Below are 115343 nucleotides of genomic sequence, written 5' to 3' on the forward strand. Positions count from 1 at the left end.
GCCGGTGACGCCATCGCGGTTCGGCTCGACTGCGGTCTTGTCGTCGATGCGGGTGACCAGCAGCGACAGATGCCCGTTCTCGCTGGCCTGGATCAGGATGCCTTCGTTGACGACGGTGATGCGCGTTCCCTCGCGGTCTGCCTCCAGATCGGGGCTGGCCAGTTGCTTGCGCTGTCCGTCGTCGGTGTAGGTGCCCATGGCGTAGTTCAGTTCGGTCACGCCAAGGGCATCCAGTCCCTGGACCTCGTCGGCATCCTGCGCGCCATCCTGGTCGCGGTCGCGCCACACTTTCAGTTCGCTCCAGACCGGATCGATTGCGCTGAGCCTGCCGTCGTAGTTCGAATCGACCCAGGCCATGCCCGCCAGCCCGCGCCGGGCCAGCGCGACGAGCGCATTCGAGAACAGCTCGCGCCCGGTATCGGCGCTGCCGTTGTAGTCGCGGTCCAGGACCAGGAAGGCGTCGTCGGCCGCTATCCAGGCGGTCTGCTTCAGGTAGCCGGAGTCGTCCACATCGAAGGCGACGCCCTGGGCGCGGTCGGTGACGGCGATGCCATTGCCGTCAAGGTCGAGCACCACCGGCCGGAACACCTGGGTGGCGCCGGATAGCGGCGCCACCAGCCTGCCGTCGCGCGCGGCGCGCTCTTCTTCGCCCAGGCCGGCCCTGGGATCGCCGGCATCGCTTTGCAGCCTTGCGGTCTGCACTTCCCACAGCGGCGCAAGGGCGCCCCGCAACAGCGCCGAGCGCACCATGCCTTCGACCAGCGACTGGAACGATTCCGGGCTGCCGGGCTCGGCGTTGTAGGGCCGGCCGTCGGTATCGAAGCGCAGCGCGGGATGCCGTTCGCCCCCTGTGAGCGGATCGATGTCGGTGTAGCGAAATCCGGTCCTGTCATAGGCCAGGTCGGGCATGCGTTCGGGAATCAGGCCGAGCATGCTGCCCGGATTTTGAAGGCGTTCGCGCTCGATCATCGCATTCATGGTGGCCAGCGCCCTGTTCATCACGGCCGCGACCGCCTGCTGTCCGCCGGTCTCGCCTGCCGCTTCGTAGCTGACGCTGCTGCCGCTGCGGAGATAGTGGCCCTTGCCCCATGGGTCGGCGGAATCTTCGCCGCCGAACAATGCGTTGACCATGTTGAACACGGCGTAGGCAGTGCCGACCCACTGCATGCCGGGAATCATCGAAATGACCGCGACCGCAATCCCGGTTTCATCGCCGTGGGCGATGGCGTTGACCAGGTTCACGTAGGGCAGGCTGTCGCCGAGGGCGGTGGCGGCGCTGTCCTGGCCGAAGGCTTGTGCGACTGCGCTTGCTGTGTCCTTATCGGAGAAGCCGGCGAAGTTGGCGTAGGCGGTCACGCCGAAATTGACGGCATGCGCGCTGGCGGCAAGCGCGGCCACCGCATCGCCGCGCTTGAGGGCGTCGTTCAGGCTCAGCAGGCTGAGCATGCCGCTGGCCACGTTTGCCGCGCCCGAGAGCCTGGTGTTGGGGGAGCCGTTGAGCGTGGCCAGGTCATTGGCCAGGCGCAGGCCGGATGCGGTGACGGGGAGGGGCGTGCCGGACTGGATGGCGCGGACCAGGGAGAGGGCGTCGATCAGGGTGCCGCCGTGCTGGCCGACGGCCTGAAGCAGGGTGGTGGAGCCGATTGGGCCCGAGGACTGGCTGCGTCCGGTGAGCTGGCCTTCGGTGTCGTAATAGCTTGTTTCGACACCGGCAGAGGTGGTCGCCGTGTCGACGCGGCTGCCGTCGTCGAAAAAGCGGCTGTCGATAGTGGACTGCAAAACGTGCTGCCGGTCGTACACAAGAGAGGTCACGCTGCCGTCAGGCTGACGGCTGGTCACGGTCTGTGATTCCAGATTGTTGACGGCGTCGTAGTGCCGGAAACTGGCCGTGATGACCTGGCCCAAGGCATCCACCGTGTAAATTGCATCGACGCCCTTGCTGGTCCGGTTGATGAGGGTATTGCCGTCGTCATCCATCTGGATGCTGCTGACAGCGAGCACGGCGCCGCCTTTTGCGTATTCCGTCTGGACCAGGCTCACTCCCTGGCCGAGAACCTGCATGCCGCGGCCATCTGCAAACAAGAGCAGTTCGTCGCCATTGGCGGCCACCACGCGCACGGTCCGGTCAGCCTGCTGGACAGAGACTTCCTGCCCGACCCGTCCTGCCAGGAATTCGCCGACCATTGCTTCAACCTGGTCTGCGGTGATCGATGCGCCGGTATCCGACACCTGAACCATTGCCCACTCTTCTGAAATATTCCAGGCCAGCGCGTTCGTATCACCCAGGTCGTTCGCCTGGACGACCTTTTGCAGCAACGGGGAATTCTTGCGCAGGGCTTCCAGTCCAATGATCGTGTTGATCGCGTGCAATACGGTGACTTGCATGACGGCGCTAGCGGCAGCACCGACGCCGGAGAGCGATGCCAGGTACTGCAATGCCAATGATGCCGCGGCATTGTCTTCGCGAACGCCGGCGATATGGGCGTTGGTTCCGCCCACCAAGGCGGTGTAGCGACGGGCGACGAAGTCGCCGACGCCGGTATCGAGTTGGGCCTTGGGCTCTTGTGCCGCGACCCAATCCTTTGCCTGCTGCCAGCCTTGGGAACCGATCACGCGGCTGGCGCCGGGGCCGTCGAGGCTGGTGCCGTTCAGGCCGAAGAGTTGGGCGTTCAGTTCTGATTCGAATCCGCCTTGGCTGTGGCCAGTCAGGTCGAACAGCTTCTTTGCATCGTTAAATTCAATTTTCCTTTCAGTGGCCACCTGCCGGATGGCGAAATAGGTGAACCTGACTGACTCGGTCATCTCGGCGCTCCAGGCGCCTGTGACGATGGCCTTGTTGATTTCGGCGTCGCCCGGTTTTAAGAGGTCGACAGTTCCGCGATAGGCAATTTTGTACGAACCGTCAGGTCCTTGATAGAGCTGAGCGGCAAAGTTGAATCCGTCTGAGGGATGTTTCGTGTATTGCTCGACTGCCAGTCGATTCCAGCCCTCGATGCTTCCACCCGATGTGTTTGTGTATTTGTAGCTGTCTCTGCTCAAGAGTGCATCAAGGACCAGGTCTTTGGACATTCTTCTCCCCTTATGTTTTAGGCACTTTCAGTGCTTGATTAGCGTTGGCGGACTGCATTGATGAAGTCGGTCCAGTTGCTTCCACCTGACTTCATCGCGGCCCGGCGGACTAGTTGCCCAAAATCGTGTGGCAGGTAGATGACATGTGCATGGCCGGACGGTATTTTCTTTTCCCATGATCGCGGGCCGTTCGTCTGTGAGTCCCCCTTGTCCATCACGATCAGGTACTGTCCTTGTGGATTCCCCAGGGGAATTCCGGAAGCCTTGTACTGATCCATCTCGAAGCCGAAATAAACACCCAGTTGCTGCTCCAGAATCAGCATGTCCATGCCCTTGATCCAGTCGCCCCGGAATCCCACTTCCCATATTGGTGAAACGGGCCAGCGTCCTGTACCTTCATGCGAGTAGATCAGGCCAAAGCGATGACCGGGATTTGGGTATGCGAAGGGATTGCGAAAGCGCGGAACCTCACCGGGTGGAAGTCTGTAATCACCCTTCTCGTAGCGGCGCGATCTCGAAATCCGCTCAGAAATATTGGAAAGGTGCCAGTCGCTGGTTGTCCTTCCGCCCTCAAAAAACTTCACGTCGGGGTTCGCGGCCGGCAAATTCAGACTCTGCGGCAGATAGATCTCGAATCGCGCCGTGCTGTTTTCCATGCAATGCGCCTTACCGGCGTCATCGACGCTGCAACCATCACTATCTGCACCATCGACCATTCGGAAGGCAATCGCCTCGGCACCCTTGAGTTCTTCGCTGACCATCGATTCCGGCATGCAAAAGCGCTTGGCGAAGGCCGGTGTCACTACCCAAAGGTATTTGTCGAGCACGTAGTTGCGACGACCTTCCCGTGGCCCTGTGTAGTAACCGCCTTCGCAACTCCTCCATTCCTTTTCAAGGGCTTTGGTGCCCTGGGCGTGTGCGGGGAGGATTGCGGTTGCTGCGAGGGTCGCCGCTGCTGCAAGCAATGACAGAATTCGGGATGGAGAAAATGTGATCATGCGGTCTGTGTCAGCGTCATTCGGAAACCTGGATCGCTGCGATTCAGGAATGAAAAGGCAATGGGAATTTAGGCGAGACAGGCGGCCGCTGGAAGGAATGTTTTTTGCGAGAAGTTGGGACGTCCGAATAGCGAGCGCATGGCTCGGTTGCCGATCCATTTTCTCGGAAATGTGGGGGTCAGGCTTCGGCTTGTGCTCTGCCGAGCAGTCGAGCGGGAAAAAGTCGAGACCTGACCCCATGGGGCGTCAGGTCTCGACTAGTGCTTCACCGAACGGTTCGGCGGCGCAAGTCAGGACCTGTTCCTGCAACTGGAGCTGGCCCGAAGACTGGCAGCGTCCGACTAGCTTGCCTTCAGAGTCGTAGTAGCTTGTTTCGAAACCAGCAGAGGTGGTGCTCGTGTCGCTGCGGCTGCCGTCGTCAAAAAAACGGCTTTTTATATTGGTCTGCAAAGTGTGCTGCTGGTCGTACCCATGGGAGGTCACGCTGCCGTCAGGATGACGCCTGGTCACGGTCTGTGATTCCTTGTTGTTGTCTGGGTCGTAGTGCCTGAAAATGGCAGTGATGGGCTGGCCCAGGGCATCCACCGTGTAAATTGCGTCGACGCCCTTGCGGGTCCGGTTGATGAGGGTATTGCCGTCGTCATCCTTCTGAATGCTGCAGAAAGCGAGCACTGCGCCGCCTTTTGCATATTTCGTATGGACCAGGCTCATTCCCTGGCGAAGCACCTGCGCGCCGCTGCCATCTGCAAACAGGAGCAGTTCGTCGCCATGGGCCGCCACCATGCGCACGACGCCGTCGGCCCACTGGACGTAGGATTCCTGCCTGACCCGCCCCTTCAGGAGTTCGCGCTCCAGTGCTTTAAGCTGCTCTTGGGTGAGCGATGGGCTGGCATTGAACGGCTGCACCATCGCGCGATGTTCAGGACTATTGCAGGTCAGCGTGTACCAATCTCTTTCATGGGCATTGCTGCCCTGGGCGTGTGCAGGGAGGGACGCGATTGCTGCGAGCGCGGTCGTTATTGCAAGCAAGGCCATAATTCGGGAAGGCGGAAATGTGTTCATGTGGTCCGTGGCTGCGTCATTGGATGCCTGTAGGGATGCAAGAGTGAAAAAGGCAATGGGAATTTAGGCGAGACGGGCGGCCGCCGGAAGGAATGTTTTTTGCGAGAAATCGCGATGTCCGAACAGTGAACGTATGGCTCGATTGTCGGATTCATTTCGGCGGGAATTTGTTGATCAGGCTTCGGCTTGTACTCTGCCAAGCAGTTAGGCGGGAGAGGTCAAGACCTGACCTAATAGCAGCAGACCTCATGGCTGTAGCTGTGCGTGCGCAACTCCTTCTACTCAAGTTGACCATCCACGCGTTCTTCTGGGTACAGCGTGGAAATAGGGCGATAGCAATAAGTCGAAAAAACCTTGTCGATCGCTTGCGTGGATCGGTTAAATTTTTCTAATTCGGTACGTGGTGGGCAGGGATTGCGGGGAAGTGGATCTGGCCCAATGAGGAATACGGAGAGCACTTTTCCGCTAACCACGAAGTAGACCCGTTGCCTCCTCATATCCAGAGGTAGGCGCCGGCGGAGATCGACGACGTCGTCAACTATTTCGTCGGTCGATTTGATCCGCCATTTCACGTAAAGATGATTGCCGACCTCCATATCCCCATAGGTGCCCACCGCTTGGGGAACGATCGTACATTTGGACCTGTGGATTGGGCATGCGCGAACACCATGCTCGTTGGTTCCGCCATATTGATAATCGAGGATCTCGATATCGGGGCTATCTTGAGTGGCATCGAATCCGAATGAATGAACTGCGTAGCGGCGCTCGACGCGAGTCTTTGGATCTGGTGCTGTACAGGAGGAAAGGGGCAATCCAAGGAGAAGCGTCAGAATGCTGAGAACAGTGAGGCGAACATCACGTCCGGCATCGAGCAAGCTCATGAATGAAATCGGAACCCTTGCTGGAACGCCTGTTGTTGGATCCGTCCGCGTGGTCGAAAGTAGTCGGTGCATCACGATCTCCCCTCCATTACCTTCACAGCTCGATCCGAAATCCGTCTTGGGTACAGATTCGTTATCGGCAAGTAGCAAAACTGGGAGAAGATCTTTTCGTAGGAATTCGACGACATGCTTAACTCCGCCCGCCTGCCAATCGGCGGACAAGGATCCGGGACCACTTTGTTCGCCCCGATCAAGTAGACATGCAGGCGATCCAGGTTGACGATGAAATGAATCCGCTGCCCGGTCATGTCACTCGGTAGCCGGTCGCGCAGGTTGACGACATCCTCATAAATTTCGCCGCTGGTCCTGATCTGCCATTTCACGTAAAGCTGATCGGCCACTTCCATGTTGGCGTGAGCCACAGTGGAGTAAAACGGGGGCTTGCACTGGTCCGGGTGCCGCGGGCATCCGCGCACGCTGGGATGGTCATTGCCGCCGTAATGAAAATCGAGGATATCGATGTCCGGGCTGTCACCTCTGGCATCGAACGAAAAGGTGTGGGTGGCATACCGGCGCTCCATTCGCAATGGCGGTTCAGGCGTGGCGCATGAGGACATCGCGCAGGCCAGGAGCACAACGAAAATTGTCGGCAGTACCAGCTGTCTTGATGCAGTTGGCAAGCTTCTGGCCAGGTGAAATGCGTTCATGTGATTCGTGTCAGCGCCATTCGAATGCCCGGAACTCCGCGATGCAGGGGCGGTGCAGGCAGAGGGGAACTTAGACCAGGCAGGCGGCTGTCGGAAGGAATGTTTTTTACGAGAAGCCGGGGCGCCCGAACAATGGGCACATGGCTCGATTGTCGGATTCATTTCCCCGGAAATGTGTGGGTCAGGCTTGGACCTTTGCTTTGCCGATCGGTTGTGCGGGAAAGGTCAAGACCTGACCCCAGGATGAAAACTAATCCGATCCCAGCAGCAGCGGAAGGATGCCGTTGCACACGGTCAGTGATTCTGCCCTCGAAGCCGGCGTATCTATCTTCCGGTGAGCGACGTTTGCCTGGTTGAACAGGGCGCCGGTACGGTCGGCAACCGTTTCCCTGATTTTCCGGAACTCGTATTGCAGCGACTTGTGGCTTGTGTAGATTACAGGCTCGGCGCTGAACTTTTCCCTCAACTCCTCCTGCAAGGTCGCCGCCGCTTTCAGCAGCACTTCATTGTTCAGCAGGACATGCTTCATCTCGTGCTTGACCACGTAGTCGTAAGCACACGAATCCCGTGCCAATTCCCTTGAGACAAAAATGTTCATCGGACTAAAACCCATCACGATGCTGACCATCGGTGCCATGCACAGGCCGTCCCCCGGCAAGTCGATGTGCTCGGAACCGACTTCAACCGCTACCTGCAGCGAGGCTGCGGTCACGCCGGCGACAGCGCCGTTCACCGTTTGATGTGTTCGCTGGCTGAAGCTCTCCGCGAGTTGCCGGCCCGGCACGACCTTCACCGCAGGGTTGGTGGGCAGTACCTGGACATGAACCTGTGGCTTTGGCAGCCTCGGGCCGCAGTCTTCCATCTGCGTCAGGATCGCAGCGTGAAGTCCGCGCGTGGACAGGGCCAGAGCGAGTCCGAGGAATGCGAGGGCAATGGCTTTCATTCTGGATCCCCGTTGCTTTGAAGCGTGCTCCCGTTTTCATTGACACTGCCTGACGGCAGTCGACCAGGGCCAAATCTTCCATGATGCGCTTTCGGGCTGCGGCTCAGGGTGGCTGCCGGTCCGGCACGGCCCTGACTGCGGGAATTGCATATTGTCAATGATTTGCGGATACTATCCTCAATAGTCCGGAATGCACAATGACGCTGGCGGCGCTGCCAGCGGGGCGTGCTGCGCACTTCCGGTTGGCCGGCCATTTTTTGCGGCTTCCCTGCGGCTCGACAGCGTGGCCGGAACATTGAAGGACATCAGGTGCATTTTTCACGCACGACCATCATTCTGAGGTCGGCCGCTGCCTGCATCGCCCTGATCGTTGCGATATGGACGGGGGTGTCCCTGGAAATTGCCCAGGAAAAGCGCCAATGGCAGGAAATCACGCTGCAGGACGTCAAGATCCTGGCCGAAAGCTACGCCGAGCAACTGGAGAAGACGGTCGAGCAGCTCGATTACCTGTCATCGACCCTGGTGTACATGCAGGAACGCGGCGTGCTTCCCGAGGTGGTGGACGACCACTTCCGCTACGCGTCCACAACGCTTCCCGTCTTTCTCAGTTTTGTCGATGCCGCCGGCGTGATACGGAGTGCACGCTTTCGCGAGAACATCGGTGTCTCGATGCGCGGCCACGATTTCATCGATCAGCATCGCAACTCCACCAGCAGGGAGATGGTCATCAATCCGCGCAGCGCGGGTGCCGGCGGCCTGTCGAAGCAGGAAGTGATCCGTTTCACGCGGCGGGTGAATCATCCGGACGGCAGCTTTGCCGGCGTGATCAGCCTGACGGTCGATCACCGCTATCTGCACAGCTACAAGGCGCTGGATCGATTCGGGGACAGCGATTTTTCCTCGGTCTGGTTGCAGGGCGGGTCAATGCTGACCAACTGGACTGTGGGGCTGGGCGAGCGTGTTTTCCAGCACTACCGCAATCCTCCGCGCTTCGACAGTACCAGCGGTTCCCGGCTTGAGGCCGGCAGCGAGTTCGTGGACGAAAAGGATTACTTCGTCGGATGGCGCAAGCTCGGCAAGTACCCTGTCACCGCGCTGACCGTGGTTTCACTGGAGAACTCTCAGCGCGCATTTGCGCCTACGCTCAAGAACTATCTGATAGCGGGATTTTTCGGCAGTGTGCTGTCGGTGCTGGGTGCCATTGGCTGGGCATATGGCGGCCTGAACCGGCTTGAACGGCGCCGCCGGGCAAGGCAATACGAAACCGAATTGCTGGCGGCGTATGCCGAGCAGAAGGCCTTGTTCGATTCAGCGCCCGGCGGCATTGTAATCATCCGCGAACGGGTGGTCCGCGTCTGCAACCGGCGGCTGGAAGAGATCTTCGGCTATGGGCCTGACGAGCTGATCGGCAAGAGCGTCCGGCCCTGGCACATTGACGACCAGGCTTTCGAAGAAGTCGGCAGGGTGATGTACGAGCCGATCTGGCGTGGCCAGGTATTCCGCGGTGAAATGCATCTGGTCAGGAAGGATGGCAGCCGCTTCTGGGCGCGCGTGGTTGGCACGGCGATCGATCCGGCTGATCGCACGCGCGGTGCGGTCGTGATCGTGGATGACATCACCGATGAACGCGAGATGGCACAGGCGCTGCAGCTGGCCAAGGAGGCGGCCGAGGAGGCGACCCGCGCGAAGTCCGATTTCCTGGCCAACATGAGCCATGAGATCCGCACACCGATGAACTCTGTGATCGGCATGGCCCACTTGCTGTCCAGGACCGGCCTCGATGCGCGCCAGCGCGACTACCTGGACAAGATCCGCTCCTCGAGCCAGCATCTGCTGGGCGTGATCAACGACATCCTCGATTTTTCCAAGATCGAGGCCGGCAAGATGTCGATCGAGCGCGTCGACTTCGAACTGGAAAAAGTGCTCGACAACGTGGTCGTGCTGATCGGCGAGAAGGCATCCTCCAAGGGGCTGGAACTGGTGGTCGATATCGATCCCCGCTTGCCGTCTACGCTGGTGGGCGATCCGCTGCGCCTTGGGCAGATCCTGGTCAACTTTGCCAACAATGCCGTCAAGTTCACCGACAAGGGCGAAGTGGGGATCCGCATCAGCCTGAAGCATGAGGATGAGCATGGCGTGCTGCTGCTGGGTGAAGTGCGCGATACCGGTATCGGACTGACGCAGGAGCAGGTCGGCAAGCTGTTCCAGAGCTTCCAGCAGGCCGACACGTCCACCACCCGCAAGTTCGGCGGCAGCGGACTGGGGCTGGTGATCTGCAAGCGTCTGGTTGGCATGATGGATGGCGAGGTCGGGGTGGAGAGCGAGTTCGGCCATGGCAGCACCTTCTGGTTCACGGCGCAGCTTGGCAAGAGCCACCGCGCCAGGCGGACGCTGGTGCTGCAGGCGCATCTGCGCGGCAAGCGCGTATTGGTGGTCGACGACAACCAGAGTGCGCGTACCGTCATGGCCGACATGCTGGCCGCCATGGGCTTCGATGTGGCGCAGGCCGCCAGCGGTGACTTCGCGCTTGCCATGGCCACTGCGGCCGACAAGGAAGGGCGTCCATTCGAAGTGGTGTTGCTGGACCGGCAGATGCCCGGCATGGACGGGGTGGAAACCGCGCGCCAGTTCCAGGGCCGCCGTTGGCAGTCGAAGCCGCGGCTGATCCTGATCAGTGGCTACGGGCTTGAAGAAATGGCGAACGAAGCCCGGCCAATGGGCCTGGACGAGCTGTTGATCAAACCGGTGAGCGCGTCCCAGCTCTTCAATGCCATGGCGCGGGCTATTGGCGCCGAATCCGCTTTGCCTGTGGTAGCGGTGCATCCGAGTGATGCCGCGATCGAAGCCTTGTCCCGGCTGAAGGGGGCGAGGATCCTGGTGGCCGAAGACAATGAGCTGAACCAGCAAGTCGCCCTCGAACTGTTGAAGGAGGTGGGTTTCGTGGTCGACATCGCGGCCAATGGCCAGATTGCGATCGACATGCTGGGGGCGCCCGGAATGCGCTACGACGCCGTGCTGATGGACATGCAGATGCCGGTGCTGGGCGGACTGGAAGCGACCCGGCTGATAAGAGCCGATGCGCGCTTTGGCGCGCTGCCCATCATCGCCATGACGGCGAATGCGTCTGCCCAGGACCGGGAGGCCTGCCTGCAGGCCGGCATGAACGAGCACGTGGCCAAGCCGATCGAGCCCGATCTGCTGTGGCGGGCATTGCAGCAATGGGTGCTGCCGCCCGACAGTCCTGCCGACACGGACGTCGCCAACGCAGTCGGAGCGGCGCCGGATGCGAACGAGGCGCGCCTGCCTGAAGACGTTCCGGGGTTGGATATTGCCGATGGCTTGCGGCGGGTGCTGGGCAAGCGGCAGTTTTACCAGTCGTTGCTGCGCAAGTTCGTGGACGGGCAGAAGAGCGTTCCGGAGCAGGTGGCAGCGGCGCTGGACAGCGGCGACGATCAGCTGGCCGAACGCCTGGCCCACACCACGGCAGGTGTTGCCGGCAACGTCGGCGCCGGGGAAGCCGCCAGCGCGGCGCGGGCACTTGAAACGGCCATCCGGGAGCAGCGGCCGCGGGCGGAACTCGACGAGTTGCTCGAGACCCTGCACGCCCGGCTCACGGTCGTGATCGAGGAGCTGGACAGGCAGTTGCCGCCGGTGACGACGGCGACCGGCGCCATTGACCGGCACGCCCTCGCCACGGTTTGCGACCAGCTGCTCAAGCTGCTGGAAGCGGGGGATCCCGCAGCGACCCGGCTGGCGCAGGAAAACAGCGACCTGCTCGGGCAGGGGCTGGCAGAACATTACCCGGCGTTTGCCCAGGCTGTGACGGCTTTCGATTTCGAGAACGCACTCGAATTACTGGTGAAGGCGAGGGACTCCCTTGCGGCCCAGGGATAGTTTGCGCAGAACATGACATGGTCAGGGAGACCCGTTGAGCCCACAAGAAAATCAGCTGCAGGGCGTCCCCTTGCAGCCCCCGGAAAACCTGTCCGGCCTGCCCGCAAAGCCAACCGTACTGGTGGTCGACGACACGCCGGACAACCTGGCCATGATGAGCGAACTGCTGCAGGACGATTGCCGCGTCCGGGTAGCGAATAATGGCGAGCGGGCGCTGCGCCTGGCAGGTTCGGCCGAACCGCCCGACCTGATCCTGCTGGACATCATGATGCCCGGCATGGACGGGTACGAGGTCTGCAAGCGGCTCAAGGCCGAAGCATCCACTCGCGACATTCCGGTGATCTTCCTGACCGCGCGTTCTGGCGCGGAGGACGAACGCATGGGCCTCGATCTGGGCGCGGTCGACTACATTACCAAGCCGATCAACCCGCAGATCGTGATGGCGAGGGTGAAGGCGCACCTGGCCTTGAAAGCATCGGCCGACTTCTTGCGCGACCGTAATGCATGGCTGCAGCGCGAGGTCGAAAAGAGGACGCGCGAAATTGCAGCAGCGCAGGACGTCACCATCCTGGCCATGGCCTCGCTGGCCGAGACCCGCGACAACGAGACCGGCAACCATATCCGGCGCACCCAGCATTTCGTCAAGGCGCTGGCGCTGCAACTCAGGACGCATCCCCGCTTTTCCGGTTTCCTGTCCGACGCCAACGTCGATTTGCTGTTCAAGTCGGCACCGCTGCACGACATCGGCAAGGTGGGCATTCCCGATCACATCCTGTTGAAGCCCGGCCGCCTGACCGCGGAAGAATTCGACGTGATGAAGACCCACACCACGCTCGGCCGCGACGCCATCGCCCAAGCCGAACGATCGCTGGGCGTGGAGGTGGGTTTCCTGGAAATAGCCAAGGAAATCACCCTGTCGCACCAGGAGAAGTGGGATGGCTCAGGCTACCCGCAAGGCCTCAAGGGCGAGCAGATACCGATCTCGGCGCGCCTGATGGCGGTGGCGGATGTGTACGACGCCCTGACCAACACCCGCATCTACAAGAAACCGATGCCGCATGAAGATGCCGTGGCGCTGATCCTGAAGGCAAGGGGAACGCATTTCGATCCGGATGTGGTTGATGCCTTTGCGCAGATCCAGGATGAATTCCGGGCAATTGCCGGGCGGTTTGTCGATGCGATTCAGGAACAGAGGGTCGAAGGTGTGGCCGAGCAGGGCGGGTGAGGCCGAGCTGCGGTACTGGAGTTGTCCAGCCTGGCAGCTGATATATCGCGAAGGGGACCAGTTCATGCGGGGCCTCATTTGCATTCCGGGGCCTGAGGTGTGGGCCAGGTCTTGACTTGTGCTGCCGAACGATTGAGCGGGAAAAGTCGACACCTGACCCCATACGAGGTGCTCGATTTTGGGGAGGGGTGCAGCAATTTGGTTAGAGATGAAAATAATAATGTTGACATTAGGAAATATTATATAAACACTGAGATCTCCACTCAAGGAGGAGGACTCATGTTCGAAAATAAGAAAAAGATCGTCGCGGCAATGTTGTTAAGCGTGTTTGCGGCTGGCGCCGCGGTTGCGCAAGCGCCAGAGAAGGCCCGCGGAAAGCATCACAAGCTGCCCGCAAGCTTGGATACCGTCCAGTGGGGCTGGCTGGATCCCAAAGAGTCACCCAAGTTGAAGGTCGAATCGGGGGACACTGTCTCGGTCGAAACCATGATGCACTCGCACGACAAGATCAAGCCCGGGATGAGCATGGAAGAGATCGTGGCCCTGCGCAAGGCAAATCCCGGTGGCGGTCCGCACTCCTTGACTGGCCCCATCTACGTGAACGGCGCCGAACCGGGCGACGTGCTTGAAATCCGAATCATCAAGATCGTGCCCAAGGCATACGGCGTCAACTTCAACCTGCCGGGCAAGGATTTCCCGACCATCGGCGCGCTCGCCTCGGAAATGCCGGAGGGTTTCCTGAAGTTCATGAAACTCGACCTGAAGAAAATGACGGCCGAGTTCAAGCCGGGTGTCACCATCGACCTGAAGCCGTTCCCGGGCACGCTGGCGGTCGGCATCGATCCGAATGATCCGGCGCCACGCAAGGGCGGCGTCAAGGACGATCCGCTCGCGCCCGTCTCGTCGCTGCGCCCATGGAAAAACGGATCCAACATGGATATCAACGAGTTGCAGGCTGGCTCGAAGATATTCTTCCCGGTATTCCAGAAGGGCGGGCTGATCTGGACCGGTGACTCCCACTGCCGGCAAGGCAACGGCGAGGTCAACCTGACCGCGTTGGAGTGCTCCTACAAGGAAATCGTCCTGCAGCCTATCGTGCATAAAAACATGAAGATCACCTGGCCGCGCATTGAAACCCCGACGCACTGGATTGCGGTTGGCCTGGACGAGAGCCTGGACAAGGCGATGGTGAATGCCACGCGCGAGGCAGTTGATTTCCTGGCCGAGCAGAAGATGGTTCCGCTGACGCGCTACGAAGCCTATTCGCTGGTGTCGATGGTGGGCGACTGCCGGGTTTCCCAAGTGGTGGACATCCGCAAGGGCGTGCATTGCATGATCCCGAAATCGATCTTCACCAAGAAGAAGTAAGTCGGCCATTCGATGCAGGCGGTGCTCGCCCTTTTCCTGTCCCTGGCACTTATTGCAGTGACCGGTCCGGTGAGCGCCGCCGGCAAGCTTGACGTCGTCACCACCACGGCCGACCTGAAGGCCCTGGTGCTGGCGGTCGGGGCCGGGCGTGTAGCGGTTGAATCGCTGACATCTCCCAGCCAGGATCCCCATTCTGCCGAAATAAAGCCGGCGCAACTGGCGCGCCTGCGTAGCGCGGCGCTGATCGTGCGCATCGGCCTCGACCACGAACCGTGGTTCCGCCGCCTGAATCTGCCAGCCGGCGCGCCCGTGCTTGATGCCTCCCGCGGCGCTCGCCTGCTGCAAACCGAGACGCCGCGTTTGCGCGTTGAACGCCGCTCCCATGTTCATGCCTTTGGCAATACCCATTACTGGCTCGATCCAGAAAACGCCCGTCCAGTCACGGCTTCCATCATGGAGGGCCTGACCCGCTTGAGTCCTGCCGACCAGGCCAGCTTTGCCGCCAGCCGCACCGAATTCCTGGGCAAGCTCGACCAGCGCCTGACTGCCTGGAAAGCCGCGCTGGCACCTTACCAAGGCACCAAGGTCGTCGTGATTCACGACACCTGGACCTACTTTGCGGATCGTTTCGGCCTCTCTATCGTTGCTGCCGCCGAGCCGAATCCGGGGGTGCCGCCGTCATCTGCCGAACTGGCAACGCTGACCAGGCACATGCGCGAAGCCGGCGTGCGTGTGATCATCGCCGATCCGCATTCCAGTCCCGCACTGGTCAAACATATTGCCGCCCATAGCGGTGCAACCGTAGTCACGCTCGTTCCTTCAGTCGGCGCCGATCCCGCCGCCGATAATTACTTCTCCCTGTTCGAGCTCAATGTCAGCCGACTGGTGGCGGCGCTGCGCTAACTAATTCTGGAACCAATGCTGGAACTGCTCCTTTGGCCTTTCATTGCCGGCGTCGTCCTGACTGGCATACACGCTTACTTCGGCATTCACGTCCTGGCGCGAGGGGTGGTCTTCGTCGACCTCTCGCTGGCCCAGGTCGCAGCGCTGGGCATCACTGTCGCCATCCTTGCCGGTCATCCGGTGCAGGGGCAGGCGGCATACTGGTACGGGCTCTCGTTCGCCATCGGCGGAGCGATACTTTTTGCCATTGCCCGACGCCACGAGGCCGCCTTGCAGCAGGAGGCCGTGATCGGCATCACGTATGCCGTTTCCGCTGCGCTGGGGGTACTTGCCCTCGACCGCGCCCCGCAAGGAGCGGAGCACATAAAGCAGATCCTGATCGGTTCGATACTGACGGTGACGCCGGAGGAGGTGCGCAATCTTGCCCTGCTTTATGTCGCCCTCGGTGTCGTGCATTGGCTGCTGCGGCGGCCGCTGCTTGATGCGTCATTTCATCCGCCGCTTGCCGCTGCCACGCCGCGACGCACGCTGTTCTGGGACGTCATTTTCTATGGTTCGTTTGCCCTGGTCGTGACATCGTCGGTGCGCGTCGCAGGCGTGCTGCTTGTTTTCTCATATCTGATCGTACCGGCTGCAATTGCCGGGCTGTTCGCCACCACAGTACGGGGCCGCCTCCTGCTTGCCTGGTTGCTCGGAACGGCGGTTACTGCAGCCGGACTCGGCGCCTCCTGGGGGTGGGATCTTCCGACAGGCCCCGCAGTAGTTGCCACATTCGGCGCCACCATGGCGGCAGTCGCGGTTGCCTTTGCTCTCCGGCGCACTTCGCTGCCCCGGTTCGGAAAATCTGTGTCGCTGGCTGCAGCCCTTGTTGGCCTGCTGCTGCTTGCATTCCCGCAGATGGACCAGCCGTGGCTGGACGAGCTTGAAAACCAGCTGCCGTTCGTGCATGAAGTTTTTCTGACGTCGGATGAGCGCGAGACCCGCAGCGACAGCCTGGAAGCGATCGAAACGGCGCGCGCCGAACTCATGAAACTCCGGGCTTTGGAGCAGGACGTTCGCTGGGGAAAGAAGGAAATGTCCGCTGAAATGCAGGACCGGCTGCGTCAGTACCTTTCCGGGCGCAGTGAGATTCTTGCAGGCGACCAGTTGGTGCTGAAAGAGTTGCGCATCGAGGCGCGAGCGCGCCAGCGCTTTGGCCTGGGAATTCCGTTGTTGCTGCTTGGCGGGCTGTCGTTTGTTCTCATCAGCCGTCGCAGGGGACGGTAGTGAAGGCAGAATGTGGGGTCAGGTCTTAACTCTTCTCGCACAACCATTCGGAAGAGAGCAAGTCAAGACCTGACCCCCGCCATGGAACGCTTGTGCGGGAAAGGTCAAGACCTGACTCCGCACTTTAATCGCATCCCAATTAAAAACAACTTTGATTTGACCCATTTTAATTTGCTGGATACGATTCGTTCCATATGAATGACGCCCGCCACGTTCCCGTCACCGGGGCGTGCAACCGGGTCTGCCTCCCACCCGGTCCGCCGGAGTTCAACGCCTTAACGTCTATCGAGGACTTTCCCATGTTGAAGAAACGCCTGCTGAGCCGTACCGCACTTGCGGCCGGCCTGATGCTGTGTGCCGCATTTTCCAGCGTCGCGCACGCTGACAACTATCCCAGCAAGCCGGTGCGCCTGGTGGTTGGCTTCGCTCCGGGTGGTCCGGTCGATCTGGGCGCGCGTCTGGTGGCCGAGCATCTGACCCGCGAGCTTGGCCAGACCTTCATCGTGGAAAACAAGCCGGGCGCCAACGCCGCAATCGCGGCGATGGCAGTCAAGTCAGCGCCCGCCGATGGCTATACCGCCTACGTGACCAGCTCCAGCTCGATCACGCTCAATCCGCATCTGTTCAAGAACACCATCCGCTACAACCCCAAGGCCGATTTCCAACCGGTGGCCACCATCACCGAGATGCCGCTGATCCTGGTGATCAACAACAACGAGCCGATGTTCAAGGACGTCAAGAACCTGAAAGACCTGGTGGAGGTGGTGCGCAAGAATCCCTCGGGCAAGCTGGCCTATGGCTCGGCCGGCATCGGCAACATCACGCAGATCGCGTTTGAACTGTTGTCCAGCCGTGCTGGCATCAAGATGAATCACGTCCCCTACAAGGGCACGGCCGATGCACAGAAGGCGATCCTGGCGCGCGAAGTGCTGATGGTGTTCGATTCGATGTCGGCCATTCCCCACATCAAGAACGGCACGCTGCGTCCGCTGGCGATCTCGTCCAACCGCCGCATCGCTGCGCTGCCGGACGTGCCCACGGTGCAGGAACAGGGCTTTGGTGACTTCGACGTCGCCTCCTGGGTCGGCATATTCGTACCCAAGGCCACCCCGGCCGATGTGGTCCAGCGCCTGAGCCAGAAAGTGCTGGCTGCCGGCAAGGATCCGGCCGTGGTTGCCCGCCTGTCGGCAGTGGGCCCGATCCTGTCGCTGGACGCGGCTGCCTTTTCTACCAAGATCGACAAGGAATCGGCCGAACTGCTGCGCGTGATCGAGACTGCTGGCATCAAGGTCCAGGACTGATCCTTGTTTCCCCCTGCTGCCGCGGTCCCTGACCGGCGGCAGCGCACGGTGTGGCGGCCACGCGCCGCCCGCTGCCTCTGATCCAGACAGCAGGTTCCCCATGTCTACCGCAAGCAATCTTTTCGATCCCGTTCACTACGCTGGCGCCCGTCGCCCCTTGCCGGATGCGACTTCGCTGCCCCCGGCCGCTTACTACGATCCCGCGTTCTATCAGCGCGAAATCGACATGTTCTTCATGAAGGAATGGAACTTTGTCGGTCACGCTGGCCGCCTGAAGGAAAACGGGTCCTGGTTCACGATCGATTTCGCGGGCGTGCCCGTGATCGTGGTGCGGGGCGAGGATGGCGTGGTGCGGGCATTCGCCAATTCCTGCCGACACCGCGGCATCCGGCTGGTCAACGGCGAGGGCAAGACTCGCGCCTTTGTCTGCCCGTATCACAGCTGGACCTACGAGAATCACGGCGGCATGCGCGGCGCGCCCGGCATGGAAGGCGTGAACTGCTTCGATAAGGCGGACAATGGCCTGATCCCCGTTCGGCTGGAACAGATCGGTCCCTTCATGTGGATCAATTTCGATCCGGCCGCGCCTTCGCTGGACGCCACCATGGGTGATCTCAAGACCCGCATCGCCAGTTACAGCCTGGATGACCTGGTGCTCACGCGCCGCAAGGAATACAAGGTCAAGTGCAACTGGAAGGTCTACATCGAGAACTTCATGGACTACTATCACACGCCCACCGTGCACCGCAATTCGCTGGCGCTGGGCAGTGTGTCGGCCTACCACCGCAAGCCGGTCGAGCTGGAACATTGCGACGGCCGCTATCTGGTCCTGTATGGCAAGCATGAAGGCACCGCCGGCCTGCTGCCGGGCGCCAAGGGCTTCCCCTTCCTGCCCGATCTCGAAGGGCGTTCGCTGGAAGGCTCCAATTTTTTCTACACCTCGACCTGCGGCCTGTTCGGCTTCACCAAGGATTGCGTCTGGTACGTCAAGATCAATCCCACCGGACCGGACAGCATCGACCTGACCGTCGGCTCCTGCTTTCACAAGGACATCGTGGCGCGTCCCGACTTCGAACAGGTGGTGCAGGCTTATTACGAACGCTGGAACGTGGCAGTGGCGGAAGACAATGTGATTGTCGAGGAACAGCAGGCCGGCGTGCGCTCGCCCTTGTGCCGGCCGGGCCGGGTGTCGCCGATGGAAGCGATTTCCTATGCCTTTCGCAAGCACCTGATCGATGCACTGAAGCTGTAATTTTCCGTATCAATCCCCATGCCACAACACGCAGACATCATTCTCTTTGGCACCGGCGAGTTCGGTGCGCGCATGCTGTTCGATCTTGCCGCCACCGCGCGCGAACCGGTCACGGTGCTGGTGGTCGGCCGCAGCGATGCCCGGCTGGCCTGGCTGCGCACGGCAGCCAATGCGCGGGCCCATCTGTTCAACACGCCGGCCCGGATCATCACCGCCGTCCTGCCGGAATTCGATGAGGCATCGGTGCAGGCACTGGTGCGCGAGCGCCAGCCCAAGGTGGTGGTGCAGTCTGCATCGCTACAGACGGCATCGGTGCTGCGCGAAAGCGCCACCGCCTGGAGTCAACTGGTGGCCCAGGGCGGCTGGAGCATTACTGCGGCTTTCCAGAGCGTGCTGTCGGTGCGTATCGGCCGTGCCGTGCAAGCGGCGCTGCCGGGCTGCCGCTATATCAATTGCTGCTTCCCGGACGTGGCCAATGCGCTGATCGTTGCCAGCGGCGTGCCGGTGTATAGCGGCGTGGGCAATATCGGCATCCTGTCCACCGCCTTTGCCGGCGCGCTTGGCATCGCTGATCCGCGGCGACTGCGGATGCTGGCGCAATACCAGCAGCTCAACTACTGGCGCAAGCCTGCCGGCGAACGCAGCGGCAGCGTGCCGCGCGTCTGGCTCGATGGCGTCGAGATGTCGCATGTGGGCGAGCGCTTGCGCGACGTCATGCTGTCGCCACAGACCGCCTTCGACATTTCCTGCGCTACCGGCGTGCCGCTGATGCTGGCCTTGGTAGCCGGTCGCGAATGGTTCGGTCATGTGCCGGGCCCGGGCGGTCTGCCGGGTGGCTATCCTGTGCGTGTGGATGCCAGCGGTAACCTGCATCTGGACCTGCCTCCCGGCCTCAGCCGCGAGGAGGCGATTGCCTGGAACCTGGCGTTCGAAGAGCGCAATGGCCTGGTTGTGGACGGCCAGGGTAATGCCCGATACACGGGCGTGTTGCACAAGCTGCTGCAGGAAGTCGACCTGGCCGTTGCAGCGGGCTTCAAGTCCAGCGAAGTCGAGGCCGCCGCTACCAGGCTGGCTGCGCTGAGAGACCGCCTGCAGAGCGTGCCTGCTGCGGTCAGCTGAAGCTGGTATCTGAAGCGGATATCTGAAGCGAATATCCGACGCCAATAATGAAGCAGGGCGGCAACGCCCTGTCCGCCCCCACTGTCTGCATACGGTATTTCCCATGATGAACGCATCACGACTCCAAGGTATTTTCACGGCGCTGCCCACGCCGGTTCACGCTGACGCCAGCCTGCATGTAGAGGCGGCCGATGGCCTGGTGGCCTATCAGGTCCGGGGCAAGGTCAGCGGCCTGGTGCCGGTTGGCGGTACGGGAGAATACGGCGCACTGCCGCGCCGTACCCGCATCCAGATGGTCGAGCGCTGCGCCCAGGGCGTGGCCCGTCATGGTAGTGGCATGCCGGTCATCGCCGGCATCCTCGACACCGGCTACTACGACGCGCTGGCAGCGGGCCAGGAATTCGCCGCAGCCGGGGCTGATGCGCTGATGGTGGTCACGCCTTACTACACCAATCCGACACAGGCCGGCATCCGCGACTACTACCTGCGCATGGCCGATGCATCGAGTGTGCCACTGGTGATCTACGAGATTCCCTACCGCACCCGGCACGCGATCCAGCCCGAGATACTGCATGAGCTCTCGCGCCATGAAAACATCATCGGCATGAAAGCCTGCAACACCGACATGTATCACTTCCTGCGCGTGGTGGCTGGTGTGGATCCGTCGTTCGCCGTGCTGAGCGGCGAGGACACGCTGCTGCCGCTGCATCTGATGGCCGGTGCCGCTGGCGGCGTGGTCGTCACTGCCACCATGATTCCGCAAGCCTGGACCCGGCTCTACGCGCTGGTGCGCGGCGGCCAGTCGCAGCAGGCGCTGGCTTTGCATCGCGACCTGATGCCGATGATGAACATGATGTTTGCCGAAACCAATCCGGGGCCGCTCAAGGCCGTGCTGGACATGATCGACTGCGCCGCGCCCGATTTGCTGTGCCCCTTGTCGCCGCCGGCCGCACCGCTGGTGGCCGCGCTGCGCAGCGAGATGCAGCGCCTGTTTGCTGCCTATCCGGCACAGGACTGAACTTGCCCATGCTCGCCAATGTTGCCGACTACCGTGAACTGGCCCGTCGTCGCCTGAGCCGGATCGCCTTCGATTATCTGGAAGGCGGGGCCGAGGATGGCAAGACCCTGGCCCGCAACCTGGCGGCCTGGGATGCGCCGCTGTTCCAGTCGCGCGTGCTGCGCGATGTGAGCAGCATCGATCCTTCGGTTCGCATTTTTGGCCAGCCGCAGGCACTGCCGATGATTGTCGGGCCCACCGGACTCAACGGCCTGTACTGGCCCAAGGCCGAAGAAGTGCTGGCGCGCGCAGCACATGCGGCGGGCTTGCCCTTCGTGTTGTCGACTGCCTCCACCTCGCTGATCGAGGATGTGCGCGCTGCCACTACGGGCGACCTGTGGCTGCAACTGTATGTGCAACAGGACCGGCGCATTGCCGAGACCACCATGCGGCGCGCGGTCGATGCCGGTTACTCGACGCTGATGCTGACGGTGGACACCACGGTGCACGGGGTGCGCGACCATGACGTGCGAAACAGTTTCAAGCTGCCGCTGCGTCCCACTCCGCGCCTGGCCTGGGACGTGCTGACCCATCCGCGCTGGTGCTGGCGCATGCTGCGGCAGGGCGGATCGCCGCAACTGGTGAATCTTGCGCGCTCGGTCGGCGAGCGCGCTGACATCAAGCGCCAGGCCGCGACCATGAGCCGCCAGATGGACATGAGCATGGACTGGAACGCGATCGGCTGGCTGCGTCAGCACTGGCCCGGCCGGGTGATGGTCAAGGGTATCCTGTCGCTGGAGGACGCGCTGCTGGCCGCGCGTTACGGTGCGGACGGCGTCGTGCTGTCCAATCATGGCGGACGCCAGCTCGAGGATGCACCCAGCCCCTTGCAACTGCTGCCGGCGGTCAAGGATGCGCTGGGCGATCGCCTGACCGTGCTGGTCGATGGCGGCGTGCGGCGCGGCAGCGACGTGATCAAGGCGGTGGGACTGGGCGCGGCCGGCGTGCTGCTCGGGCGGGCGCCGCTCTACGGACTGTCTGCAACCGGGCCGCAGGGCGTGGCCGAAGTGCTGCGCATACTGCGCAATGAATACGAGATCACGCTGCGCCTGCTCGGGCTGCGCGATTCGAGACAGCTGGGTGAAGAGATCTTCATGCCCGGCTATCGCGAACGGCTGGCGCGGGTATGAAGCCGCCCCGGCCTGGATCCACTGTAAAGGCGTGACAAGATGAATACATTCAACACCGTGCCGCTGGACCAGTTCAGCCATGAAGACCGCTACAAGTTCCTGATGGCCTCGGTGCTGCCGCGTCCGGTGGCATTGGTGACCACGATCAGCGAGGGCGGCGTGCTCAATGCTGCGCCCTTCAGTTGCTACACGGTGCTGTCAGTCACGCCGCCGATCTTTGGCGTGTCCGTGGGACTCAAGGCCGACGGCTCCGAAAAGGACACGCTGCGCAACCTGCGCGCGCGCGGCGAGTGCGTGCTGCATATCCCGAATGTGGCCATGGCGCGCCAGGTCAATCTCGCTGGCCAGGACTGCGAGGCGCACATCAGCGAGATAGCGTTGGCCGGCTGGCATGTGGTGGATGCGGTGAAGGTCGGCGCGCCGCGCATCGTCGAGGCACCGATCCAGTTTGAATGCGTCCTGCGCGACATCGTTGAATACGGTGACCGCCGCTCGGCGCTATGCGTGGTGGAAGCGGTGCATACCCATGCTGCAGACGGCGTGGTGCAGGGGCACCGTGTCGACCATGCGCTGCTGGATGCACTGGGGCGCATCGGCGGCGGCGCCTATTGCAGCGCCAGGGATGCCTTCAGCGCGCCGGCCGCAGCAGAGCCTTTTCAACGCTGAGTCGCGGCTCCCGCGCCTGGCGCGGTGCTATGCTTGTCGCCCATGACACGTCCCAGCAAAAAGCGTCTCCTTGCCGAAGGTGCCCCGGCGCCGGAAAGCACGGTGGCCGCCGACAAGACCTCCTCGTCGCTCTACATCCAGTCGGTGGCCAAGGCGTTTCGCGTGCTGCATGCCTTCGACGGCCCGCAGCGCAATCTGAGCCTGGTGGAAATCGCCAAGGCGGCGCAGCTCGACCGCAGCGCCACGCAGCGGCTGGTCTACACACTGGAAAGCCTGGGCTATCTGCAACGCATTCCCGACACCCGTTTGTACGGTTTGACCGCCGCGCTGATGCAGTTCTCGTTCGACTATGTGCGCTCGAACAGCGTGATCGACAGGGCGCTGCCCTATCTGCAGGAACTCAATCATGAATACGGCGAGACCACCAACCTGCAGGAGCTGCTGGGCAGCGACATCGTGCTGGTGGCGCGCTTCCTGAGCCGTTACCTGGCCAACCTTTCGGTGGCGGTTGGCAGCCGCTTGCCAGCATTCTGCTCGGCCTCCGGCACGGCGCTGCTGTCGCGTATCGACGATGCGACCTGCGAGCAGATACTGAATGCGCGTGAAATGTTACCCCTGACGCCCTACACCGAAACCCGGCCCGACCGCATCCGCGCGCGCATCCGCGAGGCACGCGCCAAAGGGTATGCGCTGATTGCCAATGAATGCCTGCTGGGCGATATCTCGGTGGCCGCCCCAGTGGTCAATGCCGAGGGCATCCCGGTGGCGGCGGTCAACATCTCGGTACCCGAAGCGCGCTGGACCATCGCGCGTGTCGAGCAGGAACTGGCACCCCAAGTGGTACGCGCCGCCAAAGCCATCTCGGCCACTCCGTCCCGGTATTACTGAGTGCAGGCTGATTCAAATGTGGGGGGCAGGTCCTGACTTGTGCTCTGCCGAACAGTTGGGCGGGAGAAGTCAAGACCTGACCCCGTAACTGAACACATAACCCACTTCCATAGAACGGTCCGGCCGATGACCGGAAACGGCGGCTGACAGCCTGCTAATACTGCTAAGGTTTTTTGCCTCTTGATGAGATCGTGGCGCTCCCCAATCCGCTGTCCCCGGAATGATGAGAGTCTGCTGGCGAGAGGAATTCAGTGCCCAAGGAATGTCAAAAGTACAAACTGAAATTTGTCCCCTCCGCCTTGGATGAATGGAACAAGCTCGATGGCTCGGTGAAGGAATACCTGCGCCAGCATCTGAAGAGGCGGCTGGACAATCCTCATGTGCCAAGTGCGGCGCTGAAAGGGGAGCTGAAGGGGTTTTACAAGATCAAGCTGCGGCAGCAGGGGTATCGACTTGTCTACGAGGTCGAGGACGATGCGCTTGTCGTAATGGTGTTGGTCGTGGACAGGCGCGACTCGGTTTACCAGACGGCTCTCGCCAGGCTAACTAACCTGCAGAAGGAACTCCAGAGGGAGAGTGGGCCGACAAACCCGGCCGGGATGAGGACTCGACCCAAACCCTTGAGGCTGGTTTCACTCCCAAGGAAGAAAGCCCAATAGGAAGGGAGGGCGAGCCTCCCTTCCATTACGTCAGTGGGACTTCTTAAATCTCGTCCACATCGACCTCAATCGCCTTCGAACGCTCTTTCAGGCGGGCCAGAACTTTCTGGGTGAGTTCGCGATCAGCTAGCTCTTCCATCATCGCTTCAAAGATCGCCGGCTGAACCATGTAAAACGAAGTCTTGTTGTGGCTGAGCACAGCAACCGGTTTGTCCTTTGCTTTTCGCAGCACTGCAGCAGGGTTCTTCTTGAATTCTGTGATGCTTACCGTTTTGTCCGAGTAGATGGCTTCCATATTAGCTCCATATTTGGAGCCGATTATAGCTCAAAATTGTGCGGGAATGGGCCTCGAATGTGGGGCCAGATCTTGACTTCGGCTCTGCCGAACGTTTGGGCGGGAAAGGTTAAGACCTGACCCGATAACTGCAGTTGCTGGAAGACTTCTACAAGGAAGTCGACAGGGTCTTGAAAGGAGAGTGTTGATGGCCGCCACAACTCTGAGAATCGGCATTGCTTCTGTTGAGAAGCAGCGGCAATGGGCGCTCGAAATTGCGTCTGGAAAAAGGCAGCGCCATGAGGATGATCCTGTCATGTGGTTCCCTTCGATGAGCGCTTTATCCCGGGTCCTGTCTGATGAGAACATGGCTTTGATAAACGCCATCCGGGAACTTCATCCTGAATCAGTCGATGCACTGGCTGAAGCAGTCGGCAAGCAACAATCCAATGTTTCCAGGTCGCTTCACGTACTGGAGCCATATGGACTGGTCAAGCTTCTCAAGAATGGGCGCAAGACTACTCCCGAAGTTCCATTTGAACGCTTGGCTGTGGAGCTATGGATTACGAATGTGGTGTCAGTGACGGGACTCGAACCCGTAAGCCTTGCGGCGAGAGATTTTAAGTCTCTTGTGTATACCAATTCCACCACACTGACAGGTGCCACTGCAGACGCAACTTCTTTTCAAGTCCGCTGTGTCTGCCAATTTCACCACTCGGGCAGAGCGGGGATTCGTGTCAGCCGAGGAGGCGGTGAATCCCTGCGTGAAGAGGGCGCGATTTTAGCACGAGGATCTCAACGCGCCGGCACCGGCTGCCACTCGACGTAGCACTGCTGGACATACGGATAGTAGCCGGCAGGGTAGCGGCAGTAATACCACCATGCTTGCGTGACCGGAGGGGGCGGGGCCTGCACCATCGGCGGGATGTACGGATCGGGATAGGGATAGACCGGTGCCGGGTACCAGTACCACAGGCCCGCAACGATCCACCACCAGCCGTCGCGCCCGGCATGATGCTCGTGCCGCCACTCCCCGCGCTCCCACCGGTGGGCATCACGTTCCGGAAAACGGCGGATGTCGCCATGCCAGCCCGAGCCCGCCGGCGGGCGGGGGTTCGGTCGATATTCCCGAGCCTGCTGAACATAGGGACGCGGCTGGGACTGCCGGGGCTGCTGGACCTGCCGTTCTTGCTGAAACTGAGGAGGCTGTTGAGCCTGGCGCGGCTGCTGAGCTTGTTGAGCCGGGCGAGCTTGTTGTCCTTGCCGGGTTTGCTGCGCCGGTGAAGGCAGCTGAGAGGGGCGCTGCTGTTGACCCTGCTGTGACTGCCGGCCCGGACCCTGGGCACCTCTTTGTTCGGGTCTCGCCCCTCCGCCGGCGCCCGGACGGTGATCTCCTTTTCGGTCGCGCTCCTGGGCATTGGCGGACACGGGCAGCAACAACAGCACGCCGATCAGGCTGGCGATTTGCACGGCCAGCCTTCCCCTGGACTTCAGTGGTTTGTCAGTCATTCCGGTTTTCCTTCCATGTCGGGTATGTCGTATCTGCAGGCAACTTGGTGACGGTAGTCCGAAGCGCGATTTTTCGCACGCCGGGCGCGGGAACGATTGACTCTGCTCAAATCCGGCCATGAAGCGCGACGGCGCTTGATTGAATCGATGCAAGCCGTCGCAATTGATGCGGGTCAAGCGATGCCGCCCCAGACCCGCGAACACTATGAACTTCCGCGCCGATTCCTGGTGGCCACACGCCTATCGCCATGAAGCCGTTTCCGAAGCGTTTCCTGCCGGTTGCATTGCTGGTCGCCGTCGTCATCGGCGGCGCTGCCTGGTGGTACCTGCATCGGCAACAGGCCGAACGGCCGGATGCCTTGTACCAGTTCCAGCAAGTGACGCGTGGCGACGTGTCGCAGCGCGTCTCGGCCAACGGGACTCTCAATCCGGTCACCCTGGTGAACGTCGGCACCCAGGTGTCGGGCACGGTCAGGAAGCTCAATGTGGATTTCAACGACCGGGTGCAGAAAGGGCAGGTGCTGCTCGAACTGGATCCTTCGCTGCTCAATGCGCAGGTAGCGCAGAGCGAGGCGTCGGTCATGAACGCGCAGGCCGTCCTGGACCTGGCGCGCGTCAACGAAGCGCGCAATCGCACCCTGTGGGAACAGGATTCGGTTGCCAGGCAGGATCTCGATGCCGCCGTGCAGGCGCACAAAACTGCCCGGGCGCAGCTGGCGCTGGCGCAGGCGCAACTGGCCAAGGACAAGGTCAACCTGGCTTACACGGTGATCCGCTCGCCGGTGTCGGGGGTGGTGGTCAACCGCTCGGTCGATGTGGGGCAGACGGTGGCGGCCAGTTTCCAGACGCCGACGCTGTTCCAGATCGCACAGGACCTGGCAAAGATGCAGGCTGATACCAGCTTTGCAGAGGCGGATATCGGGAGCATCCGGGTCGGCCAGGCGGCGCGTTTCAATGTCGATGCCTTCCCCGAGCGCAGCTTTGTCGGCGCTGTGAAGTTGATCCGCCTGAACCCGACCACGCAGCAGAACGTGGTCACCTACAACGTCGTGATTGCCGTGGATAATCCGGATCAGCTGCTGTTGCCGGGCATGACGGCCTACGTCAGCATCGAGGTCGCGCAACGAAAGGATGTGGTGCTGGTGCCCAATGCCGCGCTGCGTTTCAAGCCATCGGGCGAGGAGGTGGCCCGCGCATCCAGCGCTTCCGGCACTTCCGGCGCAGCCGGGGCGGGCGCACGACGTCCGGCGGAGACCAGCTCCGGCAAGGTCTACCTGCTGGATGGCAGCAGCCTGAAACCGTTGGCTGTGAAAGTCGGCATCAGCGATGGACGCTACTCCGAATTGCTGGGTGGCGAACTGCGGCCGGGCGACAAGCTGGCTGTGGCAGACCGCCAGCCCAACAATGAACAACCACAGGGGGGCGGCACGCTACGCTTCAGGATGTTCTGATGGGCGAGAAGGAGATCATCCGGGTCGAGCACCTCGACAAGACCTACCAGACCAGGGCCGGGCCATTCCCGGTGCTGAAGGACGTCAGCATGAATGTGCTGCAGGGGGAGTTCGTCGCCATCATGGGGCCGTCGGGTTCGGGCAAGTCGACCTTCATGAATGTGCTGGGCTGCCTGGATCCGCCGACTGCGGGTCTTTATGCGCTGGACGGGCGCAATGTCGGCGAGTTGTCGAGCGATGAACGCGCCGCGCTGCGCAACCGCACCATCGGCTTCGTGTTCCAGGGCTTCAACCTGCTTTCACGCATGAACCTGCTCGACAACGTCGCCTTGCCGCTGGTGTATGCCGGGGTCACGCGCGCGGAGCGCAGGGCGCGCGCACACGAGGTGCTGCAACGGGTCGGGCTGGCCGATCATGCGCAGTCGCTGCCGAGCGAAATATCGGGCGGGGAACAGCAGCGGGTGGCGATCGCGCGCGCACTGGTCACGCATCCGCGCCTGATCCTGGCCGACGAGCCAACCGGCAATCTCGACAGCAAGACCGGCGCCGGCATCATGACCCTGTTCGAAGAGTTGCATCGCGAGCAGATCACGATCCTGGTGGTGACCCACGATGCGGGCGTGGCGGCGCATGCCTTGCGGCTGGTGCGCTTTCTTGACGGGCGTATCGTCGAGGACAAGCGTACCCGGCAGGAGCAGCCGGCATGAAAGGTGGAATGCCGGGTGGAATGCTGGCTGCAATGCTGGGCGAGGCGCGGCTGTCGATGGCGGCCAACCGGCTGCGCACCGTGCTCACCATGCTGGGCATGGTAATCGGGGTGGGGGCGGTGATGCTGATGCTGGCCATCGGGCAGGGCGCGCAATATGCGGTCACCCGCAGCATCAGCACCATGGGCAGCAACCTGCTGATCATTCTCTCGGGGTCCACCACCGCTGGTGGCGTGCGCATGGGCGCCGGGGCCGCTCCGACGCTGACCGTGGCCGACGCCCAGGCCATCGCGGACCTGCCCGGAGTGCAGGCGGTGGCGCCGGTCCATCCGGGTTCTGCCCAGATCGTATATGGTTCAAACAACTGGAATACCAGCGTGTTCGGCACCACGCCGTCCTATCTGGATGTACGCTCCTGGCAGGTGGCCGCGGGCGCTGTGTTCACCGACAACGACTTGCGCTCGGTCACGCGAGTGGCGCTGCTGGGCAACACCGTCGCCAGGAACCTGTTCAATGACGATGATCCGGTGGGCAAGACGGTGCGCATCAGGCAGAGTCCGTTCGTGGTGCTTGGCGTGTTGGCGCCGAAAGGCCAGAGCCTGGACGGGCGCGACCAGGACGACACTGTGCTGATTCCGCTGACCACGGCTCAGCGCAAGCTGTTCGGCACGCAATTTCCCGGCTCGGTGCGACAGATCATGACGCAGGCGGTCTCGGCCGACCGCATGGATGCGGCCGAGCGCGAGATCAATGCGCTGCTGCGCCAGCGGCATCACATTCGGGCTGGCGCGGATGATGACTTTTCGGTGCGCAACCTTACCGCCGCTGCCAATACCGCAGCCGAGACCGCGCGCATCATGTCCTTGTTGCTCGGCGCGATCGCCTCGGTGTCGCTGGTGGTGGGCGGGATCGGCATCATGAATATCATGCTGGTGTCGGTCACCGAGCGCACCCGCGAGATCGGGATCCGGCTGGCGATCGGCGCGCGCGAGCGCGATGTGCTGCTGCAATTCCTGCTGGAAGCAATCATCATCTCGCTGGCCGGATGCCTGGCCGGACTGCTGCTTGGCATTGTCGGCGCCGTTGCCGCCAACCGCATTGCCGATACGGTGGTGGTGGTTTCCGGCAGTTCCGCCCTGATAGCTTTCGGGGTGGCGGCGGCGGTCGGCGTGTTTTTTGGTTATTACCCGGCCAGGAAGGCAGCAAAAATGGATCCGATCGAAGCCTTGCGCTCCCAGTAGCGCACTGGCAACGACGATTGATTCTTGCAGGCCAGACATGACTGTAGTGCAGGCTGCACCATGGTTCGGTGCAGCCTGCACCCAGATCTTCGATTCAGGGCCGGCCGCTTCGGATCGTTCGACCGTGCGGCCGCCGTGTGCTTACCCGCAGGCAAGCTTATGCCGGCATTTGTCGGCTGGATTCAAACATTCAACATCAAAAATTGACATACCTTTCCATGACATCCGGTTCGCCGGATGCGGAAGTTCCGCCCATGCCGGCGCAGCCGGCGAGCAGTGTGACAAGTCCGATAAGTCCGATAGCAATGAGCTTCTTCATTTGTCTCTCCTGGGTAGTGACAATCAGCACGGGACCGTGCACATGCGCGATCCGCACGCGAGCAGTCGCTGCCGGGACTATCCCGCGTGTTATTAATACGATAGCGTTTGCAGCGCACAATGCGTGAGGTCAGTGTCCCCTGCTTGCGGTACCATAAGGTTTGTGTTGCCGGCATTGCGATGTCCGTACTTTTGTACTTGGCAAGACATGTCCACGTCGACATTGAAGAGAATGAAAGTCTATAACCTCCACTGCAGCAACAAGCATTCGTTTGAAGGCTGGTTTTCCTCGGAAGAGGATTTCCGCAGCCAGTGCGAGGGCAAGCGTATCCAGTGTCCGGTTTGCGAGTCGGACAGCGTCACCCGGGTGCCGTCAGCGCCACGGTTGAATTTGTCCGGCGCGTCCACGCCGCCGGAGGTCAGCCAGGCGGCGCAGGCCATGCTGGAAAAATGGACCGAATTGGCGCGCCATGTGGTCGCCAACACCGAAGACGTCGGCGATGCGTTCCCGGAAGAGGCGCGCAAGATCCATTACAAGGAAACACCCGAGCGAGCAATTCGCGGCGTTGCAACAACAAGCGAACGCGAGGCACTGGCCGATGAGGGAATCGAGGTCGTCGCGCTGCCGATTCCCGCAACACCAAAATCCCCGCTGCACTGAATCCCGCAACATCCGTACCAATCCCGCTCAAGTCGCTAACGGTCAGTCCGGCCGCCGGAAATCCGGTGCAGATGCGTCCTGTGGATGAGCTATCGATCCCTGTATAATCCGCTTAATGAACGGTCGTGCTTTTTGGCGAACCAGAACAGGAGACAGCATGGATCTCGAATACAGCGCGGAGGACCTTGCCTTTCGCGACCAGGTGCGCGGCTTCATCGAAGCAAACTTGCCCGCCGAACTTCAGCACAAGGTGCTGAATCACAAACGACTGAGCAAGGACGATTTTGTCCGCTGGCACAAGATCGTGGCCAGGCAGGGCTGGGTCGGCGTCAACTGGCCGGTCGAACACGGCGGCACTGGCTGGAACGCGGTGCAGCGGCATATCTGGGAAGAAGAGTGCGCGCGCGCCGGCACGCCGGCCATCCTGCCTTTCGGCGTCAACATGGTCGCGCCGGTGATCATGGCATTTGGCAACGAGACGCAGAAGCGTCATTACCTGCCGCGCATCCTGAACTGCGATGACTGGTGGTGCCAGGGCTATTCGGAGCCGGGTTCGGGTTCCGACCTGGCGTCGCTGAAAACCCGTGCCGAGCGTCAGGGCGAGCATTACATCGTCAACGGCCAGAAGACCTGGACCACGCTTGGCCAATATGCCGACATGATCTTTTGCCTGGTGCGGACCGACCCGGCCGCGCGCAAGCAGGAGGGCATTTCCTTCCTGCTGATCGACATGAAAACGCCCGGCATCACGGTGCGCCCGATCATCATGCTGGACGAAGACCACGAAGTGAATGAAGTCTTCTTCGACAACGTCAAGGTGCCGGTCGAGAACCTGATCGGCGAAGAAAACAAGGGCTGGACCTACGCCAAGTACCTGCTCGGGCACGAGCGCACCGGCATTGCCGCGGTCGGCCGTTCCAAGCGCGAATTGCAGTTCCTGAAGCGTGTCGCCAACACGCACCTGAAGAACGGCCGTCCGATACTGGAAGATCCGGTGTTCTCGGCCAAAGTGGCGTCACTGGAAATCGAGATCATGGCGCTGGAGATGACGGTGCTGAAGGTGGTGTCGTCGGAAGGCGCGCGGCGCGGACCGGGACCGGAAGCGTCGATGCTGAAGATCAAGGGCACCGAGATCCAGCAGTGGCTGACCGAACTGATGGTGGAAGCAGTGGGGCCGTTCGGCCTGCCGTTTGACCGCGCTTACCTGGAAGGCGAGCAGCCGCATGCGGTCACCGGCGACGATGACGCCGCGCCGCTGGCTTCTTACTATTTCAATTTCCGCAAGACGTCGATCTATGGCGGCTCGAACGAAATCCAGAAAAACATCATCAGCCAGATGATATTGGGACTGTGAGGAAAGCATGGACTTCAACTTCACCGAAGAGCAGAAGCAGTTTGCGGATGCGCTGCGGCGCTGGGCCGGGAAGGACTATGGCTTCGAGCAGCGCAAGAAAATAATTCATTCGCCGTCCGGCGTTTCCGCCGATGCATGGAACACGCTGGTCGAACTGGGCATGACTGCGCTGCCGGTGCCGGAAGCGCAGGGCGGCTTCAGCGGCACGGCGGTCGACATGCTGGTGGTGATGCAGGAACTGGGCCGCGCGCTGGTGGTGGAGCCCTATCTGGCGACCGCGATGGGCGCGCGCATGCTGCAACTGGCAGGCGGCCATGAATCGCTGCTGGAGCGGGTCGCGACCGGGGATTTGCGGCTGGCCTGCGCGCTGTACGAAAAGCAGTCGCGCTATGACCTGACCGACATTGAAACGCGGGCCGTGCCGGCCGGCAGCGGCTATCTGCTGAATGGCAGTAAATGTGTTGTCGTGCATGGCGCCCAGGCTGGCATGCTGTTGGTCTCGGCCCGCAGCAGCGGCCAGCCGCGCGAGCAGGACGGCATCTCGCTGTTCGTGGTAGCCGCTGACGCGCCGGGCGTGACGGTAAAGGATTACCGCACGATCGATGGCCAGCGGGCAGCGGATATCGTTTTTGCTGACGTACAGGTGGCGGCCGACGCCGTGCTCGGCGCCGCCGGCGCGGGCTGGGACATGATCGATGCCGGCGTCGACTACGGCACGACGCTGTTGTGCGCGGAAGCGGTCGGTGCGATGGAGGCACTGAACGCGGCCACGCTCGACTACCTGAAGACGCGCCAGCAATTCGGTGTGCCAATCGGAAAATTCCAGGCGCTGCAGCACCGGATGGTCGACATGTTCATCCAGCAGGAGCAGGCGCGCGCGATGGCCACGCTGGCCGCCGTGCGGGTCGATGGGCAGGATGCGGTCGAACGCCGCCGCAACGTGTCGGCAGCCAAGGCGCGGGTGGGGCAGGCGCTGAAATATGTTGGCCAGCAGGCGATACAGCTGCACGGCGGCATGGGCGTCACCGACGAGATGCCGGCTTCGCATTACTTCAAGCGGCTGTCGATGATCGAGCTGACACTGGGCGACACCGACTATCATCTGTCGCGTTTCGCCAGCCAGCCTGGTTTTCGCGACGCGGCCTGATGGCTGCGCATTCGCCAGCCAGACAACGGAATTTCATCAAATAAAGTGCAAATAGCGAGCAAACGGACACTGCATGTCATCTGAAAAAATGTATCTGGAAGATTTTTACGTAGGCCAGAAGATTGAGCTTGGCTCATTCAGCTTTAGTGAAGAAGAAATACTGGAGTTCGCAAATCGCTTTGATCCCCAGCCATTCCACGTCCAGCCCGAGGCTGCGCGCGAATCAGTGTTCGGTGGCCTGATCGCCAGCGGCTGGCACACCTGCAGCCAGATGATGCGCCTGATGTGCGACAACCTGCTGGCCAGGGTCGATTCGATGGGCTCGCCGGGTTGCGATGAGCTGCGCTGGCTGAAGCCGGTGCGTCCCGGCGACCAGATCCGGACCGAGATGGTGGTGACGGCGGTGCGGGCGTCGGCGAGCAAGCCGGATCGCGGATTCATGAGCAGCGACTGGAATGCGTGGAACCAGCACGGGGAAAAAGTAGTGTCCATCAAGGCGGTCGGCATGTATGGCTGCCGTCCGAAATCAGATAAACAAGCGTAAGGAGCAGGGAATGCGGGTAATCGAAACATTGGGGGAATTGCGGGAGCTGGTCGGGCAGGAGGTGGCCGTCTCGGATTGGGTGGAAATCACGCAGCAACAGGTGCAGACATTCGCCGAGGCGACTGGCGATCATCAGTGGATCCACTTGGACGTGGAACGGGCCAGGCGCGAGTCGCCGTATGGCGGCACGATCGCCCACGGCTTCCTGACCCTGTCGCTGCTGCCGAGGCTGATGAACAGCGCGGTGCAGATGAAGGATGTGAAGATGGCCGTGAATTACGGCCTGAACAAGGTGCGATTTCCGGCACCGGTGCCGGTCGGCAGCAGGCTGCGGGCGCGGATGACGCTGCAGTCGGTCGAGGACATCCCCGGTGGCGCACAGGTGACCTGGCTGGTGACGGTGGAGCGTGAGGGTAGCGACAAGCCGGTGTGCGTGGCGGAGTCTATTTCGAGGCGGTACGCTTAGGCTGATAGGGTAATTTCCGGCCCAGACCACGAATGCTCCCTCCCTTTCCAGGGGAGGGAGCTACAAAGTCGATCAGCCATCGACGCTCTTGCTGCGGTGGAAATCGAATCGCGCCAATCACTTCATCGGCGAGAACCCCATCGGCACCAGCAAGGAATTCTCCTGGGTCATCCAGCGCGCACGTCCGCCGGGCGGCGGCCATGTCCCTTTCGCCACTTCGCCGGCACGGATGCGAAGGCGATCGTCGTAACTCTCGTACACCCACAGATGAATGAAGCGCAGTGCGCGTGAATTGATCGAATACATCACCAGCGGCGCCGGCGAGACCTGCGTCCGATTCAACAGCGGTTCCTTCCACGTCTCCAGCAGTTCGTCCAGCATCCCGGGACGATAGACATAGCTGCGCATCTCGTAGATCGCTCCGGCTTTTCCGGGCGAGGGCGGGGTCATGTAGGGCACTACCCTGAACTGTTCGATCTGCACGTCCTGCGTCATCGGCAAGACGTCGCTCAGCCAGTTTTTGCCGCCTGGGGTGAACTCGGTCGGCCCCGATGCACTGCTGGTCTCGTCATAACGTCGCAGCAGCAACACGTCGTTCACGCGGCCGACTTCGGTGGTCCAGGCGGCGACCAGTTCGGCCGGGCAGGCGGACGCGGCGGCGTCGAGCGCGGATACAACATCCTTGAGCCTGGCAGCGGCCGTGGTCAGGGTCGTCAGTTCGTAGATCATGGTGGCGAATACTCGTGGCGGGGGAAAGCCACGAGTATGCCAGTTTCAGGCCGCGCTCAGTTGGGAGCGGGATCGTCGATGTCGTCGAACCACTGGTACAGCGCGGGCACCACCACCAGCGTCAGCAGCGTGCAGGTGATCAGTCCGCCGATCACCACGATGGCCAGCGGGCGCTGCACTTCGGAGCCAGGGCCGGTCGAGAACAGGAAGGGAATCAGCCCGAGCATGGCGACGGTCGCCGTCATCATCACCGGCCGGAAGCGCAGCACGGCGCCTTTCTGCGCGGCTTCCAGCAGCGCCATGCCGTTCAGGCGCAGGCTGCGGATGCACGACACCAGCACCACGCCGTTGAGCACCGCAATGCCCCACAGCGCAATGAACCCGACCGAGGCTGGCACCGACAGGTATTCCCCGGCGACGAACAGGCCGATGATGCCGCCGATCGATGCAAATGGCAGCACCATGATGATCAGCGATGCCAGCCGGATCGAGCCGAACAGCAGGAACAACAGGAAGAAGATGGCAGCGACGGTGACCGGGACGATTATGCTCAGGTGGCCCATTGCCCGCTCCATGTTCTGGAACTGTCCGCCCCATTCGATGGTATAGCCTTCCGGCATTTTCACCTGGCGTTCGACCTGCTGCTTCAGCTCGGCCACGAAGCCCCCGAGGTCGCGATCCTTGACGTTGACGCCCACCACGATCCGGCGCCGTGCCGATTCGCGCGAGATCTGGGCCGGACCGTCCTCGATCCGGATATCGGCCACGCTCTCCAGCGCCACTTGCAGCCCGCGCGGGGAGTTGATCAGCTGATTGCGGATTGCTTCGACGTTGTTGCGGAAACCTTCCGGCAGGCGCACCACCGCATTGTAGCGGCGCGTTCCTTCGTAGATTTCGGTCGCCACCTTGCCGCCGATTGCGGTCTCGATCACGTCATGCACGTCGGCCACATTGATGCCCAGGCGCGCGATGGCCTGGCGGTTGATGTCGATCGACAGATACTGCTGGCCGCTGACGCGTTCCACCCGCATGTCGTAGGCACCGGTGACGCCCTTGGCCACGCGCTCGATTTCTTCCGCTGTCTTTTTCAGGACGTCGAGATCGTCGCCGAATACCTTGACCGCAACGTCCGAGCGTACCCCCGTCACCATCTCGTCGACGCGGTCGGAAATTGGCTGCGCCATCACGATCTGCACGCCGGGAAGCGTCAGCAGTTTCTTGCGGATCGCTTCGGCGATGTCGTCCTGGTTCCAGCCGCTGGGCCATTGGTCGCGCGGCTTCAGGCTGACGATAGGCGTCGATTCATTCTGGCCCTGGGGATCGGCCGGCGACTCGCCGCGGCCGACGCCGGACACCGCCGACTTCACGCCCGGCACCGTCATCACCAGCCGCATTGCCTCCTGTTCCATCTTGATCGATTCTTCGAGCGAGATGTTGGGCACGCGGTTGATGCCGGGCACGATCGATCCTTCCCGCATCTCGGGAATGAAGGCGGTGCCCAGGAAGGGCACCATCAGCAGCGCCACCACGAACGCGGCCAGCGCGCTGAGGAAGGTCTTCTTGGGCGCTGCCAGTGCCCGCGCCAATACCGGCAGGTAGGGCTTCTTCATCGCCTTGATCAGCCGTGTTTCATGCTCCCCTTCGCCCTGCTTTACCTTCAGCAGGAACGAGGACAGCACCGGCGTGAGCGTCAGCGACAGCAGCAGGGAAATGAATAGGGCGATGGAGATGGTGTACGCCAGCGGCGCGAACATCTTGCCTTCCATGCCGCTCAAGGTCATCAACGGCAGGAACACCAGGATGATGATGCCGATGCCGAATATCACTGGCGTGGCGACTTCCATCACCGCGCCCTGGATGATGCGCAGCTTGCTGCGCCCGTGTCCCGGCCGGCCCAGATGGGCATAGGCGTTTTCCACCACGACCGCGGGGCCGTCGACCATCAGGCCGATGGCGATCGCCAGGCCCCCCAGGGACATCAGGTTGGCCGATAGTCCGTATCGGTTCATCACCAGGAAGGTCAGCAGCGGCGTCAGCACCAGGGTGGCCACCACTGCCAGCGAGGAGCGCACGTCGCCGAGGAACAGGAACAACACGATCACGACCAGGATCACGCCTTCGATCAGGACCTTGACCACGGTCTTGAGCGCAGCGTCAACCAGTTCCGAGCGGTCGTAGTAGGAGACGACCTGCAGGCCGTCGGGGAGCATGCCCTTGGCATTGATTTCCTTGACCCGGGCCTGGATGCGCGACACCACTTCCTTGGCATTGCCGCCGCGCAGCATCAACACGATGCCGCCGACCGATTCGGTGACGCCGTTCTTGACCAGCGCGCCTTGCCGCACTTCGTGTCCGACCGTGACTTCGGCCACGTCGCGCACCGTGACCGGCACCGCTTCGCTTTCCTTCAGCACGATGCTGCGGATGTCGTCCATGTCCTTGATCAGGCCGACGCCGCGGATCAGGTACTGCTCGGCATACTGGGGCAGCACGCCGCCGCCGGAGTTGGCATTGTTCAGCGCCAGCGAGCGGTAGACCTGCTGCAGCGACAGGCCGTAGTGGCGTAGCCGTTCCGGATTGACCAGCACCTGGTATTGCTTGACGTAGCCGCCCTGCGAATTGATCTCGGCTACGCCGGGGATCGAGCGCAGCAGGGGACGCACCACCCAGTCCTGGGTGTTGCGGCGCCGGGTCAGCTCTTCGACCGACAGGTTCTTTCCGGCGTCGTCGGGACGCTCCAGCGTGTATTGGTAGACCTCGCCCAGTCCGGTCGACACCGGACCCAGCACCGGCACGGCGCCGGCGGGCAGGCGGGCGCCGATTTCGATCAGCCGTTCCATGACAAGCTGGCGGGCGAAATAGACGTCGGTCTGGTCGGTGAACACCAGCGTGATGAGCGACAGGCCGGCCTTGTTCAACGAGCGGATTTCCGTCATCGCCGGCAAGCCGGTCATCGAAATTTCAATCGGGGCCGTGACCAGGCGCTCGACTTCCTCCGGCGAGCGGCCCGGCGCTTCGGTGGCGATCTGCACCTGGACGTTGGTGACATCCGGGAAGGCGTCGACCGACAGCTTTTGCGCAGCCCGGAAGCCGAACGCCATCAGGGCGAGCGCGATCACCACCACCACCAGGCGCTGGTTGAGCGCACTGCGTATGAGCGATTCGATCACGACTGGCCACCTGCTTGCATGCGCTTGCGCTCGTTGTTCAGGTGGAAGGCGCCCTCGATGACGACCCGGTCACCCGCCTTGATGCCGCTTTCGACCGGCCGCAGCTTGTCCTGCTCCGGCAGCAGCTTCACTTTTACCAGCCGGTACTTGCCAGCCGAGATTTCCTGCAGCACATGGTCTTCGTCGTCCTCGCGCACCACTGCCGCTGACGGCACGACCAGCCGTTCGACCGGGCGGGTGCGGATGATCATGGTGGCCAGCATGGCCGGCTTCAGGCTACGGTCGGCGTTGTCGACCTCGGTGCGCACGGTCACGGTGCGGTTTTCCACATTGACGGTGTCACCGACATAGACCAGCTTGCCGGTCAGGCGTGAATTCTGCAGCGCCGGCACTTCGATCGACACCGTCTGGCCGGCCTGGATCCCGGCGATTTGCTGTTCCGGCACTTGTGCGGTCACCCATAGCCGCGACAGGTCGGCGATGGTAAACAGGGCATCCGCCGGCTGTATCACTTGTCCCAGCGCGACCTTGCGTTCGACCACGATGCCGCTGGCGCTAGCCACTACCTGCGAGGTCGAGTTGATGGCACCGGTCTTGCTGATAGCCTCGATTGCGCGCGCTGTCATGCCCTGCACCCGTAGCTGGTCCGCTGCGGCACGCGTTTCCGCTTCTGCAATCGCCAGTTCGCTTTCCCGCTTCTGCAATTCTGCAGCGCCGATGACGTCCGCTGACAGCAGCAGCTTGGCGCGTTCGACATTGCGCCGGTGCAGATCCACCTGCGCTCGGGCGCGCAGATAGGCCAGCTGGGCCGCGCCCAGCTCGGCGCTGTGCAATTGGGCCAGCAGGTCGCCGGCACGCACCGATTGGCCGAGGGTGCCCTTCAGTTCGGTCACGCGGCCGGTGACGTTGGCGCCAATGCGTGCCACGCGCTGCTCATCGAAGTCGATGCGCCCGGCAATGCGTTCGGATTGGCTGATGAGCGCGTTGGCGGCCGGCGCGATCTTCAGCTGGCGCTGCATGTCGGCGCTGACCTGCACCAGGTTCGGATCAGCGGCAGCGGCGGCGCTGGCTGCCGGCTTTGCCGGTTCGTTCGGTTTGCAGGCAGCCAGCGCCAGCAGCATGGCGGTTGCCAGCAGGCCGCGGCGCAGCGCGGAAGGGGAGGGGCGCATAAGTTCAGGAGTCATCATTCGCGATGGAGTCGTTCGATTTCAATCAGCGCAGCGCGTACTTCGTAGCGTGCTGCGATCAGTTCATTGCGGGCGCTGCGGTAGAACCGCTGCGCGTCGAGGTAATCCAGGATGCCGCGTTCGCCAAATCTGTAGGCGGCTTCGGCCACCCGCAGTGCTGCTTCAGACTGGCGCAGGATGCCGGACTCTAGCGCGGCCACCTGGTTGCGGCTGATTTCGTACTGCTGGTAGGCGGCTTCGAGAGACTGTTGCAGGCTGAATTCGCGCTGCTCCTGTTCTAGTTGCAGCCGGTTCAGTTGGGCGGTGGCGTCGGCAATCGGGCCGGCGCGCCGGTCCCACAGCGGAATGCTCATGGTCACGCCCAGGCGCGCGCCGCGCACCTCCGGATCCTGGTCGTAGCCGGCCCGCAAGGCCACGGTCGGCAGCCGGGCGGCTCGCTCGAATGCCAGTTGCTGGCGGGCGCGTTCGGCCAGCGCACGGTCGCGCGCGAGATCCGGATTGGTGGCCAGTGTCTCCTGCCGCAGCCGCTCCAGCTTGGGCAGTTCTGGCAGCGGAGTTGAATCCGGGATTACGTCGAAGCGGGATGCCATCGGTGCGCCGACAGCCTTGCGCAGCATGGCCCTGGCCATTGCTACCCGCAGGCGTGCGCCCTGCACGTGTTTCTGGGCATTGAGCAGTTCGGCATCGGCCTTGATGATGTCGTAGCGGGGCGCCTCGCCGGACTTCACCCGCACTGATACCCGCTCATTGATCTGGGTCGAGGTAACCAGATCCTGTTCGGCTGCGTCGAGCTCCGCCTGTCGCCGCAGCAGTTCGTAGTACTGCAGCTTCAGGTTGCGAATCATCTCGCGCTGCGTGGCCCGTAGCTGGGCCTGCTCTGCTGTCAGCCCTGCGGTGGCGGCATTGATGCGGGCGTTGCGCTGGGGCGGCAGGTCGAGGCGCTGCGTGATCGACAGGCTGCGCGTGTTGCCCTCGATCGAACCCGCCAGGCGAGCGCGTTGCGATCCTGTCAGGATTTCGACTTCGGGGTTCGGCAGGGCACGCGCCGTCTCGATTCCTGCTTCTGCGCTCCTGACCTGCTGGTTGGCGGCACGCAGGCCGGCATTTTGCGTTTGCGCCAGCTCGATCAGTTGGGGCAATGTGTACAGCCCGCTGTCGGCGCTGTTGGCGCTGGCGCGGCTGGCGGTGAAGGTGAGTGTGGTCGCCAGCATCAGCAGCGCCGCTTTTGCAGCTAGCGCGCCTGGGAGGCTCCTGGATCGCCTGAGTGTGTTCATTTTGCTCGAAGTTTCGGGTAAGGCTTCATGGTAACGATTTGAAATACATCCAACAAACCGAATATACTTGTTAGATTCATCGAAAAAGCTGAGGCATTCATGGCCAGCATCAACTACAAGCACCTGCGTTATTTCTGGATGGTCGCGAAGGCGGGAAGCATCGTCCGTGCCAGTGAGCAATTGTTTCTTTCGCCACAATCGATCAGCGGCCAGTTGCGCGAACTCGAAGAAAGTCTTGGCGTTGCGCTGTTCCACAAGGTCGGGCGGCAGCTCGAATTGACCGATGCCGGCCGCCGCGCACTGACATACGCGGACGGCATTTTTTCGCTCGGCGAGGAGTTGGTCGACGCCATGCGTGACCAGACGCGTGAGCCGGTGGTGCGCTTCAAGCTGGGCGTTGCCGATTCGGTGCCCAAGCTGATCGCTTTCCGGGTGGTGGAGCCGACGCTTTACCTGGACGAACCGGTGCATCTGATTTGCCGTGAAGGGCGGCTTGACGCCTTGCTGTCGGAACTGGCTGTGCACCGGCTTGACATGGTGATTGCCGACCGGCCGATTCCCAACAGCCTGAATGTGCGCGGCTACAGCCACCTGCTGGGCGAGAGCGGACTGACGGTATTCGGCGCCCCACGCTTGCTGGAGAAATTGCCCAAGGAGTTTCCGGCCATGCTGGAGCGTGCACCCTTTCTGCTGCCGGGCGCGGAAGTGCTGGTGCGTTCGAAGCTGTTACAGTGGTTTGCGGCGCAAAAATTGCGACCGCGGATCGTCGGCGAATTTGACGACAGCGCGTTGCTGGGGGCGTTCGCCCAGGCGGGTGTCGGATTGTTCGTCGCCCCTTCGGCAATCGCTGACTATGTGTGCGCCCAGTACAACGTACGCGCGGTTGGCGATATTGCGGGCGTGAAGGAGCAGTTGTACGGGCTGACCACCGAGCGGCGGCTGACGCATCCGGCCATCGTCGCCATTCGGCGCATTGCCCAGCAGGAGGTGTTCGGCAAGCGCGCCCCAGCGGTGGGCGCAGTATAGGGGCAGTGCTGCGGTCCACCTGGCAAGGCCGCGGCAACTCCCGGCTGGTTTTGTAGTCCTAACAATACATGACAAGGAGGAGATCATGCTGCGCAGCCTGAAAGCACTGGATGGATTCACGATTGCGGCCACCGATGGCGAGCTTGGCCACGTGCGGGACATTTATTTTGACGACGAGAAATGGACCATCCGGTATTTCGAGGTGGATACCGGCGGCTGGCTGTCGGGGCGCAACGTGCTGTTGTCCCCGGCCTCGGTCACCGGCATCGACTGGAAGGACAAGAGCCTGCGGGTCAAGCTGACGCGCAGGCAGGTGGAGGACAGTCCCGGGCTGGACAGTGCCTTGCCGGTGTCGCGCCAGCACGAACTGGCGCTGTCGCGTTACTACGGCCTTCCGCGCTACTGGGCCGGCCCCTACCTCTGGGGCTATACGGCATTTCCGATGCTGGTCGATCCGATTCCCTGGGATCCGGCCACCGGCCAGCTGGCGGGCCAGCCGGTCGACGAGCAGCGGGCAGAAGGCGATCCTCACTTGCGCTCCAAGGACGAGGTGCTCGGCTACCTGATACAGGCGAGCGACGACACTGTCGGTCATGTGGAGGACTTGCTGTTCGAGGAGCGCGACTGGCGCATAGGATTGATGGTGGTCGACACGCGCGACTGGCTGCCGGGGCGGCATGTGCTGATCTCTCCGGCACGCATTCGCGGCCTGAGCTGGGAAGAAAAAACGGTGCGGGTACGGGCGACGCGGGATGAGATCGAGCACAGCACTGAGTACGATAGCGGACATCCGCCGGAGAGCGAGGCGGTGGAGGACTTGTACCAGCGCACCGTGAGGCCTGCACCGGAAGGCGGCGACAAGGCGATGCGCTCGTGAGGGAATGACGGGATGAAGGGATGACGGGACGAAGGGATGACGGGACGGCATGGGCTGGAACGTGAAATAATCGCATCTTCCAACACGATTCCGGCCCGCTCATGACTCCTGCCTTCAGCAAGTTCCTGCTCCCTCTGGTCGCCGCAGCGGTAATGGCCGGCTCCGCCCATGCGGCGGCGCTCCGGATAGGCTTGGCCGCGGAGGTCTCCACCCTCGATCCGCACTACCTGAACATCGCGCCCAACGTGGCGTTTTCATCGCATCTGTTCGACGCGCTGGTGCATGTGGACCATAACGGCGGATTGGTTCCGGGACTGGCTACCGGATGGCGGGCAGTTGATGCGACGACCTGGGAGGTCAAGCTGCGGCAGGGCGTGAAATTCCATGACGGTAGCGACTTCACCGCCGACGACGTGGTGTTTTCGCTCGACCGTCCGGCGACGCTGAAGAACAGCCCGGGGCCATTTACCAGCTACACCCGGCAGATCGCCGGCAAGCAGGTGGTGGATGCGCATACGCTGCGGCTGAAGACCACCACGCCTTACGGACCATTGCCGCTTGATTTGTCGACCATCTACATCGTGTCGAAAAAGGCGGCGCAGAACGCGACCACCGAGGATTTCAACAGCGGCAAGGCGCTGGTCGGAACCGGTCCGTTCCGGTTCGGCAGCTTCCGCCCCGGCGAGAGCATCGACCTGAGCCGCAATGACAGCTACTGGGGCGGCAAGGCGGCGTGGGAGAAGGTGAGCTTCCGCATGATCGGCAGCGACGCCTCCCGCCTGGCGGCGCTGATGGCGGGCGACGTCGACGCAATCGAGAACGTACCGACCGCCGACCTGGCAAAGCTGAAGGCGCAGTCGAAGTTCACCCTGGCGCAGCGCACTTCCTGGCGCACGATTTTCTGGCACATGGATCAGTCCTCCAGCGTGACCCGGTTCGTCACCGACAAGGCCGGCAAGCCGCTGGCAGCCAACCCGCTGCGCGATATTCGCGTACGGCAGGCCTTGTCGAAGGCAATCAACCGCCCGGCACTGACCGAACGGATCATGGAAGGGCTGGCGGTGCCGGCGTCCAATATCGTGTCGCCGGGCATACTGGGGTACAACACCACGCTCAAGCCAGAGGCGTTCGACCCGGAAGGCGCGAAGAAGCTGCTGGCCGAAGCCGGATATCCGAACGGCTTTGCGATGACGCTGCACGGTCCGAAGGGCCGTTACATCAATGACGAAAAAGTGGTGCAGGCGGTGGCCCAGTTCTTTAACCGAGTCGGCATACAGGCCAAGGTCGAGACGCTGCCGCTGTCGGTCTATTTCGGCCGCGCCCGCAGCGGCGAGTTCAGCATGGCCATGCTGGGCTGGGGCACGCTGGCCGGGGACTTCGGTTTGCGCACGCTGGTTGGCACCCCCAACCAGGAAACGGGCTGGGGCAGCTGGAACTGGGGCAAGTACAGCAACAAGACCGTTGATGAACTGGTCCGTTCTTCGCTGGCTTCCGTGGATGAGGCCAAGCGCGCAGATTTTGCGCGCCAGGCTGCCGCCGTTGCGCTGAAAGACTACGCGGTGATTCCGATGCACCACCAGACCGCAACATGGGCGATGCGCAAAGGGCTGAAATACACGGCGCGCGTCGACGAGTTCACGTTCGCGCACCAGTTCCGGCCGGAATAGCGCGTGGCTCGTAACAAGGACATGACAGGCCTTGCAGGCATGGCAGGCATGCCCATCCCGGCTCCGGCCGCGGGCGGATAGGGCCGTGCCCGCGTTCATACTGCGCCGCCTGCTGCAGAGCCTGCTGGTGCTGGGCGTGATGTCGCTGCTGGTGTTCGCCGGCATCCATGCAGTGGGCAACCCGATCGATGTGCTGATCAGCCCCGATGCCAACCAGGCCGAGCGGACCCGCATCATCGCTTCCTTCGGGCTCGACCAGCCCTTGTGGCGCCAGTATCTGCTGTTCGTGGGCAATGCATTGGCGGGCGACCTCGGCCGCTCCTATGTGTTTGCCATGCCGGCGCTGGGCCTGATCCTGGAACGGATGCCGGCCACGCTCGAACTGGCGGCCTGCGCGATGCTGCTATCGATCCTTCTCGGGCTTCCCCTCGGCATGCTGGCCGGACTGAAGCCGGACAGCTGGTACAGCAAGACCGTGATGGCGGTCTCGATACTTGGCTTTTCGCTGCCGACCTTCTGGGTCGGTTTGCTGCTGATCATGGTGTTTGCGGTGCAGCTGGGTTGGCTGCCATCGACCGGGCGCGGCGCAACCGCAGACTTGTTCGGCATTCCATTCAGCTTCCTGACCTGGGACGGGCTACGGCATCTGCTGCTGCCGGCAGCCAACCTGGCCTTGTTCAACATCGCACTGGTGATTCGCCTGACACGGGCCGGCACGCAGGAAGCCCTGCTGCAGGATTACGTGCGCTTTGCCCGGGCCAAGGGCCTGAGCAACCGCCGCATCGTCGGCGTGCATGTGATGAAGAACATCCTGATCCCGATCGTGACCGTGCTTGCGCTGCAATTCGGTTCCATCATTGCGTTTGCAATCGTGACAGAATCGATTTTTGCCTGGCCCGGTATGGGCAAGCTGATCATCGATTCGATCCGTGTGCTGGACCGGCCGGTGATCGTGGCCTATCTGATGCTGATCGTTACGCTGTTCATCCTGATCAACCTGGTCGTGGACATTCTCTATTCACTGCTGGATCCGCGGGTGCGGCTTGCAGGAGGCCGCGCATGAAGCATCACGCCACCGCGGCAAAGGAGGCGGCGTTGCCTGTGCAGGCTCGGGGAGAGGCGCCGTTGCAAGCGCCTTTGCAAGATTTCTTGCGCGAGTTCTTTTCCAGCCGGATTGCCACTTTCGGCGCACTGGTACTGGCGCTGGTCGTGCTGGCCGGCCTGCTGGCGCCGGTGCTATCGCCGCAGGACCCGTACGACCTTGCCCAGCTCGATGTGATGGACTCACGCCTGGCACCCGGACAGGCTTCTTCCGACGGCCGCATCACCTACCTGCTGGGCACGGACGAGCAGGGGCGCGACCTGCTGTCCGCGATCCTGTACGGTCTGCGTATTTCAGTCACGGTCGGTGTGGCAAGCACTGCGCTGGCGCTGGCGCTGGGCCTGGCGCTCGGTCTGTTGGCTGGTTACGCAGGCGGGCGCACCGATACCCTGATCATGCGGCTGGCCGACATACAGCTGTCTTTCCCGCCGATCCTGATCGCCTTGATCCTGCTGGTGCTGACAGGCCAAGGCGTGGGCAATATCATCGTCGCGCTGGTCGCGGTGCAATGGGCCTACTATGCGCGTACTGCGCGCAGCGCTGCGCTGGTCGAGCGCAACCGTGAATACATCGAAGCGGCTGCCAGCATGGGCTTGTCGCCGGCCCGCATCGTGTTTCGGCACCTGCTGCCCAACTGCATGCCGCCGCTGATCGTGGTGGCGGCGCTGCAGATCGGCTCGGCGATTTCGCTCGAAGCAACGCTGTCCTTCCTTGGCCTGGGCCTGCCGGTCACCGAGCCTTCGCTCGGGCTGCTGATTGCCAACGGCTTCCAGTACCTGATGTCCGGCAAATACTGGATCAGCCTGTTTCCCGGCATTGCGCTGATGCTGACGGTGGTCGCGATCAACCTGGTCGCGGACCGCTTGCGCGATGTGCTCAACCCACGGCTGCAGGTGACGGTATGAGCGCCATCGTCGATCGGGGAGCCCTGCTGTCGGTGGAACATCTGGAGACGCATTTCAGCACCCGCTCGGGCCTTGTCAGGGCAGTGGACGACGTCTCGTTCTCGGTGCCGCGCGGAGGCGTGCTGGGGCTGGTTGGCGAATCGGGTTCGGGCAAGTCGATGACGGCGTATTCGATCATGCGCCTGCTCGACGCCCCGGGGCGGATTGCGGGTGGCCGCATCATGTTCAAGGGGCAGGACCTGCTGGCGCTGACCGACGAACAGATGCGGTGCTTGCGTGGCAACCGCATTGCGATGATCTTCCAGGATCCGATGATGACGCTGAACCCGGTGTTGCGCATCGATACCCAAATGACGGAGACGATACTGGCGCACCGCCGCGTCGGCCGCTCAGCAGCACGGGAGGAGGCGCGCGCGGCGCTGGAACGGGTCGGCATATCCAGCCCGGAGCAGCGCCTGCGAGCCTATCCACATCAGTTTTCCGGCGGCATGCGGCAGCGGGTGGCGATTGCGATCGCGATGCTGAACCGTCCCGACCTGATCATCTGTGACGAGCCGACCACGGCGCTGGACGTCACCACGCAGGCGCAAATACTGGGCGAGATGCAGGCCCTGTGCCGGGAATCCGGCGCCGCGCTGATCTGGATCACGCACGACCTGGCCGTAGTCGCCGGCCTGGCAGACGAGATCTGCGTGATGCGCAATGGCAAGATCGTGGAAAGCGGCAGCACCGCGCGCGTGCTGCTCGAGCCGCAGCATCCCTACACCCGGCAACTGCTGGATGCGGTGCCCTCGCGTCACCGGCCAGGCGAGCGCTTGTCCGCCCCCTCCATGCAAGTGGATGGCCGCCATGCTTGAGCAGCCCTTGCTGGAACTGCGCAAGGTCGGCAAGCGCTTTGCCCCCGCGGCCGACTTGAGCTCCCGGCTTGTCGGCGGCCTGTCGCGGCTGCTTCGTTCGCGACCGGTGGCGGAGGTGGCGCAGGCGGGAGTGCAGGCAGGGGTTCAGGCTGTAAATGATGTGTCGCTGTCGGTTGTCAAGGGCGAGGTGCTCGGGCTGGTTGGCGAATCCGGCTGTGGCAAGTCGACGCTGGCGCGGTTGGCGATCGGATTGCAGTCGCTCTCGGCCGGCAGCCGATGGTGGAAGGGGGAAGACCTCGACAGCTTGCCGGCGGGTGTGCGCAGGCAGCGGCAACTGGGCATGCAGATGGTGTTCCAGGACCCCTATGCCTCGCTGAATCCGCGCTTGCGGGTGCAGGATATTGTTGGCGAGGCGCCGCTGGCGCATGGCATGGTGGAGCGGGACGCGCAGCAGGTGCTGGTCGCATCGCTGTTGCAGCAGGTTGGCCTGGATCCGGCGATGATGCGCCGCTATCCGCATCAATTCTCAGGCGGCCAGCGCGCCCGCATCGGCATTGCCCGCGCGCTGGCCTTGCAGCCCGAGCTGCTGATTTGCGACGAGGCGGTTGCTGCGCTGGATGTGTCGATACAGGCGCAGGTGCTGGACCTGTTCATGGATTTGCGCGAGCGTCTGGGCCTGACCTATCTGTTCATCAGCCACGACCTGAGCGTCGTGCGCCACCTGTCTGACCGGGTGGCGGTGATGTACCTGGGGCGGGTGGTGGAACTGGCGTCTGCGCAGGAATTGTTTGCGCAGCCGGCGCATCCCTATACGCTCATGCTGCTGGCATCGGCGCCACGGCTGGAGCCGAAAAAGATCGAGTTCCGCGGACCGCCGGGGGAGTTGCCTTCACCGCTGGCGCCGCCACCGGGATGCCATTTCCATCCGCGTTGTCCGCATGCGAGCCAGCGGTGCCGGGAGGAGCGTCCGGAGCTGGTGGAAGTGACGGCGGGGCATTTTGTGGCTTGTCATTTGCATGAGGGCGCCAGGAGCGGGTAGGGGAATCACGATGTAGGCAACACTCAAACCGTCCCCCGCCGCACCCGCGCCTCGCGCCGCGCAATCCATATCGTCGCTGCACAAATCACGCTACCGCCCAGCAGCGTGGTGTTGCTCGGCGAATCGCTGAACATCAACCAGCCCAGCAGGGTGGCCCAGATCAGGTCGAGGAACCTGACCGACTGCGTCGCCGAGATGTCTGCCACGGAGAATGCGCGGGTCAGGCAATAATGGCCGGCCGAGCCCAGCACTCCCGTCAGGCAGAACAGCACCCATTGCGTCGCGTCCGGCCACTTCCAGTGCAGCAAGGCAAACGGAAAGCTCAGGACCGTAACGGTCACCGCCTGCCACAGCACGATGACCTTCGCCGATTCCGTGCGCGTCAGTGCTTTCGTGATCAGGAACGAAGCGGCGAACAGCGGCGCCGATGCCAGCATGATCAGCGAGTACACGCCACCAGTGCCGGCCAGCTTGGGGCCGACCACGATCAGGATGCCGGCGAATCCGATCAATGAAGCAGCCCAGCGGTCCCAACGCATCGGCTCGCCGAAAAACACGGCGGCCCCGATCATGATGAAAATCGGGCCGGTGAATCCGATCGATGTCATGTCTGCCAGCGCGATATGGGGCAACGCGATGAACCAGCAGGCTAGTCCGCCAGCATGAACGGCGCCGCGCAGGAACTGGCCGCGCACGTTTGTGGGCCGGAACGCCGCCAGGCCATAGCGCAGCACCAGCGGCGCCATCACGATCGTGCCGAACAGATACCGCAGGAACTGCGCCTGCAGCGGATCGAGCGCGAGGGTCAGTTTGCGAAGCAGTGAATTCAGTACCGCGAACAACAGGCCCGACATGAGCATCCAGAACATGCCGCGCACCACTGGCGGCATCCTGCGCGCCCGCCGCCGGGCAACCCGCACGCGGGCGCCAATGCGGGGCGCGGTGACGGACCTGTTGTCAGGACTCTTGTCAGGACTGCCTCCAGGCCTGTCTCCAGGCTTTCTCTCCCGAGGATCTTCCTGCATCACACCGCTTGCCAGCGACCATCGACCTCGGTCGCGCGGCCTTCCTGCTGCAGCTTGATCAGGTGCGCCGACATCGAGCGCAGGGCCATGGCGTAGCGCTCGACCGGCACGTCGTCATAGACCACGGACACCAGGTCGTAGGCGCTGATCGGGCCCGTTCGTTGCAGGCAATCCAGCACCTTGTCCTCGCGCGCCTGCCGGTGGGCCAGCAGGCGGTCTATGCGTTGCACAGGCTGGTCCATCAGGAAGCCGTGGCCCGGCGCAAGCCATTCTATTTCCGGGTCGCGGACCTTGCGCAGCGAGGCGAGGTAGACCGCCATGTCGCCGTCCGGCGGATTGATGACGACGGTGGAGCCCTGCATGATGTGGTCGCCGGTGAACAGCATCCGCTCTTCCTCCAGCAGGAAGCAGCAGTGGTTGCTGGCATGGCCGGGAGTGTGGATCACGCGCAGCGTGACGCTGCCGAGTTGCAGGCGGTCGCCGTCGCGCGGCACGCGGTCCGGCCGGAAATCGGCATCCTGGAATTCGGTGGCCGGAGCCGGCATGCCGATCACTTCGGCTCCGGTCAGTTCCTTCAGGCGCGCAGCACCCGGCGAATGGTCGCGGTGGGTGTGGGTGGTCAGGATGTAGCGGATCGCCGCTCCGCCTTCTTGCGCCACTGCTGCCAGGTGCGATTCGATGTCCGGACCCGGATCGATCACGGCCAGCACCCCGGCGTCACCGACCAGGTACGTGTTGGTGCCGGGACCGGTCATGAAGCCTGGGTTGGGCGCGGCGATGCGGCGCACGTGCGGGGACAATTCCCGGACGGCCCCGGGAACGATCTCGGACCAGAAGGTGCCAAGTCCGGTCGGGTCGATCTTGCTGATCTCGGCGTAGGGGAAATCGCCCGGCAGCAGCACCTTGCGACCCTTGCTGTTGATGCTTACGCGCGGATTGATTTCCGGAATAGTGCGTGGTGTCCGGACGTGCGCCATGATCTCGCCGGCGCTACGGAATGGCTGGAGTTCACGCAGGATGGTCTGGGTCGCCTGGGCGAGCTTCATCTCGCCGCTGGCAAAGCGCGACAGCGCGAGCTCCGGCGTGATCCATATGTTTGCAATGGTCTCTTCGTCGTCATGCCAACCGGTCTGGCCGGGCGGCGCCACCGCGATGAAGAAGCGGGTATCGAAACGCTTGGGCAATCCGATCGGGGTGATCCAGTGGCTCATGTACGCCGCGCGTTCAGGGGCGAGGCGCCAGTTCCGCGACAGGCACAGGTCCTTCAGCGTCAGCGTGCCTTCGGACAGTTGCTGGCGCAGTGCATTGGCTTCCTGCAGGTCGGGCAACTGCACCAGCTCGCCGCTGGCGTCCGTGGCGAACAGCAGGCCTGCTTCCTCGAAGCATTCGCGGATGGCAGCGATCCAGTAGGAAACACCGCCTTTTTCAAGGTTCAGCGTCGCGCTGGCGGCGCGGTCGTCGAGGTCGTGAATGGCGTTGCTGTCATCGTGGTCTGAATGGTCGACGGCACCGCCGGGAAATACGTGGGCGCTGGCCATGAACGATGCCTGGTGGGTGCGCTGCATCAGGAATACCTCGGGACCATCGGCGCCATCGCGGACGATGATCAGCGTGGCTGCGGGGCGGAGCGGCTTGGTGCTTGTTGTCATCTGTGCGTCTCTGTGTCTCGGAGCCATCATTGTAGACGAGCGACCCCGAAATGGGTTTTCCGTTATCCTTGCACATTACGCCGCAGCGACGTGCGAAACGAGACAGGATTTTCGATTGAGCGATTTGCTTCAACATCAGCTGGAATTTTTTACCCGCCCCGAGTACCGGCCCCTGCTGGCGCAAGGCCGGCGCGGGATCGAGCGCGAGGCGCTGCGTGTGGACCCGCAGGGCCGGCTGGCGCTGACGCCGCATCCGGCGGCGCTGGGTTCGGCCCTCACACATCCCCACGTCACGACCGATTATTCCGAAGCACTGCTCGAACTGATCACGTCACCGCATGCGGATCCGGCGCAGGTGCTGGTCGAGCTCGACCGGATTCACCGGTTCGTCCAGCAAAGGCTGGGGAGCGAGTTGATGTGGGCGCATTCGATGCCGGCACTGTTGCCGGCGGAGCCGGAGATTCCGATCGCCTGGTATGGCAGTTCGCACATCGGCATGCTCAAGCACGTGTACCGGCGTGGCCTGGCCGTGCGCTACGGCAAGGCGATGCAGTGCATCGCCGGCATTCACTACAACTTCTCCTTGTCGGAGGATCTTTGGGACGCATTGCGCAAAGACCAGGGGTCGCCGCTGTCGCAGCGCGACTTCCAGTCCGAACGCTACATCGCAATGATCCGCAACTTCCAGCAGCGTGCATGGCTGCTGATGTACCTGTTCGGAGCTTCACCCGCGCTGCCGCTGAATTTCCTGCAGGGCCGGCCCCATCAGCTGGAAAAACTGGCCGACGACACGCTGTACCTGCCTTACGCAACCAGCCTGCGGATGAGCGACCTTGGCTATCAGAACAAGGCGCAGGTCGGGCTGATCCCGCCTTACAACACCTTGGGCGAGTACATGCGCAGCATGGCGCGCGCTGTGCAATTGCCCTATCCGGAGTTCGAGGCGATCGGATTGCGCAAGGAAGGACAATGGATCCAGATCAGCACTAATGTCCTGCAGATCGAGAACGAGTATTACGCGACGATCCGCCCCAAGCGCGTGACCAGGACTGGCGAGCGGCCGTTGCAGGCGCTGTGCGAACGCGGGGTGCAATACATCGAGGTCCGCTGCATGGACGTCGATCCGTTCGAGCCGGTTGGGATCAGCCTGCAAACGGCTCGATTCCTGGACGTTTTCCTGACCGCGTGCGCGCTGACAGGCAGTCCGCTGGTTGACCTGCCCCGGGCTAACGAGTACCGCTCGAACTTCGCGACCGTAGTGCGCGAGGGCCGCCGGCCCGGCTTGCTGTTGCATCGCGATGGCGCGGCTGTTCCGCTGGCGCAGTGGGGCCAGGAGATGCTGGATGAAATCCTTCCGGTTGCACGGCTGCTGGACCAGCAGTCCGGCGGCAACGCCCACGTCGAAGCAGTCAGGGCGCAGGCGCAGTGCCTGGCGTCGCCGGAGTTGACGCCGTCGGCACGCGTGCTAGATCAGGTTCGCGCGCATCAGGGTTCATTCCACCGGTTTGCGCTGGAGAAAAGCCGGGAGCATGCGGCCAGCCTGCTGCAGCGGCCGGTCACGGGCGACCAACTGGACAGGCTGTGCAGTGAGGTCGAGCAGTCGCTTTCCGAGCAGGGGGACATGGAACGCCGCGATACCGGCAGTTTCGACGAATTCATTGAGGCTTACCGGGCAGCCACGCCTACGGAGTTGCGCTGCTGATGGCGCTTGATGCGGTGCGAGCGTCCATGCAGGATGGCGTTGCGCTCGCCGCCGCCGAACCGGGGGCGCTGCACTGTTCGGGCGGCGCGCTGCGGTAGACGCTGCGTCCGTCCTGCTTGGCATCGTAGAGCATCGCATCGGCCCGCCGCAATAGCACGCCGGGATCCATGTTGCCGGCATGGCAGAATGCCAGCCCGACGCTGACCCCGACTGTCACGCTGACACCTTCCAGCACGAACGGGGTTTGCACTGTCTGCACGATCTTGAGCGCAATCGCCTCTGCATCTTCCTGGCGGGCCAGATCCTCCATTACCACTGTGAACTCGTCGCCGCCAAGGCGGGCGATCGTATCTGTGGTGCGCAAGGCCTGCGACAGGCGACCGGCGAAGGCCTGCAGCAACAAGTCGCCAGTGTGGTGCCCGTAGCTGTCGTTCACGCACTTGAAGTGGTCGAGGTCGAGGAACATGACTGCGATCAGAGACTGCTCATTGCGGCTGCGCGCAACCGCGCACGCCAGCTTCTTCTGGAAGCCCTCGCGGTTCAGCAATCCGGTCAGGCCATCCATTTCGGCCAGTTGCCGGAGCCGGCATTGCTCCAGCTTGCGGGCGCTGATGTCCTGCACCATCATGTGAAAGCCGATCACCGTCCGGCAATCCTCGCCGAACTGCGGAATACAGGTCGACTCTTCACAGCGGTAGTTCTCGCCTGAACCGGATTCTCGCTCGAAGGTGACGGTGTTGCCTGCCAGTGCCTGCTCAAGCCAGGGCAGGGCCTGGCGGAATTCGTCGGGCCCGAGCAGATCCTCGAGCTTCATCTCGCGCATCGCGTCGCGTGCGATCCGGTACTGCTTCTCCCATGCAAGATTGTTGAAGCGGAATCGCAATTCTGCGTCGACTTGGGCGACCAGTGCTGGCAGCGTGTCGGCAACAGTGCGCAAGCGATGCTCGCTGTCGGCCAGCGCCTGCTCGGTTTTCCGGCGGGCGGTGATGTCGTCGACGGTGCCGGAGTAGCCCTGCACCTTGCCATCGACAACAATCGCCGCTGTCTTGACCGAGGCCCAGACTATTCGTCCATCCGCATGCACGAAGCGGTAGGACATCTGGGAGTTGCCGCGGCGGCCTGCCACCCCGTCCGCGTCAGCTACCGATGACTGGCGCCACGCGCTGAAGACCTTGATCCGGTCTTGCGGATGGATGGCCTGTATCCAGCCATTCCCCAGCGCCCGCGTCGCCGGCATGCCGGAAATCGCTTCATAGCGCCGATTGACGTAGGTGCAGCGGCCGTCGGGATCGGTCTGGAACAGCCCGAGCGGAGATGCGTCGTAGGCAGCGGTGAGTTCCGCCTGCTTGGTTCGCAGCGCGCGGGCCTGGCGCCGGTACAGGGGCAGGCAGCTCGCGGCCAGCAACAAGATCAGTGTCCACAAGGGGAGGGGAGCAGGACTGCTCAGTAAATGCCATGTGACGAGTCCGGCAGCAAAGGCGGTCGTGATGCAAGTCAGCATCAAGCGCTGGCGGAGCGGCGGGTTGCCGCGAGCGGCGCCTGCCGGTTTCACCTGTCGATGCTCCGACGCGGGGAATGGTCATGCGCGATGCCGCACTGGGGCAGTGTTCGGGTCGACTTCATGTCTGCTGTTGCCGCGATCCAGGTGGGGCCGGTCAGGCCGATCCGGCGGCAAGGGGATTGCAAACGCCGGGACCGACGCAGAATACTCAGCAAGCCAAACTTCGGAACCAAATATTAGGGTCCGATCGACGGATGCAAACAAGGAAGCGGGGAGGTCGAACGAGTGTTCGATTATCTGGCAGGTGCTGGCGGCGGGGCGCGCCAGGAATGCCCCCTCCCCTTGAAAGGGAGGGGGCTATAAGGTCGATCGGCCATCGACGCGCTTGCCGTGGCCGAAAAACCATTTATGACTCCAGCCTTGCTCTGCGCTCGAAGGCGAGATGCGGATAGTGCCAGACTTATCGTCCGCGGTTGCCGCTACCGCCACCGCCACCCTGGCGGCGGCCTGCCGGGGCTGCCGGACGCGGGCCTGATGGCCGTGGGGCGGCGCTGCGCGGCGCTGCTCCCGGAGTCTGGCCAGAACGGTTGCCGCCCTGGCGACCATGTGCGGCGCTGCGCAACTGGATCGGCTGCGCGCGCGCGTTGGGGTCGGGCTCGAAGCCGGGTACCACTTCACGCGGGACAGTCTGGCGGATCAGCTTCTCGATGTCTTTCAACATCTGGTGTTCGTCCACGCAGACCAGCGACACCGCTTCGCCGGTTGCGCCGGCACGACCGGTGCGTCCGATACGATGTACATAGTCTTCCGGCACGTTCGGCAGGTCGTAGTTGACCACATGCGGCAATTGGTCGATGTCGATGCCGCGAGCGGCGATATCGGTAGCCACCAGCACCTGCAATTCGCCGGCCTTGAAATCGCCCAGGGCACGGGTGCGTGCGGTCTGGCTCTTGTTGCCGTGAATCGCCATGGCGGTGATGTCGTCGCGAGCCAGTTGCTCGACCAGCTTGTTGGCGCCGTGCTTGGTGCGGGTAAACACCAGCACCTGGGACCAGTTATGGGCCTTGATCAGGTGTGCCAGCAGCGGGTGCTTGCGATCGCGGTCGACCGGGTAGATTTTTTGCGCAATGACTTCGACCGTGGAGTTGCGCTTGGCGACTTCGATCATCTCGGGCGCATTGAGCAGGCCATCGGCCAGCGCCTTGATCTCATCCGAGAACGTGGCGGAAAACAGCAGGTTCTGGCGCTGTTTTGGCAGCGCGGCGAGGACTTTCCGGATGTCGCGGATGAAACCCATGTCAAGCATGCGATCGGCTTCGTCCAGGACCAGGATCTCTACCTTCGACAGGTCGATCGTGCCCTGTTCCATGTGGTCCAGCAGCCTGCCAGGCGTGGCGACCAGGATGTCGAGGCCGGCGCTGAGCAACTTGATCTGCGGGTGAATGCCAACCCCGCCGAATATCACGCCCGACTTGAGCTTGAGGTACTTGCCGTAGGTGCGCACGCTTTCCTCGACCTGGGCCGCGAGTTCGCGCGTCGGCGTGAGGATCAGGGTCCGGACGCTTTTCGCGCGGGTGCCAGGTTTCGGCGCAATGGTCGAGAGGCGCTGCAGGATCGGGAGCGTGAAGCCGGCGGTCTTGCCGGTGCCAGTCTGGGCGCCTGCGAGCAGGTCGCCGCCCTTCAGTACCGCAGGTATGGCCTGCTTCTGGATAGGGGTGGGAATGGTGTAGCCGTTTTCGATGACGGCACGAAGAATGGGTTCGGACAAGCCGAGTTCTGCAAATGACATGGATGAATTATTGGTTGTGGCGCTGCCCCGCAATGGGGGCTGGGCCAACGATTAACGCTGGAAGAACGGCAATTGCCAATCTAGCGTGACCAGGGCGCAAGCAACTGCACCATCTGGGCGAATACTTTCGGGGAAGCGGCGATCACGTTACCCTTGTACAGGTAGTCGGATTCGCCGGCGAAGGTGCCGACGATGCCGCCGGCTTCAGTAATGAGGAGCGAGCCTGCTGCAATGTCCCACGGCTTCAGGCTCTTTTCGAAAAAGCCGTCGAGACGGCCGCAGGCAACGTAGGCGAGGTCGAGCGCAGCCGAGCCCGGGCGACGCAGTCCGGAAGATGCTTGCGTCATGACGCGAAACATCTGGAGGTATTCGTCGAGGGCGCTCAGGTCGCTGTAAGGGAAACCGGTGCCGAGCAAGGCGTCAGCGATCTTTTCCCTTTTCATGACCCGGATCCGCTTTTCATTCAGGTATGCGCCGCGCCCCTTGGATGCCGTGAAGAGGTCGTTGCGGGTCGGATCGAAGATGACTGCCTGCGTGATCTGGCCGCGTTGCTGCAACGCGATCGAGACGCAGTACTGCGGGAAGCCGTGGATGAAATTCGTGGTGCCGTCGAGCGGATCGATGATCCAGACATTCTCGTTCTCGTCATGCAGGTTCGCTGACGGTCCGGATTCTTCGGCCAGGATCGCATGATCCGGGTAGGCGGCGTGCAGGACATCGATGATGGCCTGTTCCGCGGCGCGGTCGACTTCGGTCACGAAGTCGTTGTGACTTTTTTCTGTCACCGTCAGCCGATCCAGTTCAAAGGAGGCGCGGTTGATGATCGAGGCACCGCGACGAGCGGCTTTGATAGCCGTGTTCAGCATGGGTTGCATGAGGGCTTCCGATAGAATGGCGGTGCCGGCCAGAAGGCTGCAAGTACGACACCCGAATATTTAATGAGCGTGCGACAGGCGATGTGATCGGCCGCCGCGGAACCCTCTATTTTAAACGATACAGCCACAGATGCCCAATTCGCTTTTCTCCCGCCTGCGGTTTGTCCTTGTTGAAACCAGTCATCCGGGCAACATCGGCGCGGCCGCACGTGCCATGAAGACCATGGGTTTTTCGGAACTGGTGCTGGTCCGGCCACGCTTCGCCGATGCGCTCCGGCAGGACGACGCGATTGCTTTTGCCAGCGGCGCGCTTGATGTGCTGGAAAACGCGAAGGTTGTGGAAACGCTGGCGCAGGCGCTGGACGGCGTCCAGTACGCTGCCGCTCTCAGTTCCCGCTTGCGCGAATATTCTCCGCCGGTGGTAAGTCCGCGGGAGTTTGCCGCCGTGGTCGCTCCCCGGGCCGACCTGCAGGCGGCACTGGTATTCGGCAGCGAGCGCTACGGGCTTTCGAATGACTCGGTGATGCAGTGCCAGGCGCTGGTGAACATTCCAGCAAATCCCGCCTATTCGTCATTGAACCTGGCGCAGGCGGTGCAATTGCTGGCTTACGAATGCCGGGTGGCAAGTGATTCCGGACCTGCGGATCAGTCAGCTTCCAGGATCGGCTTCCAGGGCGAGCTGGCTTCTGCCGAGCAAGTGGAGGGCATGTATGTCCACCTGGAGCATGCGCTGGTCGAGCTTGGCTTTCTGGATGCGGCCAATCCGAAGAAGCTGATGCCGCGCTTGCGGAGACTGTTTTCGAGGACGGGGCTGGAAACGGAAGAGGTGAACATCCTGCGGGGCATTGCGGGGCATGTGATCGCGGCATGCAAGAAGTGAACGGCTGCGTCGGTGGGTGGGTGGGGGAAAGCTTCACGGTGGCTCCCGCTACCTTTGAAGCGGATCATTGCCCACATCTTGATTCGTGACGTGGTCCGACGCACTCCAAGAACGCTCCCTCCCCTTGAAAGGGAGGGAGCGACCGTAGTGATCAATAGCGGCCAACGCTTAGCGTTGGCGTGCTACGCCCAAGCCCTCAGCAAACCTACCGCCAAGCCTTCCAGCACAAAGTCTTCACGCCCGGGTTCTACGCGAATCGGCTTGAAGTCGTCGTTCTCGGGCAGCAGTTCGATCAGGTTTGCCGATCTGCGGAAGCGTTTGACCGTCACTTCGTCGCCAAGCCGTGCAACGACTATCTGTCCATTGCGTGCTTCGGTGGTTTTCTTGACGGCCAGCATGTCGCCGTCCAGTATGCCGGCGTCACGCATCGACATGCCACGTACCCGCAGCAGGTAGTCGGGACGGTCGGCGAACAGGTTCGGGTCGACGGTATAAGTATTGTCGATGTGCTCCTGGGCCAGGATCGGGGAGCCGGCAGCTACCCGGCCGACCAGCGGCAGGGTGAGTTGCATGATCCCGGCGTGGGGTAGTGTCATCTGCCCGGATGGGCGTCGCGCACGACCGGCGGGCATGTCCAGCAAGCGGATGCCGCGGGAAGTACCCGGGGATATTTCAATTGCGCCCTTGCGGGCGAGCGCCTGCAGATGCTCTTCAGCCGCATTGGCAGAGCGAAAACCGAGTTCGGTTGCAATTTCAGCACGGGTTGGCGGGAAGCCTGTCTTTTCGATCGCCGCCTTGACGAGGTTGAGTATCTGTTCCTGTCGTTCGGTAAGCTTGATCATCGCGCCCGGCCGGGAATGCCGGCCGCCTGTTTATAATGACAGCCTGTATTTTTATACAGTCTTTGTTTCCATGCAAGCGGTTTCTGGTCCGCGCAGCGGACGCGGGACCGCCCGGTGATTCGGGCGCAGCGACAGGAATTTGAGTTTTTGCCCACTTGCCGGTATAGTTGCGTGTTTTCCTCTTCCCACACTCGAGTTGACGCCGGGGTGGGCGATCATCAATCCGTCCCTAGGAGATTACATGCGTCATTATGAAATCGTATTTATCGTGCATCCCGATCAGAGCGAGCAAGTGCCCGCCATGATCGAGCGTTACAAAGGCATCGTCACCGCTCGCGGCGGCAATGTTCACCGGGTGGAAGACTGGGGTCGTCGCCAGATGGCCTACATGATCCAGAAACTCGCCAAGGCACACTATGTTTGCATGAACATCGAGTGCGACGCCGAGACCCTGCTGGAACTCGAAACCGGCTTCCGCTTCAACGACGCCGTCCTGCGCCACCTCACCGTCAAGATGAAGAAGGCCGATACTGCGCCGTCGCCGATGATGAAGGCCGTGCAGAAAGAAGACGCCGCCAAGAGCCACCGCGCCGAGGCAGCTGCTTCCTAAGCACCCGGGAGAGTGAATCAGGTTCGTTTGATTGCAAGCATTGCCGAGCGCGACGTACTGCGCTACACGCCGGCGGGTATACCGATCGTTGCAGCAAGACTGCTGCACAGTTCGACCCAGTCCGAAGCAGGCATTGCCCGCTTGGTCGAGTTCGAAATCGCTGCACAGGCTGCAGGCCGGATTTCGGAAGAATTCAACCAGGCCGATCTGGGCGGTACCTACCATTTCACTGGCTTCCTTGCGCGAAAGAACCGCAACAGCCGGAGCATGGTATTTCACATCACCGGTTTTGAGTAACACAATCCAGATACCAGATACAGGAGCCAAAAATGGCATTCGGTAAGAAATTTGACAAGAGCAAGATGAAAGAGAAGCGCAAACAGCAAAATCCGCTGTTCAAGCGCAAGAAGTTCTGCCGCTTCACGGCAGCAAAAGTCGAGCAGGTGGACTACAAGGATGTCGACACGCTGAAGGACTTTGTCCAGGAAAACGGCAAGATCATGCCCGCACGCCTGACCGGCACCCGTGCGCACTACCAGCGCCAGCTCGATACGGCAATCAAGCGCGCCCGCTATCTGGCCCTGCTGCCGTACACCGACCTGCACAACGCGTAAGACGACGCTTAGGAGAAAACATGCAAGTTATTCTGTTGGAAAAAGTCGTCAATCTGGGCGATCTGGGTGCAGTTGTGAAGGTCAAGGACGGCTATGCCCGCAATTTCCTGATCCCCCAGCGTAAAGCGCGTCGTGCCACCGCTGCTGCCGTGGCCGAATTTGAAGTCCGTCGTGCCGACCTGGAAAAGGCAGCTGCGTTGCGGCTGGCCGTAGCCCAGGCCCAAGGCGAGAAACTGTCCGGCCTGACCGTGCAGGTGTCGCAGAAGGCCGGCGTTGACGGCCGCCTGTTCGGCTCGGTCACCAACTTCGACATCGCCGAAGCGCTGACCAAGCAAGGCTTCCCGGTCGAGAAGGGCCAAGTACGCATGCCGCAAGGCCCGCTGAAGATCGTGGGCGACCACGCTGTTTCGGTGGCGCTGCATACCGACGTCATCGTCGATATCACGGTATCTGTGCTGGGCGAGCACGCCTGAGTCGTCAGCATTACGAAAAAGCCGGGCTTGCCCGGCTTTTTTTTGTCTGGTCGCACGCTGCTGAAAGTTTTCCGGCGTGAGGGCCCGGCTTCACTCCTGCATACCGTTGGCATAGCTACCACGCTTCACACCAGATGGAAAAACCCGGCAAAAAGAAGTTCGATAAGCGCTCCTCCTCCGGGGAGGACGACCGTCCGGACGGTATAATGCGGCCCATGAATAGCCGCGCCGACCCGCAATTAGAAGCCCTCCGTGTACCGCCGCATTCGATAGAGGCCGAGCAATCGGTCATCGGCGGCCTGTTGCTGGACAATGCAGCCTGGGACCGGATCGCTGACTTCGTCACTCTCGACGATTTTTATCGCTATGACCACCGGATCATCTTCCAGCATGTGGTCAAGCTCATCAACAATGGCCGACCGGCCGACGTCATCACAGTCTACGAAGCACTGACCAACAGTGGCAAGGCGGAGGAAGTCGGCGGACTGGCTTATCTCAACGCACTGGCACAGAACACGCCATCGGCTGCCAATATCCGCCGCTATGCCGAGATCGTGCGGGACCGTGGCGTGCTGCGCAAGCTGATTACGGTCTCGGACGAGATTTCCTCGCAAGCCTTCAGTCCGCAGGGCAAGGAAGTCAAGCAGATGCTCGACGAGGCCGAGGCCAAGATATTTTCGATCGCGGAAGAAGGTTCGCGCGGCGCGCAGGGATTCATTGCAATCCAGCCGTTGCTGACCGAGGTGGTCGAGCGCATCGACGAGCTGTATAACCGTGACAACCAGAACGAGATCACCGGGGTGCCAACCGGCTTTGTCGACCTCGACCGCATGACGTCTGGTTTGCAGCCTGGCGACCTGGTCATCGTCGCTGGGCGGCCCTCGATGGGCAAGACCGCATTTTCGCTGAACATCGGTGAAAACGTCGCGATCGACAACGGGCTGCCAGTTGCCGTGTTTTCGATGGAGATGGGCGGCACCCAGCTGGCGATGCGTATGCTGGGCTCGGTCGGCAGGCTGGACCAGAGCCGGCTGCGGGTCGGCAAATTGTCCGACGAGGACTGGCCGCGCCTGACGCATGCAATCCAGAAGATGAACGATGCCCAACTGTACATCGACGAGACGCCGGCGCTGAGTTCGATTGAACTGCGGGCTCGCGCGCGGCGGCTTTCGCGCCAGTGCGGCAAGCTCGGCCTGATCATTGTCGACTACCTGCAACTGATGTCGGCCAACAGCGCGGGCGAGAACAGGGCCACCGAAATCTCCGAGATATCGCGTGGACTGAAGGGACTGGCAAAGGAACTGCATTGCCCGGTGATTGCGCTGTCGCAGCTGAACCGCTCGCTCGAGCAGCGTACCGACAAGCGCCCCGTGATGTCCGACCTGCGCGAATCCGGCGCAATCGAGCAGGATGCGGACGTCATCCTGTTCATCTACCGCGACGAAGTCTACAACCCGGATTCACCGGACAAGGGAACCGCTGAGATCATCATCGGCAAGCAGCGTAACGGCCCGATCGGCCGGGTGCGCCTTACCTTCCTTGGACAATACACAAAATTTGACAATTACACAGGCAGCGCAGGCCAGCTCTACCAGGGCGACTGAGCATCCTGTGTGGCAAAGGGAGAAGTATCATGTTTGGACGTTTGATGCCCACGGAGGGCAAGTTTTTCGAATTGTTTGTGCAGCATGGCGACCTGTGCGTCAAAGGGGCGAAGGAAATGCTGGCCCTGATGGCCAATTTCGACGACCTCGAAATGCGCGTGCATGCCATCGAAAGCATAGAGAAGGAGGCCGACAAGGTCACCCACAATACGCTGGAGATGCTGCACAAGACCTTCATCACGCCGCTGGATCGCGACGACATCCATCAGCTGATCACGCGGATGGACGACATCCTCGACCTGCTGGAAGACGCTGCCCAGACGATTTCCCTTTATGACATCAAGGCGATCACGCCGGAGGCCAAGCGGCTGGCCGAGTTGTGCCTGTCCTGCACCGAAAAAGTCCGGGCCGCGGTCGGGCTGTTGAGCAACATGGACAATGCCCGCGAGATCCTGAGCCTGTGCGCAGAGATCGACCGCCTCGAATCGGATGCCGATCATGTGATGCGTGCCGCCATGTCCAAGCTGTTCCGCGACGAGCCGGACGTGCGCACCCTGATCAAGCTGAAGGCCATCTACGAAATACTGGAAACCGTGACCGACCGCTGCGAGGACGTTGCCAACATCCTCGAAGGCATCATCGTCGAAAACGCCTGACGAACCGCTACAAGAACAAGAATATGCAAACTCTACAGATGAGCATCTATGTGCTCGTTTTCCTGGTTGTGCTTGCGCTGTTGTTCGACTTCATGAATGGTTTTCATGACGCCGCGAACGCGATCGCGACGGTGGTCTCCACCGGCGTGCTCAAGCCGCACCAGGCGGTGGCAATGGCTGCCTTCTTCAACTTTGTAGCGATCATGGTTTTTCACGTGAAGGTCGCGGCGACGGTGGGGAAGGGCACGATCGACCCTTCCATCGTCGATCATCATGTGATCTTTGGCGCCCTGGTCGGGGCCATAGCGTGGAACCTGATCACCTGGTATTACGGTATTCCATCGTCGTCGTCCCATGCGTTGATCGGAGGCCTGGTTGGCGCGGCAGTGGCCAAGGGAGGCACCGGCTCCCTGATCGCGGGCGGACTGATCAAGACCATCATTTTCATCGTGCTGTCGCCGATGCTGGGCTTCCTGTTCGGGGCGATGCTGATGGTGATCGTGTCGTGGCTATTTGTGCGATCTCATCCGGCCAAGGTGGACAAGTGGTTCCGCCGCATGCAGCTGGTATCGGCGTCGATGTACAGCCTGGGCCACGGCGGCAATGATGCCCAGAAGACCATGGGCATTATCTGGATGCTGCTGATCGTCGCCGGCTATACCGCCAATACCGAGTCGCATCCGCCGTGGTGGGTGGTGATCAGTTGCTATTCGGCCATCGCCCTTGGTACCTTGTTCGGCGGCTGGCGCATCGTGAAGACGATGGGGCAGCGCATTACCAAGCTCAAGCCGGTCGGCGGGTTTTGCGCCGAGACGGGGGGGGCGATCACGCTGTTCGTGGCAACCGCGCTCGGGATCCCGGTGTCGACTACGCATACCATTACCGGCGCCATCGTTGGTGTCGGCGCCTCCAGGAAGACCTCTGCCGTGCGCTGGGGCGTGGCCGGCAATATCGTCTGGGCCTGGGTGTTCACCATTCCGGCATCGGCCTTCATGGCGGCGATTGCGTGGTGGATCGGCACCAAGGTGTTCTGAGACCGGCAGGCGCGCTCAGGCCTGCGACATCATTGCGCCAAAGGTGGAAGTGCAAAACCACCACTTGGGCAAGGATGGCATGACCATCAAGATAGCCATGGGCCATCCCGACGAAGGGATGGCCCATGTGCGTGGATCAATCAGGGTACGCCGTCAGAGCACGTCGCTCGCATGATCTGCCAGCCGCGAGCGTTCGCCGCGTGCCAGGGTGATGTGGCCTGAATGCGCCCAGCCCTTGAAGCGATCCACCACATAGGTCAGCCCGCTGGACCCTTCGGTCAGGTACGGCGTGTCGATCTGCGCGATGTTACCCAGGCAGACGATCTTGGTTCCCGGGCCGGCACGCGTGACCAGGGTTTTCATCTGCTTGGGCGTCAGGTTCTGGGCTTCGTCGACGATCAGGTAGCGGTTGACGAAGGTGCGGCCGCGCATGAAGTTGAGCGACTTGATCTTGATGCGCGAGCGGATCAGGTCCTGGGTCGCGGCGCGGCCCCAGTCGCCGGCATCGGAGTCGGACTTGTTCAGCACTTCGAGGTTGTCGTCGAACGCCCCCATCCATGGCGACATTTTCTCTTCTTCGGTGCCAGGCAGGAAACCGATGTCCTCGCCGACCGGGACCGTGACGCGGGTAACGATGATCTCGTTGTAGAGCTTCGTCTCCAGCACCTGCGCCAGGCCAGCGGCCAGTGCCAGCAGGGTCTTGCCGGTGCCGGCCTGGCCGAGCAGCGTGACGAAGTCGCACTCGGGATCCATCAGCAGGTTCAGCGCAAAATTTTGCTCGCGATTGCGGGCCGTCACGCCCCACACGTTGTTGCGGGCATGGGTGTAGTCGCGCAAGGTGCGGATGACCGCGGTCTTGCCGTTGATCTGGGTGACCTGGCCATAGAATGAGGGCTCGCCAGCGCCCGGTTCCTGGAATACGAACTGGTTGACCAGCATGGTGGCAACCAGCGGGCCGGTCACGCGGTAATAGGTGTAGCCGGCGCCGTTGCGGGTCTCCTGCCACGATTCCATTCCCTTGCCGTGCTTGTTCCAGAAATCGTTCGGCAACTGCAGGATGCCGGAATACAGCAGGTCCGTGTCTTCCAGCACATGGTCGTTGAAGTATTCCTCTGCCGGCAGCGCCATCGCGCGCGCCTTGATGCGCATGTTGATGTCTTTCGACACCAGCACGACCGCACGATCGGGGTGCTGGGCTTGCAGTGCGCGTACCACGGCAAGTATCTGGTTGTCTGCCTTGCCTTGTGGCAGCCCCTCGGGCAATTCACCGGGTTGCAGGCTGGTCTGGAAGAACAGGCAGCCGCGCGCATCCTTGTTGCCCAGCTTCGACAGCGGAATGCCGCTGTCGATCTGCTTGTCGTCGATGTCGGCGACCAGTGCGTCCAGGCTGCGCGACACCTGGCGCGCATTGCGGGCGACTTCGGACATGCCCTTCTTGTGGTTGTCCAGTTCTTCCAGCGTCATCATCGGCAGGTAGACGTCGTGTTCCTCGAAGCGGAACAGCGATGACGGATCGTGCATCAGGACGTTGGTATCGAGCACGAACAGCTTGGTCTTGCCGGTGCGATCGGCGGCACGGCTGACGCTGGATTTCACGTGCGTGTCCACCGGCTTTTTCGGTTTCGCGCTGGTCAGCAGCGCGGCAACCGGTGCCTCTGCGGATTTGCCGCGGGCTGCTGGTGCAGGTGCGCTCACCGGTGCCGGGGCGGCGGCAACTACGGGTGCTGGCGCTGGCGGCACGGCGACCGCTGTTGCGGGGCGCACTCGCGGCGCGCTGTCGATCATGCTGAGCTTGGGTTTGACCGGCTTGCCTTTTTCCGCCTTCGGATACTCGCTCGGGGTGAGAATGACTGCAGGCTTGGCGGGGATTTTTGGCAGGGGCATCAGTTCCTCGATCTAGGTTTGCCTGGGGTGGCGCCGGCGCCAGGCTGTTGCGGAAGTACAGGTGGGACTACGGTAGAGCGCACGGCACAATGCAAAAAGCCGTTTGATGGAAAGGATGGCTTCCTTTTCCATAAACGGCTTCTCGAAGGAATTTCTATTTGAAATCAAAGAAGAGTCGCTATCTCAGGCGATCGATCTCGCAAACTCGAGCACTTCGTCTACATGCCCGGGGACTTTCACTCCACGCCATTCTTTCACCAATGTGCCGGAAGCGTCAATCACAAATGTCGAGCGTTCGACGCCGCGCACTTTCTTGCCATACATGCTTTTCATTTTCATGACATCGAAGAGTGTGCAAACAGCTTCGTCGGCGTCGGAAATCAGATCGAAAGGCATTTCCAGCTTGGCCTTGAAGCCTTCATGGGAGCGCAGGCTGTCGCGGCTGATGCCGAACACTTCGGTGTTCGCTTTCAGGAAATCGGGGTGCAGGTCGCGAAAGCGCATGCTTTCGGTGGTGCAACCGGGCGTGTTGTCCTTCGGATAGAAGAAAAGGACCAGGTTCTTTCCGCGCCAGGCAGAGAGTGTGAAGGTCTGGTCTCCGGTCATTGGCGCCGAAAAATCGGGCACCGGTTCATTGAGGGTGGGATGGCTCGGCAAGATATTGCTCCTTGTTCTGTTCTTTTCAGGGGCTGGTACCGCCGACTTCAGGCAACTACCAGCTCACCGGATCTTCCGGGCAATTCGCCCCATTGCAGCGGCCGCAGCGGCAGGGCATCGATGGCGAGCGAACGGTGGTATTGCTCCATCGACGCCAGCGTGTAACCCTGTGCTCTCCAGCCGGCGAGCAACTTGTCGAAGATGGGGGCGAGTTTCTGCCCTTCAAGTTCCGCGTGCAAAGTGTAGACGTGGTCGCGCGGCGCGGCGGTCAGGTCGAGCAGGAAGTCGGCAACCTTGTCACGAGTGAGTTCGGTGCCGGCGACAGTGCGACCCAGCAGTTCATCGAGCGTGGGTAGTGTGGTTGGCATCTGCACGCAGTCGAGCCGGGTGCCGTTTGCCTGCAGCCGGTATGGACCGGCGTCCGGACGCGTCAGCCGGCCATCCTGGTCCAGCATTTCGCGGCCGTCGGATGCGTATTCAAGGCCGAAGGCATCCAGTTGCGCGAAGGCATGCTGGTTCATCTGCCAGCCGGCAGCGCCATGGGTGCGCGGCGCTTCGCCAAATATCTCGGTGTAGCGCTGCCAGCTTTTCTGCATCTGTGCCGCGGTCCAGGGCTGGTCGCGGTTGCGCACATGGTCCTGCCAGACTACGTGGTCCCAGGTGTGGACGCCGCACTCGAAGCCGGCGTCGCGCACTGCGCGCATTTCGGTGGCGCAACGCTTGCCGATATCAGGGGCGGGCAGCAAGACGCCATATGAAAGCGTCTTCAGGCCGTAATGCTCGACCACCGAGGTGCGGGATACCTTGCTGAAAAATCCGGGCCGGAAGGCCCGTCGCAGGGCCCATCCGGTGTGGTCGGGACCGAGCGAAAACAGGAAGGTTGCCTGCGCCTGGTGCTGGCGCAGCAAGCGCACCAGGTTCGGCACGCCTTCCAGCGTGCCGCGAAAGGTGTCGACATCGATTTTCAGGACGAGCAGCGGCACGGCTGCGCTCAGTCCATCAGTGCGCGAGCTTCGATCACCTGGCTGCGATAAGCATCGAAGATTTTCCGGAGCGTATCGGGCATGCCGGTGGTGGGCATCCAGTCCAGTTCTTCGCAAGTATTGGTGATCTTCGGCACGCGATTCTGCACGTCCTGGTAGCCGCGGCCATAGTAGGCATCGGAGGTGGTCTCGAGCAGCTTCACATTGCGCGCCGATTCGGCATATTCCGGATACTGGGCAGCGAGGTCCAGCATCATCTGCGCCAGTTCGCGGATCGAGAAATTGTTGCTCGGATTGCCGATGTTGTAGATCTTGCCGCTGGCGACCCCGTCCTTGTTGGCGATGATCTTGATCAGCGCGTCGATACCGTCGTCGATGTAGGTGAAGGCGCGCTTCTGGCTGCCGCCGTCCACCAACGAGATGTTTTCACCGCGCACGATGTGGCCGAAGAACTGGGTCACGACGCGCGAGCTGCCTTCCTTCGGCGTATGGATCGAATCGAGACCGGCGCCAATCCAGTTGAACGGGCGGAACAGGGTGAAGTTGAGGTTGTCTTCCATGCCGTAACCCCAGATCACCCGGTCCATCAGTTGCTTGGCGCAGGAGTAGATCCAGCGTGGCTTATTGATCGGGCCGCAAATCAGTTCCGATTGCTCGGGATCGAATTCGTCGTCATGGCACATCCCGTACACCTCGGAGGTCGACGGGAATACCAGGTGCTTGCCGTACTTGGCGGCGGAGCGCACGATCGGCAGGTTTGCCTCGAAGTCCAGCTCGAACACGCGCAAAGGCTTCTTCACATAGGTCGACGGGGTGGCGATCGCGACCAGCGGCAGGATCACGTCGCACTTCTTGACGTGGTACTCGACCCATTCCTTGTTGATCGTGATGTCGCCTTCGAAGAAGTGCATGCGCGACTTGTAAGCCTCGTTGTCGAGCAGGTCGTTGATGCGGTCGGTCATCATGTCCATGCCGTACACATGCCAGTCGGTGGTATCGAGGATGCGCTTTGACAGGTGGTGGCCGATGAAGCCGTTGACGCCGAGAATGAGGACTTTTTTCATGTTGAGAGGGTGGTGATGGTTATTCTTGCCCTTGCCTGTCCTGTGTGCCGGGCGCGGGAGGCGGCGCGCTTTCAGCGCGCTGGCGCGGCGCCCAGAACCTGGGCCAGTGTCGACGGCAGGACAGGCGCGTCATTTTCCAGCAACTGCTGGATGGCAAGTGCGCGACCGTCGCCGCACACGCCGAATATCGAATTATCCACTACAGCCAAGCCCGGCGGCAAATCGGGCATCGGCCGAGGGGCGAGCCGGGCGCGTCCGATCACGTAAGTGTGGCCATTTACGCTGGTGAAAGCGCCAGGGTAGGGCGGGGCGACAGCGCGATGCAGGTTGTAGACATTGCGCGCCGGCTGGCTCCAGTCGATCCTGCCATCCTCCGGCTTGCGGCCGCTGAAATAGCTGCCCTGCGAGAGATCGTTGGGAAGGCGGGGAGCGTGTCCGGCAAGCAGCAGCGGCAGCGCTTGCCACAGCGTCTGTTCGGCAGCGACGGTGCACTTGCCGAATACTTCGTATGCCGTATCGTCGGGAAGGATCGGCACTGCGGTCTGGCCGATGATGGCGCCGGCGTCCGGCTTGGCCGTCATTTCATGCAGTGTGGCGCCGGTCTCGGTTTCGCCGTGGAGGACCGCCCAGTTGGTCGGCACGCGGCCACGGTATTTCGGCAGCAGTGACCCGTGCATGTTGAATGCGCCCGACCTGGCCAGCTCCAGCAGGCCTGCCGGGATCATGTGGCGGTAGTAAAAGCTGAAGATGAAATCCGGCGCGATCGCTGCGATCCGCTCCCGTAGTGCCGGTTCCGCAGGGCTGTCGGGGGTGACGAAGGGCAGTCCCTGCTCTTCGCAGACCGATGCCACCGAATCGAACCAGATGGTCTCGGCCGGATTGTCCCGGTGGGTGACGACGAGGGCGACCTCGACCCCGCGCGCCAGCAACACCTTCAGGCAACGGACCCCGACGTTGTGATAGGCAAATACGACGGCCCGCATCAGGACTGGCGCTCCAGCGCCGTCCGCGGCGCCCGTGCGACCGGTTCGGCAGACTGTTCCAGCACCGCCTGGATCACGTAGCGCGGCCGGCCCCGGACCTGCATGTAGATGCGGCCGACGTACTCGCCGACCAGGCCGATGCCGAACAAGATCACGCCCATCAGAAAGAAATTGATGGCGAACAGGGTGAATACGCCCTCGACTTCTGCGCCGATGATGAAGCGCCGCACCAGCAGCAGGATGAACAGTGCTGCTGAAACGAAGGACAGCGCCATGCCGATCAACGAGAAAAACTGCAGCGGCATCAGCGAAAAACCCGTCACCAGGTCGAAGTTCAGGCGCACCAGGCTGTATAGCGAATATTTCGATTCTCCAGCCGAGCGCTCTTCGTGCTCGACCAGGACCTCGGTCGGGTTGCGCGAGAAGGTATAGGCCAGGGCCGGAATGAAGGTGTTGACTTCCTGGCACTGGTTGATCAGGTCGACCACGTTACGGCCGTAGGCGCGCAGCATGTTGCCCTGGTCTGTCATCTTGATATGGGTGATGCGTTCGCGCAGCCGGTTCATCAGCTTCGACGCATGGGTGCGCCAGGCAGAGTCCTGCCGGTCGCGCCGGATCGAGCCGACATAATCGTAGCCTTCGCGCATCTTGGCGATCAGCAGATGGATTTCCTCGGGCGGATTCTGCAGGTCGGCGTCGAGCGTGATCACGATATCGCCGCGGGTCTGTTCGAAGCCGGCCAGGATCGCCATGTGCTGGCCGAAGTTCCCGTTGAACAGCACCACCCGGGTCACATCGGGGCGGCGGCGGAACTGCTCGGAAAGGATCTGCGATGAGCGGTCACGGCTGCCGTCGTTGACGAAAATGACTTCGTACGGCGTGTTGAGGGCGTCCAGCGCGGGATAAAGCCGGTCGAACAGCTTGGCCAGGCCAGCTTCTTCGTTATAGACCGGAATGACAACGGAAATTTCGGGTTTCATGATAGTGCTGATTTCACTGAAGTACCGATTTTACCGCGTCGACGGCGCGGTCCACATCGCTGTCCTGCATGGTGGCAAACATCGGTAGCGACACGATCTGGCGTCCGACCCGTTCTGCGATCGGGCACAGGCCTTCCCGATAGCCGCGCTCCCGGTACAGCGTGAACAGGTGGATTGCCGGGTAGTGGTAGCCGATCCCGATGTTCAGCTCCATCATCCTTGACATGAAATCGGCGCGTTTTATCCGTTCGGGCAGCACCAGCTGGAACATGTGCCAGTTGGAGTCCTGCAGCTCGCGCGGCGGCAGCTGGGCGCCGGTGGACTGCTCGAAATCGGGGCCGAACAAGTCGAAATACCGGACCGCCAGCGCCTTGCGGCGGCGAGTGACGGCGTCGAGGTGGGCAAACTGCCCCAGGCCGATCGCGGCGGCAATGTCGGTCATGTTGAATTTTCCACCCAGCACGTCGACATCGATGCCGTCCATGCCGCTGCGGGTCACGCCCTGCAGGCGATATTTTTCCGCCAGCCTGGCTTCGTCGGCATTGTTCATCACCAGGCATCCGCCTTCGGACGAGGTGATGTTCTTGTTGGCCTGGAAGCTGAATGACACCAGGTCCCCGAAGGATCCGATTCGTTGCTCCTTCCATGTCGAGCCGATGGCCTGGGCCGCATCTTCCACCACGCGCAAATTGTGCTTGCCGGCGATCTGGTACAGCCGGTCCATGTCGACCGGCAGGCCCGCCAGGTAGACCGGGATGATGGCGCGCGTGCGGGGCGTGATCGCGGCCTCGAGCTTGTCGAGATCGATGTTGCGCGTGACCGGGTCGATATCGGCAAACACCGGGGTGGCGCCCACTTCAAGGATGACGTTGGCGGTTGCCACCCAGCTGATCGGCGTGGTGATGACTTCATCGCCCGGGCCAATGCCGGCTATGCGCAGCGCGATTTCCATCGTGCAGGTGCCGGAATTGAAGGTCCGCACCGGTCGCCCGCCGAAGTATTCCGACAGCGCCGCCTCGAACGCCTGCACCTTGGGGCCGCTGGTAATCCAGCCCGAGCGCAGCACCTGGGCTACGTCGGCAATGGTCGCTTCGTCTATGGTCGGCTTGGCAAAGGGCAGGAAAGGAAGGTTCATGTTCAAGTAATGTTGTTATCAGGACTGACCGGCAATTTGCGGGTCGGTTCAATCGGTGCATGGCACGGATGGATCAGCTGCGGGCCAGCAGGAAAACTCCGATGATGATCACGCCGATCGCCAGCATGCGCTGCAGCGAAATCGCTTCGCCCAGGAAATACCAGGCGCCGATGGCATTGATGATGTAGCCCAGTGACAGCAGCGGATAGGCGATCGTGACGTCGACGCGCGACAGGCCGATGATCCAGACCACCACCGAAATCACGTAGCAGGTCAGCCCGCCGATGATGGGCAACTGCGTTGCCAGCTTGATGCCGGTGGGGATCCAGTTTTCCGCGTTGAGGTGGATCGCCCCGACCGCATTCGTGCCCGCTTTCAGCAGCAATTGGGCCACGGCATTCAGGCAGATGCCGACAAAAATGAAACCGAAGGTGGTGAGGGTCATTGCCTGTTTCCTGCCGCTGCCGGCTGGTTGGTGACGATCACCCGGCGCGGATCCTGGCCGATGACGCGCATCGGCAGCTTCTGTTCCAGCATGGCGCGGTAGACTGTTGGGGACATGATTGCGATTTCCTTCCTGTTGGCAGCATGGGCGGCGCGCCAGCGCTGGACGAATTCGGCCCGGGTCGGTACCCAGCGATGCGGCTCCTGCCCAAGGCCGAAAGCCATCTCGTCAGCGTGTTCGACCAGTGTCAGCGTGCGTTGCAGGTAGAAGGGCAAGGCCTGTTCGTAACGACCCACCGAGTACAGCGTCGTGTCGGGCGCGAGTTCCGCCTGCAATGCGGGCACATGGGCGATGCCCGCTGCATAGCGGCCGAGCGGCTCATGCCCGAGCATGATGACCTGGCCGGCAAGGTAGCCGGCGACAGCCAGCGCCACCATTGCGTAGTCGTTGCGGCGCCTGGCCAGCAGCAGCGAGTAAATGCTGCCGAGCAAGCCGATGATTGCGCCGGCGGCGACCCACCAGGCGTATCCCTGGTACAAGGGCTTTTCCCATTCCTCGCTGCCCATCAGGGCGATACGGGGAACGAAGGCCAGCCCGACGGCGCACAGCAGCAGCACCAGTCCGGCGGCGGCCATGACCGGCCGGGTGCCGGCACGGTTCAGGTAGCCGCCGATCAGCAAGGCCAGGGCCGGGAATATCGGGATGATGTACGAGGGCAGCTTGGAGCCTGACACGCTGAAAAATGCAAAAATGACCACCGCCCATAGCAGCAGCATGCGGTTGGGGTTGAAGCGCCCCTCCGGCTGCTGGCGCCAGCCGTGCAGCAAGCCCTGGAAAATCACTCCCAGCCACGGCAGTATGCCCAGCGCCAGGATAGGGATGAAGTAGTACCAGGGGCCGGCGCGGTTGTGCACCTTGCTGGTGAAGCGCTGCAGGTGCTCGTGGATGAAGAAGAAATGCGGGAATTCCGGATTTTGCAGTGAAACCAGCACGAACCACGGCGTGGTGATGGCGAAGAACACCAGCAAGCCGGCCCCGAGATGCAGCCGGGTCCAGAGCCCGAAATCACGTTGTACCAGGGTGTAGGCGACCAGCACACCGCCGGGCAGGACGATGCCGATCAGCCCTTTCGAGAGCACCGCCAGCGCCATGCCGGCCCAGCACACCAGCATCCAGTTGCGTCGCGCGCGTCGATCCGCATCTTCACGCTGCGCCAGCAGCAGGGCGCACAGCGAAATCGTCATCATGCCGGCCAGGCCCATGTCGAGCGTGTTGACGTGCGACAGCGCAGCCCAGAAGAACGAAGAGGCGAGGATCACCCCGGCATAAAAGCCGGTGCGGGCATCGAAAATGCGGCGGCCGGTGTACGCCACCAGGCCTATGCCCAGCAAGCCGCACAAGCCGGTCCACAGGCGGGCCTGCCATTCGCCAAGGCCGAAGGCGGCAAAGGTGAGGGCGTTCATCCAGTTCTGCAGCGGCGGCTTTTCGAAGTATTTGATGCCGTTCAGGCGCGGCGTGATCCAGTCATTGGTCGCCAGCATTTCGCGCGCCATCTCGGCGTAGCGGCCTTCGTCGGTCGGGACCAGCGTACGGGCGCCCAGCATGTAGAGCCAGGAGGCGAGGAACAGGAGCAACAGCGTCCATACCAGCCGCTTCGACGGAAATGCGGCCGTCATGCTGCCTGGTTCCCGATGATCAGCGCCAACGCAACCTTGCGGCCTTCGGCCATCAGGATGTTGTAGGTCCGGCATGCGGCATGGTTGTCCATGGACTCGACGCCGACATGGACGGCGGTGAGCGCAGACACCAGGCGCGGGTGCACGAAACGTTGCGTGTTGCCGGTGCCAAGGATCACGACTTGCGGTTGCATCGCCTGGATTGCTTCGAAATGCGCCGGCGCCAGTTCGTCGAAAGACGACACCGGCCACGCCACCGGGGGCGTTTCGGGCAGGACGACCAGGCTGTGATTGAAGCGGACAGCGTTGATTTCGACGCCGCTTTCGTCGTATGCGGTGATGGTCTGGTACTTCTGTGTATTGTTTGCGTGTAGCTTCATCAGGGTGCTCTGTTGGGTCGGGGGAGCCGCGCGGGTCGCGAGGCCGGGCCTGTCGTCGCAGGCGGAGTGCCTGTCGCGCAGGCCCGGCGAGGCTCCCGAAAACACCCGGCATTGTACCTTTTCCACTCTCATTCGAAGCTTACCGATTGATAAAACCGGTCGCATTCGGCACAATGGAAGGCTTCTCGCGCTGCAACATCTGCCCCGCTTTCCGAATGGGTGCAGGCGCGCCATCATAGAGGTATCACCCCGTGCGACCCATCCAGAAATCGAATAAGCTTGCTGACGTCTGCTACGACATTCGCGGACCTGTGCTCGAGAAGGCCAGGCAGATGGAAGAAGATGGCCAGAAAATCATCAAGCTCAACATCGGCAACCTTGCCGTGTTCGGCTTCGAGCCGCCGGACGAGATCGTGCAGGACATGATCCGCAACCTTGGCAACGCCTCCGGCTACACCGACTCCAAAGGCCTGTTCGCCCCGCGCAAGGCGATCATGCAGTACTCGCAGGAGAAGAACGTTGCGGGCGTGACGATCGACGACGTCTACCTTGGCAATGGCGCCTCGGAGCTGATCGTGATGAGCATGAATGCGCTGCTCAATACTGGCGACGAAGTGCTGGTTCCGGCGCCCGACTATCCGCTGTGGACGGCCGCGGTCAGCCTGTCCGGCGGCAGGCCGGTGCACTATGCCTGCGACGAGCAGGCGGAGTGGTATCCGGACATCGACGACATCCGGAAAAAGATCACCAGCAATACCAAGGCGATCGTGGTGATCAACCCGAACAACCCGACCGGCGCGCTGTATCCGGACGAGTTGCTGGAGCAGATCGTCGAGCTGGCGCGCCAGCATCAGCTGGTCGTGTTCGCCGACGAGATCTACGACAAGGTGCTTTACGACGGCAACACGCATACCTCGATGGCATCGCTGGCTGACGACGTGCTGTTCATCACGTTCAACGGCTTGTCCAAGAATTACCGCGCCTGCGGCTACCGCGCCGGATGGATGGTGGTGTCGGGCGAAAAGCGCCACGCCAAGGATTACATCGAGGGCCTGAACATGCTGGCCTCGATGCGCCTGTGCGCCAACGCGCCCGGCCAGTTTGCGATCCAGACCGCGCTCGGCGGTTATCAGACCATCAACGACCTGATTTCCCCGACCGGTAGGCTGACCCGGCAGCGCGACCTGGCGCACCGGATGCTGACCGACATTCCGGGCGTGACCTGCGTCAAGCCGAAATCGGCCCTCTACATGTTCCCGCGGCTGGATCCGAAGATGTATCCCATCGCGGACGACCAGCAGTTCGCTTACGAACTGCTGGACGAAGAACGCGTCCTGATCGTGCAGGGAACCGGATTCAATTGCCCGACCACCGATCATTTCCGCCTGGTATTCCTGCCCAATACCGATGACCTGGCCGTGGCAGTCGGGCGCATTGCCCGCTTCCTCGACCGTTATCGCCGGCGCAATGGCAATGCCTGACGCCGTCCCATTTCGACACAAGAATCAAATGAATCCAATAAAAGTAGGCTTGCTGGGCATCGGTACCGTCGGCCGCGGTACCTTCGACGTATTGAAACGCAATCAGGAAGAGATCCGGCGCCGTGCCGGCCGCGGCATCGAGATTGCGATGGTGGCCGATCTGGATGTGGAGCGCGCGCGCCAGATCGTCGGTTCGCAGTGCGAGGTGGTGGCTGACGGCAACCTGGTGGTCGACAATCCGGACATCGACATCGTCATCGAACTGATCGGCGGCTACGGCATCGCGCGCCAGCTGGTAATGAAGGCGATCGCCAACGGCAAGCATGTCGTCACGGCCAACAAGGCCTTGCTGGCCACGCATGGCACCGAAATTTTCAAGGCGGCCCAGGAAAAGGGCGTGATCGTCGCATTCGAAGCCGCTGTCGCCGGCGGCATTCCGATCATCAAGGCACTGCGTGAAGGCCTCACGGCCAACCGGATACAGTGGATTGCCGGCATCATCAACGGCACCACCAATTTCATCCTGTCCGAAATGCGCGACAAGGGACTCGATTTTGGCACCGTGCTGAAGGAAGCCCAGCGCCTCGGCTATGCCGAAGCCGACCCGACCTTCGACATCAAGGGCGTGGACGCGGCGCACAAGGCGACCATCATGTCGGCGATCGCGTTCGGGATTCCTGTCCAATTCGACAAGGCTTATGTCGAAGGTATCGATGCGCTGGAGGCAATCGACATCGGCTATGCCGAACAACTGGGATACCGGATCAAGCTGCTGGGCATCACCCGCCGCACCGATCGCGGCATCGAACTGCGCGTGCATCCGACGCTGATTCCGGCCAAGCGGCTGCTGGCCAATGTCGAAGGCGCAATGAATGCGGTGCTGGTGCAGGGTGATGCGGTTGGCGCCACGCTGTATTACGGCAAGGGTGCCGGCGCCGAGCCGACCGCGTCGGCCGTGATCGCGGACCTGGTCGACATTACCCGCCTGGCGAGCGCCGATCCGGAACATCGCGTGCCCTACCTGGCGTTCCAGCCGGATGCAATGGCTGACACGCCTATCCTGCCAATGTCGGAAATCACGACCAGCTACTACCTGCGCCTGAAAGTTGCGGACCAGATCGGCGTGCTGGCCGACCTGACCCGCATCCTGGCCGATGGCGGCATTTCGATCGACGCCATGTTGCAGAAAGAGCCGGCCGAAGGCGAGACCCAGGCCGACATCATCCTGTTGACGCACCAGACCCAGGAAAAGCAGATCGACGCCGCGATTGCCCGCATGGAAGCGCTGTCCTCGGTATCCGGCAAAGTGACCCGGATCCGCCTCGAAGAACTGAGCTGAGCACCACACACGATGCAATACCTTTCCACGCGCGGACATGCGACCCGCCAGTCGTTCTCCGAAATCCTGCTGGGCGGCCTGGCGCCGGATGGCGGCCTGTACCTGCCCGAACATTATCCCCAAGTGAGCGGCGCCGAGCTCGAGTCCTGGCGCCAGCTTTCGTATGCTGAACTGGCCTTCGAGATCCTGCGCAAGTTCGCGACCGACATCCCGGAAGCCGACCTGCGCGCGCTGACGGCCGCGACTTACCGCCAGGATGTGTATTGCAATGCGCGGCCGGGCGATGACGCCGCGCAGATCACCCCGCTGCACACGCTCGAAGAGCGTGGTGGCACCACCATCCTGCTGCAGTCCCTGTCCAACGGCCCGACGCTGGCGTTCAAGGACATGGCAATGCAGTTGCTGGGCAACCTGTTCGAATACATCCTGACACGCCAGCAGGCCGAACTGAACATCCTCGGCGCCACTTCCGGCGACACCGGCAGCGCGGCCGAGTATGCGATGCGGGGCAAGAAGGGCATACGGGTCTTCATGCTGTCGCCGCATCGCAAGATGAGCGCGTTCCAGACCGCGCAGATGTTCAGCCTGCAGGATCCGAACATTTTCAATATCGCAGTGGAAGGCGTGTTCGACGATTGCCAGGATATTGTCAAGGCGGTATCCAACGACCACGGATTCAAGGCGCGCCAGAAGATCGGCACCGTGAACTCGATCAACTGGGCGCGCGTCGTGGCCCAGGTCGTCTACTATTTCCGCGGCTACCTGGCTGCCACCACCAGCCACGACCAGAAGGTGTCGTTCACGGTACCTTCCGGCAATTTCGGCAATATCTGCGCCGGCCACATTGCCCGCATGATGGGCTTGCCGATCGACCGGCTGGTCGCGGCGACCAACGAGAACGACGTCCTCGACGAGTTCTTCCGTACCGGCGTCTATCGGGTGCGCAAGTCGGCCGAGACCTGGCACACCAGCAGTCCGAGCATGGACATCAGCAAGGCGTCCAACTTCGAGCGCTTCATCTACGACCTGCTCGACCGCGACGCGGAACGGGTGCGGACCTTGTTTGCCAAGGTCGAGCATGAAGGCGGCTTCGACCTGTCCGGCGCTCCGGGCAGCGACGGCGATGAACACAAGAAGGTCGCGGCCTTCGGTTTCCAGTCCGGCAAGTCGGTACATCAGGACCGGCTGGCGACCATCCGCGACGTACAGGCAAATTGCGGCGTGATGATCGACACCCACACCGCCGACGGCGTGAAGGTGGCGCGTGAGCACCTGACGGCGGGCGTGCCGATGATCGTGCTGGAGACGGCATTGCCAGCCAAGTTCAACGAAACAATACGCGAGGCCCTGGGCCGCGATGCGGACCGTCCGGCCGGCTTCGAGAATATCGAGGCCCTGCCGCAGCGGTTTGTCGTGATGCCGGCGGATGCGGCGCAGGTGAAGCAGTTCATCGTGGAGCATACGGGGCTTTAAAACGGAGCCGCGCGCGGACGGGTGCCCCGGCGCGGCCAACCCGCCCTACAATATGCGGATTACGTTTAATCTCTGCACATGAACAAAACGAATCCCATGCTGAGCGTTCAGCAAGCGCTCGATTTCCTCCTGACCGCAGCCAGGCCCGTTACCGACACCGAAGTCATCCCCACGCTTGCGGCCAACGGCCGCGTGCTTGCCGCCGACCAGTCCTCGCTGCTGAACGTGCCGCCGATGGACAATACCTCGATGGACGGTTACGCCGTGCGTGCCGCCGACTGCGTATTGCCGGCGGTGACCATGCCGGTCAGCCAGCGCATACCAGCAGGACATGTGGGCCAGGCCCTGCAGCCCGGCACGGCTGCCCGCATCTTTACCGGCGCCATGATTCCCGCCGGGGCCGACGCCGTGGTGATGCAGGAGATGTGCGAATTCCACAAGGACGAGGCCGGCGACCGCGTGACGATCCGCCATTCGCCGCAAAGCGGCGAATGGATACGGCGCGCAGGAGAAGACATCCGGGCCGGGAGCGTGATATTGCCGGCCGGCACCCGGTTGCGGGCCCAGGAACTTGGCCTGGCGGCCTCGGTCGGCCTGGCCAGCCTGCCGGTGGTGCGTCGCCTGCGCGCCGCGGTGTTTTTCACCGGCGACGAACTGGCCATGCCTGGCGAGGAACTCAAGCCCGGCGCAATCTACAACTCCAACCGGTTTACCCTGCGCGCCTTGCTCGAAAATCTCGGCTGCGAGATTGCCGACTATGGCATCGTGCCCGATACGCTGGAGGCCACCCGCGACACCCTGCGCCGGGCGGCGCAGGACAATGACCTGATCATCACCTCCGGCGGCGTTTCGGTCGGCGAGGAAGATCACATCAAACCCGCAGTCGAGGCAGAAGGGCGCCTGAACATGTGGCAGATTGCCGTCAAGCCCGGCAAGCCGCTGGCATTCGGCGAGGTCAATCGCCAGCAGGGCCAGGAGCAGGGCGCGGACAAGGGCGCGGCCTGGTTCCTCGGGCTGCCCGGCAATCCGGTGTCCAGCCTGGTGACCTTCATGCTGTTCGTGCGGCCCTTTATCCTGCGCCTGCAGGGCGTGGACAAGGTGGCGCCGCAAGCCTGCATGATGCGCGCCGACTTCGAATGGCCCAAGGCCGACCGCCGCAATGAATTCCTGCGCGCCCGCATCAACGATAGCGGCGGCCTCGACCTGTTCCCCAACCAGAGTTCAGGGGTGTTGACCAGCACCGTGTGGGGCGACGGCCTGGTAGATAATCCGGCGGGAACCACCATCGCCCGTGGCGACAGCGTGCGCTTCCTGCCTTTTCATTCCCTGCTTTACTGAATCATTGAACGGCGATCCGATGCAGATACAGCTACGTTTTTTTGCCAGCGTGCGCGAGGCGCTGAACACAGCCCAGGAGTCGGTCGAGCTGCCGTCCGGGATCCGGACCATAGGCGATGTCCGCTTGCACTTGCAGGCGCGCGGCGGGCCATGGGCCGAGGCCCTGGCGCAGGGGCGCGCCTTGCGCATGGCCTATAACCAGCAGATGAGCGACGAGTCGACCCCGATCACGCCTGGTTGCGAAGTCGCGTTCTTCCCGCCCGTCACGGGCGGCTAGGGGTCACCATGCCAGTACGGGTGCAGCAGCAGGATTTCGACCTGAGCGATGAAGTGGCCGCCTTGCGGGCAGGCCAGGCCGGGATCGGCGCCATTGTCAGCTTTGTCGGCACGGTGCGCGACATGAACGACGGTTCCAGCGTGGCGGCGATGGAGCTGGAACATTACCCCGGCATGACGGAAAAGGCGCTGGAGGATATCGTTGCCAAGGCAAAAGCCCGCTGGCCGGTGCTGGATGCGCTGGTGATTCACCGTGTCGGCCCGCTGGCGCCGCTCGACCAGATCGTGTTGGTTGCGGTGACCTCGCCGCATCGGGGCGAGGCTTTCGACGCCTGCGAATACATCATCGATTACCTGAAGACCGAGGCGCCGTTCTGGAAGAAGGAACAGACGCCCGAGGGCGCACGCTGGGTCGACGCGCGCGTCACCGATGATGCGGCGCTGGCCAAATGGAAAGAGGGCGACTGATGAACTGGCTCGCCGTCGGCCTGGGCGCAAGCATAGGCGCATGGTGCCGCTGGCACCTGGCCCTGCGGCTGAACACGGTGTTGACGGCCGTTCCCCTCGGCACCCTCGCAGCCAACCTGATCGGCGGCTATCTTGTCGGTCTGGCCGTGGCCTTGTTCCAGGCCTATCCGGGTTTGCCCGAAGTATGGCGGCTGTTCCTGATCACCGGATTGCTCGGCGGACTCACCACCTTTTCAACGTTCTCGGCAGAAGCGATGCTGATGCTGCAGCGCGGACAGTACCTGTGGATGCTGGGGCATTCGACGCTGCATCTGGTCGGGTCGATCCTGTGCTGCATCGGGGGGTATGCGACGTTCAGGGCATTGAGTTGAGTCCTTTTGGTTGGTCCTGATCATTGCGCGCATCTGGGCTTGGAGCGCCGAAGCAGGCCGGCGTCGTGGCTGCTTATCCGCAGCAAGAGCGACAAGAGCCGATCGACCCTATGGCTCCCTCCCTTTCAATTCAACACAACCGGCGCCATCTGCGCGCCGCTCATCCCCGGCATCGCCAGCTCGAGCTCCCACTGCGCCGTCTTCACACCGTCCTGCAATAGCTTGCAAAATCCATGCAACACCCGGTCCGAAAAGGCGATTTCGAAACGCTTGCCGGCAGTGTCGATGAATTCGATGCGGACCGGCTGGTTTGCCTTCAGGTGAAAGTTGGCCGTAGTGACCAGCAAGGGCTCGGCACCGAGTGGATATTCCTGTGCGGTATCTTCGAACTTGGCGGCAAAACCGCCACGCCGGACGTTGTCATTGATCGAGGCTTCATGTGCCATGCCCACGATTTCGCGCTTGGCGTGCTGTGCCTGCGGCTGCTCCAGCGTTACCTTGGTTTCCAGCGCCCGCAGTATGCCCGGCCACAGGCGGATCAGTATGCGGCGCGTAATCCATGCCCGGACTTCATGCAGGGCCTTCTGTTCAGTACGGAAGGTCGCGCGCAAAAGCAGGCGGTCCTGTTCCTGGTTATAGGCGACTTGAAGCTGGTGCAGTTCCATGAGCTGTCCCGCCAGCGGGACAAATCCTTTCTTGAAATTCCGTCATGCATCCCTAGATGCATGAGAGATGAATCCTTTTGGGAGTGCAAGAATGCGCGTTGATAAGTTCACAACAAAATTGCAGGAAGCGCTGGCCGATGCCCAAAGCCAGGCCGTGGGCAATGATAACCAATACATAGAGCCGGTGCACATGCTGGCGGCGCTGCTGAATCAGGAAGACGGCAGTGCACGTTCGCTGTTGCAGCGCGCGGGCGTCAATGTTGGTGGCCTGCAAAAAGAGCTCAAGCTGGCTGCGGAACGCTTGCCAAAGGTCAGCGGCACCGGTGGCCAGGTGCAGCTCGGGCGTGACCTGCTTGGCCTGCTGAACCTGGCCGACAAGGAAGCCCAGAAGCGTGGCGATCAGTTCATCGCCAGCGAAATGGTGTTGCTGGGACTGGCCGACGACAAGTCGGATGCCGGCCGCGTGGCACGCGAACAGGGGCTGACCCGCAAGGCGCTGGAAACCGCGATCGAAGCGGTGCGTGGTGGAGCGGGCGTGAATTCCGCCGAGGCCGAAGGCCAGCGCGAAGCCCTGAAGAAATACACGACGGACCTGACCGAGCGGGCGCGCAATGGCAAGCTCGATCCGGTGATCGGGCGCGACGATGAAATCCGGCGCGCGATGCAGGTATTGCAGCGGCGCACCAAGAACAACCCGGTGCTAATCGGCGAGCCGGGCGTTGGCAAGACCGCAATCGTGGAAGGGCTGGCCCAGCGCATCGTCAATGGAGAGGTGCCGGATAGCCTGAAGAACAAGCGCGTGCTGTCGCTCGACATGGCGGCCCTGGTGGCGGGCGCAAAATATCGCGGCGAGTTCGAGGAACGTCTGAAGTCGGTGCTGAAGGAGCTGTCGCAGGACGAGGGCCAGACCATTGTTTTCATTGACGAACTGCACACCATGGTCGGCGCCGGCAAGGCAGAAGGCTCGATGGACGCCGGCAACATGCTCAAGCCGGCACTGGCGCGCGGCGAACTGCATTGCATAGGCGCCACCACGCTGGACGAATACCGCAAGTATGTCGAGAAGGATGCCGCGCTCGAGCGCCGTTTCCAGAAAATCCTGGTTGGCGAACCCAGCGTGGAGGCAACCATCGCCATCCTGCGTGGCCTGCAGGAGAAATATGAGGTCCATCACGGGGTCGAGATTACCGACCCCGCCATTGTGGCGGCCGCCGAGCTTTCGCACCGGTACATTACCGATCGCTTCCTGCCGGACAAGGCGATCGACCTGATCGACGAGGCCGCGTCGAAAATCAAGATCGAAATCGACTCCAAGCCGGAAGTCATGGACAAGCTCGACCGCCGCCTGATTCAGCTCAAGATCGAACGCGAGGCAGTCAAGAAAGAGACCGACGAGGCTTCGCAGAAGCGTCATGGCCTGATCGAGGATGAGATCGCCCGTCTGGAGCGCGAATACGCCGACCTGGAAGAGATCTGGAAGGCCGAGAAGTCATCGGTCCAGGGCACCACGGCGATCAAGGAAGAGATCGAAAAGATCCGCCAGCAGATGGACGAGGCGCGCCGCCGTGGCGACTGGCAGAAAATGTCGGAACTGCAGTATGGCCGGCTGCCTGAACTGGAGAGCCAGCTGACGCAGGCTGACAGCAGCGAAAAGAAGGCAGCCACCGGCAAGCCGAAGCTGCTGCGCACCCAGGTCGGCGCCGAAGAAATTGCCGAGGTGGTGTCACGCGCGACCGGCATCCCGGTCTCGAAAATGATGCAGGGCGAGCGCGACAAGCTGGTCCACATGGAAGAAGAACTGCACAAGCGGGTGGTGGGGCAGCACGAAGCCATTACCGCGGTGTCCGACGCCATCCGTCGCTCGCGCGCGGGCTTGGGCGACCCGAACCGGCCGTATGGTTCGTTCATGTTCCTCGGCCCGACCGGCGTCGGCAAGACCGAGTTGTGCAAGGCGCTGGCATCGTTCCTGTTCGACACTGAAGAGGCAATGATCCGTATCGACATGAGCGAGTTCATGGAGAAGCATTCCGTGTCGCGCCTGATCGGCGCGCCGCCCGGCTATGTCGGCTACGAGGAAGGCGGCCACCTGACAGAAGCGGTACGCCGCAAGCCGTACAGCGTGATCCTGCTGGACGAGATCGAGAAAGCGCATCCGGATGTATTCAACGTCCTTCTGCAAGTGCTGGACGATGGCCGCATGACCGACGGACAGGGCCGCACGGTGGACTTCAAGAACACCGTGGTGGTGATGACGTCGAACCTGGGTTCGCACAAGATCCAGTCGATGGAAGACAGCGATCCGGCGTTGGTGAAGATGGCGGTGATGGCCGAGGTGCGCGGGCATTTCCGGCCGGAGTTCATCAACCGCATCGACGAGATCGTGGTGTTCCATGCGCTCGACGAGAAGCAGATCGGCTCGATCGCCAAGATCCAGCTGGCAGTGCTGGAGCAACGCCTGGCGCGCATGGAGATTGGCTTTACCATGTCGACCGCCGCACTGCAGAAGATCGCCGAGGCGGGATTCGATCCGGTGTATGGCGCGCGGCCGCTCAAGCGCGCGATCCAGCACGAGATCGAGAACCCGCTGTCGAAGGCGATCTTGCAGGGCAAGTTCGGACCGAAGGACGTGATCAAGGTCGATGTGACCGGCAGCGAACTGGTGTTCGAGAAGGCGCAATAAGGTGCAATAAGGTGCAATAAGCCACAGGCTGTTTTGCAGCAGGGAAGGGGAGGCCAGCGGCCTCCCTTTCTTTTCTGGAATACACTATGCGCTCAAATACAGCGCGGTGATTCCATGTCTGCACCTTTGCCAATCAGCACCATCCGCCAGGATGCCAATGTCATCGGCCTGGTTGCCGCGGCCCATACCACCTCCCATTTTTTCCACCTGCTGCTGCCATCGCTGTTTCCCTGGCTGAAGGACGCATTCAACGCGTCCTATGTCGAGCTGGGGCTGCTGGTGACGATATTCTTCATCGTGTCGAGCGCAGTCCAGTTCTTTGCTGGCTTCGTGGTCGACCGGCTCGGTCCCCGGGACGTGCTTTACTTCGGCCTGACCTGCCTTGGTCTGTCGGCACTGGTGCTGGCCAGCGCACACCACTATGCCGTGCTGGTTGCCGGCGCAGTGCTGGCCGGCGTCGGCAACGGCGTATTTCATCCGGCCGACCTGACCCTGCTCAACAAGCGGGTGTCGCCGCAACGGCTTGGGCACGCATTTTCGATGCACAGCGTGTCCGGCACCCTGGGCTGGGCGCTGGCGCCGGCATTGCTGGTGCCGATCGCCGCTGCCACCGACTGGCGTATTGCTCTGGCCTGTGCCGGCGCTGTGCCGCTGGCCGTGCTTGCGCTGTTGCTGGTGTTTCGCGGCCAGTTGCATACCGAGGCCGCGCGCGATGCGCTGGCGCCGGCAAAGAAAGCCGGCACGCCTGCTGTGCAAGCAGGCTCCAGCCTTGGTTTCATGCGCGAGCGGGGCGTGTGGCTGTGCTTCGGCTTCTTTTTCGTGATCGCCGTTGCGCTGTCCGGCGTCAAGAGCTTTTCGATACCCGCGCTGGGCGAGCTGTTCGGCATGTCGCTGACAGCGGCCACCACTGCGTTTGCGGCCTACATGCTGGCGTCCGCTACCGGAACCGTGCTGGGCGGTTTCGTCGCATCGGGAACGGCAAGGCATGACCGGACCATCGCGCTGGCGCTAGGCGCATCGGGCGCCATGTCGCTGGTGATCGCAGGCGGAATTGCCGCGCCGTGGCTGGTGCCGCTGTTGATGGCGGCGGTCGGCTTCGGCGCCGGCCTGAGCGCGCCCTCACGCGACCTGCTGATACGCGGCGCGGCGCCGAAAAATGCAACCGGGCGCGTCTACGGCGTCGTGTACTCCGGACTGGATGTCGGCTTTTCCCTCGGGCCGCTGGCCTTTGGCCTGTTGATGGATGCCGGCAGCCCTGCGGGCGTGTTTGTCGTGATCGGACTGTTCCAGATGGCGGCGGTGCTGACCGCGCTTGGGGTCGGCGGCCATAGCGGGGCCGCCGCGCACAGGGCAAGCGCATAAGGGGATAAGCGGGTGAGGGGATAAGGGGGTGAGGGGATGGGCGGTCGGGTACCACCCATCGCGCATTCGGCTTCCGCCTAATGGCGATGTCGGTGATGCAGGTCGGGATAGTGCTGATGCTCATGCACCAGCGCGTCATGGTGATGACGGTGCGTGTGAGGCTCGCGGCCATCCCATTCAAACTCATGCGTGTGCTGGTGATGTTCGTCATGGACATGCGGATGCGTGTGGTCCATCGCCTCGTGCCGGTGGCGGTGCGCATGCCGCTCCGTCAGGTGCAGCCACAGGCCTGCCGCCATCAGCGCGCCGGCGATCCAGAACAGCAGTGGCGGCTGTTCACGGAACAGCAGCAACGAGAAGGCCGCGCCGACAAAAGGCGCGGTCGAAAAATAGGCACCGGTCCTGGCAGTGCCCAGTCCGCGCAGTGCGATCACGAACATCACCAGGCTGACGCCATAGCCTGCCAGTCCGATCCCCGCGATCAGCAGGATGGTTGGCGCAGCCGGCCATGATGCGCCGGTCCATGCGGCAATTCCCACATTGACCAGGCCCGAGACCAGTCCCTTGATCGCCGCGATCTGCACCGCATCGTTGCCGGATATCTTGCGGGTCAGGTTATTGTCCAGCGCCCAGCACAGGCAGGCCGCGACAATCAACAGCGGCCCGCTGCGAACCTGCGCGCCGCCGGTAGCAGTGGGAGACCAGGCCAGCAGGCCGCCGGCCGCAACGATGAGCAGCATGCCGATCAGGATCCTGCGGTCGAATTGCTCCCGGAACACGAACCATGCGAGCACCGCGGTCAGTACGGCTTCCATGTTGAGCAGCAGTGATGCGCTGGCGGCATCGGTCATTGCCAGGCCGTACATCAGCAGCACCGGGCCGGCGATCCCGCCGGACAGCACCGCCAGTCCCAGCCAGGGCAAGTCCGCGGCAGCGATGCTGGCAGTCGGTTCCCCCGTGCCGATCCAGCGTCGGGCGACCATCCAGCAGGTCAGCCCGACTCCGCTTCCCAGATAGAGCAAGCCGGCCACCAGCACCGGCGATGTGTCGCCGAGTACCGACTTCGCCAGCGGCGCACTGGCGCCAAACAGCGCCGCAGCAATAAGGGCGTACAGGACAGCGCTTGGCATTTGCTCAGGAAGGCTCCCTTGAACGAGAACACCAGCATGCCTGAATCCGGCGCCAATTTCACGTCACGAAGTCGGCATTCCGTAATGCGGGATGGTCGTGTGCGCAGCGTCATCACGCATTCCCGAATCGAGAGAAATCATTCCGTAATAAGAAATGCGAATGTTAAGCCATTGAATATTAATGAAAAAAAATCTGTCATATGTCTTATATAAGACTGTGTTGCTTTGCAATAGGGCGGGCTACCATGTTTTCAACAACACGAGTTCCTGAACCCTTCAACACTTCAACACTTCATCACTTCATCACTACTTGAGGAGAAACAGCATGGCAACCAGACAAGAACAGATCCGCGCGTTGGAAACCGACTGGGCAGAAAATCCGCGCTGGAAAGGCGTCCAGCGCAGCTACTCTGCGGAAGACGTGGTCAAGCTGCGCGGCTCCGTGCAAATCGAGCACACGCTGGCGCGCCGTGGCGCTGAAAAGTTGTGGGATTTGCTGAGGACCGAGCCCTTCGTGAACACGCTCGGCGCGCTGACCGGCAACCAGGCGATGCAACAGGTCAAGGCCGGCCTCAAGGCAATCTATCTGTCCGGATGGCAGGTGGCCGGAGACGCCAATTCGGCCGGCGAGATGTATCCGGACCAGTCGCTCTATCCGGTCAACTCGGTGCCGCAAGTGGTCAAGCGCATCAACAACACCTTCCAGCGTGCCGACCAGATCCAATGGTCCGAAGGCCGCGGCGACATCGATTATTTCGCACCGATCGTGGCTGACGCGGAGGCTGGCTTCGGCGGCGTGCTCAACGCGTTCGAGCTGATGAAGGCCATGATCGATGCGGGTGCCGCCGGCGTCCACTTCGAAGACCAGCTGGCATCCGTGAAAAAATGCGGTCACATGGGCGGCAAGGTCCTGGTGCCGACCCGCGAAGCGGTCGACAAGCTGAATGCCGCCCGCCTTGCGGCCGACGTGATGGGCGTCCCGACCCTGTTGATTGCCCGTACCGATGCGGAAGCGGCCGACCTGCTGACCTCGGACGTCGATCCGATCGACCGCCAGTTCTGCACTGGCGAACGGACCGTGGAAGGCTTCTTCCGCGTCAGGCCAGGACTGGATGCTGCGGTCGCGCGCGCCGTCGCCTATTGCCCCTACGTTGACCTGGTCTGGTGCGAGACCGGCAAGCCGGATCTTGCTTTCGCCAAGGCATTCGCCGATGCCGTCCATGCGAAATTTCCCGGCAAGATGCTGGCCTATAACTGCTCGCCATCGTTCAACTGGAAGAAGAACCTGGATGATGCGACGATCGCCAAATTCCAGCGAGAGCTGGGCGCGATGGGCTACAAGTTCCAGTTCATCACGCTGGCCGGCTTCCATTCGCTGAACTACTCGATGTTCAACCTGGCCTATGGCTACGCGCGCCAGAACATGACAGCATTCGTCGAGATGCAGGAGGCGGAGTTCGCTGCTGCCGACAAGGGCTTCACCGCCGTCAAGCACCAGCGTGAAGTCGGCACCGGCTATTTCGACGCGGTGTCACAGGCGGTGCAGCAGGGGCAATCATCGACGACGGCATTGCATGGCTCGACCGAAGACGAACAGTTTTTCGAAGCCAAGGATGGCGGCAAGGACAGGAAGGCGGCCTGATCCTCGCCAGGCGTGGAGGAGACACCGCCAGAAAGTTAAAAAAGGCGACAGAGGGGAGGGCCGCACTCGAAAGGGTGCGGCCCTTTTCATTTCGGCATCGGAATGCGGCGATTTTCAAGCCAGCCGACCACTGGCTGCCGGGCGCTTGTTACAATCGTGCCCTGTCGCGTTCGCACACCGCCGAACTTGTCGGCGAATTGTCCGCGCTCACCGCGACAGCCGGCGTCACCACTACGCCTATCCAAGGAAAACGATGTTCAGCTACCGCCACGCCTTTCACGCCGGGAATCATGCAGATGTGCTCAAGCACCTGGTTCTCACCCAGTTGATCGATTACATGGTGCAGAAGGAAGGCGCCGTCATGTTCGTCGACACCCATGCCGGCGGCGGCATTTATGCGCTCGACAGCACCCAGGCCACCCGCAACGCGGAGTACAAGACCGGCATCACCCGGATCTGGGACAAGAAGGAGAAAGAACTGCCTGCTGCCGTCGGGCGCTACCTCGAGGTGATCCGCAGTTTCAACAGCGACGGCCAGTTGCGCGCTTATCCCGGCTCTCCTTTCATCGCGGAAAAACTGCTGCGTCCGCAGGATCGCTTGCGCTTGTTCGAACTGCATCACAACGAGAGCAAGATCCTGACCGAAAACCTGCGCAAGCTGGAGGCGCAGTCGACGTCCAGCGGCCGCGGCAAGCGGGTGATGGTGGAAAGGGATGACGGTTTCGCCGCCCTCAAGGCATTGCTGCCGCCGCCATCGCGGCGCGGGCTGGTCCTGATCGACCCGCCCTACGAGGACAAGAACGATTACCGGCGCGTGAAGGATGTGCTGGAGGATGCGATTGCCCGCTTCCCGACCGGCACCTATGCCGTCTGGTACCCGATCCTGCGCCGCATGGAATCGCGCCAGCTGCCGGAACGCCTGAAGCGCCTGCCGGGCAAGGACTGGCTGCATGTCACGCTGTCGATCAGCGAGCCATCCCCGGACGGCTTTGGCCTGACCGGCAGCGGCATGTTCGTCGTCAATCCGCCGTGGACGCTTGAAACGCAATTGCGCGAACTGATGCCGTCCCTGACGACCATGCTGACGGCCGGACCCGGCGCCAGCTTCGTGGTCGAGTCCGGCGCGCCGGTCACCGGTGTCGGCGCTCGGCGCGGTCGAAGCTTGCCAAGCCAGGAATGAACAAGGCATTCGTCAAGGAAAGCGACGAGGATGATGACGACGGCGATGTCCTGCCCCAGATTCCGGCCGGTACTCGCAACTACATCACCCCGGCCGGGTATCAGCGGATACGGGAAGAGCTGCTTCAGCTGATCGATGTCGACCGGCCCGAGGTGGTAAGGATCGTCCACTGGGCGGCCTCCAATGGCGACCGCTCCGAAAATGGCGACTACATCTACGGCAAACGCCGCTTGCGCGAGATTGACCGCCGGATACGTTTCCTGACCAAGCGCATGGACCTGGCCGAGATTGTCGATCCCAGCGCCCATCATGGCGGCGACCAGGTCTACTTCGGCGCCACCGTTACCTATGCGACCCGGAATGGCGAAGAACATACCGTCACCATCGTCGGCATCGACGAGATCGACCCATTGAATGGCAAGATCAGCTGGATTTCGCCGGTTGCCCGGGCGCTCACGAAAGCGCGGGAAGGTGATGTGGTGACGCTGCAGACGCCGGCTGGCGTGGATGATCTGGAGATACTGTCGGTGAGTTATCCGGCGCCGGTGTGAGGCGGGGCGACGGAAACTGATTCCTGGCGTAGCGCGACGCACGCAAAGAACGCTACCTCCCCTTGAAAGGGAGGGAGCATTCGTGGCGTGCGCCGGTCTTCGCGAAGAATCAGAATGTGAGGAACCGACGCTGGTGATCCGCCCCTACGCCCGCTCGCGAACAATACGAGCCACCGACGGAATCTGGCGGACGTTGCGCATCAGGCGCGCCAGGTGGACGCGGTCTTCCACTTGCACTGTGAAGCGCAGTTGGGTCATCTTCTGGTCGCGGTCTTCGTCCATGCCGACGAAGATGATGTTGGCGTCGGCTTCGCCGATTTCAGCGGCAACCCGCGCCAGCACGCCTTTCACGTTCTGCACCAGCACCTTGATGCGGCAGTCGAAGCGGCGGTGAAGGTCGGTTGACCACTTGACGTCAGTCCATTGCTCAGGCTCCTTGGAGCGCTGGCGCTTGGCGATGTCACAGTCCGACGCATGAACGGTCAGGCCCTGGTCGCGGCGCAGGTGGCCGATCATCTTGTCCCCTGGAATCGGCAGGCAGCAGGGCGCGAGCTGGACTGCGATTCCTTCGGTGCCGTTGATGACGACGGGTTCGAGACGCTGCGCCAGCGGCCGGCCGTCTGAACCGCCTTCGGCAACCGCGGAAAGATCATGCTCCGACAGTCCGAAGATATGGCGGGCCACCAGGGCCGCCATGCGCTTGCCCACGCCGATGTCGGCATACAGCTCATCCAGCGATTTGGCGCTGGACTCGTTGAGCAGGCGGTCGGCCAGCGCATCCGGTATCGACGGATTGAGATTGAGCGCGCTCAGCGCCTGCGCCAGCAGCTCCTGGCCCAGTGCTATCGACTCGGGCAGGTTGATGGTGCGCAGGTGGTGGCGGATCGCGGAACGCGCCTTGCCGGTACGCACGAACGCCAGCCAGGTCGGGCTGGGGCGCGAGGTCGGCGAGGTCACGATCTCGACAATGTCGCCGTTGCGCAGTTCGGTACGCAGCGGCGCGTGTTCGTGATTGATCTTCGACGCGATCGCACAGTCGCCAATCGCGGTGTGGATGGTGTATGCGAAGTCGAGCGCCGTTGCGCCGCGCGGCAGGGCGATGATGGTGGACTTGGGAGTGAACACATAGACCGAGTCCGGGAACAGGTCGACTTTCACATGTTCCAGGAATTCGGCAGAGTCGCCGGTCTGCTTTTGAATGTCGAGCAGGGACTGCAGCCAGGCGTGCGTGCGCTGCTGCAGGTCGCCGACGTTGCCTTGTTCGTTCTTGTACAGCCAGTGCGCCGCAACGCCGGACTCGGCGACGCGGTGCATCTCCTGCGTGCGGATCTGGAATTCCACCGGCGTGCCATACGGACCGATCAGCGTGGTGTGCAGCGACTGGTAGCCGTTGAGCTTCGGAATCGCGATGTAGTCCTTGAACTTGCCCGGCATCGGCTTGAACAAGGAATGCAGGGTGCCGAGGGCGACATAGCAGTTGGCAAAGCTGTCGACCACGATCCGGAAGCCATACACGTCGAGCACCTGCGAGAACGACAGGTGCTTGCTGCGCATCTTGCGGTAGATGCCGAACAGGGTTTTTTCCCGGCCGTAGACCTGGGCCGGTATGCCTGCGGCGTCCAGCGTGTTCTTTACCGATTCCAGGATCTTGGTCACCACCTCGCGGCGGTTGCCGCGCGCGGACTTGACCGCCTTGCCGAGGGTGCGGTAGCGCACCGGATACAGGTGCGCGAATGCAAGGTCCTGCAGTTCGCGGTACAGGGTATTGAGGCCGAGCCGGTGCGCGATCGGCACATAGACGTCCATCGTCTCGCGCGCGATACGACGCTTCTTCTCGCTGGACATGAAGTTCAGCGTGCGCATGTTGTGCAGCCGGTCGGCCAGCTTGATCAGGATCACGCGCACATCGCGCGCCATGGCCAGCAGCATCTTGCGGAAGTTCTCCGCCTGCATCTCTATCTGGCTCTGGAACTCGAGCTTGTCGAGCTTGGAAAGGCCGTCGACCAGGCTGGCGACCGGCGCGCCGAAGCGCTCGATCAGCTCATCCTTTCGCACGTCCTGGTCTTCCATCACGTCGTGCAGCAGCGCTGCCATGATGGCTTGCACATCGAGCTTCCAGTCGGCGCATATTTCGGCGACAGCGATCGGATGCGAAATGTAGGGCTCGCCCGATTTGCGCATCTGTCCGAGATGCATCTCGTCGGAGAAGCGATAGGCTTCCTTTACCTTCTTCATGTCCGATGCGGACAGGTACTCGCTCAGCTTGGCGACTAGTGCGGTAACGGATGCGACGCCGGGGGCCGGCGCAGGTTCGGAAGGAGTGGGGTTGCTGGCGTGCCGATCAGACCCGCGCCGCCGTGCCGGGGGCGTTAACAGAGTGGGATCTGCAGGGGTCAGATTCATACGATTGACAGGCCAGCCTCATGACAATTTCGTTTGGAAAGAAAAGTCAGATTGGTACTTTTTTCAGCATTTCGATACCGACCAGTCCGGCGCCGATTTCGCGCAGGGCCAATACGGTCGCCTTGTCTTTTGCGTCGACTTTCGGCGTGTGTCCCTGCAGCAGTTGGCGGGCGCGGTAGGTTGCGCACAGCGTCAGCTGGAAACGGTTAGGAATGTGATCCATGCAATCTTCAATCGTGATACGGGCCATTTGTACTCCGGTGATTCGAATTTTAGGTTGGGTTTGCGTGTATGCCCAGCAGCGCGAACAGCGCGGCATTGCGCGAGGACTGTTGGGCGAACCGGCAACGGGTTGCCTTTACGATAGCAACCAGCTCTGACAAAGCGGTGGCAAACTCCTGATTGATAATAACATAGTCAAACTCGGGGGCATGGGCCATCTCCCCGCCGGCAGCCAGCAGCCGGCGAGTGATGACCTGCTGATCGTCCTGTCCTCGCTTGCGCAATCTTTCCTCGAGAGCTGCAATCGACGGCGGCAGGATGAATATGCCGACCGCACCAGGAAACTGTTTTCGCACCTGTTGCGCACCCTGCCAGTCGATCTCCAGCAGCACGTCGGTGCCAGCCTGCATCTGGTCAGCGATCTGTACCCGCGAAGTGCCGTAGTAGTTCCCGTGCACTTCTGCAGACTCCAGGAATTCGCCGGCGTTCCGCCGGGCGATGAATTCTTCGACCGGAATGAAAAAGTATTCGCGCCCGTGCTGCTCGCCTGGCCGCGGCGGGCGGGTGGTAAATGAAATCGAGAGCCTGATTCCGGACTCTTGCTCCAGCAGCGCATTCACCAGTGTGGACTTGCCCGCGCCCGAGGGTGCGGCAACAACGAACAGGCTGCCCGATGGGCCGGGAGTCAGCGGCGATTGTGGCGTGGTCATCGGCGGCTCCGTCTATTCGAGGTTCTGGACCTGCTCGCGCATCTGCTCGATCAGCAGCTTGAGCGCCATCGCCGCGTCCGACAAATCTTTCAGCGCGGCTTTCGAACCGAGCGTGTTCGCTTCGCGGTTGAGTTCCTGCATCATGAAGTCGAGCCGCTTGCCGGTCTGGCCGCCCTTGGCCAGAATGGCGCGAGTCTCGGCCAGGTGGGCCGCCAGGCGCGTCAGTTCTTCTGCCACGTCCATCCGCACCGCGTACAGCGTCACTTCCTGCCGTACCCGCTCCATCGCTTCGTCCCGCAAGCTTCCCTGGGTTGACGCGGAAAGCGCCTCCTGCATGCGTTCCACTGCTTTCTGCTGGAATTGCGCGATTGCCTGCGGCATCAGCGGCGTGATGCGGGCAACGATCTTTTCCATTTCGTCGACGCGCGACAGCAGCATGGCCTGCAAGGCAGCGCCTTCGCGCTGGCGCGAATCGACGAAGCCGCGCATGGCATCGGCCAGCACGGCGTTGAGTTCGGCCTGCAGGCTGTCCTGGCTGGCCTGGGCTTCTTCGACCACGCCCGGCCAGCGCAGCAGTTCGGCCACGGAAAGCGTCGCAGCATCAGGGAAGGCCTTGCGGATCTCGCCCTGCATCTGCATCAGGGTCGCGAGCAGTTCGGCATTCAGTGCCTGGCTGCTGCCTGCGGCCTTGCGGCCAAAGCTGACCCGGCACTCGACCTTGCCACGCGCCACGCGCTGGATGATGGCTTCGCGCAACGCCGGCTCGAACGCGCGGAGGTCGTCATTGATGCGAAACTGGAGGTCCAGAAAGCGCGAATTCACGCTTTTCAGCTCAATGGTGAGAGTGCCATGGCCGCTTTCGCGGCTGGCTACTGCGTAGCCGGTCATGCTGCTGATTGTCAAATTATGTCCTCGGTTTCTTCTTTACAAAACGGGGGGTGTCCGACAAAATCCGTCAGTCATACGGAGGCTTGCGCATGCGCCGCGAGCTGTCAGTCATGTGGCAACGCCGCCAGGACTGCGCAACAGGGAAGCACGGAAAAAAATTATGGCAGCGCAAACCAACGCACCACTGCCGGATGGTCTGGACATCGCCGGATACCGCATTGTAAAGAAGATTGCATCGGGTGGGTTCAGTATCGTCTACCTCGCCCACGACGAGGACGGCAATGCTGTCGCCATCAAGGAATACCTGCCGAGTTCGCTGGCGCTGCGCCAGCCCGGCGAGTTGCAGCCGATCATCGCACCGGAGAATCTGCCGGTGTTCCGCATCGGGCTCAAGTGCTTCTTCGAGGAGGGCCGCGCCCTGGCCCGGATCTCCCATCCCAACGTGGTCAGCGTGATTAATTTTTTCCGCGCCAACGAGACCGTGTACATGGTGATGGCCTACGAGTCCGGGCGCTCGCTGCAGGACCACATCCTGCGCCGGCGCGACAAGGGCGACAAACCGCTGGTGTCCGAGCGCTTCATCCGCAAGATGTTCGGCCAGGTGACGAACGGCCTGCGCGAAGTCCATGCCAACAAGTTGCTGCACCTTGACCTGAAGCCGGCCAACATCTATCTGCGCATGGACGGCACGCCGATCCTGCTCGACTTTGGCGCTGCCAGGCAGACATTGCGCGAGGACAGCCCGAAGCTCTATCCGATGTATACGCCCGGATTCGCCGCGCCCGAGTTGTACCAGCGCAACGGCAGCCTCGGTCCCTGGACCGACATCTACGGCATTGGCGCGTCGATGTTTGCGTGCATGGTCGGCGCACCGCCGCAACCGGCTGACCAGCGCAAGGTAAATGACCGGATGGACACGCATTTCGAGAAGCTGAACGAGGTTTATTCTCCCGGACTGATCAAGGTCATACGCTGGTCGCTGATGATGGATCCGCTGCAGCGCCCCCAGAGCGTCTTCGCGCTGCAGAAAGCCCTGCAGCAGGACGATTCAGGAGCGCCCACCCAGGTGAAATCCGGCCCGCGACTGTTCGACACGATCCGTGCGGCGTTCGGCCTGTCCCCGCGGCGGCCGCGGATAGCCCCTTCGCACACCACGACGCAAGACAATTCCCGCTAGAGACGACAGCCAATCATGAGATTCTCGGTATATCAGGAAAGCCATACAGGTGGACGCCAGAATAACCAGGACAGGATGGGGTATTGCTTTACCCGCGACGCGCTGCTCCTGCTATTGGCTGACGGCATGGGCGGTCACATACGCGGCGAGGCGGCGGCGACCATCGCACTGCAGACCATCAGCTCAATGTTCCAGGAGCAGGCACGTGATCACCTGCCTGATCCGGAAGCTTTCCTGGAGCAGAGCATGCTGGCAGCCCATAGGGAGATCCATCGCTACCGGGCACTGAACAATCTGCCTGAAACTCCGCGCACCACCATGGTTGCCTGCCTTGTGCAGAGCGGCCAGGCAGTATGGGCGCACTGCGGGGATTCGCGTTTGTACTGGATGCGAAACGGCGAGATCCTGGCACGCACCAAAGACCATTCCCGACTGGAAATGCTGATAGCGCAGGGGCGGGCTGATGAAAGCGAACGTTCCACCCATCCGGACCGCAACAAGCTGTTCAACTGCCTCGGCGCACCGTCGCAGCCGCTGATCGACGTGTCGCGGCGTGCTGCGCTGCAGCCCGGCGATGTGCTGCTGTTATGCTCGGATGGACTGTGGTCCACGCTGGATGACACCATCCTGGTTCGGTCCTTGCGCGAGAGCACGGTGATGCGTGCGGTGCCGGACATGGTGCGGGGCGCAGCCCGCATCGCCGGCAAGAAAGGCGATAATGTGACGGCGCTTGCCGTCACCTGGGAGGGTGCCAGTGTCGACGACCTTGCCAATTCCACCACCATCCTGACCGACGCCTTACCGGCCGGCACGGTGACCACGACGATCCAGGCCCCCCGTCATGCGGACCTGGAAGGGATCGACGTGTTCAGCGACGCCGAGATCGAAAAAGCGATCGACGAAATTCGCGGAGCGATCGAAAAATCCAACCGCATCACACACAAGAGCTAGCCTGCACATGAATGAATTGCGACCGAGCGGCCGCGCCGCCGACGCCTTGCGCCCGGTGCGCATCACCCGCCATTACACCCGTCATGCCGAGGGTTCGGTGCTGATCGAATTTGGCGATACCCGCGTGCTCTGCACCGCCAGCATTGATGAAAAAGTGCCGCCGTTCCTGAAAGGAAAAGGGCAGGGCTGGATGACTGCCGAATACGGCATGCTGCCGCGCTCCACCCATACCCGCATGGACCGTGAGGCGGCGCGCGGCAAGCAGTCCGGGCGGACCCAGGAAATCCAGCGGCTGATCGGGCGTTCCCTGCGCGCGGCATTCGACCTTGGCGCATTGGGCGAACGCACCCTGCAACTCGACTGCGACGTGATCCAGGCCGATGGCGGCACCCGCACCGCCGCAATCACCGGCGCCATGGTGGCGGCATACGATGCCTGCTCGCGGCTGGTGACTGATGGCAAGCTGGCGCGCATCCCGCTGCTGGAGTTCGTCGCAGCCATATCGGTCGGCGTGTATCGCGGCACGCCGGTGCTCGATCTGGATTATCCGGAAGACTCCGGCTGCGACGCTGACATGAATGTGGTGATGACGGAAGCCGGACATTTCGTCGAAGTGCAGGGCACTGCTGAAGGCGCGGCCTTCGACCGCGCCACCATGAACCGGATGATGGACCTGGCCGAGACCGGCATTGCCGAGCTGATCCGCCTGCAAAAGGCCGCACTGGGCCTGCGCTGAGATGGCGAACGTTTTGGTGCTGGCATCCAACAACGCCGGCAAGCTGAGGGAATTCGACCAGTTGCTGCGGCCGCTGGGATTCGAACTGCATCCACAGGGCGAGTTCGGCGTCAGCGAGGCCGAAGAGCCGCACTGCACTTTCCTCGAGAACGCGCTGGCCAAGGCGCGTCATGCGTCTGCGGCGACCGGGCTGCCGGCGCTGGCCGACGATTCGGGCGTTTGTGCCAACGCCCTCGGCGGCGCGCCCGGCGTACTATCCGCGCGCTACGCCGGCGAGCCGAAATCCGATGCGCGCAACAACCGGAAACTGGTCGATGACCTGCTGCCGCATGCCGACAAATCGGCCTATTATTACTGCGTGCTGGTGATGGTGCGCCATGCCGGCGACCCTCAGCCCATCATTGCCGAAGGACGCTGGGACGGCGAGATAGTCGCCACGCCGCGCGGAAACGGCGGCTTCGGATACGACCCTCATTTCCTGTTGCCGGCGCTGGGCCGGACGGCGGCCGAGCTGGACGCAGCGCAGAAGAACCAGCTTTCGCATCGTGGCCAGGCATTGCGGATGCTTGTGGAAAAATTGCGATGATTCCGATCAAGCCAGTTTTACCCGATACGCCGGCTCCATCCGCGATGGGCACGGTGCAGGCCTATATGCAGCCCGGCTTGCTGAACCTGCCGGTGTTGCCGCCGCTGTCGCTGTACGTGCATTTTCCGTGGTGCGTGCGCAAGTGCCCTTACTGCGATTTCAATTCGCATGAAGCAAGCGGCGCATTGCCGGAAGCCCAATACCTGCAGGCCCTGCGCGCTGACCTGGAAGCAGCCTTGCCGCTGATCTGGGGCCGCAAGATCTACACGATCTTCATCGGCGGCGGCACGCCCAGCCTGATGTCCGCTGCCGGACTGGATCGCCTGATGTCGGATATCCGCAGTCTTTTGCCCCTCGATGGCGCTGCGGAAATCACGATGGAAGCCAACCCGGGGACATTCGAAGCGGAAAAATTTCGTTCCTACCGTGACAGCGGCATCAACCGGCTGTCGGTCGGCATCCAGAGCTTCAATCCCCGGCACCTGAAGGCGCTGGGCCGCATTCATGACGATAACGAAGCCCGGCGCGCGGTCGATATCGCCGCCAGCAACTTCGACAATTTCAACCTCGACCTGATGTTTGCGCTGCCCGGGCAGACGCTGGACGAGGCCAGCCAGGACCTGGCCACCGCGCTCTCCTTCGCGCCGCCCCATCTGTCCCTGTACCACCTGACGCTGGAGCCGAACACGGTATTCGCGAAGTATCCGCCGGTGGTGCCGGACGAGGACGCCAGCGCGGAAATGCAGGACCGGATCGAAGCCGAGCTGCAGGCCGCCGGCTACGGCCATTACGAGGTATCGGCATACGCCAGGCCGGGCCGGCGCGCCCGGCACAACCTGAACTACTGGGAATTCGGCGACTACCTTGGCATCGGCGCCGGTGCCCATTCCAAGCTTTCGTTCCCGCATCGGATCGTGCGCCAGGCGCGCTACAAGCAGCCGGCGTCCTACATGGAGCAGGCGTTGCGTGGCAATCCTATTGCAGAGTCGAACGAAGTAGGGCGGCGCGAACTCGGCTTCGAGTTCATGCTCAATGCGCTGCGCCTGTCCGACGGCTTTGCGGTCAACCTGTTCAGCGAAAGGACCGGGCTGCCGATCACGGCGATCGATGCCCAGCTCGACGAGGCAGAGCGCCGCGGGATGTTGCTGCGCGACCACCAGCGCATTCGTCCGACAGAGCTGGGCCAGCGCTTCCTGAACGACTTGCAGCAGATATTCCTGGCGGAGTGAACCGGCTGTATCGGCAGTCTGTTTTGCCGCTGGTGGCGAGTCGATGGCATAATTGCGTTCTTGTGCGGAAATGGCACAAAGGAAGAGTGGCAGAGTGGTCGATTGCACCGGTCTTGAAAACCGGCGAAGGGAAACCTTCCGTGAGTTCGAATCTCACCTCTTCCGCCACGTATTACAAAAAAGGCCCATCGGGCCTTTTTCAATTTTCAGCGGAAGAAGTGACGTCCCTGCGGACGTCACGGGTGAGACTCGAAGGGCCGGGCGTGCAAGCCCGGCAGCGGCCTGCGGGATGTAGGCGAATCTCACCTCTTCCGCCACGTATTACAAAAAAGGCCCATCGGGCCTTTTTCAATTTTCAGCGGAAGAAGTGACGTCCCTGCGGACGTCACGGGTGAGATTCGAAGGGCCGGGCTTGCAAGCCCGGCAGCCCTGGAAAGTTGACTATCCTCGTCCGGGTCGGGATTCTTCGATTACGTAATCCAGGAAAGCCCGAACACGCAACGATGTCCTGTGCTGTTGCGAATAGATGGCATAGATATCGGCATCCGGGCTGTCATAGCCAGGGAGCAGTTGCACAAGCTGCCCGGTTTTCAGATACTTTTGCACATCCCACTCGGCCCTCAGCAGGATGCCGTGCCCATCCAGTGCCCAGCTGACGGCAACACCGCCATCGTTGGTGGTGAAGTTGCCTCGAATTCTCACGCTCTCTACCAATTCGGGATTGTTCTTCCCTTTCCCCTTGGACGAAAAACGCCAGATCCCATAGGCTTCGTCTCCTTGCCGGATACCTATGCAGTTGTGCATAGCCAGGTCGTTCGGCGTCTTGGGCTCACCGTATTTCTTCAAGTACGCTGGCGACGCAACAACCACCCTGCGATTGGCCGCGATGAAGCGGGCAATCGAGCGGGAATCAGGTGGATTGCCAAACCTGAAGCAGACGTCGTAGGCGTCTTCGCCGCTGGGCGGTGGGTTGACGGACAGCTGCAACTGGATATCCACCTTGGGATATTTGCGGACGAAGCCGGAAATCAACGGCGCAATATGGTTGCGCCCAAACCCCAGGGTGGCATTGACGCGCAACAGGCCTTGCGGGGCCACGGTAGCCCCCCAGAGTTGATCTTCCATCTCCTCGATATTGCCCAGGATCTTGCGGGCGTATTCCAGGTAGATCTCACCCTCCGGCGTCAGGCTCATGCGGCGCGTTGTGCGGTTGATCAGCGGCGTGCCAAGACGCGCTTCCATCTGCGACAGATGCCTGCTGACTGCGGCGGGGGTCACACCCTCTTCGCGAGCGGCCTTGCTCAATGAGCCCGCATTGGCCAAGGCGAGGAAAAACCCCAGGTCTGCGGGATGAATTAGCTTGGCCATTATTGTTAACTCAAAGTTAAAGATACTTTAATAAACGCGCCGAATTTTAATCTCAAAGGACAATATAGTTCAAGCCATCCAATACCCAAAGGTTGAGGAAGCCTGATCATCAAGGAGACAAAAATGGCATATAAATTCATCAAACCAGTTCTTGCTGCTGTGTTGTGCGGCGTCGCTGGATTTGCTTCGGCCCAAGCTTGGCCCACTAAAAACGTCACGATCGTTGTTCCCTTCCCCGCAGGTGGAACAACCGACGTGCTGGCGCGCGCAGTCGCTACCAAACTGTCGGTGGCCATTGGCCAACCCGTCATCATCGACAACCGGCCTGGTGCCGGGGCAACGCTTGGCGCGGCCCTTGTTGCCAAGGCGCCAGCAGATGGGCATACCTTGTTGATGGGCGCGGTCCACCATACGATCGCAAGCAGTGTCTACAAGAACCTGCCGTACAGCTTCGAGAGAGATTTTGCCCCCGTGACCACGGTGGCCTTGGTTCCCAATATCCTGGTTACGGGCAGCAAGTCCCCGTACAACAGCGTGAAAGAGCTTGTTGCAGCGGGCAAGGCAAGCCCCGACAAGATCTCGTATGGATCGAACGGTAACGGCACGGCGCAACACATGATCGGGACACAGTTCCAGGTCGAAACCGGCGCCAGGATTCTTCATGTTCCCTACAAAGGCAGCGCCCCGCTGACCACGGACTTGTTGGGTGGACAGGTCGATATCTCCTTTGACACGATTACGCCCGTGCTGCCCTTCATCAAGGAAGGCAAGCTCAAGCCACTGGCCGTGACGACCGCCAAGCGCTCATCCACCTTGCCCAATGTGCCCACGCTCCAGGAGGCAGGCATTCCGAACATTGCCATTGGCACCTGGTTCGGGCTGCTGGCTCCTGCCGCCACGCCCCAGACCGTGGTCGCGCGCCTGAATGCCGAGGTGGTGAAGATCATCAATTTCCCCGAATTCAAGAAGCAGATGTTCGACATCGGGGCCGAGCCAATTGGCAACAAGCCCGAAGAAATGGCCAGGCAGATCAAGGAGGAAACCGCCAAGTTTTCGCAGTTGGTCAAGGCCGGCAATGTCACCGTCAACTAAGCCAGACACGGATTACCAGGAGAGTCCCATGGACAAGGAAGCAGCAATCGCAGACATGACGCACCTGATGTCGAAGTTCACTTCGTACATCGGCAAGCGTCTCCCGACCGACGTGACGCAAAAGCTTACGGAACTGCGCGAGAAGGAAGTGAATTTCCTGGCCAAGGAGGTCTACGAGTCCATGCGGCTGAACCAGGAAGCCGCGGACAAGCTGGACCGCCCCAGCTGCCAGGACACCGGCGTCATTCAGTACTTCCTCACGGCGGGAGCGAATTTCCCGCTGTTGGGTGAGCTCGAAGACATCTTGCTGGGCGCAACCGAGGGCGCCACGAAAGATGGCCCGTTGCGCCACAACGCGGTGGAGACCTTTGTCGAGAAAAATACCGGCACCAACACCGGCACCAGGATTCCATGGCTGGACTGGGAGATTATTCCCAACGACGACACGGTGACCATTGACGTCTACATGGCCGGTGGCGGTTGCACCCTGCCGGGCGCGGCCAAGGTGCTGATGCCTGGCCAGGGCTATGAAGGCGTGGCCGAGTTTGTATTTGACGTGATTACCTCGCGTGGCGTGAATGCCTGCCCGCCGCTACTGGTTGGTGTTGGCGTCTCCACTTCGGCCGAGACCGCGGCACGCCTGTCCAAAAAAGCGATTCTTCGTCCGGTGACATCGCGCCACAGCAATGACAATGCAGCACTGATGGAAGAGTTGCTGACAGAGGGCCTGAACGAGCTGGGCCTGGGCCCGCAAGGCCTGACCGGTAATGCCAGTGTGATGGGCGTGAACATTGAATCGTCGGCACGCCACCCTTCCACCATTGGCGTGGCAGTGTCCACCGGTTGCTGGGCGCACCGCCGCGGCAAGATCAAGGTCAAGGCGGACATGTCATACGAAGTCATCTCGCACGAAGGATTCAAGCTGTGAAAAAGATTCTGACCACCCCCATCAAGGACGAAGACCTCGAAGCCTTGAACATCGGCGACATCGTCTATCTCACTGGCACCTTGGTGACTTGTCGCGACGTGGCGCATCGCCGGCTGATTGAACTTGGACGCGAGTTGCCGGTAGATCTCAAGGGCGGCGCCATTTTTCACGCAGGCCCGATCGTGCGGCAGAAGGACGATGGCGAGTACGAGATGGTGTCCATTGGCCCGACCACCAGCATGCGCATGGAAAAGTTCGAGAAAGAATTCATCAGGCAGACCGGCGTGAAGCTGATCGTCGGCAAAGGCGGCATGGGGCTTGAAACGCAAGAAGGCTGCGTCGAGAACAAGGCTGTGCATGCCATATTCCCTGGCGGTTGCGCCGTGCTGGCTGCCACAAAGGTAGAGAAGATTGAAGCCGCGGAATGGACGGACTTGGGCATGCCCGAGACGCTATGGGTGAACCGCGTCAAGGAATTCGGGCCCTTGATCATTTCCATCGACACCAAGGGCAAGAATCTGATCGAGGAGAACAAGGCGGTTTTCAACGAGAAGAAAAAGCCCATTCTGGAACGCATCAACGCCCAGGTCCGCTTCATCAAGTAAGCAGGGTCTCCGGCAAAAAGCCACCTTCCCGGGTGGCTTTTTCCTGGGCTTTGGTGCTGCGACTGTCGGGAATGATTGATCATGGCCGTTGGACGCTGCTGCCAATGAGCGGATGCGCGAGCCCGCAAGATACAAGCCCCAGGATGACTTCTTTCACTACCCGCCGGGCAATGCTGCCGGTGGCACCCACGGCCAATACCTTCAGCGGCATCGTGCTCACGCGGTCTTTTCTTCTTTCAGCGAAACCATGTCGATCACCAAGCGGTATTTCACATCCGCCTTGAGCACGCGCTCGTAGCCTTCGTTGATGCCCTGGGCGGGGATGATTTCAATATCGGATGTGATGCCGTGCTGCCCGCAAGAATTTGGGCCTCACCTCGTCAGACACTTACTACAAGAAAGGCCGCTCGGGCCTTTTTCAATTTTCACCGGAAGAATTGACATTCATTTGCGGTCCGGTGCGCCAAGCCGGTTGGACAGCCTTTGAGCGGTCTGTACCAATTTTTTCGTTGCGGTGCTGCCCCCGTCATCGTCGGTCGCCCCCACATCGGGGCCCAGGATAGTGACGACCGCACAGATTTGACCCGCCTGGTCGAAGACAGGGGCAGCCGCAGCAGGGTAGCCGCCACTCATCTTTGCATCGGTCTGGGCAAAACTGCTCTTCTTTACTGATTCGACGATATCCGACAGCGTCACATCGCGCACCCGATCATCAAATCCGCCGGCCAGGCTCAAGCTGCTTTTTCGTTCCTGGTCGATCAAGACTTTTGTCTGCGTCTCTGGAATGTGGGAAATGAATACTCTACCGGTGGCTGTGCTAAGGAGGGGCAATACATGACCTACGCGTATCCCCATTGGTCCATAAGCTTCGCCGTCGATCTTGAACAAAATCGTCGGTCCTCGGTTTCCCCAAACGGAAAGAAAGACAGAGTCGCGTGTTTCCTCTCGCAGCTGGCTTAAGAGATCCCTGGATACATCGATAAGGTTCGATTGACGCGATGCTGCTGCGCCTAGCTGGATTGCGAACGGCCCCAGGCCATACCGGCTGGTGGCGGGATCCTGCTCGGCTATTCCCTCATGGAGGAAACTTGCCAGGTATAGATGTACGTTGCTCGGCGGCATTCCCACTTCTGCCGAAATCTCTCGCAGCGAAACCTTTCCATCGGCGCGTTCCAGCACACGCAGGATCCGAAAACCTACCTCTATGGACTTGATGCGGCGGCGTCCGATTTCCTCGTGCGGTTTAGTGGTTGAAGTCATGTTTCGAGTCTCAGAAATATTGACAATACAAAATGCGGAAATTATACTTAAACACATGCAATTATACAATATATAATTTAATGACAATGGTGGCATAAGGGAGGCGCAGCTCGCGCCCCGTCCTACGAGAAAATTGAGGAGACATGCATGCAGAAACATCTGAGGATCGTTATGGGGGCGTTGGTTTCCTGCCTGGCGTTCCAGACCGGAGTAGCGCAAGCGGCTTACCCTGAAAGGCCGATCAAGATCATCGTGCCCTTCGCTCCAGGAGGTGTTGCTGACCTGACTGCTCGAATCATTGGCTCTGAGCTTGCCAGCGATCTCGGGCAGCCAGTGGTCGTGGAGAATCGGCCTGGTGGGGCCACTATCATCGCAACACAGGTGGTGGCCAAGGCGCCGCCTGACGGCTACACGCTGCTTCTTGGGAGCACCAACTTCTCGACGAACGTGACGCTTTACAAGAAGCTGCCATACGATGCCGAGAAGGACCTGACGCCTGTGGCCCTGGCGGTCACGATTCCTGGTGCTTTGATCAGCCCACCGTCCCTTGGCCTGAAAACCTTTGCTGACCTTGCAAATTATGCGCAGCGAAATCCAGGAAAACTGAGCTACTCATCGGTGGGCCAGGGGAGCTTCGCTCATCTCGCGGTCGAAGGACTACTTCAACGAACCTCTCTGAACATCGTGCATGTCCCGTACAGCGGTTATGCACCCGCCCTCACTTCTGTTCTAAGTGGCGAAACACAGCTGCTCGCGAGTGACGTGCAGGGAGCGCTGCCCTACGTTCAGGCGGGCAAGCTGCAGGTGCTGGCAGTAACGAGTGCAAAAAGGCTGCCTGCCTTACCCGATGTACCTACGGTCCAGGAGATGGGGGTCAAAGATTACCAAGCGGTGGGCTGGCTCGGAATCCTGGCGCCAGCGGGAACGCCGCAGCAGGTCATTGCCCTGCTTAACGACCGGATCAACAAGATCCTGCAAAAGCCTCACGTAGCGCAGCGCTACACCGCGCAAGGGATAGTTGTCTTTCAAGGCGACGTCGATGCATTCAAACGGTTCCTGAGTGACAACAAAGCTGGGTGGGAGAAAGTCATCAAGACAGCTCGCATCACGCTTAATTGATATTCCCGGCAGATGTGTCCAGGGTCTAGATGTGCACGGCTCCTGGTATCAACCAAAATTTTCGGCCCGTGGATTCTGAGAAAGCTGACGCGATATTACAAAAGGATAAAGGAATGGCTTTGAATAACCAGCGTGCAATGAGGATCGCAATAGTTGGGGCAGGAATCGGAGGGTTGACCGCCGCCGCAGCTCTGCACCAGAGAGGCTTTGAAGTGGCGCTCTATGAGCGAGCCGCACAACTGGGCGAAGTGGGAGCTGGGCTGCAAATGGGACCCAATGCCGTAAAAGTCATCAATGCATTGGGTCTTGGTGAGCAGTTCCAGAAGATCGCAGCAGAGCCAAGGGTACGGGTCTCGCTGAATTGGAACGACGGTGCCGTCCGCGTTCGCGAACCCTACAAAGGGGCGATGGAGGAAAAATTCGGCGCTCGTTATCAAATGGCTCATCGCTCGGATGTGCACAAGCTCCTGCAGTCCTTGATTCCAGAAGATGCAATCCATACTTCCGCTCAATGTGTCGCAGTGGAGAACCGGGAAGGCGGAGCGGCAATACGACTTGCTAACGGTAAGGAGGTCGAGGCGGATGTAGTAATTGGCGCAGATGGGATCCATTCCGCAGTTCGGACTGCTCTCTTTGGAAGGAGCCAGGCGAGGTTCACGAACCAGATTTGCTGGCGAATTATCCTGCCCATGGAGGAACTGCACCGCGCCGCCGACAGGCTTCCAGTGCCGCTCGACGGAAGCGAGTACACAGGCTGGCTTGGTCCGACCGGGCATGTGCTGTTTTACCCGCTACGCAACGGCGAGCTGCTCAACATCTTCGCGGGCCGCGTCTCGGAGAAATGGGCGGACGAAAATTGGGCTGTCCCGAGCCCCATAACAGATTTACTTGAAGCGTATGAAGGATGGCATCCAGGGATGTTGCATGTCCTGTCAAAAGCCACGGAGGCGTACAAGTGGGGAATTCACGACCGGGATCCGCTGGATCGCTGGGTTGTTGGTCGTACTGCCCTGCTTGGAGACGCAGCGCATCCAATGATGCCCACTTTGGCCCAAGGAGCAGCTATCTCGATGGAAGATGGGTACGCTATTGCGCGCTGCCTCGAACTTGGGCGGTCAAATCCGGACGCAGCACTTGCGACCTATGAACATGAACGTCGACCGCGTGCTACAAGGGTGCAACTACAGGCCAGGAAACAGTTCGAGAACAACCAGCTCGTGCCTCCGCCACCACCATTGCCCGTGGATTGGATCTACGGGTATGACGTGGTCAACATGCCTCTAAAACTCATCGAGATGGCCTAGTCGAGAAATTGCCGGATAGAATTGGCCACCCTTGATTGTGGATCAGGGCAGGGTATCCACTTTGTCGGCGCTTCGGGCAACTGGGTAGTATTGCCCGGACTATGAAATTGCCCGCGCTAAAAAAAGGCCCATCGGGCCTTTTTCAATTTTCAGCGGAAGAAGTGACGTCCCTGCGCGGCGGTTGCCGCGCGCAGCGCAGCAGTGCTCAAGATCCCGAACGAACTGATTGACCAGTTTGTCAGTGGCCCGATGAGTGGAGAGGAGGTCGACGCGGCCTCGCTGGCGTTCAAGATGGCGCTCATTGAGCGCATCATGGGCACCGAGCTCAGCCACCACCTTGGGTGCCGCGCGGATCAGGGCGAGCCCGAGGGTGCTGCCAACAAGCGCAATGGCAAGAGCGCCAGGACCGTACTCACCTACGGCGGGGCGCTTCGCATCGAAGTTCCGCGCGACCGCGCTGGCAGCTTTGAGGCGGTGCTCATTCCCAAACACGAGCGGCGCTGTACCGGCTTTGACGACAAGATTGTGGCCATGTACGCGCGCGGCATGAGCGTGCGTGAGGTACAGGGTCTCCTGCTGGAGAGCTACGCGGTCGAGGTTTCCGCCGAATTTCTTGCCGCCATGCCCTATTTAGGATGTTGCGCGGTGGGTTAAATTTATGTATGATACCCATCATGCGAAAAAAGCCCAACATCCGAACCTCAGCCAAAGAGGCATCACACGAGCGCATCGTGAGTGCCGCAGCAAAAGCCATTCGCCGTAGCGGCTATGACGGCACCGGCGTCGCTGACATCATGAAAGATGCGGGCCTGACGCATGGTGCCTTCTACGCCCACTTTGCATCCCGCGAAGCCATGTTGGCTGAGGCGGCGGACCGTGCGGGTGCTGAATCTAACGCTCTTGCGGCCAGTATCATCGCCACAGTACCGGCAGACCAGGCGCTACAGGCTTTTATGCGGGTCTATCTCTCCAAGGAGCATCTTGAAAGTATTGAGACAGGATGCCCGATTTCAGCCTTGGGTTCCGAAATGCCGCGCCAATCACCCGAAGTGCGCCGCGCAACCACTCGCCGTATCAAGGAGATGATTGATCTGGTCGCCCGACAGATGCCAGACTGGGGACAATCCAGCGCACATGAACGTGCGCTGGTGACTGTGGCCACGATGGTTGGCACTTTGATACTGGCCCGCGCTGTCGATGATTCCACGCTGTCTGACGCGCTGTGCGACGCAACCCTAAAGAGCCTGGCTCTGCCTGCAGGCTGAATTTTTTTGCCAATTTATATGATAAACGTCATACGAAATTCATTGGTCACACTAGCCATCGAGTTCCTCCCAAGCATTTTTTTAGAAGAGTAAAAGCCATGAAAGCATTCACTGTTGATCGCTATGGGAAAAAGAGCGCGTTGCGGTTGGCAGACATGCCGATGCCGGAACTGCGCGACGACGAGGTTTTGGTCCAGGTGCATGCCGCTGGCGTGAATCCGTTGGATTACAAAATTCGGAACGGTGAGTTCAAACTCTTCTTGCCCTATAAACTTCCTCTCATTCTGGGGCACGATGTCGCCGGAGAGGTCGTCGAGGTGGGGCGGGACGTGCGGCTATTCAAGCCTGGTGACGAGGTCTATTCCAGGCTGGATGATTTTCGGATCGGTGCGTTCGCCGAATTTGTGTCCGTCAAGGAAGCGTCCCTGGCGCTCAAACCCAAGAATCTCACGATGGAAGAGGCCGCTTCCGTTCCGCTGGTAGCTTTGACGGTTTGGCAGGCGCTGGTCGAGAAGGCCAAGCTGAAGAAGGGGCAGAAGGTTTTCATCCAGGCCGGCTCAGGCGGTGTCGGTGTTTTTGCAATCCAGTTGGCCAAACATCTGGGCGCAACCGCTGCCACCACTACCAGCACAGGCAATATGGCTTGGGTGAAAAGCCTGGGCGCAGATGTCCTCATTGATTACAAAAAAGACGATTTTGAAAAAGTTCTGAGCGGCTACGACGTCGTTCTGAACAGCCAGAATGGCGAGACGCTGGAGAGGTCTCTAAGAGTGCTCAAGCCTGGTGGAAAGCTCATCTCCATATCCGGTCCTCCTGATCCCGCGTTTGCAGAAGAAATCAAGGCCCCATGGCTTGTGAAACAGGTCATGCGCGCTCTGAGCTTTCGTACCCGGAGAAAAGCGAAACGCCTCAATGTTGAGTTCTCGTTCCTGTTCATGAAAGCCAGCGGAAGCCAGTTGCGACAAATCACGCCGCTGATCGAGTCGGGTGCCATACGCCCGGTCGTCGACAAGGTCTTCCCATTCGAATCCACCAACCAGGCGTTGGCCTATGTCGAAAGCGGACGAGCCAAAGGAAAGGTTGTGATCAAGGTTCGCTGAATCGTCGCCGTCGCCTTCCACCCACTGGCACGTACATCCATATGACGTTCGTCATGCGTAGTGCCCATTTAACCCCAGGAGTCCCCAATGAAAATCGAAAATTCTGTCGTTCTTATCACCGGCGCCAACCGCGGAATCGGTCTGGCATTTGCGCGCGCTTTGCTCGCTCGTGGCGCGCGCAAGGTTTACGCTGCCGCGCGCAATCCCGAATCCGTGACCTTGCCGGGTGTCGAAGCTCTGCAACTCGACGTCACCAAACCTGAAGAGGTTGCTGCGGCCGTTCAGCAAGCGTCTGATGTGACGCTCGTGATCAATAACGCTGGCATCGCCCAACCCGGTGGGTTTCTCCTGCAGGGCAGCGATGAGGTCACCCGCCGCATCTTCGAGACCAACTTCTTTGGCGTGCTGAGCATGGGCAAGGCCTTTGCGCCGGTGCTCAAAGCCAATGGTGGCGGCGCATTGCTCAATATCCTGTCCGTTGCGTCATGGGTCAACGGCGGGGAGTTGGCGGCGTATTCGGCGAGCAAATCGGCCGCCTGGTCGCTGACCAACGCACTGCGCCACGAACTGGCGGGACAGAAGACCCAGGTACTTGGCTTGCACATGGCCTATGTGGACACCGATCTCACGCGGGGCTTCGATGTACAGAAAAGCAGTGCCGAGGAGATCGTCCAGCGCGCGCTCGACGGACTGGAGGCGGGCGCCGATGAGGTGTTGGCCGATGCGTTGACCCAGCAGGTCCGGCAAGGACTGGCGGCACCACGGCCGGTCTACCTGCCCCAAGCGCACTGAGCACAGAACGCCCATTTACTCACCGGAAAAACAACCATGCTCTTCACAACGCTTAAGACATCTTCCTTGCAATTGAGCAATCGCGTCGTCATGTCACCACTCACCCGCAGCCGTGCTTCGCAACACAACATCCCCACTGCTCTGATGGCAGAGTACTACGGTCAACGCGCGACCGCGGGCTTGATCATCACCGAAGGCACTTCACCATCGCCCAACGGGCTGGGTTACCCGCGCATTCCCGGTCTCTTCAATGCCGCCCAAGTCGCTGGCTGGAGGCAGGTGACCGATGTCGTGCATTCAAAGGGAGGGAAGATAGTCGTTCAACTGATGCACACCGGACGGGTAACGCACGTTGCCAATCTCCCGGCAGGTGCCGAGGTGCTGGGGCCTTCAGCAGACCGGTGCCCTGGGGAGATGTTCACGGACTCCCAAGGCATGCAGCAGCATTCAACGCCCAGGGAGATGACGCAAGCGGACATTGCGGCAACCGTTGATGAATATGTGCAATCCGCCAAGCTGGCCATCGAAGCAGGCTTTGATGGCGTTGAATTGCACGCTGCGAATGGCTACCTGATAGAGCAGTTCCTGAATGCCAACGTCAACAAGCGAACTGATGGGTATGGCGGCAACATCGAAGGTCGCAACCGCTTTGCACTGGAAGTTGCACGCGCTACCGTTGCCGCTATTGGTGCGGACAAGGTGGGTATTCGCATGTCTCCTCACGGTGTTTTGGGTGGCACAGGCACATTCCCTGAAGTGGATGCGCAATACCTGGCGCTGACGGACGCCTTGTCTTCACTTAAATTGGCCTATATCCACGTTCTGGACCATTCCGCCTTGGGTACACCACCCGTGCCAGAAGCCAGCAAAGAAGCCTTGCGTGTCGCATTCAAAGGCACGTTCATTCTCGCCGGTGGATTTGACCGCGTCGGTGCCGAGGCTGCGCTCGCTGAAGGTCGTGCGGATCTGATTGCATTTGGCAGACCGTTTATCGCCAACCCGGATTGGGTTGCCCGTATGCGAAGCGGCGCGGCAGGCAACGAACTGGACATGTCAACGTTCTACACGCCTGGCCCAAAGGGCTACACCGACTACCCAACCATCGGAGCCTGACCATGAAGACCGATGCAATGCAACATTTTTTAAAGGTCGTTCTGGTCGGGCTCACATTGGCTGCCACCCTGCTTCCGTCAGTTAGCGCAGCAGATGCGGTGCCGACTGGAATGACCCAAACCCTGCAGACGTCCAGCCAAGCGTTGGGGGACTCATGGCAGAGCGTGGCCACGCAAACCATCACGGCGGGTGGCGTGAGTTTTGCGTACCGAGAGTTGGGAAGGCAAAACGGCGGAACGCCCGTGGTGTTTCTTGTCCATCTGGCCGCCGTGCTGGACAACTGGGATCCCCGGATCATGGACGGCATTGCAGCGAAGCACCATGTGATTGCTTTCGACAACCGTGGTATTGGGGCATCCAGTGGCTCACCGTCGAATTCCATGGAGCAAATGGCTGACGATGCCGTTACTTTCATCAAAGCCATGGGGCTCAAACAGGTTGATCTTTTGGGGTTTTCGATGGGCGGCATGATTGCCCAGGAAGTCGTGCTGAAGGAGCCACAACTCATCCGAAAAATGATTCTCGCGGGGACCGGCCCGGCGGGTGGCGAGGGCATCAGTTCAGTGGCGAGGGTGACCTTCTACGACATGCTCCGGGGTTTCTTTACGGGCCAGGATGCGAAGCAGTACCTGTTCTTCACCCGTACACCGAGCGGCATTGAAGCCGGTAAGGCGTTTCTGGAGCGACTGAAGGAGCGCTCTGAGAATCGGGACAAGGACATCTCCGTGAGCGCATTTCTAGCCCAGTTGCAGGCCTTGCGCGCGTGGGGCCAGAAAGAACCAGCTGATCTCTCGGTCGTGAAGCATCCCGTACTCGTTGTCAACGGCGACGCTGACCGCATGGTTCCCACGCAAAACACGCGCGACTTGGCGCGGCGGCTTCCGAACAGCACCTTGATCATCTATCCCGATGCCGGTCATGGCGGCATATTTCAGTTCCATGCCGATTTCGTGCACAGCGCACTTGAGTTCCTTGGCCGATAGCCGTTGCCCACAGGAGCATCCCAGCATGAACAATAATCATTTTTCCACCGCCAACATTCGCAGGCGCGCGCTGGTGACTGGCGCATCCAGCGGCATCGTGCTTGCCGAGATCTGCGGTGATGATCTCGACCTGCACACCCTTGCAGGTCGCGGCGACCGCGTCGAGTGCGTCGCGACGCCGTGCCGTCAGCACGAGATCAACGCCGAGCCGCGACCTCCCGCGCGATGGCCGCGCCGCGGGCCTTGCAATTGGACATGTAAACTTGTTCCCAGTCCGCGATAAGGCTGGCCCGTTTAGCTCGTCAACCACTATATCGCCTCCCGCAAAAAGTTGAGGTGGCGATAGTCAATGCATTTCAGAGCGCTGTACACTGGAGCAATATTTCGGTTTCAGTACGCACCTGCCTGGCACGACTTGCCTCCGGAATATTGCCAATTCAATCAAGGAGGAGACCAGCATGAAAAATGCAATGCAAGCGAGCTTGTTGATGACCACCCGGCGAGCTTTCGCATCAATGGGATTTGCGTTGCTAACTGTTACGCTTTTGTCAAATCAGGCTCATGCCCAGGCAGCGCCCGTCAAGAACAAGATTGTCTTCCAGGTCAGCGACAACGATCGCGGCAAATGGGGTCTCACGCTGAACAATGTGCAAAACGTGCAGGCTGACCTGGGCGCTGCGGCGGTTGACATGGAAATCGTTGTATACGGGCCGGGCATCGGCATGCTGAAGGACGATTCAATCGTCGCCAGTCGTGTCGCCGAGGTCATGAAGAGCGGCGTCAAGGTGGTGGCATGCGAGACCACCCTGAAGGCCCAGAAACTCAGCAAGTCGGAAATGATGCCCGATATTGGATACGTGCCTGCAGGCGTGGTGGAATTGATGCGCAAGCAACAGCAGGGTTATGCCTACATTCGCCCATGACGATATGGTGCCTGACCGGCATCGCAGCCAGTTCGAATAGCGCCCGGGCCAGGCCGTGGATCAATTGCTAACCCGGTCAATCAATGGGTAAATTCTTGCCTGCGCAAAAGCTTGACTGTCAAAGGCGCCAGCAGATCAAATCGGTCGGCTGGCGATTCCTCTGCCAGCGATATTGGGCATGCAATCTCTTGCTATGGTCGTTCTTGTTCACCTTTTCCGGCGAAGGCGCAGCCCAATCGCTGAGAGTCGGTCTCTACGAAAACCCTCCGAAAGTCTTCACCGATGAATCGGGCCGGCCCACCGGCAGTCTTGTCCAACTGCTCCAGGAAATCGCCAAGGTCGAGGGTTGGTCATTGCAGTTCGAACCCTGTGAATGGCAGGATTGCCTGGTTCGCCTGGAAGCGGGTGAACTTGACCTGATGCCCGATGTGGCCCTGACGGACGAGCGTCAGAAGCGGCTCGACTTTCACAAAACGCCGGCAATGGTCAGTTGGTCGCAGCTGTACAGACGTCCTGACGCCCGCATCGACTCCTTGCTCGATCTCCAGGGAAAACGCATCGCAGTGCTGGCTGGTGGCGTTCAACTCGATGCGCTCAAGAGCGCACTTGCGGGCTTCAGTATTACCGCTGTTTTCGTGGAGGTGGAATCGGTTTCCGAGGCGTTTGAATTGACCGCATCAGGGAAAGTCGATGCTGCTGCCGCCAGCATGCATTTTGGCGATTACAGTGCTGGAGCATACGGCTTGAAAGCAACGCCAGTCGTCTTCAACCCCTCCAGGCTTTACTATGCGAGCAGCACGGGCAAGCACCAGGCCGAACTGAACGCCATCGATCGACATCTTGAGCGCTGGTTGAAGGACGATCAATCACCTTACTTCACGGTGTTGGGCCGCTGGGGTGTACGCTATATCGACAAGCCCCTGCCTGCGGTGGTTGTGAATTCCTTGATCGGCTTCGGTGTTGCCGTGCTGACCTTGGGTGCGGGCGTCTGGTGGTTGCGGCGGCGCGTGCGTCTGGCACTGCAAGATCTCCAGGCATCCAATCAGCAATTGCGGGCGACGCTCGGCGCAATACCTGACCTGCTGTTCGAGCTGGATGCCAGTGGCCGTTATCTCGAGATCCATACTACGCAAGAAAATTTGCTGGCAGCACCGATGTCTGCCCTCAAGGGGCACACCATTGATGATGTCATGCCGCCGGTCGCGGCCATGGCCGTGCATGCGGTCATCCGCAAGGCGATAGACGAAGGCCAGAGTAGCGGCGAGGCGATACGGCTGGCGGTCGATGGCGGCACGCACTGGTTCGAACTCTCCGCTGCACGCAAGCCGATGCCCGATGGGCAGGCGCCGAATGTGTTGATTCTTTCGCGCGACGTCACGCAGCGCATCAAGGACCAGGAACGGATCCGGCACCTTGCAGATTTTGATCAACTGACCGGACTTCCGAACCAGGTCCAGCTCCATCGTTTGTTCGAGCAGGCGCTCGTGATGGCGCAGCGGCACGCCAGCAAGCTGGCAGTGATATTCATGGACCTGGATCATTTCAAGCATGTCAATGATTCGCTTGGCCACGAAGCTGGTGATCAACTGTTGGTGGAAGTGGCAAGACGCTTGACGGAGATCCGGCGCGACGCCGACATCGCGTGCCGCATGGGTGGTGACGAATTCATCATGGTGCTGCCCGAGACCGACTCGGCGCAGGCAGCGCAGATTGCAACGAAGATACGGGATCGGATCCATCAGCCCTATCTCATAGGCGAAAGCGAAGTCAGTGTCGGGATTTCATTGGGAATCGCCATGTTTCCCGAGGATGGCACGGACATCGATGTTCTATCGCGCAAGGCGGATGCAGCGCTGTACCAATCGAAATCCGAGGCGCGAAACGATTTCAGGTTCTTCACGCAGTCCATGCAGCAACGATCCGCGAGGATTCTTGCCCTTACCGGCGCGTTGAGCCAGGCACTCGAAAAGGGACAGATCGATGCGCATTACCAGCCTCTGGTCAGTCTTTCTTCGGGCAAGGTGACAGGGGCGGAGGCGCTGATCCGCTGGTCCCACCCCCAACTTGGTTCGGTACCGCCCTCGGAATTCATACCCCTGGCCGAGAGTGCCGGCTTGATCCTGCCGCTTGGGGACTGGATGCTGCGGCAGGCGGTCGGGATGGCGCGCCGCTTGCATGATGCCGGCTATCAGATGACTGTTGCAGTGAACATATCGGTCGTCCAGTTCCGGCATGCCGATTTTCTGAAAACGGTTGCAGCGGCATTGACGGAGCATCGGCTGCCACCTGATCTTCTGGAGCTTGAAGTCACCGAGTCCTTGACCATGGGGGATCCGGAGGCAGCAATTCTGACGATGCATGAATTGCGCGAGCTGGGTGTGAAGCTTGCCATTGATGATTTCGGGACAGGCTATTCCTCGATGAGCTACCTGAGTCGTCTCGGCTTCAACAAGCTCAAGATCGACCAGAGCTTTGTGCGCGGCATAGGCAAGGTCCCTGACGATGAAGCGATTGTTGAAGCAGTGATCAACCTCGCACACAGTCTGGGCATCGAGACGCTTGCTGAAGGCGTCGAGACCATGGCGCAGCGAGAATTTCTTGTTGCCATGGGTTGCGACCTGATCCAGGGCTGGCTGGTCAGCCACGCTCTCAGGGATGATGAATTCATGTCTTTCATCGAGCAAGCAGGCGTTTCGCAGCTGGTGCCCGAGACCAGGCCTGGATGAAATTGCAAATGATCAGATTGGCCCGGCATTGGCGCTGATCGCGCTACCCGGGCCGGAGCCGCTTGCCCTGTCAGCCATTTCATGAATCCGGTAGGGCTTCCTCCCCGGTAATCGGTTCTTCGGGGTGCAAATGCTTGGCGGCCACGTTCTGGTGGTGCTGTACCTTGCCCTTGTGCGTCGAGACCTGCCGGTCCAGTTTATCCACTGCCGCGTCGATCGCCGCATACAGGTTTTGCGCGTAGCTCTCGGCGTGCAACAGATCCCCTTTTACGCGTACATTGATCTCGGCTCGCTGTCGCCTGTCCTTGTCGGCGCTGGCTTCCAGAGCCAGGATGACCTCGATCTGGATGACCTGATCGAAATGTCGTTTGATGCGCTCCACCTTTTCTTCCACGTAGCGCCGGATTGCGGGAGTAAGGTCGAGGTGGTGTCCGGAAATCTGCAGGTTCATATGGCGGTCCCCAAAATCAGTATGAGCGCGGGGAGGGGACATGGTTCATCGCGCAGCCAGGGGGAATCCAGATTGATCAATTCCACCGGCACATGCCTGGCCCATTTGAAGAAGGGGCGGGT

105 protein-coding genes, 2 tRNA genes and 3 pseudogenes are annotated in these 115343 nt (G+C 61.5%); 70 read left to right on the forward strand and 40 right to left on the reverse strand.

The features are described 5' to 3' along the window. From FVE66_RS05625 to FVE66_RS05650, 6 genes are all read right to left on the reverse strand, one after another. Positions 1–3069, reverse strand: a 3069-nt coding sequence (locus FVE66_RS05625) for a DUF2974 domain-containing protein (RefSeq protein WP_151446449.1), incomplete at its 3' end; no start/stop codon positions are given. Between the two features lie 38 nt (positions 3070–3107). Beyond that, the gene (locus tag FVE66_RS05630) at positions 3108–4067 is read right to left on the reverse strand and encodes a hypothetical protein (protein WP_151446450.1); all 960 of its coding nucleotides are present in this window, start codon (positions 4065–4067) and stop codon (positions 3108–3110) included. A gap of 246 nt (positions 4068–4313) precedes the next feature. After that, positions 4314–5129 (reverse strand): hypothetical protein, encoded by an 816-nt coding sequence (locus tag FVE66_RS05635; protein ID WP_151446451.1) that lies wholly within the window; start codon positions 5127–5129, stop codon positions 4314–4316. Between the two features lie 278 nt (positions 5130–5407). Then, complete coding sequence (locus FVE66_RS05640; protein WP_151446452.1) at positions 5408–6010, reverse strand: hypothetical protein; 603 nt, start codon at positions 6008–6010, stop codon at positions 5408–5410. A 71-nt stretch (positions 6011–6081) separates the two neighbouring features. Then, the gene (locus FVE66_RS05645) at positions 6082–6717 is read right to left on the reverse strand and encodes a hypothetical protein (protein WP_151446453.1); all 636 of its coding nucleotides are present in this window, start codon (positions 6715–6717) and stop codon (positions 6082–6084) included. Positions 6718–6967: 250 nt separating this feature from the next. After that, entirely contained in the window at positions 6968–7660 is a 693-nt protein-coding gene (locus FVE66_RS05650; protein WP_151446454.1) for a hypothetical protein, read from the reverse strand. A 309-nt stretch (positions 7661–7969) separates the two neighbouring features. Here FVE66_RS05650 and FVE66_RS05655 point away from each other — a divergent pair, with 309 nt between their 5' ends. The 13 genes from FVE66_RS05655 (at position 7970) to FVE66_RS05715 (ending at position 24388) form a co-directional block, all read left to right on the forward strand. Further along, positions 7970–11554, forward strand: coding sequence for a response regulator (locus FVE66_RS05655; protein ID WP_151446455.1), 3585 nt, complete (start codon positions 7970–7972; stop codon positions 11552–11554). Positions 11555–11609: 55 nt separating this feature from the next. After that, on the forward strand, positions 11610–12779 hold the full coding sequence (locus FVE66_RS05660) for a response regulator (protein WP_421829471.1): 1170 nt from the start codon (positions 11610–11612) through the stop codon (positions 12777–12779). 279 nt (positions 12780–13058) lie between these two features. Further along, positions 13059–14147 (forward strand): acetamidase/formamidase family protein, encoded by a 1089-nt coding sequence (locus FVE66_RS05665; protein WP_151446456.1) that lies wholly within the window; start codon positions 13059–13061, stop codon positions 14145–14147. Positions 14148–14168: 21 nt separating this feature from the next. After that, a complete protein-coding gene (locus FVE66_RS05670) occupies positions 14169–15050 on the forward strand; it encodes a metal ABC transporter substrate-binding protein (RefSeq protein ID WP_206668714.1) in 882 nt (293 codons plus the stop codon). 15 nt (positions 15051–15065) lie between these two features. Then, complete coding sequence (locus FVE66_RS05675) at positions 15066–16316, forward strand: metal ABC transporter permease (RefSeq protein ID WP_151446458.1); 1251 nt, start codon at positions 15066–15068, stop codon at positions 16314–16316. A gap of 299 nt (positions 16317–16615) precedes the next feature. Continuing rightward, positions 16616–17617, forward strand: coding sequence for a Bug family tripartite tricarboxylate transporter substrate binding protein (locus FVE66_RS05680; protein ID WP_151446459.1), 1002 nt, complete (start codon positions 16616–16618; stop codon positions 17615–17617). Between the two features lie 100 nt (positions 17618–17717). Continuing rightward, positions 17718–18869, forward strand: coding sequence for an aromatic ring-hydroxylating oxygenase subunit alpha (locus FVE66_RS05685; RefSeq protein WP_151446460.1), 1152 nt, complete (start codon positions 17718–17720; stop codon positions 18867–18869). Positions 18870–18887: 18 nt separating this feature from the next. Next, positions 18888–19988: a hypothetical protein gene (locus FVE66_RS05690; RefSeq protein ID WP_151446461.1), complete on the forward strand. Its 1101-nt coding sequence runs from the start codon at positions 18888–18890 to the stop codon at positions 19986–19988. Positions 19989–20091: 103 nt separating this feature from the next. Beyond that, positions 20092–21006 carry a dihydrodipicolinate synthase family protein gene (locus tag FVE66_RS05695; RefSeq protein ID WP_151446462.1) on the forward strand — a complete coding sequence of 305 codons (915 nt, stop codon included), beginning with the start codon at positions 20092–20094 and terminating at the stop codon, positions 21004–21006. Between the two features lie 8 nt (positions 21007–21014). Beyond that, complete coding sequence (locus tag FVE66_RS05700) at positions 21015–22175, forward strand: alpha-hydroxy acid oxidase (protein WP_151446463.1); 1161 nt, start codon at positions 21015–21017, stop codon at positions 22173–22175. 39 nt (positions 22176–22214) lie between these two features. Next, a complete protein-coding gene (locus FVE66_RS05705) occupies positions 22215–22841 on the forward strand; it encodes a flavin reductase family protein (RefSeq protein ID WP_151446464.1) in 627 nt (208 codons plus the stop codon). A gap of 42 nt (positions 22842–22883) precedes the next feature. Then, complete coding sequence (locus tag FVE66_RS05710) at positions 22884–23729, forward strand: IclR family transcriptional regulator (protein WP_151446465.1); 846 nt, start codon at positions 22884–22886, stop codon at positions 23727–23729. 251 nt (positions 23730–23980) lie between these two features. Continuing rightward, positions 23981–24388 carry a type II toxin-antitoxin system RelE family toxin gene (locus FVE66_RS05715; RefSeq protein WP_151446466.1) on the forward strand — a complete coding sequence of 136 codons (408 nt, stop codon included), beginning with the start codon at positions 23981–23983 and terminating at the stop codon, positions 24386–24388. A gap of 43 nt (positions 24389–24431) precedes the next feature. On the opposite strand, the gene FVE66_RS05720 is transcribed toward FVE66_RS05715, so the two are convergent. Further along, complete coding sequence (locus tag FVE66_RS05720; protein ID WP_151446467.1) at positions 24432–24683, reverse strand: type II toxin-antitoxin system Phd/YefM family antitoxin; 252 nt, start codon at positions 24681–24683, stop codon at positions 24432–24434. 187 nt (positions 24684–24870) lie between these two features. On the opposite strand from FVE66_RS05720, the pseudogene FVE66_RS20700 reads away from it, so the two are divergent. Continuing rightward, positions 24871–25194, forward strand: a pseudogene (locus FVE66_RS20700) (HVO_A0114 family putative DNA-binding protein); the annotation flags it as partial. A 40-nt stretch (positions 25195–25234) separates the two neighbouring features. Here FVE66_RS20700 and FVE66_RS05730 read toward each other — a convergent pair. Together FVE66_RS05730 and FVE66_RS05735 are read right to left on the reverse strand one after the other, a co-directional pair. After that, positions 25235–25319 (reverse strand) — tRNA-Leu (locus tag FVE66_RS05730). Between the two features lie 138 nt (positions 25320–25457). Beyond that, positions 25458–26171, reverse strand: coding sequence for a hypothetical protein (locus tag FVE66_RS05735; protein WP_151446468.1), 714 nt, complete (start codon positions 26169–26171; stop codon positions 25458–25460). A 248-nt stretch (positions 26172–26419) separates the two neighbouring features. Here FVE66_RS05735 and FVE66_RS05740 point away from each other — a divergent pair, with 248 nt between their 5' ends. Genes FVE66_RS05740 through FVE66_RS05750 form a run of 3 tightly spaced genes read left to right on the forward strand, consistent with a single transcriptional unit; the run spans position 26420 to position 29570 of the window. Further along, complete coding sequence (locus FVE66_RS05740) at positions 26420–27622, forward strand: efflux RND transporter periplasmic adaptor subunit (protein WP_151446469.1); 1203 nt, start codon at positions 26420–26422, stop codon at positions 27620–27622. Then, positions 27622–28329: an ABC transporter ATP-binding protein gene (locus FVE66_RS05745; protein ID WP_151446470.1), complete on the forward strand. Its 708-nt coding sequence runs from the start codon at positions 27622–27624 to the stop codon at positions 28327–28329. Before FVE66_RS05740 ends, FVE66_RS05745 begins: the two co-directional genes overlap by 1 nt. Further along, positions 28326–29570, forward strand: a complete 1245-nt coding sequence (locus FVE66_RS05750; RefSeq protein WP_241673044.1) for an ABC transporter permease — start codon at positions 28326–28328, stop codon at positions 29568–29570. Before FVE66_RS05745 ends, FVE66_RS05750 begins: the two co-directional genes overlap by 4 nt. Before the next feature lie 196 nt (positions 29571–29766). On the opposite strand, the gene FVE66_RS20590 is transcribed toward FVE66_RS05750, so the two are convergent. Beyond that, positions 29767–29889: a hypothetical protein gene (locus FVE66_RS20590; protein ID WP_277753151.1), complete on the reverse strand. Its 123-nt coding sequence runs from the start codon at positions 29887–29889 to the stop codon at positions 29767–29769. A gap of 231 nt (positions 29890–30120) precedes the next feature. On the opposite strand from FVE66_RS20590, the gene FVE66_RS05755 reads away from it, so the two are divergent. The 5 genes from FVE66_RS05755 to FVE66_RS05775 all read left to right on the forward strand — a co-directional run bounded on the left by FVE66_RS05755 (position 30121) and on the right by FVE66_RS05775 (position 34060). After that, positions 30121–30549: a DUF1178 family protein gene (locus FVE66_RS05755; protein WP_151446471.1), complete on the forward strand. Its 429-nt coding sequence runs from the start codon at positions 30121–30123 to the stop codon at positions 30547–30549. Positions 30550–30706: 157 nt separating this feature from the next. Beyond that, positions 30707–31903, forward strand: coding sequence for an acyl-CoA dehydrogenase family protein (locus FVE66_RS05760; RefSeq protein WP_151446472.1), 1197 nt, complete (start codon positions 30707–30709; stop codon positions 31901–31903). 7 nt (positions 31904–31910) lie between these two features. Continuing rightward, positions 31911–33050 carry an acyl-CoA dehydrogenase family protein gene (locus FVE66_RS05765; protein ID WP_151446473.1) on the forward strand — a complete coding sequence of 380 codons (1140 nt, stop codon included), beginning with the start codon at positions 31911–31913 and terminating at the stop codon, positions 33048–33050. A 73-nt stretch (positions 33051–33123) separates the two neighbouring features. Beyond that, complete coding sequence (locus tag FVE66_RS05770) at positions 33124–33594, forward strand: MaoC family dehydratase (RefSeq protein ID WP_151446474.1); 471 nt, start codon at positions 33124–33126, stop codon at positions 33592–33594. A gap of 10 nt (positions 33595–33604) precedes the next feature. Further along, positions 33605–34060 (forward strand): MaoC family dehydratase, encoded by a 456-nt coding sequence (locus FVE66_RS05775; RefSeq protein ID WP_151446475.1) that lies wholly within the window; start codon positions 33605–33607, stop codon positions 34058–34060. 117 nt (positions 34061–34177) lie between these two features. Here the strand turns inward: FVE66_RS05775 and FVE66_RS05780 are convergent, their stop codons facing one another. The 4 genes from FVE66_RS05780 to FVE66_RS05795 are packed head-to-tail and all read right to left on the reverse strand — an operon-like array spanning position 34178 to position 40357. Next, positions 34178–34789, reverse strand: a complete 612-nt coding sequence (locus FVE66_RS05780; protein WP_151446476.1) for an NIPSNAP family protein — start codon at positions 34787–34789, stop codon at positions 34178–34180. Positions 34790–34845: 56 nt separating this feature from the next. Beyond that, on the reverse strand, positions 34846–37959 hold the full coding sequence (locus FVE66_RS05785) for an efflux RND transporter permease subunit (protein WP_151446477.1): 3114 nt from the start codon (positions 37957–37959) through the stop codon (positions 34846–34848). Then, a complete protein-coding gene (locus FVE66_RS05790) occupies positions 37956–39143 on the reverse strand; it encodes an efflux RND transporter periplasmic adaptor subunit (RefSeq protein ID WP_241673045.1) in 1188 nt (395 codons plus the stop codon). Before FVE66_RS05790 ends, FVE66_RS05785 begins: the two co-directional genes overlap by 4 nt. Then, positions 39143–40357, reverse strand: coding sequence for a TolC family protein (locus FVE66_RS05795; protein WP_151446478.1), 1215 nt, complete (start codon positions 40355–40357; stop codon positions 39143–39145). Before FVE66_RS05795 ends, FVE66_RS05790 begins: the two co-directional genes overlap by 1 nt. Before the next feature lie 162 nt (positions 40358–40519). On the opposite strand from FVE66_RS05795, the gene nhaR reads away from it, so the two are divergent. The 7 genes from nhaR to FVE66_RS05830 all read left to right on the forward strand — a co-directional run bounded on the left by nhaR (position 40520) and on the right by FVE66_RS05830 (position 47893). Beyond that, positions 40520–41446: a transcriptional activator NhaR gene (nhaR, locus tag FVE66_RS05800; RefSeq protein ID WP_151446479.1), complete on the forward strand. Its 927-nt coding sequence runs from the start codon at positions 40520–40522 to the stop codon at positions 41444–41446. 85 nt (positions 41447–41531) lie between these two features. Continuing rightward, the gene (locus FVE66_RS05805) at positions 41532–42323 is read left to right on the forward strand and encodes a PRC-barrel domain-containing protein (protein ID WP_151446480.1); all 792 of its coding nucleotides are present in this window, start codon (positions 41532–41534) and stop codon (positions 42321–42323) included. Between the two features lie 101 nt (positions 42324–42424). Further along, entirely contained in the window at positions 42425–43990 is a 1566-nt protein-coding gene (locus FVE66_RS05810) for an ABC transporter substrate-binding protein (protein WP_151446481.1), read from the forward strand. Positions 43991–44075: 85 nt separating this feature from the next. Beyond that, positions 44076–45053: an ABC transporter permease gene (locus FVE66_RS05815; protein WP_151446482.1), complete on the forward strand. Its 978-nt coding sequence runs from the start codon at positions 44076–44078 to the stop codon at positions 45051–45053. After that, positions 45050–45997: an ABC transporter permease gene (locus tag FVE66_RS05820; protein WP_151446483.1), complete on the forward strand. Its 948-nt coding sequence runs from the start codon at positions 45050–45052 to the stop codon at positions 45995–45997. Before FVE66_RS05815 ends, FVE66_RS05820 begins: the two co-directional genes overlap by 4 nt. Further along, a complete protein-coding gene (locus tag FVE66_RS05825; RefSeq protein WP_151446484.1) occupies positions 45994–46854 on the forward strand; it encodes an ABC transporter ATP-binding protein in 861 nt (286 codons plus the stop codon). Before FVE66_RS05820 ends, FVE66_RS05825 begins: the two co-directional genes overlap by 4 nt. Then, a complete protein-coding gene (locus tag FVE66_RS05830) occupies positions 46847–47893 on the forward strand; it encodes an ABC transporter ATP-binding protein (RefSeq protein ID WP_151446485.1) in 1047 nt (348 codons plus the stop codon). Before FVE66_RS05825 ends, FVE66_RS05830 begins: the two co-directional genes overlap by 8 nt. A gap of 23 nt (positions 47894–47916) precedes the next feature. Here the strand turns inward: FVE66_RS05830 and FVE66_RS05835 are convergent, their stop codons facing one another. Both FVE66_RS05835 and FVE66_RS05840 read right to left on the reverse strand, forming a co-directional pair. Then, complete coding sequence (locus tag FVE66_RS05835; RefSeq protein WP_241673046.1) at positions 47917–48762, reverse strand: DMT family transporter; 846 nt, start codon at positions 48760–48762, stop codon at positions 47917–47919. A gap of 155 nt (positions 48763–48917) precedes the next feature. Next, positions 48918–50567: an MBL fold metallo-hydrolase gene (locus FVE66_RS05840; protein WP_151446487.1), complete on the reverse strand. Its 1650-nt coding sequence runs from the start codon at positions 50565–50567 to the stop codon at positions 48918–48920. Between the two features lie 115 nt (positions 50568–50682). Between FVE66_RS05840 and gshA the strand changes: the two genes are divergently transcribed. Next, positions 50683–52269 (forward strand): glutamate--cysteine ligase, encoded by a 1587-nt coding sequence (gene gshA / locus FVE66_RS05845; protein ID WP_151446488.1) that lies wholly within the window; start codon positions 50683–50685, stop codon positions 52267–52269. On the opposite strand, the gene FVE66_RS05850 is transcribed toward gshA, so the two are convergent. The 3 genes from FVE66_RS05850 to FVE66_RS05860 form a co-directional block, all read right to left on the reverse strand. After that, complete coding sequence (locus FVE66_RS05850; RefSeq protein ID WP_151446489.1) at positions 52250–53821, reverse strand: sensor domain-containing protein; 1572 nt, start codon at positions 53819–53821, stop codon at positions 52250–52252. The genes gshA and FVE66_RS05850 overlap by 20 nt on opposite strands. Positions 53822–54230: 409 nt before the next feature. Next, a complete protein-coding gene (locus FVE66_RS05855) occupies positions 54231–55559 on the reverse strand; it encodes a DEAD/DEAH box helicase (protein ID WP_151446490.1) in 1329 nt (442 codons plus the stop codon). Between the two features lie 80 nt (positions 55560–55639). After that, positions 55640–56425: an inositol monophosphatase family protein gene (locus FVE66_RS05860; RefSeq protein WP_194164372.1), complete on the reverse strand. Its 786-nt coding sequence runs from the start codon at positions 56423–56425 to the stop codon at positions 55640–55642. A 139-nt stretch (positions 56426–56564) separates the two neighbouring features. On the opposite strand from FVE66_RS05860, the gene FVE66_RS05865 reads away from it, so the two are divergent. Continuing rightward, positions 56565–57314 carry an RNA methyltransferase gene (locus tag FVE66_RS05865; protein WP_151446492.1) on the forward strand — a complete coding sequence of 250 codons (750 nt, stop codon included), beginning with the start codon at positions 56565–56567 and terminating at the stop codon, positions 57312–57314. Between the two features lie 182 nt (positions 57315–57496). Here FVE66_RS05865 and lexA read toward each other — a convergent pair whose 3' ends face one another. Next, a complete protein-coding gene (lexA, locus tag FVE66_RS05870; RefSeq protein ID WP_151446493.1) occupies positions 57497–58156 on the reverse strand; it encodes a transcriptional repressor LexA in 660 nt (219 codons plus the stop codon). Positions 58157–58397: 241 nt separating this feature from the next. On the opposite strand from lexA, the gene rpsF reads away from it, so the two are divergent. The 7 genes from rpsF (at position 58398) to FVE66_RS05905 (ending at position 63147) form a co-directional block, all read left to right on the forward strand. Beyond that, entirely contained in the window at positions 58398–58766 is a 369-nt protein-coding gene (gene rpsF, locus FVE66_RS05875) for a 30S ribosomal protein S6 (protein ID WP_151446494.1), read from the forward strand. Between the two features lie 12 nt (positions 58767–58778). Beyond that, on the forward strand, positions 58779–59063 hold the full coding sequence (priB, locus tag FVE66_RS05880; RefSeq protein WP_151446495.1) for a primosomal replication protein N: 285 nt from the start codon (positions 58779–58781) through the stop codon (positions 59061–59063). 32 nt (positions 59064–59095) lie between these two features. Beyond that, positions 59096–59380: a 30S ribosomal protein S18 gene (gene rpsR / locus FVE66_RS05885; protein ID WP_151446496.1), complete on the forward strand. Its 285-nt coding sequence runs from the start codon at positions 59096–59098 to the stop codon at positions 59378–59380. A gap of 20 nt (positions 59381–59400) precedes the next feature. Beyond that, positions 59401–59853 carry a 50S ribosomal protein L9 gene (gene rplI / locus FVE66_RS05890; RefSeq protein ID WP_151446497.1) on the forward strand — a complete coding sequence of 151 codons (453 nt, stop codon included), beginning with the start codon at positions 59401–59403 and terminating at the stop codon, positions 59851–59853. Positions 59854–60068: 215 nt separating this feature from the next. Continuing rightward, entirely contained in the window at positions 60069–61457 is a 1389-nt protein-coding gene (locus FVE66_RS05895) for a replicative DNA helicase (protein ID WP_151446498.1), read from the forward strand. 29 nt (positions 61458–61486) lie between these two features. Next, on the forward strand, positions 61487–62113 hold the full coding sequence (locus tag FVE66_RS05900; protein ID WP_151446499.1) for a DUF47 domain-containing protein: 627 nt from the start codon (positions 61487–61489) through the stop codon (positions 62111–62113). A 23-nt stretch (positions 62114–62136) separates the two neighbouring features. Further along, a complete protein-coding gene (locus FVE66_RS05905; protein WP_151446500.1) occupies positions 62137–63147 on the forward strand; it encodes an inorganic phosphate transporter in 1011 nt (336 codons plus the stop codon). Positions 63148–63300: 153 nt separating this feature from the next. Here the strand turns inward: FVE66_RS05905 and FVE66_RS05910 are convergent, their stop codons facing one another. From FVE66_RS05910 to FVE66_RS05955, 10 genes are all read right to left on the reverse strand, one after another. After that, a complete protein-coding gene (locus tag FVE66_RS05910; RefSeq protein ID WP_194164356.1) occupies positions 63301–65031 on the reverse strand; it encodes a PhoH family protein in 1731 nt (576 codons plus the stop codon). Between the two features lie 183 nt (positions 65032–65214). Continuing rightward, positions 65215–65688: a peroxiredoxin gene (locus FVE66_RS05915; RefSeq protein WP_151446501.1), complete on the reverse strand. Its 474-nt coding sequence runs from the start codon at positions 65686–65688 to the stop codon at positions 65215–65217. 47 nt (positions 65689–65735) lie between these two features. Continuing rightward, positions 65736–66671, reverse strand: a complete 936-nt coding sequence (locus FVE66_RS05920; RefSeq protein ID WP_151446502.1) for a polysaccharide deacetylase family protein — start codon at positions 66669–66671, stop codon at positions 65736–65738. 8 nt (positions 66672–66679) lie between these two features. After that, positions 66680–67735, reverse strand: a complete 1056-nt coding sequence (locus FVE66_RS05925) for a bifunctional UDP-4-keto-pentose/UDP-xylose synthase (RefSeq protein ID WP_151446503.1) — start codon at positions 67733–67735, stop codon at positions 66680–66682. A gap of 71 nt (positions 67736–67806) precedes the next feature. Further along, a complete protein-coding gene (locus tag FVE66_RS05930) occupies positions 67807–68718 on the reverse strand; it encodes a formyltransferase (protein WP_151446504.1) in 912 nt (303 codons plus the stop codon). Then, a complete protein-coding gene (locus FVE66_RS05935; protein ID WP_151446505.1) occupies positions 68718–69698 on the reverse strand; it encodes a glycosyltransferase in 981 nt (326 codons plus the stop codon). Before FVE66_RS05935 ends, FVE66_RS05930 begins: the two co-directional genes overlap by 1 nt. Positions 69699–69711: 13 nt before the next feature. Beyond that, a complete protein-coding gene (locus FVE66_RS05940; protein ID WP_151446506.1) occupies positions 69712–70833 on the reverse strand; it encodes a DegT/DnrJ/EryC1/StrS family aminotransferase in 1122 nt (373 codons plus the stop codon). 73 nt (positions 70834–70906) lie between these two features. Beyond that, positions 70907–71278, reverse strand: a complete 372-nt coding sequence (locus FVE66_RS05945; protein ID WP_151446507.1) for an EamA family transporter — start codon at positions 71276–71278, stop codon at positions 70907–70909. Beyond that, on the reverse strand, positions 71275–72954 hold the full coding sequence (locus tag FVE66_RS05950; RefSeq protein WP_151446508.1) for a glycosyltransferase family 39 protein: 1680 nt from the start codon (positions 72952–72954) through the stop codon (positions 71275–71277). The genes FVE66_RS05945 and FVE66_RS05950 overlap by 4 nt, the downstream gene beginning before the upstream one ends. After that, positions 72951–73334, reverse strand: a complete 384-nt coding sequence (locus FVE66_RS05955) for an Mth938-like domain-containing protein (RefSeq protein ID WP_151446509.1) — start codon at positions 73332–73334, stop codon at positions 72951–72953. The genes FVE66_RS05950 and FVE66_RS05955 overlap by 4 nt, the downstream gene beginning before the upstream one ends. Before the next feature lie 251 nt (positions 73335–73585). Here FVE66_RS05955 and FVE66_RS05960 point away from each other — a divergent pair, with 251 nt between their 5' ends. From FVE66_RS05960 to crcB, 7 genes are all read left to right on the forward strand, one after another. Continuing rightward, positions 73586–74815 (forward strand): pyridoxal phosphate-dependent aminotransferase, encoded by a 1230-nt coding sequence (locus FVE66_RS05960; protein ID WP_151446510.1) that lies wholly within the window; start codon positions 73586–73588, stop codon positions 74813–74815. A 28-nt stretch (positions 74816–74843) separates the two neighbouring features. Beyond that, entirely contained in the window at positions 74844–76154 is a 1311-nt protein-coding gene (locus FVE66_RS05965) for a homoserine dehydrogenase (protein WP_151446511.1), read from the forward strand. A gap of 12 nt (positions 76155–76166) precedes the next feature. Next, a complete protein-coding gene (gene thrC, locus FVE66_RS05970) occupies positions 76167–77627 on the forward strand; it encodes a threonine synthase (RefSeq protein ID WP_151446512.1) in 1461 nt (486 codons plus the stop codon). Between the two features lie 96 nt (positions 77628–77723). Then, positions 77724–78965 (forward strand): molybdopterin molybdotransferase MoeA, encoded by a 1242-nt coding sequence (locus FVE66_RS05975; protein ID WP_421829185.1) that lies wholly within the window; start codon positions 77724–77726, stop codon positions 78963–78965. Positions 78966–78984: 19 nt separating this feature from the next. Continuing rightward, complete coding sequence (moaD, locus tag FVE66_RS05980; RefSeq protein WP_151446514.1) at positions 78985–79242, forward strand: molybdopterin converting factor subunit 1; 258 nt, start codon at positions 78985–78987, stop codon at positions 79240–79242. Between the two features lie 8 nt (positions 79243–79250). After that, positions 79251–79709: a molybdopterin synthase catalytic subunit MoaE gene (gene moaE / locus FVE66_RS05985; RefSeq protein WP_151446515.1), complete on the forward strand. Its 459-nt coding sequence runs from the start codon at positions 79251–79253 to the stop codon at positions 79707–79709. Then, complete coding sequence (gene crcB / locus FVE66_RS05990) at positions 79709–80080, forward strand: fluoride efflux transporter CrcB (protein WP_151446516.1); 372 nt, start codon at positions 79709–79711, stop codon at positions 80078–80080. Before moaE ends, crcB begins: the two co-directional genes overlap by 1 nt. A gap of 125 nt (positions 80081–80205) precedes the next feature. Here the strand turns inward: crcB and FVE66_RS05995 are convergent, their stop codons facing one another. Next, positions 80206–80745, reverse strand: coding sequence for a hypothetical protein (locus FVE66_RS05995; RefSeq protein WP_151446517.1), 540 nt, complete (start codon positions 80743–80745; stop codon positions 80206–80208). 91 nt (positions 80746–80836) lie between these two features. On the opposite strand from FVE66_RS05995, the gene clpB reads away from it, so the two are divergent. Together clpB and FVE66_RS06005 are read left to right on the forward strand one after the other, a co-directional pair. Next, positions 80837–83425 (forward strand): ATP-dependent chaperone ClpB, encoded by a 2589-nt coding sequence (gene clpB, locus FVE66_RS06000; RefSeq protein ID WP_151446518.1) that lies wholly within the window; start codon positions 80837–80839, stop codon positions 83423–83425. A 114-nt stretch (positions 83426–83539) separates the two neighbouring features. Further along, a complete protein-coding gene (locus FVE66_RS06005) occupies positions 83540–84787 on the forward strand; it encodes an MFS transporter (protein ID WP_151446519.1) in 1248 nt (415 codons plus the stop codon). A gap of 77 nt (positions 84788–84864) precedes the next feature. On the opposite strand, the gene FVE66_RS06010 is transcribed toward FVE66_RS06005, so the two are convergent. After that, on the reverse strand, positions 84865–85917 hold the full coding sequence (locus FVE66_RS06010) for a DMT family transporter (protein WP_151446520.1): 1053 nt from the start codon (positions 85915–85917) through the stop codon (positions 84865–84867). Between the two features lie 325 nt (positions 85918–86242). On the opposite strand from FVE66_RS06010, the gene aceA reads away from it, so the two are divergent. From aceA to greB, 3 genes are all read left to right on the forward strand, one after another. Continuing rightward, positions 86243–87559, forward strand: coding sequence for an isocitrate lyase (aceA, locus tag FVE66_RS06015; RefSeq protein ID WP_151446521.1), 1317 nt, complete (start codon positions 86243–86245; stop codon positions 87557–87559). Positions 87560–87812: 253 nt separating this feature from the next. Beyond that, complete coding sequence (locus tag FVE66_RS06020; protein WP_151446522.1) at positions 87813–88739, forward strand: 23S rRNA (adenine(2030)-N(6))-methyltransferase RlmJ; 927 nt, start codon at positions 87813–87815, stop codon at positions 88737–88739. Next, positions 88736–89290, forward strand: coding sequence for a transcription elongation factor GreB (greB, locus tag FVE66_RS06025; protein WP_151446523.1), 555 nt, complete (start codon positions 88736–88738; stop codon positions 89288–89290). The genes FVE66_RS06020 and greB overlap by 4 nt, the downstream gene beginning before the upstream one ends. 144 nt (positions 89291–89434) lie before the next feature. Here the strand turns inward: greB and FVE66_RS06030 are convergent, their stop codons facing one another. From FVE66_RS06030 to FVE66_RS06045, 4 genes are read right to left on the reverse strand one after another with little or no spacing between them, the layout of a single operon-like run. Further along, positions 89435–91693, reverse strand: coding sequence for a RelA/SpoT family protein (locus FVE66_RS06030; RefSeq protein ID WP_151446524.1), 2259 nt, complete (start codon positions 91691–91693; stop codon positions 89435–89437). A 46-nt stretch (positions 91694–91739) separates the two neighbouring features. Then, the gene (rpoZ, locus tag FVE66_RS06035) at positions 91740–91943 is read right to left on the reverse strand and encodes a DNA-directed RNA polymerase subunit omega (protein ID WP_151446525.1); all 204 of its coding nucleotides are present in this window, start codon (positions 91941–91943) and stop codon (positions 91740–91742) included. 22 nt (positions 91944–91965) lie between these two features. Then, positions 91966–92625: a guanylate kinase gene (gene gmk, locus FVE66_RS06040; protein WP_151446526.1), complete on the reverse strand. Its 660-nt coding sequence runs from the start codon at positions 92623–92625 to the stop codon at positions 91966–91968. Positions 92626–92637: 12 nt separating this feature from the next. After that, on the reverse strand, positions 92638–93513 hold the full coding sequence (locus tag FVE66_RS06045; protein ID WP_151447211.1) for a YicC/YloC family endoribonuclease: 876 nt from the start codon (positions 93511–93513) through the stop codon (positions 92638–92640). A gap of 160 nt (positions 93514–93673) precedes the next feature. Between FVE66_RS06045 and FVE66_RS06050 the strand changes: the two genes are divergently transcribed. The 6 genes from FVE66_RS06050 to FVE66_RS06075 all read left to right on the forward strand — a co-directional run bounded on the left by FVE66_RS06050 (position 93674) and on the right by FVE66_RS06075 (position 98360). Further along, the gene (locus tag FVE66_RS06050) at positions 93674–94690 is read left to right on the forward strand and encodes a serine/threonine protein kinase (RefSeq protein WP_151446527.1); all 1017 of its coding nucleotides are present in this window, start codon (positions 93674–93676) and stop codon (positions 94688–94690) included. A gap of 15 nt (positions 94691–94705) precedes the next feature. Continuing rightward, a complete protein-coding gene (locus FVE66_RS06055) occupies positions 94706–95641 on the forward strand; it encodes a PP2C family protein-serine/threonine phosphatase (RefSeq protein WP_151446528.1) in 936 nt (311 codons plus the stop codon). Positions 95642–95648: 7 nt separating this feature from the next. Then, positions 95649–96377, forward strand: a complete 729-nt coding sequence (gene rph, locus FVE66_RS06060) for a ribonuclease PH (RefSeq protein ID WP_151446529.1) — start codon at positions 95649–95651, stop codon at positions 96375–96377. Position 96378: 1 nt separating this feature from the next. Continuing rightward, entirely contained in the window at positions 96379–96963 is a 585-nt protein-coding gene (gene rdgB, locus FVE66_RS06065) for an RdgB/HAM1 family non-canonical purine NTP pyrophosphatase (protein ID WP_151446530.1), read from the forward strand. Next, the gene (gene hemW, locus FVE66_RS06070) at positions 96960–98192 is read left to right on the forward strand and encodes a radical SAM family heme chaperone HemW (RefSeq protein WP_151446531.1); all 1233 of its coding nucleotides are present in this window, start codon (positions 96960–96962) and stop codon (positions 98190–98192) included. The genes rdgB and hemW overlap by 4 nt, the downstream gene beginning before the upstream one ends. An 80-nt stretch (positions 98193–98272) precedes the next feature. Continuing rightward, positions 98273–98360: transfer RNA gene (locus FVE66_RS06075), tRNA-Ser, on the forward strand. Between the two features lie 273 nt (positions 98361–98633). On the opposite strand, the gene FVE66_RS06080 is transcribed toward FVE66_RS06075, so the two are convergent. Next, positions 98634–99560, reverse strand: coding sequence for a LysR family transcriptional regulator (locus FVE66_RS06080; protein ID WP_151446532.1), 927 nt, complete (start codon positions 99558–99560; stop codon positions 98634–98636). Between the two features lie 123 nt (positions 99561–99683). On the opposite strand from FVE66_RS06080, the gene FVE66_RS06085 reads away from it, so the two are divergent. Genes FVE66_RS06085 through ttdB form a run of 3 tightly spaced genes read left to right on the forward strand, consistent with a single transcriptional unit; the run spans position 99684 to position 102185 of the window. Further along, the gene (locus FVE66_RS06085) at positions 99684–100652 is read left to right on the forward strand and encodes a Bug family tripartite tricarboxylate transporter substrate binding protein (RefSeq protein ID WP_151446533.1); all 969 of its coding nucleotides are present in this window, start codon (positions 99684–99686) and stop codon (positions 100650–100652) included. A gap of 28 nt (positions 100653–100680) precedes the next feature. Next, the gene (gene ttdA / locus FVE66_RS06090) at positions 100681–101580 is read left to right on the forward strand and encodes a L(+)-tartrate dehydratase subunit alpha (RefSeq protein WP_151446534.1); all 900 of its coding nucleotides are present in this window, start codon (positions 100681–100683) and stop codon (positions 101578–101580) included. After that, positions 101577–102185: a L(+)-tartrate dehydratase subunit beta gene (ttdB, locus tag FVE66_RS06095; RefSeq protein WP_151446535.1), complete on the forward strand. Its 609-nt coding sequence runs from the start codon at positions 101577–101579 to the stop codon at positions 102183–102185. The genes ttdA and ttdB overlap by 4 nt, the downstream gene beginning before the upstream one ends. 216 nt (positions 102186–102401) lie before the next feature. Here ttdB and FVE66_RS20455 read toward each other — a convergent pair. Together FVE66_RS20455 and FVE66_RS06105 are read right to left on the reverse strand one after the other, a co-directional pair. Beyond that, positions 102402–102545: pseudogene (locus FVE66_RS20455) on the reverse strand (NAD(P)-dependent alcohol dehydrogenase); the annotation flags it as partial. Positions 102546–102629: 84 nt separating this feature from the next. Next, positions 102630–103445, reverse strand: a complete 816-nt coding sequence (locus tag FVE66_RS06105; RefSeq protein ID WP_161993200.1) for an IclR family transcriptional regulator — start codon at positions 103443–103445, stop codon at positions 102630–102632. A gap of 147 nt (positions 103446–103592) precedes the next feature. On the opposite strand from FVE66_RS06105, the gene FVE66_RS06110 reads away from it, so the two are divergent. From FVE66_RS06110 to FVE66_RS06160, 11 genes and pseudogenes are all read left to right on the forward strand, one after another. Continuing rightward, the gene (locus tag FVE66_RS06110) at positions 103593–104564 is read left to right on the forward strand and encodes a Bug family tripartite tricarboxylate transporter substrate binding protein (protein ID WP_151446537.1); all 972 of its coding nucleotides are present in this window, start codon (positions 103593–103595) and stop codon (positions 104562–104564) included. A 113-nt stretch (positions 104565–104677) separates the two neighbouring features. Beyond that, positions 104678–105868, forward strand: a complete 1191-nt coding sequence (locus FVE66_RS06115) for an FAD-dependent monooxygenase (RefSeq protein WP_161993201.1) — start codon at positions 104678–104680, stop codon at positions 105866–105868. A 201-nt stretch (positions 105869–106069) separates the two neighbouring features. Then, positions 106070–106492: pseudogene (locus FVE66_RS06120) on the forward strand (transposase); the annotation flags it as partial. A 38-nt stretch (positions 106493–106530) separates the two neighbouring features. Beyond that, entirely contained in the window at positions 106531–107133 is a 603-nt protein-coding gene (locus tag FVE66_RS06125; protein WP_151446540.1) for a TetR/AcrR family transcriptional regulator, read from the forward strand. 98 nt (positions 107134–107231) lie between these two features. Beyond that, positions 107232–108233 (forward strand): NADP-dependent oxidoreductase, encoded by a 1002-nt coding sequence (locus tag FVE66_RS06130; RefSeq protein ID WP_151446541.1) that lies wholly within the window; start codon positions 107232–107234, stop codon positions 108231–108233. An 87-nt stretch (positions 108234–108320) separates the two neighbouring features. Then, positions 108321–109025 (forward strand): SDR family oxidoreductase, encoded by a 705-nt coding sequence (locus FVE66_RS06135; RefSeq protein ID WP_151446542.1) that lies wholly within the window; start codon positions 108321–108323, stop codon positions 109023–109025. A 36-nt stretch (positions 109026–109061) separates the two neighbouring features. Then, the gene (locus tag FVE66_RS06140) at positions 109062–110138 is read left to right on the forward strand and encodes an alkene reductase (RefSeq protein WP_151446543.1); all 1077 of its coding nucleotides are present in this window, start codon (positions 109062–109064) and stop codon (positions 110136–110138) included. A gap of 110 nt (positions 110139–110248) precedes the next feature. Further along, positions 110249–111121: an alpha/beta fold hydrolase gene (locus FVE66_RS06145; RefSeq protein WP_151447212.1), complete on the forward strand. Its 873-nt coding sequence runs from the start codon at positions 110249–110251 to the stop codon at positions 111119–111121. A 25-nt stretch (positions 111122–111146) separates the two neighbouring features. Then, positions 111147–111404, forward strand: a complete 258-nt coding sequence (locus FVE66_RS20325) for a hypothetical protein (protein ID WP_161993202.1) — start codon at positions 111147–111149, stop codon at positions 111402–111404. Between the two features lie 175 nt (positions 111405–111579). Continuing rightward, positions 111580–112044, forward strand: coding sequence for a DsrE family protein (locus FVE66_RS06155; RefSeq protein WP_241673047.1), 465 nt, complete (start codon positions 111580–111582; stop codon positions 112042–112044). Between the two features lie 83 nt (positions 112045–112127). Further along, positions 112128–114770, forward strand: a complete 2643-nt coding sequence (locus FVE66_RS06160) for an EAL domain-containing protein (RefSeq protein WP_151446544.1) — start codon at positions 112128–112130, stop codon at positions 114768–114770. Positions 114771–114849: 79 nt separating this feature from the next. Here the strand turns inward: FVE66_RS06160 and hpf are convergent, their stop codons facing one another. Beyond that, a complete protein-coding gene (gene hpf, locus FVE66_RS06165; protein WP_151446545.1) occupies positions 114850–115221 on the reverse strand; it encodes a ribosome hibernation-promoting factor, HPF/YfiA family in 372 nt (123 codons plus the stop codon). Positions 115222–115343 lie beyond the last annotated feature (122 nt).

It is taken from the genome of Lacisediminimonas profundi (assembly GCF_008831265.1).
Lineage (GTDB): Bacteria > Pseudomonadota > Gammaproteobacteria > Burkholderiales > Burkholderiaceae_D > Lacisediminimonas > Lacisediminimonas profundi.

Excerpts from the sequence above, each read along its gene's own strand:
- FVE66_RS05630 (WP_151446450.1), bottom strand. The coding sequence starts at position 4,067 with ATGATCACATTTTCTCCATCCCGAATTCTGTCATTGCTTGCAGCAGCG.
- FVE66_RS05635 (WP_151446451.1), bottom strand. The coding sequence starts at position 5,129 with ATGAACACATTTCCGCCTTCCCGAATTATGGCCTTGCTTGCAATAACG.
- FVE66_RS05640 (WP_151446452.1), bottom strand. The coding sequence starts at position 6,010 with ATGAGCTTGCTCGATGCCGGACGTGATGTTCGCCTCACTGTTCTCAGC.
- FVE66_RS05645 (WP_151446453.1), bottom strand. The coding sequence starts at position 6,717 with ATGAACGCATTTCACCTGGCCAGAAGCTTGCCAACTGCATCAAGACAG.
- FVE66_RS05650 (WP_151446454.1), bottom strand. The coding sequence starts at position 7,660 with ATGAAAGCCATTGCCCTCGCATTCCTCGGACTCGCTCTGGCCCTGTCC.
- FVE66_RS05665 (WP_151446456.1), top strand. The coding sequence starts at position 13,059 with ATGTTCGAAAATAAGAAAAAGATCGTCGCGGCAATGTTGTTAAGCGTG.
- FVE66_RS05675 (WP_151446458.1), top strand. The coding sequence starts at position 15,066 with ATGCTGGAACTGCTCCTTTGGCCTTTCATTGCCGGCGTCGTCCTGACT.
- FVE66_RS05680 (WP_151446459.1), top strand. The coding sequence starts at position 16,616 with ATGTTGAAGAAACGCCTGCTGAGCCGTACCGCACTTGCGGCCGGCCTG.
- FVE66_RS05685 (WP_151446460.1), top strand. The coding sequence starts at position 17,718 with ATGTCTACCGCAAGCAATCTTTTCGATCCCGTTCACTACGCTGGCGCC.
- FVE66_RS05690 (WP_151446461.1), top strand. The coding sequence starts at position 18,888 with ATGCCACAACACGCAGACATCATTCTCTTTGGCACCGGCGAGTTCGGT.
- FVE66_RS05695 (WP_151446462.1), top strand. The coding sequence starts at position 20,092 with ATGATGAACGCATCACGACTCCAAGGTATTTTCACGGCGCTGCCCACG.
- FVE66_RS05700 (WP_151446463.1), top strand. The coding sequence starts at position 21,015 with ATGCTCGCCAATGTTGCCGACTACCGTGAACTGGCCCGTCGTCGCCTG.
- FVE66_RS05705 (WP_151446464.1), top strand. The coding sequence starts at position 22,215 with ATGAATACATTCAACACCGTGCCGCTGGACCAGTTCAGCCATGAAGAC.
- FVE66_RS05710 (WP_151446465.1), top strand. The coding sequence starts at position 22,884 with ATGACACGTCCCAGCAAAAAGCGTCTCCTTGCCGAAGGTGCCCCGGCG.
- FVE66_RS05720 (WP_151446467.1), bottom strand. The coding sequence starts at position 24,683 with ATGGAAGCCATCTACTCGGACAAAACGGTAAGCATCACAGAATTCAAG.
- FVE66_RS05735 (WP_151446468.1), bottom strand. The coding sequence starts at position 26,171 with ATGACTGACAAACCACTGAAGTCCAGGGGAAGGCTGGCCGTGCAAATC.
- FVE66_RS05740 (WP_151446469.1), top strand. The coding sequence starts at position 26,420 with ATGAAGCCGTTTCCGAAGCGTTTCCTGCCGGTTGCATTGCTGGTCGCC.
- FVE66_RS05745 (WP_151446470.1), top strand. The coding sequence starts at position 27,622 with ATGGGCGAGAAGGAGATCATCCGGGTCGAGCACCTCGACAAGACCTAC.
- FVE66_RS05750 (WP_241673044.1), top strand. The coding sequence starts at position 28,326 with ATGAAAGGTGGAATGCCGGGTGGAATGCTGGCTGCAATGCTGGGCGAG.
- FVE66_RS20590 (WP_277753151.1), bottom strand. The coding sequence starts at position 29,889 with ATGAAGAAGCTCATTGCTATCGGACTTATCGGACTTGTCACACTGCTC.
- FVE66_RS05755 (WP_151446471.1), top strand. The coding sequence starts at position 30,121 with ATGAAAGTCTATAACCTCCACTGCAGCAACAAGCATTCGTTTGAAGGC.
- FVE66_RS05760 (WP_151446472.1), top strand. The coding sequence starts at position 30,707 with ATGGATCTCGAATACAGCGCGGAGGACCTTGCCTTTCGCGACCAGGTG.
- FVE66_RS05765 (WP_151446473.1), top strand. The coding sequence starts at position 31,911 with ATGGACTTCAACTTCACCGAAGAGCAGAAGCAGTTTGCGGATGCGCTG.
- FVE66_RS05770 (WP_151446474.1), top strand. The coding sequence starts at position 33,124 with ATGTCATCTGAAAAAATGTATCTGGAAGATTTTTACGTAGGCCAGAAG.
- FVE66_RS05775 (WP_151446475.1), top strand. The coding sequence starts at position 33,605 with ATGCGGGTAATCGAAACATTGGGGGAATTGCGGGAGCTGGTCGGGCAG.
- FVE66_RS05780 (WP_151446476.1), bottom strand. The coding sequence starts at position 34,789 with ATGATCTACGAACTGACGACCCTGACCACGGCCGCTGCCAGGCTCAAG.
- FVE66_RS05790 (WP_241673045.1), bottom strand. The coding sequence starts at position 39,143 with ATGACTCCTGAACTTATGCGCCCCTCCCCTTCCGCGCTGCGCCGCGGC.
- FVE66_RS05795 (WP_151446478.1), bottom strand. The coding sequence starts at position 40,357 with ATGCTGGCGACCACACTCACCTTCACCGCCAGCCGCGCCAGCGCCAAC.
- nhaR (WP_151446479.1), top strand. The coding sequence starts at position 40,520 with ATGGCCAGCATCAACTACAAGCACCTGCGTTATTTCTGGATGGTCGCG.
- FVE66_RS05805 (WP_151446480.1), top strand. The coding sequence starts at position 41,532 with ATGCTGCGCAGCCTGAAAGCACTGGATGGATTCACGATTGCGGCCACC.
- FVE66_RS05810 (WP_151446481.1), top strand. The coding sequence starts at position 42,425 with ATGACTCCTGCCTTCAGCAAGTTCCTGCTCCCTCTGGTCGCCGCAGCG.
- FVE66_RS05820 (WP_151446483.1), top strand. The coding sequence starts at position 45,050 with ATGAAGCATCACGCCACCGCGGCAAAGGAGGCGGCGTTGCCTGTGCAG.
- FVE66_RS05825 (WP_151446484.1), top strand. The coding sequence starts at position 45,994 with ATGAGCGCCATCGTCGATCGGGGAGCCCTGCTGTCGGTGGAACATCTG.
- FVE66_RS05830 (WP_151446485.1), top strand. The coding sequence starts at position 46,847 with ATGCTTGAGCAGCCCTTGCTGGAACTGCGCAAGGTCGGCAAGCGCTTT.
- FVE66_RS05835 (WP_241673046.1), bottom strand. The coding sequence starts at position 48,762 with ATGTTCTGGATGCTCATGTCGGGCCTGTTGTTCGCGGTACTGAATTCA.
- FVE66_RS05840 (WP_151446487.1), bottom strand. The coding sequence starts at position 50,567 with ATGACAACAAGCACCAAGCCGCTCCGCCCCGCAGCCACGCTGATCATC.
- FVE66_RS05855 (WP_151446490.1), bottom strand. The coding sequence starts at position 55,559 with ATGTCATTTGCAGAACTCGGCTTGTCCGAACCCATTCTTCGTGCCGTC.
- FVE66_RS05860 (WP_194164372.1), bottom strand. The coding sequence starts at position 56,425 with ATGCTGAACACGGCTATCAAAGCCGCTCGTCGCGGTGCCTCGATCATC.
- FVE66_RS05865 (WP_151446492.1), top strand. The coding sequence starts at position 56,565 with ATGCCCAATTCGCTTTTCTCCCGCCTGCGGTTTGTCCTTGTTGAAACC.
- lexA (WP_151446493.1), bottom strand. The coding sequence starts at position 58,156 with ATGATCAAGCTTACCGAACGACAGGAACAGATACTCAACCTCGTCAAG.
- rpsF (WP_151446494.1), top strand. The coding sequence starts at position 58,398 with ATGCGTCATTATGAAATCGTATTTATCGTGCATCCCGATCAGAGCGAG.
- rpsR (WP_151446496.1), top strand. The coding sequence starts at position 59,096 with ATGGCATTCGGTAAGAAATTTGACAAGAGCAAGATGAAAGAGAAGCGC.
- rplI (WP_151446497.1), top strand. The coding sequence starts at position 59,401 with ATGCAAGTTATTCTGTTGGAAAAAGTCGTCAATCTGGGCGATCTGGGT.
- FVE66_RS05895 (WP_151446498.1), top strand. The coding sequence starts at position 60,069 with ATGAATAGCCGCGCCGACCCGCAATTAGAAGCCCTCCGTGTACCGCCG.
- FVE66_RS05900 (WP_151446499.1), top strand. The coding sequence starts at position 61,487 with ATGTTTGGACGTTTGATGCCCACGGAGGGCAAGTTTTTCGAATTGTTT.
- FVE66_RS05905 (WP_151446500.1), top strand. The coding sequence starts at position 62,137 with ATGCAAACTCTACAGATGAGCATCTATGTGCTCGTTTTCCTGGTTGTG.
- FVE66_RS05910 (WP_194164356.1), bottom strand. The coding sequence starts at position 65,031 with ATGCCCCTGCCAAAAATCCCCGCCAAGCCTGCAGTCATTCTCACCCCG.
- FVE66_RS05925 (WP_151446503.1), bottom strand. The coding sequence starts at position 67,735 with ATGAAAAAAGTCCTCATTCTCGGCGTCAACGGCTTCATCGGCCACCAC.
- FVE66_RS05930 (WP_151446504.1), bottom strand. The coding sequence starts at position 68,718 with ATGCGGGCCGTCGTATTTGCCTATCACAACGTCGGGGTCCGTTGCCTG.
- FVE66_RS05935 (WP_151446505.1), bottom strand. The coding sequence starts at position 69,698 with ATGAAACCCGAAATTTCCGTTGTCATTCCGGTCTATAACGAAGAAGCT.
- FVE66_RS05940 (WP_151446506.1), bottom strand. The coding sequence starts at position 70,833 with ATGAACCTTCCTTTCCTGCCCTTTGCCAAGCCGACCATAGACGAAGCG.
- FVE66_RS05945 (WP_151446507.1), bottom strand. The coding sequence starts at position 71,278 with ATGACCCTCACCACCTTCGGTTTCATTTTTGTCGGCATCTGCCTGAAT.
- FVE66_RS05950 (WP_151446508.1), bottom strand. The coding sequence starts at position 72,954 with ATGACGGCCGCATTTCCGTCGAAGCGGCTGGTATGGACGCTGTTGCTC.
- FVE66_RS05955 (WP_151446509.1), bottom strand. The coding sequence starts at position 73,334 with ATGAAGCTACACGCAAACAATACACAGAAGTACCAGACCATCACCGCA.
- FVE66_RS05965 (WP_151446511.1), top strand. The coding sequence starts at position 74,844 with ATGAATCCAATAAAAGTAGGCTTGCTGGGCATCGGTACCGTCGGCCGC.
- thrC (WP_151446512.1), top strand. The coding sequence starts at position 76,167 with ATGCAATACCTTTCCACGCGCGGACATGCGACCCGCCAGTCGTTCTCC.
- FVE66_RS05975 (WP_421829185.1), top strand. The coding sequence starts at position 77,724 with ATGCTGAGCGTTCAGCAAGCGCTCGATTTCCTCCTGACCGCAGCCAGG.
- moaD (WP_151446514.1), top strand. The coding sequence starts at position 78,985 with ATGCAGATACAGCTACGTTTTTTTGCCAGCGTGCGCGAGGCGCTGAAC.
- moaE (WP_151446515.1), top strand. The coding sequence starts at position 79,251 with ATGCCAGTACGGGTGCAGCAGCAGGATTTCGACCTGAGCGATGAAGTG.
- crcB (WP_151446516.1), top strand. The coding sequence starts at position 79,709 with ATGAACTGGCTCGCCGTCGGCCTGGGCGCAAGCATAGGCGCATGGTGC.
- FVE66_RS05995 (WP_151446517.1), bottom strand. The coding sequence starts at position 80,745 with ATGGAACTGCACCAGCTTCAAGTCGCCTATAACCAGGAACAGGACCGC.
- clpB (WP_151446518.1), top strand. The coding sequence starts at position 80,837 with ATGCGCGTTGATAAGTTCACAACAAAATTGCAGGAAGCGCTGGCCGAT.
- FVE66_RS06005 (WP_151446519.1), top strand. The coding sequence starts at position 83,540 with ATGTCTGCACCTTTGCCAATCAGCACCATCCGCCAGGATGCCAATGTC.
- FVE66_RS06010 (WP_151446520.1), bottom strand. The coding sequence starts at position 85,917 with ATGCCAAGCGCTGTCCTGTACGCCCTTATTGCTGCGGCGCTGTTTGGC.
- aceA (WP_151446521.1), top strand. The coding sequence starts at position 86,243 with ATGGCAACCAGACAAGAACAGATCCGCGCGTTGGAAACCGACTGGGCA.
- FVE66_RS06020 (WP_151446522.1), top strand. The coding sequence starts at position 87,813 with ATGTTCAGCTACCGCCACGCCTTTCACGCCGGGAATCATGCAGATGTG.
- greB (WP_151446523.1), top strand. The coding sequence starts at position 88,736 with ATGAACAAGGCATTCGTCAAGGAAAGCGACGAGGATGATGACGACGGC.
- FVE66_RS06030 (WP_151446524.1), bottom strand. The coding sequence starts at position 91,693 with ATGAATCTGACCCCTGCAGATCCCACTCTGTTAACGCCCCCGGCACGG.
- rpoZ (WP_151446525.1), bottom strand. The coding sequence starts at position 91,943 with ATGGCCCGTATCACGATTGAAGATTGCATGGATCACATTCCTAACCGT.
- gmk (WP_151446526.1), bottom strand. The coding sequence starts at position 92,625 with ATGACCACGCCACAATCGCCGCTGACTCCCGGCCCATCGGGCAGCCTG.
- FVE66_RS06045 (WP_151447211.1), bottom strand. The coding sequence starts at position 93,513 with ATGACCGGCTACGCAGTAGCCAGCCGCGAAAGCGGCCATGGCACTCTC.
- FVE66_RS06050 (WP_151446527.1), top strand. The coding sequence starts at position 93,674 with ATGGCAGCGCAAACCAACGCACCACTGCCGGATGGTCTGGACATCGCC.
- FVE66_RS06055 (WP_151446528.1), top strand. The coding sequence starts at position 94,706 with ATGAGATTCTCGGTATATCAGGAAAGCCATACAGGTGGACGCCAGAAT.
- rph (WP_151446529.1), top strand. The coding sequence starts at position 95,649 with ATGAATGAATTGCGACCGAGCGGCCGCGCCGCCGACGCCTTGCGCCCG.
- rdgB (WP_151446530.1), top strand. The coding sequence starts at position 96,379 with ATGGCGAACGTTTTGGTGCTGGCATCCAACAACGCCGGCAAGCTGAGG.
- hemW (WP_151446531.1), top strand. The coding sequence starts at position 96,960 with ATGATTCCGATCAAGCCAGTTTTACCCGATACGCCGGCTCCATCCGCG.
- FVE66_RS06080 (WP_151446532.1), bottom strand. The coding sequence starts at position 99,560 with ATGGCCAAGCTAATTCATCCCGCAGACCTGGGGTTTTTCCTCGCCTTG.
- FVE66_RS06085 (WP_151446533.1), top strand. The coding sequence starts at position 99,684 with ATGGCATATAAATTCATCAAACCAGTTCTTGCTGCTGTGTTGTGCGGC.
- ttdA (WP_151446534.1), top strand. The coding sequence starts at position 100,681 with ATGGACAAGGAAGCAGCAATCGCAGACATGACGCACCTGATGTCGAAG.
- FVE66_RS06105 (WP_161993200.1), bottom strand. The coding sequence starts at position 103,445 with ATGACTTCAACCACTAAACCGCACGAGGAAATCGGACGCCGCCGCATC.
- FVE66_RS06110 (WP_151446537.1), top strand. The coding sequence starts at position 103,593 with ATGCAGAAACATCTGAGGATCGTTATGGGGGCGTTGGTTTCCTGCCTG.
- FVE66_RS06115 (WP_161993201.1), top strand. The coding sequence starts at position 104,678 with ATGGCTTTGAATAACCAGCGTGCAATGAGGATCGCAATAGTTGGGGCA.
- FVE66_RS06125 (WP_151446540.1), top strand. The coding sequence starts at position 106,531 with ATGATACCCATCATGCGAAAAAAGCCCAACATCCGAACCTCAGCCAAA.
- FVE66_RS06130 (WP_151446541.1), top strand. The coding sequence starts at position 107,232 with ATGAAAGCATTCACTGTTGATCGCTATGGGAAAAAGAGCGCGTTGCGG.
- FVE66_RS06135 (WP_151446542.1), top strand. The coding sequence starts at position 108,321 with ATGAAAATCGAAAATTCTGTCGTTCTTATCACCGGCGCCAACCGCGGA.
- FVE66_RS06140 (WP_151446543.1), top strand. The coding sequence starts at position 109,062 with ATGCTCTTCACAACGCTTAAGACATCTTCCTTGCAATTGAGCAATCGC.
- FVE66_RS06145 (WP_151447212.1), top strand. The coding sequence starts at position 110,249 with ATGACCCAAACCCTGCAGACGTCCAGCCAAGCGTTGGGGGACTCATGG.
- FVE66_RS20325 (WP_161993202.1), top strand. The coding sequence starts at position 111,147 with ATGAACAATAATCATTTTTCCACCGCCAACATTCGCAGGCGCGCGCTG.
- FVE66_RS06155 (WP_241673047.1), top strand. The coding sequence starts at position 111,580 with ATGAAAAATGCAATGCAAGCGAGCTTGTTGATGACCACCCGGCGAGCT.
- FVE66_RS06160 (WP_151446544.1), top strand. The coding sequence starts at position 112,128 with ATGGGTAAATTCTTGCCTGCGCAAAAGCTTGACTGTCAAAGGCGCCAG.
- hpf (WP_151446545.1), bottom strand. The coding sequence starts at position 115,221 with ATGAACCTGCAGATTTCCGGACACCACCTCGACCTTACTCCCGCAATC.